General features: G+C 33.7%; 119 protein-coding genes (1 of these 119 running past the window's edge). 37 read left to right on the forward strand and 82 right to left on the reverse strand.

Going from position 1 to position 115,343, the window contains the following annotated elements:
- Window positions 1-837, forward strand: an 837-nt coding sequence (locus tag LBV24_RS10570; RefSeq protein WP_224478625.1) for a T9SS type A sorting domain-containing protein, incomplete at its 5' end; no start/stop codon positions are given.
- A 43-nt stretch (window positions 838-880) separates the two neighbouring features.
- Here LBV24_RS10570 and hisS read toward each other — a convergent pair.
- Complete coding sequence (gene hisS, locus LBV24_RS10575) at window positions 881-2,251, reverse strand: histidine--tRNA ligase (RefSeq protein WP_224478626.1); 1,371 nt, start codon at window positions 2,249-2,251, stop codon at window positions 881-883.
- A 131-nt stretch (window positions 2,252-2,382) separates the two neighbouring features.
- Here hisS and LBV24_RS10580 point away from each other — a divergent pair, with 131 nt between their 5' ends.
- Complete coding sequence (locus tag LBV24_RS10580; protein ID WP_224478627.1) at window positions 2,383-3,624, forward strand: ABC transporter permease; 1,242 nt, start codon at window positions 2,383-2,385, stop codon at window positions 3,622-3,624.
- A gap of 5 nt (window positions 3,625-3,629) precedes the next feature.
- Here LBV24_RS10580 and LBV24_RS10585 read toward each other — a convergent pair whose 3' ends face one another.
- The 5 genes from LBV24_RS10585 to rpsF form a co-directional block, all read right to left on the reverse strand.
- The gene (locus tag LBV24_RS10585; RefSeq protein WP_224478628.1) at window positions 3,630-4,103 is read right to left on the reverse strand and encodes a DUF6495 family protein; all 474 of its coding nucleotides are present in this window, start codon (window positions 4,101-4,103) and stop codon (window positions 3,630-3,632) included.
- 11 nt (window positions 4,104-4,114) lie between these two features.
- Window positions 4,115-4,975, reverse strand: a complete 861-nt coding sequence (locus tag LBV24_RS10590) for a glycerophosphodiester phosphodiesterase family protein (protein ID WP_224478629.1) — start codon at window positions 4,973-4,975, stop codon at window positions 4,115-4,117.
- A gap of 62 nt (window positions 4,976-5,037) precedes the next feature.
- Window positions 5,038-5,487, reverse strand: coding sequence for a 50S ribosomal protein L9 (gene rplI / locus LBV24_RS10595; protein ID WP_224478630.1), 450 nt, complete (start codon window positions 5,485-5,487; stop codon window positions 5,038-5,040).
- Window positions 5,488-5,499: 12 nt separating this feature from the next.
- On the reverse strand, window positions 5,500-5,796 hold the full coding sequence (rpsR, locus tag LBV24_RS10600; protein ID WP_224478631.1) for a 30S ribosomal protein S18: 297 nt from the start codon (window positions 5,794-5,796) through the stop codon (window positions 5,500-5,502).
- A gap of 3 nt (window positions 5,797-5,799) precedes the next feature.
- Window positions 5,800-6,138, reverse strand: coding sequence for a 30S ribosomal protein S6 (gene rpsF / locus LBV24_RS10605; RefSeq protein ID WP_224478632.1), 339 nt, complete (start codon window positions 6,136-6,138; stop codon window positions 5,800-5,802).
- Window positions 6,139-6,337: 199 nt separating this feature from the next.
- Here rpsF and LBV24_RS10610 point away from each other — a divergent pair, with 199 nt between their 5' ends.
- On the forward strand, window positions 6,338-7,033 hold the full coding sequence (locus LBV24_RS10610) for a LytR/AlgR family response regulator transcription factor (protein WP_076620930.1): 696 nt from the start codon (window positions 6,338-6,340) through the stop codon (window positions 7,031-7,033).
- Between the two features lie 3 nt (window positions 7,034-7,036).
- Here LBV24_RS10610 and priA read toward each other — a convergent pair whose 3' ends face one another.
- Genes priA through nadC form a run of 3 tightly spaced genes read right to left on the reverse strand, consistent with a single transcriptional unit; the run spans window position 7,037 to window position 11,318 of the window.
- Entirely contained in the window at window positions 7,037-9,490 is a 2,454-nt protein-coding gene (gene priA, locus LBV24_RS10615; protein WP_224478633.1) for a replication restart helicase PriA, read from the reverse strand.
- A gap of 1 nt (window position 9,491) precedes the next feature.
- The gene (locus LBV24_RS10620) at window positions 9,492-10,451 is read right to left on the reverse strand and encodes a YihY/virulence factor BrkB family protein (RefSeq protein ID WP_224478634.1); all 960 of its coding nucleotides are present in this window, start codon (window positions 10,449-10,451) and stop codon (window positions 9,492-9,494) included.
- Between the two features lie 9 nt (window positions 10,452-10,460).
- Entirely contained in the window at window positions 10,461-11,318 is an 858-nt protein-coding gene (gene nadC / locus LBV24_RS10625; RefSeq protein WP_224478635.1) for a carboxylating nicotinate-nucleotide diphosphorylase, read from the reverse strand.
- 90 nt (window positions 11,319-11,408) lie between these two features.
- Here nadC and rlmH point away from each other — a divergent pair, with 90 nt between their 5' ends.
- On the forward strand, window positions 11,409-11,882 hold the full coding sequence (rlmH, locus tag LBV24_RS10630) for a 23S rRNA (pseudouridine(1915)-N(3))-methyltransferase RlmH (RefSeq protein ID WP_224478636.1): 474 nt from the start codon (window positions 11,409-11,411) through the stop codon (window positions 11,880-11,882).
- Between the two features lie 50 nt (window positions 11,883-11,932).
- Here the strand turns inward: rlmH and hpf are convergent, their stop codons facing one another.
- Complete coding sequence (hpf, locus tag LBV24_RS10635; RefSeq protein ID WP_224478637.1) at window positions 11,933-12,232, reverse strand: ribosome hibernation-promoting factor, HPF/YfiA family; 300 nt, start codon at window positions 12,230-12,232, stop codon at window positions 11,933-11,935.
- 152 nt (window positions 12,233-12,384) lie between these two features.
- Here hpf and LBV24_RS10640 point away from each other — a divergent pair, with 152 nt between their 5' ends.
- Window positions 12,385-12,771, forward strand: a complete 387-nt coding sequence (locus LBV24_RS10640; protein WP_224478638.1) for a thiol-disulfide oxidoreductase DCC family protein — start codon at window positions 12,385-12,387, stop codon at window positions 12,769-12,771.
- Here LBV24_RS10640 and LBV24_RS10645 read toward each other — a convergent pair.
- Genes LBV24_RS10645 through LBV24_RS10655 form a run of 3 tightly spaced genes read right to left on the reverse strand, consistent with a single transcriptional unit; the run spans window position 12,768 to window position 16,054 of the window.
- On the reverse strand, window positions 12,768-13,577 hold the full coding sequence (locus tag LBV24_RS10645; protein WP_224478639.1) for a zinc ribbon domain-containing protein: 810 nt from the start codon (window positions 13,575-13,577) through the stop codon (window positions 12,768-12,770). The genes LBV24_RS10640 and LBV24_RS10645 overlap by 4 nt on opposite strands.
- A gap of 4 nt (window positions 13,578-13,581) precedes the next feature.
- Complete coding sequence (locus tag LBV24_RS10650; protein ID WP_224478640.1) at window positions 13,582-14,256, reverse strand: hypothetical protein; 675 nt, start codon at window positions 14,254-14,256, stop codon at window positions 13,582-13,584.
- A 1-nt stretch (window position 14,257) separates the two neighbouring features.
- Window positions 14,258-16,054 (reverse strand): glycoside hydrolase family 2 TIM barrel-domain containing protein, encoded by a 1,797-nt coding sequence (locus LBV24_RS10655; RefSeq protein ID WP_224478641.1) that lies wholly within the window; start codon window positions 16,052-16,054, stop codon window positions 14,258-14,260.
- Between the two features lie 90 nt (window positions 16,055-16,144).
- Here LBV24_RS10655 and LBV24_RS10660 point away from each other — a divergent pair, with 90 nt between their 5' ends.
- The 4 genes from LBV24_RS10660 to LBV24_RS10675 all read left to right on the forward strand — a co-directional run bounded on the left by LBV24_RS10660 (window position 16,145) and on the right by LBV24_RS10675 (window position 20,136).
- Window positions 16,145-16,720 carry a non-canonical purine NTP diphosphatase gene (locus LBV24_RS10660; protein WP_224478642.1) on the forward strand — a complete coding sequence of 192 codons (576 nt, stop codon included), beginning with the start codon at window positions 16,145-16,147 and terminating at the stop codon, window positions 16,718-16,720.
- A 113-nt stretch (window positions 16,721-16,833) separates the two neighbouring features.
- Window positions 16,834-17,610, forward strand: coding sequence for a CPBP family intramembrane glutamic endopeptidase (locus tag LBV24_RS10665; protein WP_224478643.1), 777 nt, complete (start codon window positions 16,834-16,836; stop codon window positions 17,608-17,610).
- Window positions 17,611-17,760: 150 nt separating this feature from the next.
- Window positions 17,761-18,111 carry a bleomycin resistance protein gene (locus tag LBV24_RS10670; protein WP_224478644.1) on the forward strand — a complete coding sequence of 117 codons (351 nt, stop codon included), beginning with the start codon at window positions 17,761-17,763 and terminating at the stop codon, window positions 18,109-18,111.
- Between the two features lie 204 nt (window positions 18,112-18,315).
- On the forward strand, window positions 18,316-20,136 hold the full coding sequence (locus LBV24_RS10675) for a DEAD/DEAH box helicase (RefSeq protein ID WP_224478645.1): 1,821 nt from the start codon (window positions 18,316-18,318) through the stop codon (window positions 20,134-20,136).
- Window positions 20,137-20,141: 5 nt separating this feature from the next.
- On the opposite strand, the gene LBV24_RS10680 is transcribed toward LBV24_RS10675, so the two are convergent.
- A complete protein-coding gene (locus LBV24_RS10680; RefSeq protein ID WP_224478646.1) occupies window positions 20,142-22,481 on the reverse strand; it encodes a T9SS type B sorting domain-containing protein in 2,340 nt (779 codons plus the stop codon).
- A 243-nt stretch (window positions 22,482-22,724) separates the two neighbouring features.
- On the opposite strand from LBV24_RS10680, the gene LBV24_RS10685 reads away from it, so the two are divergent.
- Entirely contained in the window at window positions 22,725-23,540 is an 816-nt protein-coding gene (locus LBV24_RS10685; protein WP_224478647.1) for a carboxypeptidase-like regulatory domain-containing protein, read from the forward strand.
- A gap of 3 nt (window positions 23,541-23,543) precedes the next feature.
- Here LBV24_RS10685 and LBV24_RS10690 read toward each other — a convergent pair whose 3' ends face one another.
- The 3 genes from LBV24_RS10690 to LBV24_RS10700 are packed head-to-tail and all read right to left on the reverse strand — an operon-like array spanning window position 23,544 to window position 25,143.
- Complete coding sequence (locus LBV24_RS10690) at window positions 23,544-23,906, reverse strand: VOC family protein (RefSeq protein ID WP_224478648.1); 363 nt, start codon at window positions 23,904-23,906, stop codon at window positions 23,544-23,546.
- A gap of 10 nt (window positions 23,907-23,916) precedes the next feature.
- The gene (locus tag LBV24_RS10695) at window positions 23,917-24,444 is read right to left on the reverse strand and encodes an SRPBCC family protein (protein ID WP_224478649.1); all 528 of its coding nucleotides are present in this window, start codon (window positions 24,442-24,444) and stop codon (window positions 23,917-23,919) included.
- 42 nt (window positions 24,445-24,486) lie between these two features.
- Window positions 24,487-25,143 carry a TrmH family RNA methyltransferase gene (locus LBV24_RS10700; protein ID WP_224478650.1) on the reverse strand — a complete coding sequence of 219 codons (657 nt, stop codon included), beginning with the start codon at window positions 25,141-25,143 and terminating at the stop codon, window positions 24,487-24,489.
- Between the two features lie 25 nt (window positions 25,144-25,168).
- Here LBV24_RS10700 and LBV24_RS10705 point away from each other — a divergent pair, with 25 nt between their 5' ends.
- A complete protein-coding gene (locus LBV24_RS10705) occupies window positions 25,169-25,840 on the forward strand; it encodes an SIR2 family NAD-dependent protein deacylase (protein ID WP_224478651.1) in 672 nt (223 codons plus the stop codon).
- A gap of 1 nt (window position 25,841) precedes the next feature.
- On the opposite strand, the gene LBV24_RS10710 is transcribed toward LBV24_RS10705, so the two are convergent.
- The 4 genes from LBV24_RS10710 to LBV24_RS10725 form a co-directional block, all read right to left on the reverse strand.
- A complete protein-coding gene (locus LBV24_RS10710) occupies window positions 25,842-26,042 on the reverse strand; it encodes a helix-turn-helix transcriptional regulator (RefSeq protein WP_224478652.1) in 201 nt (66 codons plus the stop codon).
- Window positions 26,042-26,491, reverse strand: coding sequence for a hypothetical protein (locus tag LBV24_RS10715; protein ID WP_224478653.1), 450 nt, complete (start codon window positions 26,489-26,491; stop codon window positions 26,042-26,044). Before LBV24_RS10715 ends, LBV24_RS10710 begins: the two co-directional genes overlap by 1 nt.
- Before the next feature lie 117 nt (window positions 26,492-26,608).
- Window positions 26,609-27,316, reverse strand: coding sequence for a tetratricopeptide repeat protein (locus LBV24_RS10720; protein WP_224478654.1), 708 nt, complete (start codon window positions 27,314-27,316; stop codon window positions 26,609-26,611).
- A gap of 83 nt (window positions 27,317-27,399) precedes the next feature.
- Window positions 27,400-28,332, reverse strand: coding sequence for a peptidylprolyl isomerase (locus tag LBV24_RS10725; protein ID WP_224478655.1), 933 nt, complete (start codon window positions 28,330-28,332; stop codon window positions 27,400-27,402).
- A 113-nt stretch (window positions 28,333-28,445) separates the two neighbouring features.
- Between LBV24_RS10725 and LBV24_RS10730 the strand changes: the two genes are divergently transcribed.
- Entirely contained in the window at window positions 28,446-28,901 is a 456-nt protein-coding gene (locus LBV24_RS10730; RefSeq protein WP_224478656.1) for a hypothetical protein, read from the forward strand.
- On the opposite strand, the gene recQ is transcribed toward LBV24_RS10730, so the two are convergent.
- Window positions 28,902-31,103, reverse strand: coding sequence for a DNA helicase RecQ (recQ, locus tag LBV24_RS10735; protein ID WP_224478657.1), 2,202 nt, complete (start codon window positions 31,101-31,103; stop codon window positions 28,902-28,904).
- A gap of 88 nt (window positions 31,104-31,191) precedes the next feature.
- On the opposite strand from recQ, the gene LBV24_RS10740 reads away from it, so the two are divergent.
- The 4 genes from LBV24_RS10740 (at window position 31,192) to lptB (ending at window position 34,135) form a co-directional block, all read left to right on the forward strand.
- On the forward strand, window positions 31,192-32,157 hold the full coding sequence (locus LBV24_RS10740) for a KpsF/GutQ family sugar-phosphate isomerase (protein WP_224478658.1): 966 nt from the start codon (window positions 31,192-31,194) through the stop codon (window positions 32,155-32,157).
- Window positions 32,157-32,981, forward strand: a complete 825-nt coding sequence (gene tatC / locus LBV24_RS10745; RefSeq protein ID WP_224478659.1) for a twin-arginine translocase subunit TatC — start codon at window positions 32,157-32,159, stop codon at window positions 32,979-32,981. Before LBV24_RS10740 ends, tatC begins: the two co-directional genes overlap by 1 nt.
- Complete coding sequence (locus LBV24_RS10750; RefSeq protein ID WP_224478660.1) at window positions 32,974-33,321, forward strand: carboxymuconolactone decarboxylase family protein; 348 nt, start codon at window positions 32,974-32,976, stop codon at window positions 33,319-33,321. Before tatC ends, LBV24_RS10750 begins: the two co-directional genes overlap by 8 nt.
- 73 nt (window positions 33,322-33,394) lie before the next feature.
- On the forward strand, window positions 33,395-34,135 hold the full coding sequence (lptB, locus tag LBV24_RS10755) for an LPS export ABC transporter ATP-binding protein (protein ID WP_114301231.1): 741 nt from the start codon (window positions 33,395-33,397) through the stop codon (window positions 34,133-34,135).
- Here the strand turns inward: lptB and LBV24_RS10760 are convergent.
- Complete coding sequence (locus LBV24_RS10760; protein WP_224478661.1) at window positions 34,132-34,947, reverse strand: TerC family protein; 816 nt, start codon at window positions 34,945-34,947, stop codon at window positions 34,132-34,134. The genes lptB and LBV24_RS10760 overlap by 4 nt on opposite strands.
- 21 nt (window positions 34,948-34,968) lie before the next feature.
- A complete protein-coding gene (locus tag LBV24_RS10765) occupies window positions 34,969-35,727 on the reverse strand; it encodes a CDP-alcohol phosphatidyltransferase family protein (protein ID WP_224478662.1) in 759 nt (252 codons plus the stop codon).
- Window positions 35,728-35,869: 142 nt separating this feature from the next.
- On the opposite strand from LBV24_RS10765, the gene LBV24_RS10770 reads away from it, so the two are divergent.
- Entirely contained in the window at window positions 35,870-36,940 is a 1,071-nt protein-coding gene (locus LBV24_RS10770) for a putative type IX sorting system protein PorV2 (protein WP_224478663.1), read from the forward strand.
- Between the two features lie 2 nt (window positions 36,941-36,942).
- Complete coding sequence (locus LBV24_RS10775; RefSeq protein WP_224478664.1) at window positions 36,943-38,106, forward strand: lipoprotein N-acyltransferase Lnb domain-containing protein; 1,164 nt, start codon at window positions 36,943-36,945, stop codon at window positions 38,104-38,106.
- A gap of 3 nt (window positions 38,107-38,109) precedes the next feature.
- Here the strand turns inward: LBV24_RS10775 and LBV24_RS10780 are convergent, their stop codons facing one another.
- The 26 genes from LBV24_RS10780 to LBV24_RS10905 all read right to left on the reverse strand — a co-directional run bounded on the left by LBV24_RS10780 (window position 38,110) and on the right by LBV24_RS10905 (window position 66,873).
- Window positions 38,110-39,504: a sugar transferase gene (locus LBV24_RS10780; protein WP_224478665.1), complete on the reverse strand. Its 1,395-nt coding sequence runs from the start codon at window positions 39,502-39,504 to the stop codon at window positions 38,110-38,112.
- 53 nt (window positions 39,505-39,557) lie between these two features.
- Window positions 39,558-40,565: a glycosyltransferase family 4 protein gene (locus LBV24_RS10785; RefSeq protein ID WP_224478666.1), complete on the reverse strand. Its 1,008-nt coding sequence runs from the start codon at window positions 40,563-40,565 to the stop codon at window positions 39,558-39,560.
- Window positions 40,519-41,913, reverse strand: a complete 1,395-nt coding sequence (locus tag LBV24_RS10790; protein ID WP_224478667.1) for an O-antigen ligase family protein — start codon at window positions 41,911-41,913, stop codon at window positions 40,519-40,521. The genes LBV24_RS10785 and LBV24_RS10790 overlap by 47 nt, the downstream gene beginning before the upstream one ends.
- A gap of 7 nt (window positions 41,914-41,920) precedes the next feature.
- Window positions 41,921-42,994 carry a glycosyltransferase gene (locus LBV24_RS10795; protein WP_224478668.1) on the reverse strand — a complete coding sequence of 358 codons (1,074 nt, stop codon included), beginning with the start codon at window positions 42,992-42,994 and terminating at the stop codon, window positions 41,921-41,923.
- The gene (locus tag LBV24_RS10800) at window positions 42,991-44,109 is read right to left on the reverse strand and encodes a glycosyltransferase (RefSeq protein WP_224478669.1); all 1,119 of its coding nucleotides are present in this window, start codon (window positions 44,107-44,109) and stop codon (window positions 42,991-42,993) included. Before LBV24_RS10800 ends, LBV24_RS10795 begins: the two co-directional genes overlap by 4 nt.
- Complete coding sequence (locus LBV24_RS10805) at window positions 44,110-45,240, reverse strand: glycosyltransferase family 4 protein (protein WP_224478670.1); 1,131 nt, start codon at window positions 45,238-45,240, stop codon at window positions 44,110-44,112.
- Entirely contained in the window at window positions 45,240-46,625 is a 1,386-nt protein-coding gene (locus tag LBV24_RS10810) for a hypothetical protein (RefSeq protein ID WP_224478671.1), read from the reverse strand. The genes LBV24_RS10805 and LBV24_RS10810 overlap by 1 nt, the downstream gene beginning before the upstream one ends.
- Window positions 46,615-47,745, reverse strand: coding sequence for a UDP-N-acetylglucosamine 2-epimerase (gene neuC / locus LBV24_RS10815; protein WP_394371130.1), 1,131 nt, complete (start codon window positions 47,743-47,745; stop codon window positions 46,615-46,617). Before neuC ends, LBV24_RS10810 begins: the two co-directional genes overlap by 11 nt.
- A 14-nt stretch (window positions 47,746-47,759) precedes the next feature.
- Window positions 47,760-48,809 carry an N-acetylneuraminate synthase gene (gene neuB, locus LBV24_RS10820; protein WP_317196181.1) on the reverse strand — a complete coding sequence of 350 codons (1,050 nt, stop codon included), beginning with the start codon at window positions 48,807-48,809 and terminating at the stop codon, window positions 47,760-47,762.
- Complete coding sequence (locus LBV24_RS10825; RefSeq protein WP_224478674.1) at window positions 48,802-49,473, reverse strand: acylneuraminate cytidylyltransferase family protein; 672 nt, start codon at window positions 49,471-49,473, stop codon at window positions 48,802-48,804. The genes neuB and LBV24_RS10825 overlap by 8 nt, the downstream gene beginning before the upstream one ends.
- Window positions 49,466-50,461 (reverse strand): glycosyltransferase family A protein, encoded by a 996-nt coding sequence (locus LBV24_RS10830; protein ID WP_224478675.1) that lies wholly within the window; start codon window positions 50,459-50,461, stop codon window positions 49,466-49,468. Before LBV24_RS10830 ends, LBV24_RS10825 begins: the two co-directional genes overlap by 8 nt.
- Before the next feature lie 5 nt (window positions 50,462-50,466).
- Window positions 50,467-51,591 (reverse strand): glycosyltransferase family 4 protein, encoded by a 1,125-nt coding sequence (locus LBV24_RS10835; RefSeq protein ID WP_224478676.1) that lies wholly within the window; start codon window positions 51,589-51,591, stop codon window positions 50,467-50,469.
- Window positions 51,592-51,649: 58 nt separating this feature from the next.
- Window positions 51,650-52,801 (reverse strand): glycosyltransferase family 4 protein, encoded by a 1,152-nt coding sequence (locus tag LBV24_RS10840; RefSeq protein WP_224478677.1) that lies wholly within the window; start codon window positions 52,799-52,801, stop codon window positions 51,650-51,652.
- Window positions 52,798-53,643, reverse strand: a complete 846-nt coding sequence (locus LBV24_RS10845) for a glycosyltransferase family 2 protein (protein WP_224478678.1) — start codon at window positions 53,641-53,643, stop codon at window positions 52,798-52,800. The genes LBV24_RS10840 and LBV24_RS10845 overlap by 4 nt, the downstream gene beginning before the upstream one ends.
- A 10-nt stretch (window positions 53,644-53,653) precedes the next feature.
- Window positions 53,654-54,373, reverse strand: a complete 720-nt coding sequence (locus LBV24_RS10850; protein WP_224478679.1) for a hypothetical protein — start codon at window positions 54,371-54,373, stop codon at window positions 53,654-53,656.
- A 95-nt stretch (window positions 54,374-54,468) separates the two neighbouring features.
- Window positions 54,469-55,473, reverse strand: coding sequence for a glycosyltransferase family 2 protein (locus LBV24_RS10855; RefSeq protein WP_224478680.1), 1,005 nt, complete (start codon window positions 55,471-55,473; stop codon window positions 54,469-54,471).
- Window positions 55,474-55,477: 4 nt separating this feature from the next.
- Window positions 55,478-56,713 (reverse strand): glycosyltransferase, encoded by a 1,236-nt coding sequence (locus LBV24_RS10860; RefSeq protein WP_224478681.1) that lies wholly within the window; start codon window positions 56,711-56,713, stop codon window positions 55,478-55,480.
- A gap of 4 nt (window positions 56,714-56,717) precedes the next feature.
- A complete protein-coding gene (locus tag LBV24_RS10865) occupies window positions 56,718-57,674 on the reverse strand; it encodes a glycosyltransferase family 2 protein (RefSeq protein ID WP_224478682.1) in 957 nt (318 codons plus the stop codon).
- A gap of 7 nt (window positions 57,675-57,681) precedes the next feature.
- Entirely contained in the window at window positions 57,682-58,380 is a 699-nt protein-coding gene (locus LBV24_RS10870; protein ID WP_224478683.1) for a class I SAM-dependent methyltransferase, read from the reverse strand.
- Window positions 58,373-59,701: an ABC transporter ATP-binding protein gene (locus LBV24_RS10875; protein WP_224478684.1), complete on the reverse strand. Its 1,329-nt coding sequence runs from the start codon at window positions 59,699-59,701 to the stop codon at window positions 58,373-58,375. The genes LBV24_RS10870 and LBV24_RS10875 overlap by 8 nt, the downstream gene beginning before the upstream one ends.
- Entirely contained in the window at window positions 59,701-60,573 is an 873-nt protein-coding gene (locus LBV24_RS10880) for an ABC transporter permease (RefSeq protein WP_224478685.1), read from the reverse strand. Before LBV24_RS10880 ends, LBV24_RS10875 begins: the two co-directional genes overlap by 1 nt.
- Window positions 60,574-60,704: 131 nt before the next feature.
- Complete coding sequence (locus LBV24_RS10885; protein WP_224478686.1) at window positions 60,705-61,682, reverse strand: SDR family oxidoreductase; 978 nt, start codon at window positions 61,680-61,682, stop codon at window positions 60,705-60,707.
- Between the two features lie 16 nt (window positions 61,683-61,698).
- Window positions 61,699-62,994: a nucleotide sugar dehydrogenase gene (locus LBV24_RS10890; RefSeq protein WP_224478687.1), complete on the reverse strand. Its 1,296-nt coding sequence runs from the start codon at window positions 62,992-62,994 to the stop codon at window positions 61,699-61,701.
- A complete protein-coding gene (locus tag LBV24_RS10895) occupies window positions 62,991-63,581 on the reverse strand; it encodes a sugar transferase (protein ID WP_224478688.1) in 591 nt (196 codons plus the stop codon). Before LBV24_RS10895 ends, LBV24_RS10890 begins: the two co-directional genes overlap by 4 nt.
- A gap of 7 nt (window positions 63,582-63,588) precedes the next feature.
- Window positions 63,589-66,069, reverse strand: coding sequence for an exopolysaccharide transport family protein (locus LBV24_RS10900; protein ID WP_224478689.1), 2,481 nt, complete (start codon window positions 66,067-66,069; stop codon window positions 63,589-63,591).
- A gap of 3 nt (window positions 66,070-66,072) precedes the next feature.
- Window positions 66,073-66,873 (reverse strand): polysaccharide biosynthesis/export family protein, encoded by an 801-nt coding sequence (locus LBV24_RS10905; protein ID WP_224478690.1) that lies wholly within the window; start codon window positions 66,871-66,873, stop codon window positions 66,073-66,075.
- Window positions 66,874-66,976: 103 nt separating this feature from the next.
- On the opposite strand from LBV24_RS10905, the gene LBV24_RS10910 reads away from it, so the two are divergent.
- From LBV24_RS10910 to LBV24_RS10970, 13 genes are all read left to right on the forward strand, one after another.
- Window positions 66,977-68,839 (forward strand): ABC-F family ATP-binding cassette domain-containing protein, encoded by a 1,863-nt coding sequence (locus LBV24_RS10910; protein WP_224478691.1) that lies wholly within the window; start codon window positions 66,977-66,979, stop codon window positions 68,837-68,839.
- Window positions 68,840-69,604, forward strand: a complete 765-nt coding sequence (locus LBV24_RS10915; RefSeq protein ID WP_224478692.1) for an O-methyltransferase — start codon at window positions 68,840-68,842, stop codon at window positions 69,602-69,604.
- A gap of 78 nt (window positions 69,605-69,682) precedes the next feature.
- Window positions 69,683-70,372 (forward strand): ABC transporter ATP-binding protein, encoded by a 690-nt coding sequence (locus LBV24_RS10920; RefSeq protein ID WP_224478693.1) that lies wholly within the window; start codon window positions 69,683-69,685, stop codon window positions 70,370-70,372.
- 83 nt (window positions 70,373-70,455) lie between these two features.
- The gene (locus LBV24_RS10925) at window positions 70,456-71,031 is read left to right on the forward strand and encodes a cob(I)yrinic acid a,c-diamide adenosyltransferase (protein ID WP_224478694.1); all 576 of its coding nucleotides are present in this window, start codon (window positions 70,456-70,458) and stop codon (window positions 71,029-71,031) included.
- Window positions 71,032-71,191: 160 nt separating this feature from the next.
- Window positions 71,192-71,413 carry a DUF2795 domain-containing protein gene (locus LBV24_RS10930; RefSeq protein WP_008272287.1) on the forward strand — a complete coding sequence of 74 codons (222 nt, stop codon included), beginning with the start codon at window positions 71,192-71,194 and terminating at the stop codon, window positions 71,411-71,413.
- Between the two features lie 168 nt (window positions 71,414-71,581).
- A complete protein-coding gene (gene secA, locus LBV24_RS10935) occupies window positions 71,582-74,938 on the forward strand; it encodes a preprotein translocase subunit SecA (RefSeq protein WP_224478695.1) in 3,357 nt (1,118 codons plus the stop codon).
- Window positions 74,939-75,227: 289 nt separating this feature from the next.
- Window positions 75,228-75,662 (forward strand): hypothetical protein, encoded by a 435-nt coding sequence (locus tag LBV24_RS10940; RefSeq protein WP_224478696.1) that lies wholly within the window; start codon window positions 75,228-75,230, stop codon window positions 75,660-75,662.
- Window positions 75,663-75,666: 4 nt separating this feature from the next.
- The gene (locus tag LBV24_RS10945) at window positions 75,667-76,188 is read left to right on the forward strand and encodes a nuclear transport factor 2 family protein (protein WP_224478697.1); all 522 of its coding nucleotides are present in this window, start codon (window positions 75,667-75,669) and stop codon (window positions 76,186-76,188) included.
- Window positions 76,189-76,355: 167 nt separating this feature from the next.
- Window positions 76,356-77,414: a hypothetical protein gene (locus LBV24_RS10950; RefSeq protein WP_224478698.1), complete on the forward strand. Its 1,059-nt coding sequence runs from the start codon at window positions 76,356-76,358 to the stop codon at window positions 77,412-77,414.
- The gene (locus LBV24_RS10955) at window positions 77,414-78,382 is read left to right on the forward strand and encodes a glycosyltransferase family 2 protein (RefSeq protein WP_224478699.1); all 969 of its coding nucleotides are present in this window, start codon (window positions 77,414-77,416) and stop codon (window positions 78,380-78,382) included. The genes LBV24_RS10950 and LBV24_RS10955 overlap by 1 nt, the downstream gene beginning before the upstream one ends.
- Window positions 78,366-78,752: a GtrA family protein gene (locus tag LBV24_RS10960; protein ID WP_224478700.1), complete on the forward strand. Its 387-nt coding sequence runs from the start codon at window positions 78,366-78,368 to the stop codon at window positions 78,750-78,752. The genes LBV24_RS10955 and LBV24_RS10960 overlap by 17 nt, the downstream gene beginning before the upstream one ends.
- A gap of 5 nt (window positions 78,753-78,757) precedes the next feature.
- Entirely contained in the window at window positions 78,758-79,294 is a 537-nt protein-coding gene (locus tag LBV24_RS10965; RefSeq protein WP_224478701.1) for an acyltransferase, read from the forward strand.
- A complete protein-coding gene (locus LBV24_RS10970; RefSeq protein ID WP_224478702.1) occupies window positions 79,284-79,772 on the forward strand; it encodes an acyltransferase in 489 nt (162 codons plus the stop codon). The genes LBV24_RS10965 and LBV24_RS10970 overlap by 11 nt, the downstream gene beginning before the upstream one ends.
- On the opposite strand, the gene LBV24_RS10975 is transcribed toward LBV24_RS10970, so the two are convergent.
- The 4 genes from LBV24_RS10975 to LBV24_RS10990 all read right to left on the reverse strand — a co-directional run bounded on the left by LBV24_RS10975 (window position 79,761) and on the right by LBV24_RS10990 (window position 83,305).
- The gene (locus tag LBV24_RS10975) at window positions 79,761-80,444 is read right to left on the reverse strand and encodes a peptidoglycan DD-metalloendopeptidase family protein (RefSeq protein WP_224478703.1); all 684 of its coding nucleotides are present in this window, start codon (window positions 80,442-80,444) and stop codon (window positions 79,761-79,763) included. The genes LBV24_RS10970 and LBV24_RS10975 overlap by 12 nt on opposite strands.
- A 96-nt stretch (window positions 80,445-80,540) precedes the next feature.
- On the reverse strand, window positions 80,541-82,157 hold the full coding sequence (locus tag LBV24_RS10980) for a hypothetical protein (protein ID WP_224478704.1): 1,617 nt from the start codon (window positions 82,155-82,157) through the stop codon (window positions 80,541-80,543).
- Between the two features lie 43 nt (window positions 82,158-82,200).
- A complete protein-coding gene (locus tag LBV24_RS10985) occupies window positions 82,201-82,764 on the reverse strand; it encodes a hypothetical protein (RefSeq protein WP_224478705.1) in 564 nt (187 codons plus the stop codon).
- Window positions 82,748-83,305: an RNA polymerase sigma factor gene (locus tag LBV24_RS10990; protein WP_224478769.1), complete on the reverse strand. Its 558-nt coding sequence runs from the start codon at window positions 83,303-83,305 to the stop codon at window positions 82,748-82,750. The genes LBV24_RS10985 and LBV24_RS10990 overlap by 17 nt, the downstream gene beginning before the upstream one ends.
- Before the next feature lie 259 nt (window positions 83,306-83,564).
- Here LBV24_RS10990 and LBV24_RS10995 point away from each other — a divergent pair, with 259 nt between their 5' ends.
- Genes LBV24_RS10995 through LBV24_RS11005 form a run of 3 tightly spaced genes read left to right on the forward strand, consistent with a single transcriptional unit; the run spans window position 83,565 to window position 85,966 of the window.
- On the forward strand, window positions 83,565-84,125 hold the full coding sequence (locus LBV24_RS10995) for a DUF2911 domain-containing protein (RefSeq protein ID WP_224478706.1): 561 nt from the start codon (window positions 83,565-83,567) through the stop codon (window positions 84,123-84,125).
- A 26-nt stretch (window positions 84,126-84,151) separates the two neighbouring features.
- Window positions 84,152-85,231 (forward strand): methylmalonyl Co-A mutase-associated GTPase MeaB, encoded by a 1,080-nt coding sequence (gene meaB, locus LBV24_RS11000; protein WP_224478707.1) that lies wholly within the window; start codon window positions 84,152-84,154, stop codon window positions 85,229-85,231.
- A 9-nt stretch (window positions 85,232-85,240) separates the two neighbouring features.
- Entirely contained in the window at window positions 85,241-85,966 is a 726-nt protein-coding gene (locus LBV24_RS11005; protein ID WP_224478708.1) for a glycosyltransferase family 2 protein, read from the forward strand.
- On the opposite strand, the gene LBV24_RS11010 is transcribed toward LBV24_RS11005, so the two are convergent.
- The 9 genes from LBV24_RS11010 to LBV24_RS11050 form a co-directional block, all read right to left on the reverse strand.
- A complete protein-coding gene (locus LBV24_RS11010; RefSeq protein ID WP_224478709.1) occupies window positions 85,947-86,513 on the reverse strand; it encodes a phosphatase PAP2 family protein in 567 nt (188 codons plus the stop codon). The genes LBV24_RS11005 and LBV24_RS11010 overlap by 20 nt on opposite strands.
- Window positions 86,513-86,740 carry a hypothetical protein gene (locus LBV24_RS11015; protein WP_224478710.1) on the reverse strand — a complete coding sequence of 76 codons (228 nt, stop codon included), beginning with the start codon at window positions 86,738-86,740 and terminating at the stop codon, window positions 86,513-86,515. Before LBV24_RS11015 ends, LBV24_RS11010 begins: the two co-directional genes overlap by 1 nt.
- A gap of 217 nt (window positions 86,741-86,957) precedes the next feature.
- The gene (locus LBV24_RS11020) at window positions 86,958-88,346 is read right to left on the reverse strand and encodes an MATE family efflux transporter (protein ID WP_224478711.1); all 1,389 of its coding nucleotides are present in this window, start codon (window positions 88,344-88,346) and stop codon (window positions 86,958-86,960) included.
- Between the two features lie 48 nt (window positions 88,347-88,394).
- Window positions 88,395-89,546 (reverse strand): glycoside hydrolase family 130 protein, encoded by a 1,152-nt coding sequence (locus LBV24_RS11025; RefSeq protein ID WP_224478712.1) that lies wholly within the window; start codon window positions 89,544-89,546, stop codon window positions 88,395-88,397.
- A gap of 73 nt (window positions 89,547-89,619) precedes the next feature.
- Window positions 89,620-90,015: a hypothetical protein gene (locus LBV24_RS11030; protein ID WP_224478713.1), complete on the reverse strand. Its 396-nt coding sequence runs from the start codon at window positions 90,013-90,015 to the stop codon at window positions 89,620-89,622.
- A 150-nt stretch (window positions 90,016-90,165) separates the two neighbouring features.
- The gene (locus LBV24_RS11035; protein WP_224478714.1) at window positions 90,166-90,594 is read right to left on the reverse strand and encodes a VOC family protein; all 429 of its coding nucleotides are present in this window, start codon (window positions 90,592-90,594) and stop codon (window positions 90,166-90,168) included.
- 4 nt (window positions 90,595-90,598) lie between these two features.
- The gene (locus LBV24_RS11040; protein ID WP_224478715.1) at window positions 90,599-90,976 is read right to left on the reverse strand and encodes a DUF2200 domain-containing protein; all 378 of its coding nucleotides are present in this window, start codon (window positions 90,974-90,976) and stop codon (window positions 90,599-90,601) included.
- A 46-nt stretch (window positions 90,977-91,022) separates the two neighbouring features.
- Complete coding sequence (locus tag LBV24_RS11045) at window positions 91,023-91,469, reverse strand: hypothetical protein (RefSeq protein ID WP_224478716.1); 447 nt, start codon at window positions 91,467-91,469, stop codon at window positions 91,023-91,025.
- 255 nt (window positions 91,470-91,724) lie between these two features.
- On the reverse strand, window positions 91,725-92,648 hold the full coding sequence (locus tag LBV24_RS11050; RefSeq protein WP_224478717.1) for a hypothetical protein: 924 nt from the start codon (window positions 92,646-92,648) through the stop codon (window positions 91,725-91,727).
- Between the two features lie 221 nt (window positions 92,649-92,869).
- On the opposite strand from LBV24_RS11050, the gene LBV24_RS11055 reads away from it, so the two are divergent.
- Together LBV24_RS11055 and dcm are read left to right on the forward strand one after the other, a co-directional pair.
- On the forward strand, window positions 92,870-93,145 hold the full coding sequence (locus tag LBV24_RS11055; RefSeq protein WP_224478718.1) for a DUF6471 domain-containing protein: 276 nt from the start codon (window positions 92,870-92,872) through the stop codon (window positions 93,143-93,145).
- A 5-nt stretch (window positions 93,146-93,150) separates the two neighbouring features.
- A complete protein-coding gene (dcm, locus tag LBV24_RS11060; protein ID WP_224478719.1) occupies window positions 93,151-94,506 on the forward strand; it encodes a DNA (cytosine-5-)-methyltransferase in 1,356 nt (451 codons plus the stop codon).
- 6 nt (window positions 94,507-94,512) lie between these two features.
- Here dcm and LBV24_RS11065 read toward each other — a convergent pair whose 3' ends face one another.
- From LBV24_RS11065 to LBV24_RS11115, 11 genes are all read right to left on the reverse strand, one after another.
- Entirely contained in the window at window positions 94,513-95,454 is a 942-nt protein-coding gene (locus LBV24_RS11065; RefSeq protein ID WP_224478720.1) for a DpnII family type II restriction endonuclease, read from the reverse strand.
- A 179-nt stretch (window positions 95,455-95,633) separates the two neighbouring features.
- The gene (locus tag LBV24_RS11070; protein ID WP_224478721.1) at window positions 95,634-95,909 is read right to left on the reverse strand and encodes a hypothetical protein; all 276 of its coding nucleotides are present in this window, start codon (window positions 95,907-95,909) and stop codon (window positions 95,634-95,636) included.
- Complete coding sequence (locus tag LBV24_RS11075; RefSeq protein ID WP_224478722.1) at window positions 95,906-96,292, reverse strand: hypothetical protein; 387 nt, start codon at window positions 96,290-96,292, stop codon at window positions 95,906-95,908. The genes LBV24_RS11070 and LBV24_RS11075 overlap by 4 nt, the downstream gene beginning before the upstream one ends.
- Window positions 96,293-96,478: 186 nt before the next feature.
- Window positions 96,479-96,985 (reverse strand): hypothetical protein, encoded by a 507-nt coding sequence (locus LBV24_RS11080; protein WP_224478723.1) that lies wholly within the window; start codon window positions 96,983-96,985, stop codon window positions 96,479-96,481.
- 14 nt (window positions 96,986-96,999) lie between these two features.
- The gene (locus tag LBV24_RS11085; protein WP_224478724.1) at window positions 97,000-97,803 is read right to left on the reverse strand and encodes a class I SAM-dependent methyltransferase; all 804 of its coding nucleotides are present in this window, start codon (window positions 97,801-97,803) and stop codon (window positions 97,000-97,002) included.
- Between the two features lie 72 nt (window positions 97,804-97,875).
- Window positions 97,876-99,954, reverse strand: a complete 2,079-nt coding sequence (locus LBV24_RS11090) for an adenylate/guanylate cyclase domain-containing protein (RefSeq protein WP_224478725.1) — start codon at window positions 99,952-99,954, stop codon at window positions 97,876-97,878.
- A 144-nt stretch (window positions 99,955-100,098) separates the two neighbouring features.
- Window positions 100,099-101,040, reverse strand: coding sequence for an NAD(P)H-dependent flavin oxidoreductase (locus tag LBV24_RS11095; protein ID WP_394371129.1), 942 nt, complete (start codon window positions 101,038-101,040; stop codon window positions 100,099-100,101).
- Window positions 101,041-101,338: 298 nt separating this feature from the next.
- A complete protein-coding gene (locus LBV24_RS11100) occupies window positions 101,339-102,955 on the reverse strand; it encodes a S8 family serine peptidase (protein WP_224478727.1) in 1,617 nt (538 codons plus the stop codon).
- A gap of 316 nt (window positions 102,956-103,271) precedes the next feature.
- Window positions 103,272-104,459, reverse strand: coding sequence for a tRNA 2-thiouridine(34) synthase MnmA (mnmA, locus tag LBV24_RS11105; RefSeq protein WP_224478728.1), 1,188 nt, complete (start codon window positions 104,457-104,459; stop codon window positions 103,272-103,274).
- A 128-nt stretch (window positions 104,460-104,587) separates the two neighbouring features.
- On the reverse strand, window positions 104,588-105,553 hold the full coding sequence (locus LBV24_RS11110) for a DUF6438 domain-containing protein (protein WP_224478729.1): 966 nt from the start codon (window positions 105,551-105,553) through the stop codon (window positions 104,588-104,590).
- 6 nt (window positions 105,554-105,559) lie between these two features.
- A complete protein-coding gene (locus tag LBV24_RS11115) occupies window positions 105,560-106,270 on the reverse strand; it encodes a toxin-antitoxin system YwqK family antitoxin (RefSeq protein ID WP_224478730.1) in 711 nt (236 codons plus the stop codon).
- Window positions 106,271-106,339: 69 nt separating this feature from the next.
- On the opposite strand from LBV24_RS11115, the gene LBV24_RS11120 reads away from it, so the two are divergent.
- The gene (locus LBV24_RS11120; RefSeq protein ID WP_224478731.1) at window positions 106,340-107,338 is read left to right on the forward strand and encodes a fasciclin domain-containing protein; all 999 of its coding nucleotides are present in this window, start codon (window positions 106,340-106,342) and stop codon (window positions 107,336-107,338) included.
- A 119-nt stretch (window positions 107,339-107,457) separates the two neighbouring features.
- Here the strand turns inward: LBV24_RS11120 and LBV24_RS11125 are convergent, their stop codons facing one another.
- From LBV24_RS11125 to guaA, 8 genes are all read right to left on the reverse strand, one after another.
- Window positions 107,458-108,195 (reverse strand): flavodoxin family protein, encoded by a 738-nt coding sequence (locus tag LBV24_RS11125; RefSeq protein WP_224478732.1) that lies wholly within the window; start codon window positions 108,193-108,195, stop codon window positions 107,458-107,460.
- 111 nt (window positions 108,196-108,306) lie between these two features.
- Window positions 108,307-110,214, reverse strand: a complete 1,908-nt coding sequence (gene yidC / locus LBV24_RS11130) for a membrane protein insertase YidC (RefSeq protein WP_224478733.1) — start codon at window positions 110,212-110,214, stop codon at window positions 108,307-108,309.
- Between the two features lie 89 nt (window positions 110,215-110,303).
- Window positions 110,304-111,920 (reverse strand): CTP synthase, encoded by a 1,617-nt coding sequence (locus LBV24_RS11135; RefSeq protein WP_224478734.1) that lies wholly within the window; start codon window positions 111,918-111,920, stop codon window positions 110,304-110,306.
- Between the two features lie 93 nt (window positions 111,921-112,013).
- Window positions 112,014-112,241, reverse strand: coding sequence for a DUF3820 family protein (locus LBV24_RS11140; protein ID WP_224478735.1), 228 nt, complete (start codon window positions 112,239-112,241; stop codon window positions 112,014-112,016).
- Window positions 112,242-112,243: 2 nt separating this feature from the next.
- The gene (locus LBV24_RS11145; protein WP_224478736.1) at window positions 112,244-112,789 is read right to left on the reverse strand and encodes a DUF922 domain-containing protein; all 546 of its coding nucleotides are present in this window, start codon (window positions 112,787-112,789) and stop codon (window positions 112,244-112,246) included.
- Window positions 112,790-113,191: an OsmC family protein gene (locus tag LBV24_RS11150; RefSeq protein ID WP_224478737.1), complete on the reverse strand. Its 402-nt coding sequence runs from the start codon at window positions 113,189-113,191 to the stop codon at window positions 112,790-112,792.
- Window positions 113,191-115,128, reverse strand: a complete 1,938-nt coding sequence (locus LBV24_RS11155) for a PBP1 and LysM peptidoglycan-binding domain-containing protein (RefSeq protein WP_224478738.1) — start codon at window positions 115,126-115,128, stop codon at window positions 113,191-113,193. Before LBV24_RS11155 ends, LBV24_RS11150 begins: the two co-directional genes overlap by 1 nt.
- 21 nt (window positions 115,129-115,149) lie before the next feature.
- Window positions 115,150-115,343, reverse strand: the 3' end of a protein-coding gene (gene guaA, locus LBV24_RS11160; RefSeq protein WP_224478739.1) for a glutamine-hydrolyzing GMP synthase. Its footprint extends 1,342 nt past the window's final position; only the last 194 of its 1,536 coding nucleotides appear in the window; the start codon falls outside the window, past its right edge; its stop codon occupies window positions 115,150-115,152.

A 115,343-nucleotide genomic window follows, 5' to 3' on the forward strand; every position in this document is an offset into this window, starting at 1 on the left:
AGGTACATCCCAGTTGGGCAAGGATTCTTCGTCGTGGGTGAAAACTCGGGTACGATAAATTTTAACAACGGTCAGCGTGTATTCCAGAAAGAAGGCGGCGCATCGTCGGTATTCGTAAGAAACATGACTGCACAGAACTCTGGTGACAACCAAGCCTCTGACGAAAGAATGAAGTTCAGGATTGGATTTAACTCGGTTAATACCATTCACAGACAGTTGTTGTTGACAATCGACGAGAACACAACGGAAGGTGTGGATTGGGCCTATGATGCCGTTCTTAACGAAGAACAGGTGGACGACATGTACTGGAGGATTGACGATGGAAATTATACAATCCAAGGATATAATGAAATTATTGATGAAACAGTGCTCCCTTTAGGATTACATACATCAACCGAAGGCAATAATGAAATTACAATTGATGCCCTCGAAAATGTACCAGATGATTTAAATATTTATTTGCATGACAAGGTATTGGATATATACCATGATTTAAGAGCATCAAGTTATCAAATAAACTTAGATGCAGGCGCATATTTAGATAGATTTGAAATTGCATTTTCATTGCCTCAGTCACTTTCAATCGATGATTCAATTGAAAACGGAATTTATCTCTATTATGCTTTTAACAGAAATACGATAGTGATTTTAAATCCTAATCAATTAAATCTTCAACATCTAGAAATATTTGATATTACAGGTAAAAAGGTTTATAATATCGAAGCAAGAAAGGAATCTTATAGCGAATATTTACTTAAACAATTAAGCCAAGGCGTTTATGTTATTCAGCTTCATCATGATGGAGGTATCGAAACAAAGAAATTTATCGTTGATTAAACCTAAGATATAATTGTATCAGGTTATAAGAGTTGTAGATTAATTATTTCAATTTGTTCAGTAATTCATTATAGGAAACAACATTTTGATTTCCAGATACCATATCTTTTAATGTGAAGCTTTCTGTTTTTAACTCCTCATCACCTACTAAAACAACAAATGGTATATTTCTGCGATTAGCATAATTCATCTGTTTTTTCATTTTAGCTTTATCAGGATACAACTCGGCTTTAATACCAGATTCTCTCAGTTTTGTAACAGCCTTTAGACAAGCAATGGCTTCCGTCTCACCAAAGTTTATAAATAATACTTTTGTCGATGCTGTTATAGTATCAGGAAATAGGCCCAATTCTTCAAGTACCAAATAAATACGATCCAATCCAAAACTAATACCAACACCACTCATATCCTTCAGTCCAAAAATGCCTGTAAGATCATCATAGCGACCTCCTCCTCCTATCGAGCCCATCTTTACTCCTTCTGGTGCAGAAACCTCAAATATGGCGCCTGTATAGTAATTGAGACCACGTGCCAGCGTCACATCAAGTTCTAGATTGGCAGATTTCAGTTTGAATTCGGTAATGGCTTTATTGATAAACTCAAGTTCTTCAATACCCTTTAAGCCCTCTTCTGAATTACTTAAAATAGCTTTTAAACTTTTAATTTGGCCTCCAAAGTCACCAGATAGTTCAAACAATGGCTGAAGTTTTGCAATTCCCTCCTCAGAAATTCCCTTGCCTAACATTTCTGCTTTCACCTTCTCCTCACCTATTTTGTCTAGTTTATCTAGAGCAACCGTAAAATCAATAAGTTTATCTTTTGCACCAATAACCTCAGCTATACCAGATAAAACTTTGCGGTTATTTATTTTAATGGTTACACCTTTAAGGTTTAAAGCGTCAAATACTGCATCATAAAGCTGGATAAACTCAATCTCTTGAAATAATGATTTAGATCCAACAACATCAGCATCACACTGGTAAAACTCTCTAAAACGTCCTTTCTGTGGTCTGTCTGCCCTCCAAACAGGTTGAATTTGATAGCGTTTAAAAGGAAACTCTATTTCATTTTGGTGTTGTACTACATACCTTGCAAACGGTACAGTTAGATCATACCTAAGTGCCTTTTCTGAAATTCTCGGCGTTAGTTTTTGCTCTGATTTTAAAGCATAATCATCATCTGATATTTTTTTGAGGTATTCTCCTGAATTTAAAATCTTAAAAATCAATCGATCACCTTCATCTCCATATTTTCCCATTAAGGTATCGGAATTCTCAAAGCTAGGAGTCTCAATTGGTTGAAACCCAAAAACCTCAAACTTACTCTTAATCGTATCTACGATATAAGTTCGCTTTGCTACCTCAGCTGCATTAAAATCTCTTGTTCCTTTAGGAATACTTGGTTTTTGAGCCATATTCTCAATTAATTTTTCACAAAAATATTATAAATTTTAAAGGCATAACCAAGATATTTTGATTTTATAGTAACTTTATGCTGTTTCAGTAGTCTTATACTTTTAAACAACCCAACTATTAGAGAAATTCTATGTTTTCATTAGCAAGAGAAAATGTTAAGATCGCTTTTGGCTCGATAAAAAGTCAACTTTTAAGAACCATCTTAACTGTATTAATTATTGCCATTGGTATTATGGCCCTTGTTGGTATTTTAAGTGGTGTATCAGCATTAGAAAATACAATTTCTAGTAATTTCTCATCAATGGGTTCTAACACGTTTAACATTCAACGCTACGAGTTTACAGCGCAACGTCAAAGCAGTAGAGAGCGCCAGAAAATAAACCCTGTTATCAGTTATAGAAATGTAAAGGAATTTGAAGATAACTATAACTATCCGTTTACAAAGGTTGCTGTTGTTTTTACTGGTACCATTTCAGCAGAGGTTAAATATGGAAATATTAAGACTGATCCCGAAGTAACTATTTTAGGTGCGAACGAAAACTTTATAGAAAACTCTGGGCTTGAAGTAGAGAACGGTCGGTCACTTAATGTTTTTGATATTGAAAATAGTAATGCAGTTACAGTTATTGGAAGCGACTTGCAAAAAGCATTATTTCCTGAAGAAAACCCTATTGATAAGGTAATTAGTGTTAGAGGTTCAAAATTCAGAGTCATAGGAGTCTTAAAGGAAAAAGGTGCCACATTTGGAAACAATCAAGATTTAAGAGCTATTATACCTATACAAAAGGCGAGATCAATTTTTACCAACCCTAGAATAAATTATGGTCTGAGCATCAAGGTTGATAAGCAAGATATGATTGAAGCGGCACAAGATGATGCAATCTTAACCTTTAGGAATATACGTGGGCTAAACCCAGTAGAAGAGAATGATTTTGGGATAGAACGCAGTGACGATCTTCTTAATCGAGTTGCTGAAAACACGGCTGCACTTTATATAGCCGCTTGGATAATTAGTATTATCACCATTTTTGGTTCGACCATAGCCTTAATGAACATCATGCTAGTTTCAGTTACTGAGAGAACTAGAGAAATCGGGGTTCGCAAAGCTTTAGGTGCAAAAAGCAGAACAATTGCTTTCCAGTTCTTTATGGAAACCATTATTATTGGTCAATTAGGTGGTTTATTAGGAATATTGCTAGGTATCTTAATCGGCTGGGCAGTTGCATCTGGATTTAGTTTGCAGTTCTCAACACCATGGGTTGCCATGATTTGGGCTACCAGTATAGCGTTTATCGTGGCTGTTATTTCTGGGCTTTATCCTGCCACTAAAGCAGCTAAATTAGATCCAATTGAGTCTTTACGCTACGAGTAAAACAATTACTGACCTATTAATTTTTCGAAATACTGAAACAATTCACCTTTAGTGATATTGGCACCTGATTGAATAAGCTTGAAAATATCTAAGTGCTTGTCGTCAGAATAATCTTTGTTAGCATTGAAAAATTCAATATCATCAGATAACAAATTATCACGTAACCATTCAAACCCTTCTTTTGTTGTTAAGTCCACCTGGTCATGTTTTAATTTCAGAGCAATAAGGTGCATGTTTTTTTCTTTACACTTAAATAAATGTATGTGTTGAGGTGAGATATGCTCTAAATATTCAACTTTACTCAACACACCAAACCAAACTAAGTCACTAAACACATCTAACTCCTGCTCTGCAGTTTCGGGCTTGTTTTTCTTTAAGTCTTCCCACTCATCAGCAGTAATGGACTGTGTCGCCAAAAAATTGATAAATTCTTGGTGCAATTCTTCAAACTGTTCTTTTGTTAATCTAGAATATTTCATCATTAATACAATTAATTAATGGCCTTATATGCCTCAAAAGGTCTATCTGTTGCTATAATGTCAATACCATTGGCTTTCCAGGTCTCATATAATTGATCTCCCCTTGCCTTAGCCTGTCTATCTAAGTTGCCCAGTGTACCGAGCATACAAACTATATCATTTTGATGTAGGCGTTTATATAAGGATTGAGGCGACAAACGCGTCCCTGTAAATGCCAGCATGTTTTCTGTTGGGATTTTGGATTGCAACAATCGATCAAATTCATCATTATTTCGTGCAGAAACAGACAATAATAGCTCAGGTGCATTCTTGAAAGCTGATTTAGCTTGAGCCACATCATACGTAATCAAGACACAAATATCCTGAGCATTAGCCTCTTTAATAGCTTTTATAACATCAATCTGTTTTACACTGCGCTTAATATCAACAGTAAGAATTACATTATTGGTTTTGCACCATTTTAACACATCCTTAAACAAAGGAATCTTATACGAGGTTACGTTGCCAAAATCATCTATTAAATTAAATTTAGAAAGCTCCTTATATGTCATTTTTCTAACCAATCCGCTACCTGTTGTAGTTCTGTTGATAGAATTATCGTGCATTAGCACCAATTTATCATCCTTTGTTTGCGCTATATCAATCTCAAAAATTGCTGAAATACTATCGTTGATATATTGTATAGTTTCCAAACAGTTCTCCGGATAATTAAAAATATCCTTTCCACCACGATGGACACTGATATTAGGATAATTCTTGTTAGATGCCCTAAAGACTTCGACAAGTTTAGATTTAGCTACTGTTTCACTTTTGTTGGATTTGCATGAAATCACAACAAATGATAAAACGAAAATGAGAATGTACTTTTTCATTAATGAGGTATAAAAAAACCGCTTAGAAAACTAAACGGTTTTTAATTATAATAGTGTTAAGATTAAGCTTCTGCAACTACCTCAAACGGTAAATCTACAGTTACTTCTCTATGTAATCTAATAACAGCATCGTATTTTCCTAAACGCTTTACATTACCACCAATTACATTGATGTATCTTTTGTCAATTTCATGACCTTCTTTTTGTAAAGCTGCAGCTAAGTCAATATTGTTAACAGATCCGAATAACTTATCGCCAGCACCTACCTTTGATGCAATCTTGATTTCTAATCCAGATAACGCTTCTGCAGTTGTATTAGCTTCATCGATAACTTTCTTTTCTTTAAAAGCTCTTTGTTTTAAAGTTTCTGCTAAAACTTTTTTAGCTGAAGGTGTTGCCATTACAGCCTGACCTTGTGGAATTAAATAGTTTCTACCATAACCGTTCTTAACTGTTACAATATCGTCTTTAAATCCTAAATTCTCAACGTCTTGTTTTAATATAAGTTCCATTGTTATGATATTTTATTTTAATAAATCAGCAACATATGGCATTAAGGCTAAATGTCTAGCTCTTTTTACTGCCACTGATACTTTTCTTTGATACTTTAAAGAAGTTCCTGTTAAACGTCTTGGTAAAAGTTTACCTTGTTCGTTTACAAAACTTAATAAGAAATCTGCATCTTTATAATCAATATACTTGATACCAGACTTTTTAAAACGACAGTACTTCTTAGCTTTTGTAGTTTCTATGTTTAATGGTGTAAGATATCTAATCTCACTATCTTTTTTTCCTTTTGCTTGTTGTTCTATTGATGACATAGTTTACGCTTTTTGTTTGTTTCTTTCTCTTCTTTTTTCAGCCCAAGCAATTGCATGCTTGTCTAATTTTACAGTTAAGTAACGCATAAAACGCTCGTCACGTCTAAATTCTAACTCTAAAGGTTCAATAGCTTCACCATTTACTTGGTACTCAAATAAGTGATAAAAACCACTTTTTTTGTTTTGGATTGGATAAGCCAGCTTTTTTAAGCCCCAATCTTCTTTGGCTATCATCTTAGCACCTTTAGAAATAAGAAAATCTTCGTATTTCTTCACTGTTTCCTTTATCTGATCATCAGATAAAACGGGATTTAAGATGAAAACAGTTTCATAATTGTTCATAATAATTTATTTGTTTGTTATTAAAACGGGTGCAAAAATACACATTTATTCTAATTCTGGCAACGTTTTTGATACTAAAATATTGCAATTTTATGCACTAAAAAATTTGTTAAATATTACACTTTGTCGGTATTATTTGTTTTTTAACCGAAAATATTGTACTATTGTCGATATCTTAACCTAATAAAATATTAATGTTATGACTTTAAACTGTGTAGTTGTTGATGATTCTGCGATTCAGCGCCTCTCTATAGTAAAGTTAATCGAGAATCATTCCTCGCTTAATCTTATTGCAGAGTACAGCAGTGCGTTAGAAACTAAAAACGGTCTTAATACACATAAAGTTGATCTTATCTTTTTAGATATAGAGATGCCTGTATTAAACGGTTTTGAGCTATTAGATGTACTCAACAACAAACCCCAAATTATTTTTGTTACTGGTAAAACCGAATATGCTTTTAAAGCATTTAATTACGACGCTACCGACTATCTTCAAAAACCAATTACTAAAGAAAGATTTAATACTGCCGTAGAAAAAGCTATTGAGCAGCATAAATTAAAATTAGACTTTAACGAAACAGATGGCGAACACATTTTTGTGAAGAGTAATCTTAAAAAACGTAAAGTTTATATTAAAGATATTAAATGGATTGAAGCATTAGGCGATTATGTAAAAGTCGTAACTGAAGAAAATAGCCTAGTCGTTTTATCTACAATGAAAGCATTTGAAAAAGAATTACCAGAAGGTAAATTCTTAAGAATTCACAAATCTTATATTGTGAATCTAGACAAAATAGATCGCTTTAACAGTAAAAATGTTGAAGTAGGAGCTTATGAGATTCCATTGAGTAGAAATAAAAAGACTCAATTGGTAGATGCTTTAAATAATATGTAACTATTAGTAGTTATCTATATTTAAAATTACTCTAACAGGCCTAAAATCTTTTACAGCATTGAAGCTATTATGTATTTTCATAATGGCTTCTTTTGTTTTGTTTAAGGATTGATTTTGTGGAATTTTTACAAGAATGTTCTTATTGTATAAATTTCTAATTCTAGAGATTGGTGGAAACTCTGGACCTAATACATTAGCTTTAAACACTTGTCTTAACGATTTTGCAAACCAATCTGAAGCTAAATTCACTTTGTTATAATCCTTATGCTTAAATGTTATTTTAATTAATCTATAAATTGGTGGATAATGATAGTTATATCTATCATTCATTTGCTCTTTAAACATCTCTTTATAGGCATTTACAGAAACTTGCTGTAATATGTTATGGTGTGGATTATACGTTTGTATTAACACCTTACCTCTTAGATCTGTACGGCCTGCCCTTCCTGCAACTTGAGACATTAATTGATAACTTCGTTCATGAGCTCTAAAATCTGGAAAATTGAGCAAGTTATCAGCATTCATTATCCCAACGAGCTTAACATTTCTAAAGTCTAAGCCTTTAGTAAGCATTTGAGTACCAACTAGTACATCTATTTCTCCTTGTTCAAAATTATTTATCAGTTTTTCAAAACCAAATTTACCTCGTGTGGTATCCAAATCCATACGAGCTACCTTATGGTCAGGGAATAACACCTTCACCTCCTCCTCTATCTGTTCCGTACCAAATCCCTTAGTATCTAATGAAGCATTACCGCAAGCTTCGCAATTATTCATCATGGCAGAATTATAACCACAGTAATGACATCGTAACTGATTTCTAAATTGATGATAGGTTAAGCTCACATCACAATTAGGACATTGTGGTGAGTGCCCACAGGTAACACATTCGACTATTGGAGAAAAACCACGTCTATTTTGAAATAATATAATTTGCTGTCCATCATCTAATGCCACAGTCATTTCCTCAATAAGTCGGTCACTGAAATGACCTTTCATACGCTTCCGCTTGTACTTATCTGCTAAATCTACCAATTCAATATCTGGCATTAGAACATTATTGTATCGTGTTGTCAGCTCTACTAGTCCATATTTACCGTTAATTGCGTTAAAATAACTCTCTAAACTTGGTGTAGCAGAACCCAGTAATATTTTAGCCTTATGATAATTTGCCAATACAATTGCCGCATCTCTTGCGTGATATCTTGGTGCAGGATCAAACTGTTTGAAGGATTGCTCATGTTCTTCATCTACTATGATTAAACCTAAGTCAGAAAAAGGAAGTAATAAAGCAGATCTCGCTCCAATTACAATTTGTGCCTTGCTCTTTTGGGTAAGTAAATTGTTCCAAACCTCAACACGTTCATTGCTAGAGTATCTCGAATGAAATACTGAAACTTGCTCACCAAAATAATTCTGTAAACGCTCTACCAATTGCGTAGTTAAGGCAATTTCAGGCAACAAGTAAAGCACCTGTTTTCCTTGTTCTAGTTGTTTTTTAATCAAGTTGACATATATCTCGGTTTTACCTGAAGAGGTCACACCATGAAGCAGCGTAACGGATTTATCCTGAAAATTGCTTTCAATAGCTATTAAAGCCTCATTTTGAACCTCACTAAGGGCTTTAACTTCAGAATTGTCTTCACCTTTGTATTGTACTCTATCCGTCTGAATATGATATTCTTCTAAAATAGATTTTTCTATCAATGCCTTTACAATTGCAGTAGATGCGCCACTGGCTTTGGTAAGCTCCGAAACCTTAATGGGTTTATTATTCTGAGCTTGGAGTGTAAACAAGGATAAAACAACCTCTCGTTGTTTTAGAGCTCTACTCAAAATATCCAACAACTCCTGTAATTTCGTTTCGGATTTAAAGGCATCGTCCAGTTTGACGTATCTTACTAATTTTGGCCTATATTTTTCGTATAGTTCTTCGTGTAGGTGAAGTATGTTTTTCTCAACCATACCCTTAATTACAGGAAGTACGCGCTTTTTATCCAATATGGAAATGACATCCTGAATTTTCAAAGAAGACTGATACTGTAATGCTTCAAATATTAAAAACTCATCATCCTTAAGTTCAACATCATTTACTGTAATATTTTCATTTCTTGAGATAATGGTTTCACTCTCAAGTATTAATGCATTTGGTAACGAAGCACGCATAACTTCACCTAAACTACACATGTAATAGTTGGCAATCCATTCCCAATGCTTTAATTGCAATTCGGTAATGATAGGAGTATCATCCAGGATTTGATGAATCGTCTTTGGTTCGTAGGCTGTGGGAGGATTATTATGAATTTTATAAGCTAGCGCAGTATAGATCTTGTTCTTACCAAAAGGTACCGCAACACGCATTCCTGTTTTAATAAAATCGGCTTCTGCCTCAGTGATATGGTAGGTAAAGGCTTTTTGAAGCGGTATTGGTAGTATGACGTCTATGAAGTAGTTCATACTAACTTACAATATTATCTCCTGAGCTCTTCCTTAAATTTCTTAAGGTAGCATTTAGCTCATAACCAAGCAATAAGATGTTAGAATTGAGCCACAGATATAACAGCAATATCAATAAGGCTCCAATAGAACCATATAGTTTGTTATACTGTGAAAAGTTTTCAATATAGACACCAAACAAATACGACGTGAGTATAATCAATAAGGTGGTCAATAATGCTCCAATGGAAAAGAAACGTGTATGCCTACCTTCTTTGGTACCGAAATAGTATAAGGTTGCAGTGGCGATATACACCATCACCACAAAGAATAAATACTTAGCAAAGACAATCCAACCCAATCCGGAATCGGTTTTCAAGGCATCCTGACCTGTAAGACTCTCATAAATAGGTTGAATTATATAAATCTGAAAATACCCAAATACCGCAACGGTCAATAGAACCAAGAATACCAAAATCAAGGATACACCAAATGCATAGAGGTATTGTTGTACTACATTACGGGTTAATTGCTCATGGTACGAATATTCAAACCCAGAAAAGACCGCACTTACACCATTTGCCATTAATATCATGGACAGTAAAAAGATGGTAGATATCAGCCCAGCTCCTCCACTACCACTGATATTCTCAAAAATATTGGAGAAGAAAAAATCAGAGGTTTGAGGTGGTAAAAATGAATTTAGAAAATCTAAAAACTCAGTTTCAAAGCCATCAATAGGTATATAAGGCATTATGATGATAACGAATAACAAAAAAGGGAATATGGCCGTGAAAAAACTAAAAGCAATAGCACTAGCCCTTGTGGTTAGTGCTCCATTGACTATACCCATTATATATAGTTCCAAGAGATCATAAATTGACAAACCTTCAAATCCTGGTAATTTTATCCTCTTAAAAAATCTAACAATAAGATTGAGGACGGGAATTTTATCGAGTTTATCTTCTATAGGCTTGGTCATAGCAGTATATTAAACGGCTTTAAGGCTTAAATCCATATTATAAACCGAATGTGTTAAGGCACCAGATGAAATATAATCTACACCACACTCTGCATATTTTCTTACGGTATGCTCATTAATACCACCTGAGGATTCTGTTAAGCACTGATCACCAATTAGTTTTACAGCCTTACGTGTATCTTCATAATTAAAGTTGTCAATTAATATACGATAGACTCCTCCACAGTCTAGTATCTCTTTTATTTCCTCAAGATTGCGAGCTTCAACTATAATTTTTAGGTCGCGCTCAGTATCCTTTAAGTATTGTTTGGTAAGATTAATAGCTTTGGCAACACCATCAGCAAAATCAATATGGTTATCCTTAAGCATTATCATATCGTAAAGTGCAAACCTGTGGTTTTCTCCACCTCCAATTTTAACGGCCCACTTTTCTAAAGCTCTAATTCCTGGAGTGGTTTTACGTGTGTCTAATATTTTAGTACCTGTACCTTCTAGTAGATCCACAAACTTCTTGGTTTTTGTGGCAATTGCACTCATACGTTGCATGGCATTTAAGACCAATCGTTCTGCTTTTAAAATAGATTGCGAGGCGCCTTCTACATAAAATGCAATATCACCATATTTTACATCGCTTCCATCCTCTATTAAGGTTTCAACAACCATGTCTTCATCAACATAAGCAAATACTTTTTTTGCAAATTCCACACCTGCAATTACACCATCATCTTTTACCAAAAGTTTTGCCTTTCCCTTTGCTGTTTCTGGTATACAGGCTAATGAACTATGATCGCCATCACCAACATCTTCGCGGATAGCATTAGAGATTATGAGTTCTATTTCCTTATCAAATTGTTCTTTTGAAATCATATATGCGTATTTAATGTAAAAATAGGAATTGAAAGATTAAAAATTTTAAAAAGAGAATATCAATTTCTAAAAAAGTATAACTTTGAAATTATGACCATTAAACTCCTCGCCATCGGTAAAACCGACAACAACAATCTGCAATCACTAATTGCAGATTACCAGAAACGTCTAGGACATTACATTAGGTTTGAGTTTGAGATTATTCCAGATCTTAAAAAGGTGAAACACCTAAGCGAAGCCCAACAAAAGGAAAAGGAAGGAGAACTTATCCTTTCTAAAACCCAGAAGTCTGACGTGCTGATATTATTAGATGAAAAAGGGAAGCAAATGGACTCAGTTGCTTTTGCAAACTACCTGCAAAAACATCTTAACTCTGGTATAAAAAACTTAATATTTGTTATTGGTGGACCTTACGGTTTCTCGGAAGCGGTTTACCAACGTGCCAATGGCAAACTAGGACTGTCTAAAATGACATTTTCGCACCAGATGGTACGCTTATTCTTTATAGAACAATTATACAGAGGGTTTACTATTTTAAAGAACGAACCCTATCATCATAGATAGATAGCAAACCCTCCGGTATAATTAAACGCCAGTGCGTTTATAGATAATAATTAATGTGTTTTAAAAATCTCTTTGCGTTTTTTTAATTGACGTGATAAATCACTTATCGTTTGATTTACTGCCAATTCATAATTTTTTTCATTCGATGTGGCAAAAAGTCTAGGACCAGGTAAACTCAATTCTATATTACAAATTTTTCCAGCCTGGTGGTCTTTGTCATCATGTTTAATATAAACTTGAGCAGAAATAATGAACTCAAATCTATTTGCTAATTTCTCTAGTTTTTCCGTCGCAAACGCTGATAAAGTCTCGCTAACATCAGTATTTACATATTGAAAATTCACCGTCATATATGTACTTGTTTTAATTAATAATTCCTAACTCTAATATACAACTATTAATAAGGTATATTACTGATAATTATCATAAATAATCGCTAAAAATTCTAATGCTGAAAGTTTAAAACCAAGTTTACGTCTATTGTTTTATAAACTAGCGAATTATGAATCAGCACATTTCTATGGACACAATTATTTTTGATGGCGAATGCAACCTATGTAATGGTGTTGTTGGCTGGCTATTAAAATTTGCACCTGAAGATTTGTTTCAGTTTGTGGCTTTTCAATCTAGTTATGGGCAAGAATTGTTGTTAGAACATGGATTTCCAACCCAGCAATTAGACACGGTTATATTGATTGATGAAAATGGTGCTAACACGCATTCCGATGGTTTTCTAAGCATTGTATCTAAAATCCCTAAATGGAAACCTGTTGCCATGCTCCTTGCGTTTATACCACGAATGATACGAGATTATATTTACAAGACAGCATCAAAAAATAGGGTGAAATGGTTTGGCAAGTCTAAAAGCTGTACCATTGATTTTAACTAATCTCTAGGCAGCGTATAACCACATTGCGAACAATACTTAGCCTCGGTACTATTGTATTTCCCACAATTAGTACATTCAATCTTTTGCTTAGTTATCGGTTTTGAAACTGTGGCCTTTGGTTCTTTTTTCGTTTTAGGTTTCAATGCCTTAATTATGAAATAGAATATCAAAATGGCAATGATGACCAGAAAAACCCAAAAGGCAATTCTACCAATGACATAGCCAATTTCATAACCTTTTCTAAAGGCATCCTTTTCAGCATTTGCACCATCTAAGACCATGGAAGGTCCTAATGCACTGACATCTAATTGCAATGTGTTAAAGAATCTATCCTTTAATGCAGTGAACTCAAGCTCATCGGTTTTTTTAGGTCTGAATTCTGCACTAACATTAAAGGAATTTACATATACAAATCGTTTAAAAAGTAAACTTGGCAATTCAGGATTTGCAACACCCGAAATCCGTGCATCAATGGCACTTACACCATCAATACCAATATCTTGTTTAAAGGTTACCGTACCTCCTGAAGCTTCTTCTACACCTTCTAAATGACCTTCGTAATAGTCTTCTAAATTTGCAGTTATCTCGTCATTATAGCTTGGGTCAATTTGAGTGATGGACACCAAATAAAAGGCATCCTCATTTTCAACCTTATATATTAAAACACCACTTTGGTCAAATATTTCAGGATCTGAAGGAAATTCAATACTTCCAATACCAGAAATTAGTGTTTGTACCCAGTCTTGTGCTAGGCAAAAGCTTGTTATAATGAGAAATAGAAATGTTGCTTTTAATCTAAAACGCATACGATTAGTTTAATTGTTCACAATTATCCGGAATTTGAAATACTTTTTTGACTTTTTTTACATTCACCAACTTATACTTTCTAAGACCATGTCTCTTGTCAAAGGCACCATATTCATCAATAATTCCATTTAAAAATGGTTTGTCCCTTACCCACAATTCATAATTAAGAGGTGGTTCAAAAAAGGGCATTTGATGTTCTATAGTTTCATCTAATATATAATAACTATAGGCTGATTTATCCTTAACTCCTCTGCCTTTCCGTAAGGTCTCAATTTTATATTGGGACAACTGCTTTTTGTTTAACAGTGTATCCTTAATTGACTTAAACACGTAGCGCTCAGCAGATTTCTTATAACGTTTTCCATCCCATTTTGTAACACCTTCGCAATTGTTGTTTATAACATAAGCCTTATTGAAATCGTCTTTAGGCATTTGAATTATTATTGTAAATAATTTATTATCACGAACATATACCCTATAATTATTACTATCTATTTCTCTTACAGCCATAAAGTAATCATTAGTCTTTGAATTCGTATAGTAAGTTACCTTATGATTACGGGTTGATTCCTGCTCTTGAAAATAGTCATATTCCAAAGCATAGTCAAACTCATATTTAATCTGACTCTGAGAAAGAAAACAAGATACCAGACAAAGCGATAACACGAATCTCTTCATACTACTCAAACACAATATCATCAATATAAATTTTATGAGGCGAACCATAAGCATTGGCAAATAGTACAAAGCCTGACCGAATGCAACTTAAATCCGATTTCTTGAGCTTAATAGTAAATTTGCGCCATTTAGAATCCAATGGAATTTCCTTAGCCTCAATGGCCGAATCTGGATAGGTCTTATCCTTACCAATTAAACCAAAGCCGATCTTGGCACTGACACCTCCAAAATCTGACTTTGCCCAAAAACTAAAGGTCTTCGCACCACTAATGTCATAACCTCCCAAAATATCGCCCCAATCATTGGCTGGATCTACCAAACCAATACCATACCAACCGCTACGTTCTTTATAATGAATGAGCATCGAAGTTTTACCAGAGTGCTTTTCGCGTGTGTGGTTCATATCAATTTCCAAGGCATTATAATTACCCATGTAAGCCGAAGGGAAATATGGCATCTCTATATCATCTTTATACACATAAAACGGTAGCTCTACTTTGGGTACCAAGAATTTATTGGCGCTGGCAATAGCATCTTGTACCACAATAGACGAAGAAGCAATACCCAAATTGTTGTAGGAGTCCTTCACCATGGCATAGACCTTTATGCTACCATTAACCTTGGGCAATTGTATTTCAAAACCATCATTAGCATTTCCTCTATGATTTAATGGTAAAATCTGATTTCTATAACGTCTACTCCCAACACGATGGTTATAGGCAAAACTTACGTCTAAAGTTTCGTTTTCCTTATCTGAAGTTTCTAAACCTACGGTAACCCATTCACCACTGCCTAGGGCTTTATCTGGCAAACTTAAGTTGGTGATTTCTGGTACAAAATTTTCTGGTTTGTTCCCTATATAGGCATCACGTATGGCCCAATATTGTGGTCTGTAACTGCCATTAAAATGTGTCATTAGCCACACACCACCAAAATCTTTCCCATCACTATAGTGAAATACATAAACACCTAAACAATTGCTTTTATTTGTTATCCAATCCTTATAGCCCTTGGCAATGGCATCATATTTTTGCGTATCGTTAGGCTCTATTTTTATACCATTCTTGTCTTCTGTGGCATCCCATTCACCCATAACGCCAAACTCAGTGACAATGTAAGGCTTATCAATATAGCGTTTCTCCATTTCTTCCTGCAAGAAATTGGCACCAGCACCATAGGCGTTTAGGCCATAAATATCTAAAGATGGCACGTATTTGCTCCACCAATCCATACCAAAGGTCCAAGCCTCGGTTGAGGATATTGGGTGATTGGCATCTATCTTCTTTATAGCACTGCAAACACGCTCCAAAAGTTTGGAGTAAACCAACTTTTCTTCGTCAGTAGCCATATTGAGATATACTTCGTTACCAATTCCCCAAGTTAAGGTTGCAGGGTGATCCTTGTACTTGTTAACAACTTCTATGGCGTTATTGTATTGATCTTCTATGCCCTTTTTATCAGTGAGGTAGTTAAAGCTATCATCGTCTTCCATACCAGGTCTTCCATGACGCATCCAAATCCCAACCATCACCTTCATCCCATGAGCATGTGCCTTATCCATTAAAACAGGTGTGTTTTCGCCTGTAGCCCAAAGGCGCAAAGTATTGACACCTAAATATTGTAAATCCTTAAAATAGCTGTCGTAATTGGCCACATCCTTGTCGTAGCCCCAAGTAACACCCTTAATTTCAAAAGGTTCACCATCAACCTTTAAAACCCATTGATCCTCTATCTTTTCTACAGTGGTTTGTGCATATGATAAGAATGAAAAAAGCAGGCTAAAGACTATGTAACGCATATCAATTTTTTTATGAAATGTAAAGCTACCCAATTTTTAGCGCTTAACCGAATATTAAATTATCTTTGAAATCCTATTTAATACTCATTTATGCAACTTGTTTTTGCCACCAATAATCCTAACAAAATAAAGGAAGTACAAGCCTTGGTACCGCAGCATATAAAACTATTAAGTTTATCTGATATTTTATGTATTGAGGACATCCCAGAAACCACAGGAACCATTGAAGGCAATGCCAAACAAAAGGCAGACCATATTAAAAACCATTACGGTTATGATTGTTTTGCAGACGACACAGGTTTGGAAGTTGAAGCCCTAAATGGTGAACCTGGCGTAGATACGGCACACTATGCTGGTCCACAGCGTGATGCCAATGATAATATGGACAAGCTACTGGATAATCTCAAGGACAAACCCAACAGAAATGCGCAGTTTAAAACGGTGATTGCCCTGCATCTCAATGGCAACTACCATGAGTTTACTGGCATTTGCAAAGGCGAGATTACTTTGAAAAAACAAGGTGATCAAGGCTTTGGTTACGACCCAGTATTTAGGCCTCAAGGTTATGAGCAAACTTTTGCAGAGATTTCATTGGCTGAGAAGAATAAAATTGGCCATAGAGGCTTGGCTGTAAAACAACTCATAAATTTTCTCCAAAATACGTAGGTTTACGTATTGAAATCCTACTGAGAAAAACCTAACTTCGCTTATCATCCGATAAACTCAATTGAAACTGAACTTATCTAACCGTTGGCTTTAATGCTAAAAAAATAATTGCGATGCCATTAAAAAAAATAAATCTCTCACCATATTTAAGCATTTTTGGAATAACAGTATTATTTCTATTCCTGTCTGGTATACTCATGTTCTTGACATATGATTTAGAAGAAAATAATATAAAACATAGTATCCAAATAATTTCTCTCGGAGTATACGTTGCTATAACCTATTATGTCAGTAAATTTTATTTTAAGAAAATCAATTTAAATCCACCGAAGTTAATTGGAATAAACTTTTCTTTATTTATGGCTATACTAATTGGGATTTTCTTTGCCTTGATTATACAATTACCATATCGAATTTACGCCATAATCAGAACAGGGGATTTTGTATACATTTTTTTGGCTTTTAATATTGAGAATTTTATTAAGGCTCTAGGCGCTGGAATATTTGAAGAAATTACATTTAGAGGTACATTATTAAATTTCTTTAACCAAAAGAATAAAAAATATTTAGGGTTAATTATTTCTTCTCTGATTTTCGGCTTAATCCATATTGGAAATTCATTCATAGGTGTAGAAATATCATTAATATACATTATTTATATTATCTTTTATGGTTTCTCATTTGGTCTAATTTATTTAAATTTTGGACTTATTGCTTCAATTTCAGCTCATGTTGTCGGTAACTTTCTTATTGGTGGATTTATAAAACCTAACATATCTGGTTTTTATTATAATGTAGCAATAATTGTAATTTTATGTGTTTGGTTGTTTTTCAGAGATAAGAGAAAACAAGGCAGTAAAAGCACTAAAGCCAACAACGTGTATAATTAATTGCTCTGGCAAGTGCTTATTTGGAAAATTCCTTCGGAATTTTCTCGCGTAAGTTTTTGTTTACTAAATTAGTTGCTAAAACACGCAACTAACCATACACAAGACCGATAAGCGTCACTCTAAAATTGTACTATAAATAAACTTATAAAAATGCTCACAGAAATCCATCCAAAACTACCCATGCGAGATAAGGCTATAACCAAAGCCTTTTATCAGCGTTTAGGGTTTATGGAGCTTGGTGATGAGTATGCAGAATATTTAATGCTAAAAAAGGACCAGATTGAGATTCATTTCTTTCTATTTAAAGACCTTAATCCTAAAGAAAATTATGGTATGGTGTATATAAGAACAAGCGATATTGAGGCCTTATATCAATCACTGCAAGACCATAACATAGAAATTCACCCAAATGGGAAACTGCAACTACAACCTTGGGGACAAAAGGAATTCTCTATTCTAGACCCAGATACCAATCTTTTAACCTTTGGGCAAAAAGCCTAAATCAGAAAAAGGGATGTTTTAAGCTCAATTGGCAATAAAACACCTAAAAATCATACAATTAAATTAAAAGTCTATCTTTGCGGCATTATTGAGCGAAAGGTCCTAAATGGTTTAGGACAGGTGTTATAAGAAGTTTAGGTTAAAGTATGTCGGTTCCCTTCTTATGTAACACTACATAATATAATCGATTATACAACTAAACGAATGAGTACATTCCAAGAATTAGGTCTTAACCAAGACCTATTAAATGCTGTATCTGACCTAGGGTTTACAAAACCTAGTGAAGTACAAGAAAAAGCAATTCCAACCCTTTTAGCAGAAGAACGTGACCTAGTGGCACTTGCCCAAACTGGTACAGGAAAAACGGCAGCCTTTGGGTTTCCAATGCTTCAAAAAATAAATGTAGATAGCCGTACAACGCAAGGTCTTATTTTATCGCCAACACGAGAACTGTGTTTACAGATTACCAATGAGCTTAAGCTTTATGGCAAGTACTGTAAGGGCTTAAACGTGGTTGCCATTTATGGTGGCGCAAGCATAACAGAACAAGCCAGACAAGTAAAACGTGGTGCACAGATTATTGTGGCAACGCCGGGCCGTATGAAGGATATGATTAGCCGTAATCTGGTTGATATCTCCAAAATTGAATACAGTGTATTAGACGAGGCAGATGAGATGCTTAACATGGGATTCTATGAGGATATCACTGATATTTTATCTTACACACCAGATGAAAAAAGCACCTGGTTGTTTTCTGCAACAATGCCAAAAGAAGTAGCAACTATTGCCAGAAAATTTATGTACGATCCTATTGAAATTACAGTAGGAAACCGTAATGAGAGTACTAGCCAAGTATCGCATGAATATTATCTGGTCAATGGTAGAGATCGTTACTTGGCGCTAAAACGCTTGGCAGATGCTAATCCAGATATTTTCTCTGTCATCTTTTGTAGAACCAAACGCGATACCCAAAAAGTAGCTGAAAAGTTAATTGATGATGGGTACAGTGCTGGTGCATTGCATGGTGACCTTAGCCAGAACCAACGTGATTTGGTGATGAAATCCTTTAGAAACAAGCAAATACAAATGCTTGTTGCTACAGATGTTGCCGCACGTGGTATTGATGTAGATGATATTACACACGTTATCAATTACCAATTACCAGATGAGATAGAAACTTACACACACCGTTCTGGTAGAACTGGTAGAGCTGGTAAAACTGGTGTGTCTATGGTAATTGTTGCTAAAAGCGAGTTACGTAAGATCAATGCCATTGAGCGTATCATTAAAAAGAAGTTTGAGAAAAAGGATATTCCATCTGGTATGGAAATATGCGAAGTGCAGCTAATGAGCTTGGCTAATAAAATGCATAATACCGAGATTAACCATGAAATAGATGCCTTTTTAGAGAGCATCAACGAATTGTTTGATGATACCAGCAAGGAAGAGTTGATAAAGAAATTCTTTTCGGTTGAGTTCACACGTTTTTATAACTATTACCAAAAGGCCAAAGACCTTACGGTTACTGATTCTAGCGATGGTGGTGGCCGAGCTCCTTCTGCTAATGAAACCCGTTATTTTATCAATGTAGGTCGCAAAGATGGCTACGATTGGATGTCTCTTAAGGATTTCATTAAAGAGGTCTTAGACCTTGGTAGAGACGATGTGTTTAAGGTAGATGTAAAGGATAGTTTTTCGTTCTTTAATACCGATAAAGCCATGGAGAAAAAGGTATTGGATTTCTTCACGGACTTTAAATACAACGGTAGATTTGTTAATGTTGAAGTCACTGAGAACAAAGGCGGTGGCGGTAGACGCGATCGTGGCGGAAGAGGCAAAAGAAGAAGTGATGATAGACGCGGTAAAAACCGCTCATCTGATTCTGGATTTCGTAGTGAAAGACGTGGTAGACGTTCGGATGGTCCAAAATCTGACCGTAGACGTTCAGGATCTGGTTCGGACAGACCTAGACGTTCAGGTTCAGGATCTGGTTCAGAAAGACCAAGACGTTCTAGACGCAGATAAAAATATTATCGCTTTAGCGTGAAATGGCCAGTTCGGATTTCATTTTTACTTGGTCGTTTTAAAACAAACCAATAGTCTGAGGTAGGCATTAAATTCCCATTATAAGTACCATCCCAAACACTTCTTGATGCATTGAGTGTGGCTAATTGTTTACCATACCTGTCGAAAATTGATATTTCAAAGTCATTTTCGTCAGGTGGGAGTTTTATGGTCCAAAATGGATTATCACTGTCACTATTTGGTGTAAAATATTTTGGGTAACCTAATATTGAAACGGCTTGTGTAACAAAACCACAGCCATTTTTATCCCTTACAAAGAAGGTATAATCACCAAAACCTAAATTTGAAAATTCGTTAGAATCTTGGTAAATGAAATTATCGAGTGAATATTCGTAATCACCAAATCCCTCAGTAAACACGGTAATACTGTTTTGACGTTGCCATTCTTCAACCTGAACATCAGCGATAATTGGCAAGCCTGATTGTATTACATTAAACACCTTTGTAGTACTACAAGCTATGCTTGGTGTTGTGTTGTGGTTCTTAAATATTTCAACAGTATAGGTTCCGGCCGTACTAATCTCAATAGATGAAGAGAGATTTCCTATAGACCAAGAATAAGCATCAAATCCGGCATCTGCGGTTAGGACAATAGATTCATCTTCACAGATATAAAATGTTTCTTCTTCAATAATATCAGGTCTATCCAATACCTGCAGATTAAATGAAGTAATATCATAACAACTTGGATTAAAGTTGTTTTGAATTCGTGCATACACAGTTTGAAAATCTAAAATATCATAATTTAAGTCCAATGGGTTTTGACCACTAATCGCGTTTTCTTCAGAATCAAAAAATAGAACTGAAAAAACACTAGCATCTTGCGTACCCATAACTTCGTCAATTTTGGTGTCGAGGTTAAAGGTAGTTAAGCCACTGCCATCATGAGATTCACATTGATAGTAATCCGTTGCTGTGTTGGCTATTGGAATATCATAGATAATGACCTCATCGGTTAACTCTAAGGATTGCCCAGCAACTGAGGCACTTACATTAACAGTGTAGATTCCTGGACTAGTATAAGTGTGTAATGGACTTTGTAAACTTGAAGTTGTGCCATCTCCAAAATCCCAAAGTACTGAAGCGTTGTCTACTGCCGAAACTAATTCAAAAGTTGTTTCGTTGGCCAAGCATGAATTATTAATGGTGAATGTAGCATTAAAGAGTGATTGAATAAATGGTGGCAAACCTAATGTTACTAATCGTCCTCCTAAATCAACAGCACCAATCTCGTAATCACAACCTAAACCCAAAGTATCAGGATTATTAATAGCATCAAGAGCTGTTTTTCCTGAATTGCATACATAAATTTTACCATCGAGTGCCAGTTGTAATCCACCTAGTTCATCACCTCCTTCATAGAGCAACGTTTTTGAATTAATAATATCATTAGCGTTGTTAAATCGTATATCAAATTGAAATAGTCTAGAACTTGCCTCGTTTGTTTGAAAATCGAAATTTTTATCCGAAACATACAACAGATCACCATTGGGCGAAAACTCTAAACCATAAGCACCAGAGGCAGATGAGCTACTATAAAACTGATCGTTAAGTGAAATAGGATTTGATACTACACCTGTATTATCATTAAAACTAAATATTTCCACATTGCTTTCTGCACCAAATTTTGCACTAGCAATGCGATTGCCATCTGGAGATACTTTTAGATAACCAATTGTATTGGCAATCTTTTGATCAAATGCATTTGGGTTGTCAGTGCCATGAACTGTCCCTACAGCAGATATTACGGGAGTTATATTAATGCCTTGTGGTGAAATTTGGTAAGCTAAAAACTCATTGCTACTCCAACCATGCGTAATAACCCAATAATCAATACCATTAGCGTGTTTTATAGCCGTAATTTTCTCTGTACTTGGGTATAAAAGCTCTTCATTCTTTACAGTAATGTCTCCATTTCCGTTGTTGAGACTCATATCTACAACAGAGTATCTAAATCCATGATCACCAGCAGAACTATCTACAGTAAAAATATAGTAAATGATTTCAGAGCCAGGTAATGGTATAATAATACCAGATTGCGTGCTAGATGGATCACCTAAAAGGCCAAATCCATTAGCCATTTGGTTGTGATTTTTATCCCAGACCGAAATACCATCTGTGTAGAAAAGCAAATCACCATTGGCATCAGAAATTGAACCGCAACCCTCGTTGGTAGCAAGTTGACCATTTAAGTCTAATACAGGTGCTCCAGAACTAAAATTGAGACCAGCATTTACGCCAAAATACCAATTTGCCGCTTCACCTTGTGATAAAACACAATGCATGAAGCTAAAACTGAGCAATAATATTAAAAGCGTCTTTTTCAATTTTTTTAAAATGGCAAGCAGATTTAATGCAATTTTCTTCAAACGAAAATACAAACAATTGTAAAAAATAAGGTGATTCTTAACATTAGAGGTTAATCTACAACGATAAACGGTAAAATAGACATCTTGTTAATATTAAGTCAAATCTGTAATAGTCCTACAGCAAACTGCGTTTTGTTTATTACATTTACACCGTAATACATGTGCATGCGATATTTATTGATCTTATTTCTATGTTTTACTACAGTTAATAGCTATAGCCAAGACAGCACCAATACTAAACTACCTACACGCGTTAAGGGTACGATTATTAGTAGTTCTACTAATGCACCACTAAGCGAGGTAAATATTGTAAATATTAATCAAGTTGTTGGTACATCAACAAATGACGATGGTATTTTTGAAATAAAGGCTGTTGCTAATGACACATTATTACTTTCATACCTAGGCTATAAATCCATTAAAGTTAGAGTAACCAATGACTGGCTGAAATTTGGTAATACTGAAATTACCATGACGGAGCTTGCTCTCGCTCTGGAGGAAGTCACCGTAAAGCAATTACAACTGACTGGTTATCTAAAAGTTGATATGATGGCTGTACCTATTCAGTCTAATAATCGTTATAGAATATCTGGTTTACCTGGTCAAGGTTATGAAGCTGGAAGACCTAATATTGCGACTAAAGTATTAGGAGCGATTTTTAATCCTGCTGATTTTCTCTATAATATGTTTGGCAAGAAACCTAACGAAATGAGGAAACTCAAAAAAATGAAGCAAGACGATGAGATTAGAAGTCAGCTTGCTAAACGTTTTGATCGTGAAATGCTACTCGTGTTATTGCAGGTGAATAAGTACGATTTAGATGAAATTGTGAACCAATGTAACTACTCCAAAGATTTTATCAATACGGCAAATGATCTTCAGATACTAGACGCTATTAGTGAATGTTACGAAGAATACAAGGTAATAAGTCGTAACAACAAACGTAACAAGGGTAAAAAGAAAGGCAGAGCCTAAGGTTTAAGCACTAGAATGGAGTGCCACCCTATTCCCTTCCGTATCTATAAAGACACCCATAAATCCGTGCTCGTCCGATATTTTAGTTTTAGGTTGATAGATTTTTCCACCAGCACCTTCTACTCTATCCAGTTCATTTTGAAGGTCCTCTGACATAAAATAAACCAATGTTCCCTCTTGACTAGGTATGTAAGTGTCTTGCTTAATTAATGTCCCTGAAGCACCAGAGCCACTATTATGAGCTGGAAACCATCCCATTATCAATCCACCAAGGTCTACTTCCTTAATTTCTACCTTAAAAACAGTTTCATAAAACTGTTTAGCTCTTCCCATATCACTAACAGGAATTTCAAACCAACCTACCATAATTCAATATTTAAGATTCTAAAATTGTTTTTAACTGACTTAAACCATCCTCAAAATCTTTCCCCACGGTTTTATCCATATTAAAGAATAAGAAGAAAATGTTTGTTGGTGGTTTATTAACCCCTGAAAATCCCCAAGTTACTTTGGTGGTTGTTGCATCAATTGCATCTACGGTTATATAGGCATCAGACTGCGATTTCCACGGTTTAAAGAAGCGTAACTGGCTTTCTAAGGTTTCATTTTCCACTACTCGCGTAATCTCTTGTTCTCCCGTACCTACTTCTTTATTGCCTTCCCATCGTGAAATAAAACCAACCTCGCCGTCAGTTCCCTCAAACTCCTGTTTCATATTAGGGTCTTTCTTTTTCCAAGGTGACCAATCGTTCTGTTTTTTTACATATTTAATGTAATTAAACACCTCTTCAAGTGGTTTATTCACTTGTACACTTCTGCTTACGTTGTATTTTTTTGGTGCAATTAAGGCAAGTAATACGATTATACCAATAATGGCCAGCACCACATATAATGCGATCATCATAATTTCTTGATTTTATAGTTAGTTCTTTAAAGTTACGAAAAATTACGATTCGGATTTAAATCGCTCAACGATGGCATCGTAGTTTTTAATGGTTTTTTTAATCCAGTCGAAACGTTTTGCAATACGTTCCTCTTCCGTTAATTGCCATAGAATATCAGAATTTCGGAGCTTGGAAGTTACATGTTGTAAAATAATTGCAGCAGAGACCGAAATATTAAGACTCTCCGTAAAACCAAACATTGGAATTTTAAGAAAACAGTCGGCTTGGTCTAAGACCTGCTGTGAGAGACCTTCGGTTTCTCTTCCAAAAAAGAAGCAAGATTTTTTAGAGATATCAAAGTCAATTAAATCGCAATCTTCCGCATGCGGTGTTGTAGCCACTATTTGATAACCTTTAGTTTTTAAATCCTTGATGCATTGGTTGACTGTGTTATATCTGTTAAGGTCTACCCATTTCTGTGAACCCATTGCAATTTCTCTATCAATACGCTTAGTATTTACCTCTTCAATAATATTGATTTCTTGAATACCAAACACATCACAAGAACGAATAACAGCACTAGTATTGTGCAATTGGTAAACATCTTCTGTAGCAACAGTAAAAAATTTGGTACGTTGTTCTAAAACTGTAGCAAATCGCTCTCTTCTATGCTCAGTGAGATAAGATTCTAGATATTCGAGAAGTTTTAAATCTGCCATTTATCAAAAATAGTATTTTTACATTATGAAACATATTGTTGTTTTAACAGGAGCTGGTATGAGTGCCGAAAGTGGTGTAAAAACTTTTAGAGACCATGCTGGTCTTTGGGAAGGCCATGACGTAATGCAGGTTGCTTCACCTCAAGGATTTAGGACAAATCCAGAACTCGTTTTAGATTTTTACAACCAAAGAAGACGCCAGCTCAAAGAGGTGGAACCTAATGACGCTCATAAGGCAATTGCAAATCTGGAGTCAAAATATAGAGTTACTGTTGTTACTCAAAATGTAGACGACCTCCATGAACGTGCCGGCAGTAATAATATTGTGCATTTACATGGTGAGCTTTATAAAATTAGAAGTACGGGTAACCCTAAGGATATCAGATATTGGACAGAAGATATAAAGCTTGGTGATACCTGCGATAAAGGCTACCAATTGAGACCACATATTGTATGGTTTGGAGAAGATGTACCAATGATTGAAAAGGCAGTAGAAATTTGCCTGACGGCAGATATACTTCTTATAATAGGAACCAGTATGCAGGTTTACCCAGCAAATGGGTTAATACACTATGTAAGCTCTAACGTCCCAATCTATTATATAGATCCGAAACCTGCCATGGTCAATCACCCAAATATCAAGGTTATTGCAAAAACAGCAACAGAAGGCATGAAGGAATTAACCAATATCCTATAAATTAATCCTCGGCGCTTAGCTTAAAAAAATCGTTTACAGGTTTATTAAACAGTTCTGAAAGTTTCAACGCTAAAACAGTTGAAGGTACATATCTATTAGCTTCTATTGAATTAATAGTCTGACGGGAAACACCTATTTTTTTAGCAAGTTCGTCTTGAGTAATATTTAATATGGCACGTTCTACCTTTATAGTATTCTCCATTATCTATAGCGTTTTAATGTATGGTAAAACATTAATTGAATCATTAACATAAAAAGCAATACCTGAAAATCACCTAGGTCCTTATAAGCTTCACCTCCCGAATGAACAACATTTGAAACTCCATACTCAACATAAGGCATTACAAGTGCATATATAACACCCACGATAAATGCTATTGCATAAGACTGCGCTCTTAAACTAATGGTCATCTCGTCTTCAATTTTATCCTTAGATAAAGACATGACTAACATACCAATGAGTAATGTTTTTTGGAGAAGTAACTTCAGCCATACCGTTTCTCCATCCATGGCAAAAGCTCTAACAAACATCATTAGTATAGAGGCCAATGCAATCAATAAACCAATTGTTATAAATTGATTTGGCAATCTAAACCGAGTAATTTTGTTAAGCCGTTTTCTTTCACAATCCATTATTTTATCAGTATCCATATTAGTAAAGTCTATTTTATATTATGTCTTATTTATTTTACTATATGACAAATATACTTTACATTATTGAATTTTCCAAATATTAATCCTTTAACTGATTAAAACATGTACTAAAAACTAATGGATAGAATCTTTAGGCTTGTATGTGTTAATATAATTTAACGCCCTTTTATTATCAGAATTACGATTATAAGCCTCTTTATAATTGTTATAGGCATTAAGGCTATCACCACTTCTCAAATAAGCCTCAGCCAAACTATCATAGACATTTGCACTACTTGGATGCAATGCAATATTAATTTTAAAAACAGCAATGGCCTTGTCGTATTCTTTTTTACGGATATGTGCATAGCCCTTACTATTAAACTCCCATTCTCTAATATAAGAACTTGTTGAGTCCTTTTCCTTAATTTTCATGTAGCCAGCTAGAGCTTCTTCATAATTCCCTTCTCTTAAATGTGTACTTGGTGTTTTATATGAATCTGGGACTTTTAAATAATCATAGGAAATAGAATCTGGGTTTTCTTCTGAGACTATAGACAAATAACGATCATTGGTTCCTGGTTTAGTTACAAATCGAAGCTTCTTATACATGTCAGCAACAAATATTTCATTTGTATCGGTTACGACAGGTTTAAAAACACCTTCCTTCCAATTTAATATAAGCTTGTCATCTTTGTAATACACTAATATGAGTTCGTCTTCATTGTATTGGTACTTACCTGCTGTTTCTTTCTTAAAAGTCTCGCTGAACTCTACGCCTCCAGAACAACTGATAACAAAAAGCCCTACTACCAAAAAATAGCCTATTACCTTAAAATTCATTTGATTATTGATTTGATTGGTTAAAATAAAAAAGTCTCACTATAAAGTGAGACGATTCTATTATAAAAATGTTACGGAAGATATTATTTCACTCCCATTAATTCTACATCAAATACCAAAGTAGCATTTGGAGGAATAACACCACCTGCTCCAGCAGCACCATAACCCAAATCACTTGGAATCACCAAACGTGCTTTATCACCTACATTTAAAAGGCATATTCCTTCATCCCAACCAGGTATAACTTGACCAACACCAACTTGGAAATCTAATGGTTGATTTCGCTTATATGATGAATCAAAAACAGTTCCATCAGCTAACTGACCTTTATAGTGTACAGACACCATATTACCTTTTTCTGCCTTTTTACCATCCCCTTTTTGAATGACTTTATATCTTAATCCTGAAGCTGTTTCGTCAAACCCTGCTGCTAATTTATCTAATTCAGCTCTTGCTGCTTCTCGCTCAGCTGCAACGCGCTTTTCTCTTTCTCCTTCAAAAGTTCTAAAAGCTTCAATAGCATTGAAATTTTCTGCTGCTTCACCTACTCTTACGATTTCAACAGCCTCCATAGTATCGTCTTGAGCTACAGCATCTACAACATCTTGACCTTCTACAACACTACCAAATACAGTATGCTTACCATCTAACCACGGAGTTTCAACATGGGTAATAAAAAATTGACTTCCATTTGTTCCAGGACCTGCATTTGCCATAGACAATTTACCTGGAGCATCATGTTTTAAATCTGGATGTATCTCATCATCAAACTTATATCCAGGATTTCCTGTTCCAGTTCCCTGAGGACAACCACCTTGAATCATAAAATCTGGGATAACTCTGTGAAATTTTAATCCGTCATAGTATGGCTTTCCTTGCGGTCTTGCTGAATTTTCTAAATTACCTTCAGCCAAGGCAACAAAGTTACCTACTGTTCCAGGAGTTTTTTCAAACTCAAGATTTACTAATATCTCTCCTTTTGTTGTTTTAAATTTTGCGTATAAACCGTCTTGCATTGTTTTGTCTTTTATTTAAGGGTGCAAAGATAATCAATGATTTATGATTTACGAATTAAGTCTGAATATTTGAGAAGTCGGTTATTAAAGTTAGTTTTGCCAAAACTTAATTAATGGGATTTTCATTATCAAAATTAAAGTCGGCTTTTGGAGGTAATTCTAAACCAACCAAACCTGTTGATTCTATAGAACGTATAATTTCAGAGGTTGAAAACACACCATTTGGAGTATCTGATTCTAATGTACTTTTTGCTGGATTGAATGAACTTGGAGGCTATTATTTCTTTCAGACTGTCGTTGTTGGCTCATTTAAGTACAAAACATTTGATGGTGCAAAGTTGATTATGAAGTCTGATGATTTTGAATTGGAACTAGAATCGGACACACTAGAGTTAGAATCTGAGCCATCTCAAGTTGCAAAACGTTTTATTACTAAAATTGATTTTCAGATTGAAGAATCTGATATTGAAAATTTACAAAGCCAGAGAATTACGGAACTGACATTAAAAACTAAAAAAGGAGATTTAAGTTTCACAAAGTATGTGGGAACACAAGACGAGGAAGAATAATTAATTTGCTACTTCGCTAATAAATTTAATACGATATAAACGGAGCTCTTCATCTTCATAATCACCATCAAATTCTTCAACAGCATCTGAGATTTTATCGCTTTCAGATTCCATAAAGTACTCGTGAATTTCTTCTTGTTGATCTTCATCCAAAATCTCATCAATCCAATAACTTATATTGAGTTTTGTGCCAGAATACACTATAGATTCCATTTCCTTAATAAAATCTGGCATCTCCATACCCTTTGCAGATGCAATATCATCTAAACGCAATTTCCTATCCACATTTTGAATAATGTAAAGTTTTAAGGCAGAATTTGAACCTGTGGATTTAACAACCATATCATCAGGTCTTACTATCTCATTTTCTTCAACATAATCTGCTATTAAAGCCACAAAGTCTCTACCATATTTTTTGGCCTTGCTCTCACCTACACCATGTACATTATTCAATTCTTCAATCGTAATAGGATACTTTAATGCCATATCCTCCAAAGAAGGATCTTGAAAAATAACAAATGGTGGTACACCTAAACGTTTTGCATTTCGCTTACGCAAGTCTTTTAGCATGGTCATCAGTTTTTCATCTGCTGAAACGCCACTACTCTTTGCATTAGTTATTATGCCGTCATTAGATTCTTCGTCATATACATGATCTTCTGCCATCATAAACGAAACTGGTTTCGCAATGAACATCTTTCCTTCTTCGCTTAGTCTTAAAACACCGTAGGTTTCAATATCTTTCTTTAAATAACCTGCAACCAGAACTTGACGTATTAACGCCATCCAAAAACGCGGTTCTTTATCCTTACCAATTCCAAAAAATGGTTGAGTATCTGTTTTATGTGAAGAAATTAACGCATTAGATTTACCGACTATGACTTGTACTAAATCCTTAGACTTATATTTCTCATTAGTACTATTTACGGTTTCTAATAAGATTTTAACCTCATTTTTTGATTCTACCTGTTTTTTAGGGTTTCTCACATTATCATCCATGTCTCCACCTTCACCAGTCTCAGTATCAAACTCCTCACCAAAATAATGTAAAATAAACTTACGCCTAGATATGGATGTTTCTGCAAAAGCGACAACTTCCTGTAATAATGCATGCCCAATTTCTTGTTCGGCAACAGGCTTACCAGACATAAATTTCTCGAGCTTCTCAATATCCTTGTAGGCATAGAATGCCAAGCAATGACCTTCACCTCCATCACGACCAGCTCTACCAGTTTCTTGATAATAACTCTCTATACTTTTAGGAATATCATGATGAATCACAAATCTCACATCTGGTTTGTCAATCCCCATTCCAAAAGCAATGGTTGCCACTACAACATCAGCATCTTCCATGAGAAACATATCCTGATGCTTTACACGAGTCTTGGCATCTAATCCTGCATGATATGGGACAGCTTTAACGCCATTTACTTGTAAAACTTGTGCTAACTCTTCAACACGCTTTCTGCTTAAACAATAAACGATACCAGATTTACCTTCATTTTGTTTTACAAAACGAATAATATCTGCATCTACATTTTTTGTTTTAGGTCTTACTTCATAGTATAAATTAGGTCTATTAAAAGATGCTTTAAATGTTACCGCATCTGTCATTCCTAAACTCTTCAGAATATCCTCCTGAACCTTTGGTGTGGCAGTTGCAGTTAACCCAACTATTGGAATATTATCTCCAATACGCTTAAGTATATGTCTTAAATTGCGGTATTCAGGTCTAAAATCATGTCCCCATTCACTTATACAGTGAGCTTCATCAACTGCCATAAATGAAACTTGAACGGATCTAAGAAAATCTACATATTCCTCTTTTGTTAATGACTCTGGTGCTACGTAAAGTAGCTTTGTAATACCATTAACTATATCATCTTTTACACGCCTAACTTCTGTTTTGTTCAATGAAGAATTCAATACATGTGCTACTCCTTCATTTTCAGAAACAGCTCTTATAGCATCAACTTGATTTTTCATTAATGCAATAAGTGGAGACACGACAATTGCTGTGCCATCTTTTATAAGTGCTGGTAATTGATAACATAAAGATTTACCTCCACCTGTGGGCATTATAACAAAGGTATTGTTACCTTCTATCACATTTTTAATTACCTCTTCTTGAAGACCCTTAAACCCAGAAAAACCAAAGTATTTTTTTAGCGCGGAGTGTAAGTCAATTTCTGCAATACTCATTAATCCCTATTAGTATTTTATATACATTTGCAATAAGTTTAAAGATAACATATTTCTTTAAATCTAAAAAAAGCCATAAAAATTAGTTTTGAACACTAAACAATCCATTTTAAGTACTGCAAAAAGTACTATAAAATTAGAAAGTGATGCCATTGAGCATTTATCAGAATTATTAACCGATGAATTTGCAGAAGCTGTAGAATTAATCTATAATTCTAAAGGAAGAGTCATCATAACTGGCATCGGAAAAAGTGCCATTATAGCAACAAAAATTGTCGCGACATTAAATTCAACTGGAACTCCAGCTGTTTTTATGCATGCTGCTGATGCCATTCACGGTGATTTAGGTTTAATACTTAAAGATGATGTAGTAATCTGTATTTCTAAAAGTGGAAATACTCCAGAAATTAAAGTACTGGTGCCACTTATTAAAAATGCTGAGAATAAAATGATTGCTATCACGGGGAATAAAGATTCCTATCTAGGCCAACAAGCAGATTATGTATTAAATGCCTATGTTGAACAAGAAGCCTGCCCGAATAACTTAGCACCTACAACAAGTACAACCGCACAATTGGTAATCGGAGATGCACTTGCCATTTGTTTACTTGAATTGAGAGGGTTTTCTAGTAATGATTTTGCTAAGTATCATCCAGGAGGAGCTTTAGGCAAACGTCTTTATCTAAGGGTTAACGACCTTTCTTCGCAAAATTTAAAACCAGAAGTTGGGCTTGATGCAACCCTTAAAGAAGTCATTGTTGAAATAACTGAAAAAATGCTGGGAGTTACAGCCGTTGTTGATAAGGACGTAATTATTGGTATTATCACGGATGGCGATTTAAGACGAATGTTAAGTAAAAGCAATGATATTTCTAATTTGACAGCAAAAGATATAATGAGCAAAAATCCAAGACGAATTTCTGAGGATGCAATGGCCGTTGATGCAAAAGAACTAATGGAAGAATTTGAGATTTCTCAACTGCTTGTAGAACATAATGGTAAATATGCAGGTGTTGTACATCTTCATGATTTAATCAAAGAGGGCATTATATAATGGCGACAAAGAATATTGACGAAATGTCTTTTTTAGACCATCTCGAAGAATTAAGATGGCATTTAATTAGAGCTACATTAGGTATTTTAATAGCGGCAACTTTAGCTTTTATATTCAAGAAATTTATTTTTGATGTTATCATATTTGGACCAACAAATATGGATTTCCCAACTTATGAAGGGCTTTGTAAAATGTCTCAGTTGATTGGAATTAACGACACAACATTTTGCGCAGATAAGTTTCCATTTATAATTCAAAACAGAACTGTTGCTGGCCAATTTTCAGCACATATATGGACCTCTATTTATGCCGGATTTATCATAGCGTTTCCATATGTAATTTATCAACTATGGAGCTTTATTAGTCCAGGATTAAAAGAGAATGAACGTAGAAATTCAAGAGGCTTTTTATTTACAGCATCTGTTTTGTTTTTTCTAGGTGTACTTTTCGGATATTACATTGTTACACCGTTATCACTTAATTTCTTGGCAAATTATCAGATAAGTGAAATGATATCAAATGAGTTTGATGTAAGCTCAGTTATAGCCATTGTGAGATCATCAGCAATAGCATCTGGTTTTGTTTTTGAATTGCCAATAATCATCTACTTTTTAACAAAAGCCGGATTGGTAACACCTGCCTTTTTGAAGAAGTACAGAAAGTTTGCCCTAGTAATCGTATTAATTTTAGCGGCAGTAATTACACCTCCAGATATTGCAAGCCAGGTTATAGTGGCTATTCCTATTTTAATATTATATCAAGTTAGTATTTATATTTCTGCAGTAGTTGTTAGAAATCAGAAAAGAAAAATGAAAAATGTCTGACATAGTAAAAGAATTTAATGAGTATCGGTCTAAGATGAACGACAAGATCTTAGCTGATAACAATAAGGTAGTTAAACGAATTTTTAACTTGGATACTAATGCCTTTCAAGAAGGTGCATTAGATAAAAAAACTAAGGAGCTTCTCGGTTTGGTTGCTTCTGCAGTCTTGCGTTGCGATGATTGTGTTAAGTATCATTTAGAATCTTCCTATAAAGAAGGTGTTTCAAAAGCAGAAGTGAGTGAAGCGTTAGGAATAGCGACCTTAATTGGCGGAACTATTGTAATACCTCATTTACGTAGAGCTCATGAATATTGGGAAGCTATTGAAAATCAAGGTTAAACTTTTAATAAATCTTTGCTACTAGCAGAATTGTCTATATGATTTTGTTATTTTTAGCGTTGTTGAATAGATTATGAAATTAAGAGCCGAAAATTTAATGAAGTCCTACGGAGGACGAAAAGTAGTTAAGGATGTTTCTCTTGAAGTGAACCAAGGCGAGATTGTTGGTTTATTGGGACCTAATGGTGCAGGAAAAACAACATCTTTCTACATGATAGTTGGTATCATTAAACCAAATGGCGGTAATATTTATTTAGACAATACAGACATTACAAAATATCCTATGTACAAACGTGCTCAGAACGGGATTGGATATTTAGCTCAAGAGGCTTCGGTTTTTAGAAAACTGAGTATAGAGGATAATATTCTAAGTGTTTTACAACTTACTAAATTGAGTAAAAAGGAACAGCACGATAAAATGGAATCATTAATTGAGGAATTTGGATTAGGGCATATTAGGACCAATAGAGGTGATTTACTCTCTGGTGGAGAACGCAGAAGAACAGAAATTGCACGAGCTCTAGCCACAGATCCAAATTTTATATTATTAGATGAACCATTTGCAGGTGTTGACCCTGTGGCAGTTGAAGATATTCAGCGAATAGTAGCTAAACTGACCAAAAAGAATATTGGCATCTTAATTACAGACCATAACGTACAAGAAACACTTGCAATTACAGATAGAACCTATCTTATGTTTGAAGGTGGAATATTAAAAGCTGGTGTTCCAGAGGAACTTGCTAGTGATGAGATGGTTCGTAAGGTTTACCTAGGTCAAAATTTTGAACTTAGAAAAAAGAAGTTAGAGTTTTAAACTTTGTCTTGACTAGGAACTTCTGCCTGCAAAAGTTTCTTTTGATAACGACCTTGAACGACATCAACCACTACTAATACAGCAATTACAAAATAAAAGGTGGTTTTACTCATTGGTACGATTTCATTTCCAAATATTTTTAAATGTGCTAAATGACCTCCTTCAGTTACTAGCATTATACCAACAATAAAAAGTATAAACAAACCTAAAACTTCATACATTCTATTTTTAGCTAAAAAAGTAGAAATTCTATTCGCTAGAAGCAACATTAAAAGTCCACTCGCAACAATTGCAATAGCCATTACAATAAAGGCTGTATTTGAATTTTCAATCTCGCTAGTAAGACCAATTGCTGCCAAAATGGAATCAAAAGAAAATACAAGATTCATAATTACAATACTAAAAATAGCAGCATTAGCAGATTTCATTCTGCCATTATTTTCTCCCTCAACATCAACATCTAAATCTTTCACAGATATCATATGCCATATTTCTTTTAGTGCCGTGTAAATGATAAATCCTCCACCAGCTAATACAATAATGCTATGCCCATTAAAAGCAAAGTCCAATACATTCTCAATATGACCAGTCAAGAAAGAAAATGGTTCTTGAAAATAGTCTATGATGGATACTAAAACAAAAAGAAGAACAATTCTCAATACTATAGCAATTAAAATACCAACCTTTCTAACTCTTTTTTGTTCTTGTTCAGGTGCTTTCTTAGATTCTAACGATATATATAATAAATTATCAAAACCAAGTACTGCTTGCAACATAACAAGCATGAGTAGGGTGAAAATGATTTCTGCCATAATAATATTTAGATTATAATTTTAGTGTATGTTCTTTTGGTCGGAAAGTGATAGGACTATGTATAAAATGATAATGAGTGGAATAGCCGCAAATTGAAAAATAATTAATGTCACAATACTTAATACCAAGAAAATATATCGCATAGTATTGGCTCTAAAGCTCCAATCCTTAAACTTTAAAGCAAATAATTTGATTTTTGAATTCAACAAATAACAACTTATCAAAGTAATACCAATTAAAAACCACTTATTTATAATAATTGAATTCATGATGTCATTATTTTGAAATTCTAAAATTAATGGAAATGACAAGATTAATAGAGTATTTGCAGGTACAGGAAGTCCTTTAAAATAAGTTTGCTGGTCTTCATCTAGATTAAATTTGGCTAATCTATATGCTGAGGCCAATGGAATTAAAAAACCTATTAATGGCAACACAGATAATTTAAATCCTTGCCAATGAAACACAGAATTCCAACTGTCATTATAAGACGCAAAATCTGGAGCATCTACAGTTAACGATATTAGTTTAAACATGATTATACCCGGAACAACTCCACTAGTTACCAAATCTGCTAATGAATCCAATTGTATTCCTAGTGGACTCTGCACATTAAGTTTTCGTGCTAAAAGCCCGTCAAAAAAGTCAAAAAATATACCAGCAAAAACAAAAATTGCTGCTACTATAAAATTACCATAAACAGCAAATATTACAGCAATACAGCCCGAGAAAAGATTAAGTAGAGTTACAAAATTAGGAATGTGTTTCTTTATATTCATTCTTCAACTTTCCGTAAAAATAAAAAACTATTTAACTCCTATCTCAATAAATCGGCAAATTATGGCTGACACACAATAAGAACTGGTATTTGAAGTTTATTAGATAGAAAATATTGTGCATCTTTGTAAAAAATTATTGCTGTTGAAAAATTACCTTGTAATTCTCTTAACACTTACCTCGCTTGCCACTATAGCACAAACCACAAGGAAATATTCTAATGAATTTATGAATATTGGTGTTGACGCGGCATCCTTAGGTATGAGTAATGCGGTTGTATCCCATACTGCCGATGTAAATTCTGGATATTGGAATCCAGCAGGACTCGTACACATTGAAGATAAGCAGGTAGCATTAATGCATTCTAGTTATTTTGCTAATATTGCCAACTACAACTATATAGCCTTCGCAATGCCTCTTGATGATAGAAGTGCTGTTGGTATTTCACTTATAAGATTTGGTGTAGATGACATTTTAGATACTACGCAATTAATTGACGATCAAGGCAATATCAATTATGACAGAATCAGCACCTTTTCCACAGCAGATTACGGTCTTACCTTTTCTTATGCTAGAAAACTGCCATTAGATGGGCTGAATTTTGGTGTAAACGCAAAAATCATAAGGCGAATTATTGGTGATTTTGCTTCCTCTTGGGGATTTGGACTTGATGCAGGTATACAATTTGAAACTGATAACGATTGGAAATTTGGTCTTATGGCTAGAGACATTACCACAACTTATAATGCTTGGGCCATTGATGAAGATAAGTTTGAGGAAATTAGTAGCGCTGTTGATGGACAAAACCAAGAATTACCTGAAACTACTGAAATAACCATCCCGAAACTTCAATTTGGAGTATCCAAAAAATGGATTTTCAATTATGACTATTCATTACTTGCGGCTACTAATCTTATTGTAAGATTTGAAGAAAATAATGATATCATATCAACCTCTTTTGCAAGTATAAATCCAGCCTTAGGGTTTGAATTTGGATATACAGATCTTGTTTTTTTACGAGGAGGCGTTGGTAATTTTCAGAATGAATTACAAATTGACAATTCTGAGTCCTTAACATTTCAACCAAATTTTGGCGTAGGTTTTAAATATAAGGGTATACAAATAGACTACGCCTTTACTGATATTGGTGATCAAAGCGCAGCCTTATACTCTAATGTCTTTTCATTAAAAATAGACTTTGGTATCTTTAGATAATTATGAGATTATTTTTTACCCTATTCATTTTTATTTTTTCAATTGGATCTGTTGTAGCGCAACAAATTAAATTATCTTCAAATGCAGAAGTATCCATACTAACTGTTGGACCTGGTAAATCGTTAAATGATGCTTTTGGTCATAACGCTTTTAGGGTAACAGACAAGTCTCTTGGCATTGACGTCACTTATGGCTATGGAGAATATGATTTTGATGCTCCCAATTTTTATTTAAAGTTTGCGCGAGGAAAGCTGAATTACCTTATCAGTAGACATAATTATTCTGATTTTTACAATCATTACGTGCATTATAATCGTACTGTTAAAGAACAAGTTTTAAATTTCTCTCAAACAGAAAAACAGGCTTTATTTGATTTCTTAGAAAATAATTATAAACCGGAAAACAGAAGATATCTTTATGATTTCTTTTTTGACAACTGTGCTACAAGAATCAGAGATGTTTCTCAATCGGTTACAGCGAATCCAATAACTTTTAATAAACCCGAAATTTTCGAACCAAAAACGTTTAGAGAATTGATCTATGAACATGTAGACAAAAATAGTTGGGGAAGTTTTGGTATTGACCTAGCCTTGGGTTCTGTAATCGATCAAAATGCATCTTCTAACGAGTTCATGTTCTTACCAAAATATATCCATCAATTTTTCCTAAACGCCTCTTATAACGGATCTGATTCAATTGTAAAACGCTCATCAATTGTATATAATAAAAAACCAGAGAAAGACACTTTAAATTTTTTATTAAGCCCATTATTTATCAATAGCCTTTTTGGATTTATTATAATATTTATAACGTTTAAAAACCATAAAAACAATTCTAGAAGTAAGTGGTTAGATATTGCATTATTTAGTGCAACTAGTATTGTGGGTATTTTACTTTTCTTACTTTGGTTTGCTACAGACCATAGTGCCACCGCCAACAATTACAATCTACTTTGGGCATTTCCATTAAATTTCATAATAATTGGTCAATTAGCAAAAAACACCATGAAAAATTGGGTAAAGGGATATTTAAAATTCTTAATTATTATGCTTTGCTTAATGACACTTCATTGGTTAATTGGAGTTCAAGTATTCGCTGTAGGACTTTTGCCAATAGTAATTGCATTGTCTGTGAGGTACATTTACCTAGTTAGAAACTTCAATTAATATTTACTGACCTCTATAATATAAAACTGTACTCAAGGTTTTGATTATTATACTAAAATCTATAAATAAACTCCGATGCTTAATATAATATAGATCGTATTGAAGTTTGGTTAGGCTATCATCTATTGAAGAGCCATATCTTGCATTTACCTGGGCCCAACCAGTTAGACCAGGTTTAATGATATGTCGCATCTCATAAAAAGGAATAATACGAGATAGTTCATTAACGAAAAAAGGTCGTTCAGGGCGCGGACCAATAATACTCATATCTCCTTTTAAAACATTATAGAATTGAGGGATTTCATCTAGTCTAGATCTACGTAAAAACCGTCCAAATTTAGTAATTCTTTTATCACCTTTTTCTGCCCATTTAACACCATCCTCCTCAGCATTAATAACCATAGTTCTCAGCTTGATGATTCTAAACGATTTACTATTTCTGCCAATACGCTCTTGTATATAAAATAACGGTCCCTTGTTTCCGATTAAATTGCCTATAACAACAAATGGCAATATTAGAATTCCAAAGAGTAAGCCTAAAATCGAGAAGACTATATCAAAAGTCCGTTGAAAAAACCTATAAAGTTTGTTCTCGTTACTTCTACTATACGGGAAGTACTTATAAAAATCCTTACCTACAAATTGAATAGGAACACGCTGCAATAATTCTTCATAAACTTGTGTGTAATCGCGAATTTTAAATCCCCTTTCAAGAAGCAAAATCAAATCATGATATACCTGAGACACCATTGCTTCAGTATTAAAACTAGCAACTAAAACTTCTGATATGCTTTCTCTTTGAATTACTTCTAAAAAATCCTTTGCTGGAAACTCTTTTAAACCTTTGTATTTTATCGATTCGGAATCAGAATCTTCACTATTCAAAAATCCAACAATTTTATAATTCGGATCTTGTGTATCTAATGATTTAACCAAACCTTCAATATTTGAAACATCTCCGACCAACAAAATACGTTTGTAAAATCGAGGTGACTCAATAAGTTGTGTATATGCTACTCTCCATAGAAAAATGGACACTATTAAAATAAGATAAAAATATAGTATCTGAACTCTTTGTTCTGGCAGTACTGGCGAGAGGAAGGGAGTTAATAAATAAAACAGCACTAGTACTGATATTGCTAAAGTAATATTTCGAGCAGTTACATCTAATTTACTCGCTTGCTGAAGATCATATAATTCAAAAACAGTCCCAAATATACTTACATAAACACCTAGTAAGATTAATGGAATAATATTTTCCTCGCTAAATAATAAATAATCAAAATCTGTAAAAAGGTTAAGTGCATAAATACCCAAGAAAACCACAACTAAGTCCATGATTCTTAATAGAACCTTACGTTCGGATACTTCAAAGTGTATTCCTTTTTTATGTTTCATTATTAATTCTGGCGGGTTACGTAAAGATATAAAGTATAAAGTACATTACAATTTTATTGTAGAATAAGTTCCCATAGAGGCCTTACTTCATCCCAATCGAAGCGTTCTACCTTTGTTCTTGCGGCATTGACTAGCAAATTTCTATTGTTATTATTATTTACTATTTCAATTATGGCTTTACTCATAGCTTCAGCATTATTAGGTGGCACTAATAACCCCTCTTTCTTGTCCTCGATTAAATAGGGTATGCCACCAACATTCGTTGAAACTACAGGTAGACCAAGTGCCATGGCTTCAATAACACTTACGGGAGTATTATCAATATTTGTGGTATTTATAAATACATTATGAGACTTGGATAGATTGATCCAATCTTTTTTTGATAGTTTACCGGTAAACTTAACATCTAATTTTTTTTCTTTAACAATCTTCTTAGCTTTTGCCATTGAACCATCAATTTCTGGACCAACCATGGTAAGATTAGAATTTAACCCCTTACTCTTCAATTCTTCTAATACCAACAAAGCCAATTCTGGATTATACAAGGATGAAAAAGATCTAACCCAAAGCAAGTTTATGTCATCTATATCATTCGATATGAAATTATAATCTTTGATTTCAATAAAATTGGGTATATAGTTTAAATTTTTATAGCCATATTTAGTAAATACAGATTCTAAAAATTTTGAAGGTGCTACTAATTTATGTGCATTACCAAACAATAATTTGCTTAATCTAGAATTATGGATTAGTCTTTTCTCCAAATTTCCTCCATGCAATATTGGTATATATTTTAATCGCAACAGTCTACAAAATTGACTAACAACCACAGCATAATAAAAATTACTTGTACTATAGGTGTCGATTAAAACGTAATCTGTTGACCTGTTGTGCTTTAATACGGACCAAACCATATCAATTAATCTCAACACCTTGTTAGATTTTTTTGAGGCAACTTTAACTGTACAAAATTCACTCAATTTTGCTCCAAGAGTTTCTATTGTAGTACTTGTTTTACCCTTTTTTGATAATGCGTTTCCTATGTATAGGACGTTTGTCATATTGAACGTTTAAAAGCGCTAAAGCATATATAAAACCTGGTGCAGCAATTCGCATAGCAGAGTGGTTTATTGTAGCAAACCAAAATCCAAGCATGGAATAGAAAAAAATATTTCTTCTATTTTCTAATCTGTAAAGCAACGGAATAAAGATTAATATTAATAAAATAAAAAATGCAAACATACCATGCTCAGAAAACAATCTACTTAATTCATTGTGAGAAGCTTTTATACCTAGTCCTTTTTTTAATCTTAGCTCCTTGGCACCATTGGCTCCGACACCAAGTATGGGATTCTCTATAAATCCTTGTAAATCGTCCATAAAGAGGGTAACCCTACCGGTAGATAAATCTTCTTTTGCTTTACCTGAGACATCTTGATTTGCATATCTCTTATCAATTAAACCCATGGTTTGATTAGAACTAATTAGCCAAACTCCTGCTCCTAAGATGCCAAATAGAACAAACGTATAAAAAATCCGACCTTTCATTTTCTGTGTGGATTTACTGTACAATAAGAATAAAAAGGCGAAAATTATAATTACGGCTGTAACAATACCACCTCTACTAAAAGTAACTATTCCTCTAAAACTTATGATACCCAATAAAATCCCATTAAAAATCTTCAGGATCATGGTTGGTGATTTCATAAATAATCTAACAGTTAGTGCAAACATGCCTAGACCTAAAATGGTAGCTACTTGATTAGGCCCGAAACCACCAGAGGTAGCAAAATTTGACTGCGTCCCTCGTAATACGTCTTTTATACTTGGATTATATAAAAACAAGTATACAGACATTGTAATTATAGGCAAACTGATGTATAGCAAAGCCTGAATAAAATCACTCATGGTCAGCTTTTTATCCAGCACATAAATAGCAGAAATCCCTAGACAAACCGGTCCGCTTAATACAAATGCAATATTAGTTCTAAAGTTAGAATCAAAACCTATCGTGAGGTATGCGACAATAATTGATGGTACGAGTAAAACCAAATAAATTAAATACGGGTAGGCTTTACTTGATAAGCCATTATTTACTAATCCAATTAAACCAAAAAGAATAACTAAGTATTTTGAACCTTCATAGAAAAAAGAACCAGAAGTCATCCTGAATAAAACCTCAGAGCCCACAACGTAACAACAAGCCAATATTACTTCTTTTGGTTTATCTACATCATTTGCTGAAAAAATTCTATATAAAAAATAAAGAACAACAGCAACAAAATAAACCTTTGAGAATCCAGGAATAAACAATATTAGAAAAGCCAACAAAACGTGGATTAGTACTAAGGTAAGATAGTTCTCCTTATTACTTTTTTTGTATTTGTTTTTTATTGACTTATATCTCAATTTACTTCTATTTTGTACTATAAACCTTGATGAGTTTTTGTACTACTGCATCCTTTGAATAATCTTCAATTACCTTTTTCTTTAAATTACTTGATGTTTTCTGTCTTTGTAATGGATTATCAATATAATAGACCAATGCTTTGGAAAGTGCAACATCGTTTTCTGATTTAACAATCAGCCCAAGTTCATTGGAATCTATTACAAGATTGCAATCTCCAACATTAGTCACAACCGTAGCCAATTCTCCTAATCCATATTCCAACAAAGCTAATGGCAACCCTTCTGATTTGGACGACAACACACCTATCTCACATTGTGACATTATATTTTTAACATCCGATTTACTCCCATAAAAATAAATAGAATTATGCAGTTTATTTCTAACTAAGAATTGCTTCACAGTCTGTGAATAATTATCTTCAAAATCCTTACCAACACAATGAAGTGTCCATTCCGAATGTTTCACTAATACTCTCTGAAAAGCCTTAAACAAGTTTATATGGTCCTTTTGTGGTCTTAAGTTGGCTAAGCATAACACTCTTTTGCCTTCTGTCCCTTTAAGTTGAGTTGACGCTTCTACTCCGTCGAGGGCTACAATATTGCGAAGGTAGTCAACATCATTGCACCACAATTGATTTTTGGCCCAATCAAACAGCCTTTGATTAACACTGAAAATTTGATTGAAAAACAGTGAACAAAACTTTAAGATCCATTTTGGTCTCTTATTTAACTGTTCACTATCCCCATAGTGATCATGCCATATAATCTTTAGTTTTGGATTAAGACACTTTGCTAATGTTGCAAAAAAGAACGATGTTGCATGAGCATGCACCACTTTAATATTATTCTTTTTTAAGTACTTGTTGAATTGTTTTAGAGCATTATAATCTAAACTAGATTTTTTATTCAGAAATAAAAACCCAACCTCATCCTTTATTGTAGATTTCAACAAACCTTCTTTTCGTGTCGCACATAGATATGAACCGTCAATTTTATTTGTTAAAATATTGGCATATGTTACTGCCAGGCGCTCAGCACCGCCTGCATCGAGTGAGTCAATAAGTTGAATCACCTTGGTCATATTGATAGTATATCTTTAATTTCTTCCTCTTGCCTTTCTACAGTATATTCCTGCGACCAACTCAAAGCTTTTCCAGCCATAGTATTCAAATCTTTCGATGATATGGCAGTATAAATTTCTTGAACGGCATCATCAATATTATCGTTTATTAATATTCCTCGTTCACCAAATTTAAGCATCCATGGAACACATGAAATTTTTGTTGCAATAGGAATAACTCCATAAAACATTCCTTCAGCAATAGATTTTGGCCATCCTTCGCTTTTAGAAGGTAATATATTGAAGTGACTTTGTTTCAATCTTTGTTTTATCACTTCTTTAGAAACGTTTCCATTTAAATAAACTATATCGCTCAAGGAATTAATTTCAATGTAATTCTCTATTTGAGGTTTTAATTCTCCATCTCCAAAAATTTCTAATTGGCATTTCAATCCACGATTGTTGAGTCCTTCAATTATTTTAATGGCTTTTAAAGGTTGTTTCCCTGGCACTAAAGCACCAATAAATGTGAATTTCAATATTTTTGAATAATCTCTATATGAATACTCTTCTTTCTCATCTTCACTGAAAGTTGCTGCAAAAAAAGATCTTATATTTTTGGTTTTATTTTTCCATTCTCCATAAACCAATGCCGTCATATTCTTTGACCAAATGGGACTCGAAAATATTTTTTTCTGAAATCTATATCCTATTGGTTGCGAACTTCTAGGATCCCAGTTACCAGCATATCGCATGGATTTTTTCTTTTTTGGAAAAAATACCTGAATCAATGCCGCAATTGCTGATATGTTACTAGGGGATCTAAAATGTAAATGATCAGCTTTTCGCATTACTCTGAACATTTTGTAAACTATGCTTGGCAAGTTTAACAGTAACCTAAAAATACCTGTAATTGATTTAACATTAAAAACAGGAATCTTAACTAAATTAACATTAGGGTGAGCATAAGGAGCAGTTATTTCATCTATATCATCAATAGCAGACAATGGTGCAACAACAATAATACCGTCAAAATGAGAATTCCAAATATCCATTTCTCTCATATAAGGTGCATAACCATAGTATTTACCTTGGCTTTCTAAATGCTGTACTAATGTAAAAATTGCTAAGGTCATTTAGTACTCAATTAAACTTTTATAAAAACTAATATTCTTGTAAATACTTGAATTCACATTAAAGGTATCCAAAACAAACTTTCTAGCATTTGTACCTATAGTTAAATGCTTATCTTCATTATCTAAATACCAAATTATCTTTTCAGCAATGTCATTAATGTCATATGGATTGCACAACAAGCCTGTTTCATAATCTCTAATGGTTTCTTTACCTGGTCCAAGTTTTGTAAAAACTACAGGTTTTTCCATTGCCATAGCTTCTTGAGCAACTAAACCTTGCGTTTCCATATGAGATGGAAAAGCACAAACATTGGCTAAGGCATACTTCTCAGGTAATTTTTCAAATGGTATAACACCATGAAAAATAACGTGTTTTTCTATAAGCTCTTTGTACTTGTCTTGTAGCATTTTTGTATATGACCTACCATCTTTATAAAACCATTCTCGACCAAAAATATTTAACTTAATATTTGGGTACTTTTTCGCCACGAGCTCCAAAGCCAAAATAAGTTGTCTAATTCCTTTCTTCTCACAAATGGTACCGACAAATGTTATATTATCGGCATCCTTTTTAATTGAATCCATAGGTGAAAATAAATCAGTGTTAATGGGACTATAAATAACCTCAACCCTCTTGTTGTTGTAACTTAAATATTTTGCAGTATATTCTTTAACAAACATTGAGACGGCAATGAAACCATCTGCTTTTTTAAATGACAATTTTTCTTTTAAACCTTGCCACCAATGTATTTTTCTGTTCTCGCTTTCGGCAAAGAAATGGTGTCCACCATGTAAGCGAATTACATATTTTATAGATGGATTTTTAATTAAAAATGCCAATCCTAACTCTGCCGATTCAACAATATCAATTTTTGCGTCCTTGTTTAATTCATTTATCTTTTTTGATATAGCATTTGTGTTGAATAAGAATTTACCAATTGGCACCTTTGAAACTGGTAACCTATATATTTGAACACCTTTGTCATCTAATTGCTCTTCTTTATTTCCTATTCCAACTATAGAAACCATATGCCCTTCCTTAACCAATGCACGACCTAAAGTTTGAAGAAAACTACCAACGCCTCCAGATTTCCACAATGGGTATTCACTTGAAATAAAACATATGTGCATTACACTAAAAGTTTTGAAAGTTTTTTGGAGTTTTCATCGATTGGAAACTGAACTATTCTTTCCATCCATTTTTGGCTTTCTAATAATCTTTTTTGAGATCCATTTAAAATTGATGAGATAGCAGAGGCAATTTCATCTTTACCATTTATCCAACCAACTGGATCCAATCCATTAAGTGAACCAAAATGATGATATTTATAAATAAAATTAGTACTCCAATTAGCATCTATTTCAGTATCATAATTTAGATAAAAACATGGTTTATTCAAGGATGCAAAATCCAAGGCCATTGTGCTACCTAAATTAATTACACCTTCACAATGATGTGCCAAATTAACCTGTAGATCTATATCCTTATACTTTGAAAAATAGCCCACCCATGAACTTGATTCTGTATGCCAAATCGGATCAATAGAGATTATTACATCCTTAAACTCTTCAAGTACTACATTATAACGTTCAGAAAAATCTACTGGACACCGTCTAAATAAAATTTGAACATCTTCATTATACTGTGCAATAACTTCCGCAATATTTCTTAAATAATTTGGGTCATAGGGCGATGTTAGCTCATCATCACCACTAAAACAAATCCATTTTTTATCATAATCTAGCCCATAAGTATTTGCAAAAGTTTTCCGATCTATAAGTCTATATTCCTGTGTATAAAACTCAAACTGAGGCGTACCAACAACTTTGAGTTGTTCTTGCCCTATTTCTGGGTAAAATAACCTCATATCTTCAGCCATTAAATTGCTCCATAACGCATAGTAATCAGTAGATACACATAGTCGAGCTTTTGGTAAATTATCCCACGAAAAAATAGCTGAAACAGACTTTATATCCATTTCTTTTGATGCCAAACATATTGGCATTAAACCAGCAACCCGCTGATGGGTTATAAACACACTGCTGGCTTTTAAATCTTTTAATTGTGACTTATAAAATTTTATTATGCTATCAGACCAGTATTTCTTACTTAACTGCTCTAACTTTAGTATTTTTTTATAATCAGATTTTGCCCAATTGCCAACTAATTCTGCAATTCCATATAATAGTTTTTGTTTAAAACTTTTTGGCTTGCGCCAATTAAGCAGTAAGGTTTCATTTTCTGTTTTGTTTTTGAAAAAATGAAGTCTTGCATAAGTAGCACTTTCTCTAAAAACTCGTGTTAAAATTGATTCTTTATGTATTTGAAGTGGCTTGTAGTTTAACCTAATCTCAGAATGCACTTGCTTTACTTCTTCAAATGCTTGTTCTGGTAGTGGAGACCACAATGTTATTTCTGAATGCTCACTTAATAATCGCAATAAATCAGAATACAGATAGTTTTTAATACCAACACCATCTGGGACTATTATTGCAACATGAGTTTTACGCGCCATCTATATCTTTAAATTGTTTTTGATGGTCTATACTCCAAATATCATTAGATTCTAAACTTTGTAAGAATAAAGAAGCACTGTCACCAAAACCAAATATCTGCATTTTTTTCAATTCTAATGAATCTATATTATTGATAGCATTAACAATGTTATCTACAATGCAGTCACAGTTTATAACGCTAGACAATTTGACCCTATTTTTTTGTCTTGAACCAATATCTATACTAGGAATACCATAATATGGTGCTTCTCTTACACCAGCACTACTATTACCTATCATAAAATTAGAATGTTTAAGAAGTGTGAGGAAATATTCAAATCTAATTGAAGGGAATATTCTAAAATTAGAGTTCTGCTTTAATTCTGAATAAGCATCAATTATAAATTGACTCCCAAGATCATTATTTGGAAATATGAGCACATAATTTTTATCGCTTTGTTTAAGTGCTTCAACAAAACTATTCGCATCATCTTTAATATTATCAATTTCTGTAGTTACAGGATGATACATCGCTACAGCATAAGACTCAAAGGGAATTTCATAATATCGTTTTACTTCCACAATAGAAGGTAAAGTATCAGAAAACATCACATCAATATCAGGTGAACCAATCGTATAAATAGATTCTGGTAATTCACCCATTTGAATTAATCTTTTTTTAGCTTCATCATTTGATGTGTAATGAATATGGCTCAATTTTGAAACTGAATGTCTAATAAGCTCATCAATTGTCCCTGAAATTTCACCACCTTCAATATGTGCAACTAATATATTATTTAAACTCCCAACTATTGCTCCTGCGAGGGCTTCTACTCTATCTCCATGCACTACAATAAGGTCCGGATTGATTTCTTTTACATATTCTGAGAATCCCTCTATCGTTTTTGCCAAAGTGAGATCCATAGTTGTCTCATGAGTATGATTGCTGAAGGTATGGATGTGCTCATAACCACAGCGTTCTACCTCAAGTAAAGTGTAACCATATTCATGCATTAAATGCATGCCTGTAACAAATATGTATGGATGGAAGTGGTTTTTATCTTCAATAGCAGAAATAAGGCCTTTAATTTTACCAAAATCTGCCCTAGTTCCAGTTAAGAAGACTATTTTTCTATCCATCATATATTGAAATATTACTTATTAACATCATTCCAAGAAATCTGCTCATCTTTTTTAATTGTCCTGGAGGCCGTTCTTCCAATGATTTCATTATAATGTTCAGCCAGAATTTCACCTGTACCAGGTCGTTTCACCCAAATATTTTCTTCCGTGAAGACATCACCTTTCTTTATTTCGTCTATTGAACAAACTGTAGCAAATGCAAAATCAATAGTAACCTGCTCTTCCTTTGCAGGTTCTTTGGTACCGCCTCTCATGCTCCAAACTTCATTGCTTGCAACAACTAAATTTCTACTTTCCTGTTCATCCATGCTACAGACTATATCTGGTCCCGTTCGTTGCATATGGTCAGTAAAATGACGTTCTAAAATTGATGCACCTAATGCAACCGCGCCAATACAGGCATTGTTATTTAAGGTATGGTCACTCAATCCAAACACCTTATTTGGAAATGCTTGATGTAGCTCCATCATAGCACCAAATCGTACTAAATGGCTTGGAGTTGGATAAAGATTTGTAGTATGCAATAAAGCTACTGGCACATTATATTTATCAAAAACAGCAACAGCTTTAGAAACACTTTCTATTGTATTCATCCCAGTACTCATAATTACCGGTTTTCCAAATTTTGCAATATGCTCTAACAACGGATAATTGTTACATTCTCCTGAGCCAATTTTATAAGCCTGAACATTCATACTTTGCAAACGATTTGCTGCCGCGCGAGAAAATGGCGTAGAAATAAAAATCATACCCTTTTCTTCGACATAATCTTTCAACGCTTTTTCATCTTCTTCATTTAATGAACAACGTTCCATAATGTCGTAAATAGAAACATCTGCATTTCCTGGTATTACTTTTTTTGCTGCACCACTCATTTCATCTTCAACAATATGGGTTTGGTGTTTTACAACCTCAATTCCTGCTCTTTTGGCAGCATCAACCATTTGTTTGGCGACTTCCAAAGAACCTTCATGATTTATACCAATTTCAGCAATAACTAATGGTGGATAATCTAGACCAATCTTTCTACCTGCAATTGTTATAAAGGGTTTTTTACTCATCTGCATAATTATTAACTATAAATTCTGCGTATTTCAAATCATCTAGTGTATCAATATCAACAGTTGTGTATGGGTGTTCTACTATATATGGAAAATTATTATCTCCCAGTATCCTATCGTTTAGTATTAGGTCTGCTTTTGAAATATATAGAAGGCCATTTTCAAAATAAAGTGGTTCTAAATCCTGACTACGTTGACCCATTTTATATGTAAATGGTATAAACTTACCGTTCTTAATTTTACCCAATTTTTTTTCATTAAGACTTACAGTCATTAAACTATCAGAATTACTATCTATAAATTTTTTGAATGCGTTTTTTAAAAGCTCTTTTGGCCGTAATGGGTTTGTTGGTTGCAATAAAATAACGACCTCATACTTTCTATTTGACTGTTCAAGTACGTGTTTTAATGCAGAGACTGTCGTTGAGTCATCTTTTGATATAGCCTCTGGTCTATCAAATACTTGAACACCTTTCTTTAAAGCAAAGGTTTTTATTTCTTCATTATCAGTTGTTACAATAATATGCGGAGTAATATCTGAGTTTTGTTTTGCAAAATTTATACTATGCTCAATAAGTGGCAAAGCATTTAACTCAATTAAATTTTTCCCAGGAAGACGCTTAGACCCTCCTCTTGCTGGTATAATAAATACTGAATTACCCATTACCATATATTAGTTTAAAAAGTCTATGAACAATTCTTTTCTTTAGTTTATACAATTTAAAATTAATAACCCTTGGTTTAAAATTAGGCAATCTTAATTTCTTATTTTCATTTGAAACCGCGTTACTTACTTCCAAATTTTTTCTTTGAATCTCTTTCATCCATTCTTCAACATTATTACCCATGTGATAGGCAAAATTATTATAGGTTGAAAGTCTCATCCCACCCGAATAATTTATTGGTTGATCACAATACAAAAACTCTGAATTATTTCCTACAAGAATCAGTGATGGATCAACTGGTACAGTAGAAAAGAAAAGTTCTCGACGCATACTTAAAATTTGGTGACCACTTCCAACTATAGCTTTAATTCCACTTGATTCTATTACTGGCCATTTGATGTTTTCATCTTTATCTAAATCCCAGTGGAAACTTTCTAAATATTTATTGTGAGGTTCAAAGTTTTCAGGAACTGGCTCATATTTAAATTTCACCTTTTTAAATAAAATCTTACTTAAGGTTGAAGATGTTTCATAATTTTTAAAATTTCTGCATGGTATAGGCGAAACAGATGCTACATTTTTAATATTTGAAAATATTTTTTCGACTTCATTTTGCCAACCATATTTAAATAATATATCAACATCTACAAGAGTAATTATTGGCTCTCTGCTAGATCTTGCTGCACCAATTAACGCATCTATTTTCCCAATATTTTTATTATGATGTATAATACTGTTTATACTGTTATCCTTTAGTTTTTCATCTAGAATTTGAGCAACTTCAGTACAAGATGCATTATTTACAACTGTTATTGCACAATTAGAATTAGTAGTCGCAATAGCCGAATCTAGGCAAAGTTTAAAAACCTCAAGAACATTTTTGTAATACCCTTTTAAGGATGGAATAAATACCACAATAATGAGACGATGTTGAAACTCTAGTTCAATCTTCTTTGACTGCTTTTGAGGATTCATTCCTACTCTCATTGCCTCTAACTTAACAGTTTTTGTTTTGCTTCCTCAATAAATTGGTTCATCGTATTACACCAATTATCTAGACTATATAAATCTTCCGGTATTCTGCTACTAAATTTATTGCCCTTGTTATTTATTTCTATCATTCCATTATTCATTGCACTAATCCATTCTGAAACTATGTTAGGATGATCAATCAAAACTCCATACTCACCGTTACCAAGCACCTCTCTAACTCCACCTTGATCAGAAGCAATTATATAAGAACCACAGTGCATAGCTTCCGCCAACACAATACCAAATCCTTCTTTCCATAGTGTTGGAAACAGATAAATATCGGACATTTGATAGTACTTTGGCAAGTCTACGTTTGGTACTCTTTTAAGATTTATTACACCCTTCTGATTTATTTCCCTATTAACGCCAGCAACCAACAATTTGGTTTTTGGGTTCTTGACATGTACTTCCTTGAATGCTTCCAGTATTATATGCAAGCCTTTTTTAGGCCTATCCTGAGAACACCACATAAAAACAATTTCATCATTTGAAAGACCTTCTCGTAGTCTGAGAGCCTCTTTTTGATCGTTATTAACACTCTTAAACCTCATTAAATCAATTCCATTATGGATAATCCTAGCTTTAAATGGACACTCATCGTAAAACTTCAAAAATTCCTTATAAGCCAATCGTGTTAAGAATAACAACTCGTCAATACTACCCAAGAACTTCTTACCTCTTTTACTTGGTACTATAGGCGCAAATCCATGGAAATAATATTGTATATAAAAATCTGTCCTATTATAAGTTTTACATATGTGATTATGAATTGGAGTTATTATCCCACTATTATCAATAATCTGTAAAACATATTTTTTATCAGGCTGAATAATTTTATCCATGGCCTCGAGGTAGTTACTATATTTACTTTTAGACGGTATTTTATTCTTTAGTTTGTCTAAAACATTAATCTTTCTTAAAAATTGATAGGATATACCATTTAGTTGTTCTTTTGGCTCAGGACAAATTATGTAGTTGAAATGGTGCGTTTTTTCTTTGAACAAATAGTGGTACATATTTGTCCAACTCGCTACTTTATGAAATGGCAAGGGTAATTCAGAAATTAATATTACTTCAACGTCCATAAAAATCCAATGCTAATCAAAATTCTCAAGATTTTATAGGGTAATAGATTGACTAGCTTTAAAGCTTAAAAATAGCATTTTTATATTGACTTTCTATCTTGTCCATTTGATAATTATCAAGATATCTTAATCTATTTTCTTCCGCAATATTCTTAATCTGTTGATTGCTTAATTTTTTAATGTCACCAAGTACCTTAATTAGTGAATTAGAGTCACTAACATTAAACCAAAATTGATTTTTCAATCCTTTTAATCTCTCAGGCATTGCGCCAACCTTGGTTGAAATTATTAATCTAGCTGAAGCCATGGCTTCTAAACCAACAAAAGGTCCCGATTCTTCATAAGATGGAATAATTATTGCGTGGGTATCTTGAAATTGCTTAACTATTTCATCTTGATTTAAAAAGCCTAACAATTCAATATTTTTATTAGACTCTGACTTAACTCTCAATTCTTTCATTTGCTCACCGTCACCTACAATTTTAAGTGTTAGGTCAGTCTCTAACTTATTAAATAATTCAACAAAATCCACTATACCTTTTTCTTCAGATATTCTACCAACATAAAGAAGGTTTTTGAAGGTCTCAACTGACTTTATCTGAAGCATCTCCTCCTCTTTGAATGTACACTGATCTATTAAGGTATAATTGTAGTTTTCTATGAATTCTAACTTTTTTGCATTAGACTCTGAATGATGAATAAACAATGTTATTTCTTTTAACCAATCCTTCTCTGTAATATCCGATTCTTTAATAGTAGTAGATGTTCTTAAAACTGTTGGCTTTTGTAAACCATGTGAATACTCAACTATTTCTTTTAGATAATTACTAGTAAGTTGCATACAAAGAATAATAATGTCAAAATTGTTAATTTTAATCCTTAATTGATTTAATGCAAAATCTCGGTAACCTAAACGTTTTGCTAGCGTATTACTTACGAATGAATATTTGTCCTTTTTTTGATTTGATTTAATTCGACTTAAATATGATAATATACGAAACCGAAAACTGTTTTTATAAATACACTCATTCAATGTTTGAACGATTTCGGTAGGGACAAAATCAAAAATCTGAGAAATTAAGGTAAGATTACCCGTAGATAATATTTCAACATCGAAATCCTTAGATAAACTTTTGGCCATAAAACCCGTTTCTAATTCTCTCCCACCAAAATCGCCTATTGGACCAATGAATAATATCTTTTTTTTCATTTTGATTTACCAAATAATTTCAAAAGTTTGGCACTTATCCCAAGCTGAAGTGTTGCAAGTTTTCTAAAAAACGGTGATTTATCTATCACTTTCAAATATCTAAACCTTTTATTGGTTTTTAAAAATTTCTCAAAAATATAGGTGTCATGTTCGTTATTAAATACACGAGGAAAATAAGCTCCTAAAACCCGTCTACGTTCGGCATAAACTTCTTTGTAGTTGTTCTCGTTTGAGGAAACACCCTTAGTATCAAAAACCGAAACAGTAACAGGCAATTTTAAAAATGACTCATTGTTTAGACCCAATACTTTAACAAAAAATGCCCAATCTGAAACTATTTTGTACGACTCATCATAAAGTCCGTATGTTTTGAACAGACTCCTTTTGATGAAGCTTGATGGGTGCGAAATTGCATTGCCTACCAAATAAGAAAAAGTAATTTTTTCTGGATGTTCGCGCAATCTAGGGCCAGCGTCTTCATCGAAAATAATATTGCCTGACAAAACTGAATAATCTTTCTTTAAATAAGGCCTAACCATAGATACCACGTCCTTATTTTTAAGATAATCTCCACTATTAAGAAACAAAAGATATTTTCCACTAGCCATTTTTATGCCTTTATTCATAGCATTATAAATACCTGAATCTGGCTCACTGATATAGTTCAATTTGCCATAGTTAAAGGATTTGATTACTTCAAGACTCTCATCTGTTGAGTTACCATCAATAATAATATGCTCAAATTCCTTAAGGTTTTGTGCATTTACACTATCCATTGTTATTTTAAGGCCAACAGCATCGTTATAATTAATAGTGATTATTGATAATAGAAGTCGGGTCATTCTGAATCAGTTATTTAATAAGTTGTGTTTGGGGATTTTTTTCAAATACATCAAAATCTGAAAATGGATCATAATTAAAAATATTAAGTCCTTCTTGTTCAGCTTCTGTTTTTAATTTTTCATATTGCTGGTATAACTCGTACTCCTTATACAATCGCTCTTTTGGAAATGGTTGCTTTTGCTTTTCATAAGCAATTTCAATTCCGGCCTTATCCAGATAATACTCCAATGAAGGCCTATCATGACTATAAAAATGAGTGTATGGTTTTATGCATTGCCAATCATGATTTACACCAAAAATACCAGTGACTGGTATTCTGCAATAAATGGCTAATTGTAAGGCTACAATTGTGACACTCCAAGGTGACAATATCGGTTTTGTGAAATCAACAGGGATTTCACCTCCATACGAATATAAATAAACCTCTCTTTCTTTAAATACCTCGTCAGCTACGTCTTTATCTCGTTTCTCAACTAAAAGAGGCACATCCTTTGGTAATACCTTATCACATCTCCTCCACCATTCTATCAAAACTTCATTCGTAATTGGCGGGTGTGACGCAGCAAATATGTGAATTTTCGGATTGATTAATTTTATTTCAGGATGCTCAAAAAAATTACCCACAGAAATTACCATATCATTAGAAAATCCTGATAAATCAAGTCGATTTATAGTTGAAGCTGATCCTAAAATTACTGCTTGTTCATAACTGGAAAAAATTGATTTCAATTCAATATTCCTACTATATAATTTATATGGATTATTTACAATTCTTCTTATTCTTCTTTTAATTCGGGAAATCATTTCAAATGCTACTTTTCTATTTAATTAGCTGATGGTGTTGTTCTGTAATTATACTGTGGATAATAAAATAAATCATATCCCTTTTTAAAAAATAGTATTAATCCTATACCAAGAATAATTTTAACTATATGATTTTTCAACTTTTTTGTACTTAACGTATAACCAACAAGATAATGGGAATGACTAAAAAATAACTTAAGTCTTTCAAAAAAATTGGGTTTTAATAAATTTAAGTTATAATAATTTACAGCTTGTCTGTAAAAAACATATTCCATTAATCTGTTTTCATCCTTTTTATTCTTCAGCACATTAAAAACAGTGTTGAAGTATTTAAAAACTGAATTTTGGGCTAAAAAAGATTTATCCGCACCTTTTGTAATGCTCTCTTGCCCAACTCTTACATAAAATAAAGCATCCTCCAGATATAAATAATTTGGGTTTAAAGACAACATCCTAAAATGAAAATCACTTTCTTGGGCGCGTTGCATCGTTTCATCAAATAATTCTTTACCTAATAGAAACCTTTTTCTCCATAATGGGGCTGGTGTATAAAAAAACAAGCCATTAAGTAGATAATCTTCAAGATAATTATTTGAGATTAACACATGAGGTTTAATTGTCAATGCATCTACTTCAATTCCTTTTACAAACTTTCTTCCTAAGCAAGCGCAAAAATCAAGAGAATCTTCTTCTATTAGTTTTGATATCCTAGTCTGTAGAAATTCTGGATGCATGATATCATCACTATCAAACCAATTAATAAAATCGCCTTTTGATATCTCAAATCCATAATTGCGACATGCATTTGCGCCCTTTGGTTTATCTTTTGGTCTTTTAATATACTGAAACCTTGAATCTGATTTTGCGTATGTGTTTAATAAATCATCAGTATTATCTGTACTACCGTCATCTACAACAATACACTCCCACATCTCATAGGATTGAGATAAAATACTATCCAACGTTTCTGGCAAAATTTGCGCTCGATTAAAGGTCGGTATTATTATAGATATTAATCCCTTCATTATACTAAATCAAATTGTATAGATCTATTATTTTCTTACTCTGAATCTTGCTGTTAAATTCTTTTACTACATATTCTCTGCCTGCTATTCCCATTTTATTAATTAAAGTAATATCAGTTATGAACATCTCAATCTTGTTTACCAATTCTTCGATCTGCCCTTCCTCAACGATATAGCCCGTAATATTATTCTGAATAGTTTCTGGTATTCCACCACAATTAAAACCGATAGCTGGTATACCAGTAGATTGAGCTTCAGCAGTAACCAAACCTTGACCTTCTGCTCTTCCATTTTCATCAGTTATTGATGTCATCAAAAATAAATGACTATTGTTTAAAATTTCAATAACTTCTTTTTGAGTTTTAGTTTCAATTAGAGAAACATAATTTTCAATTCTTAATTCTGAAATAAGATTTTTAAGATTTTTATACTCATCACCATAACCAACAATTGAATAATCAACTTGATGTCCTTTTTCTATTAGAGACTTTACTGCTTTGATACCAATGTGCTGACCTTTTAATTTTATCAAACGTCCAACCGTAACTAATTTCAATGGGAAATGAACTTTTCTATCAATGAATTTAAACTTATCAACATCAACACCTACAGGATTTACAATTATTTTATCTTCTGGAACATTTAACAATCTAAGGTTATTTGCCAAATAGTTTGAACTTGTAATTATTAAGTCTGAATACTTAAATATTCCTCTATAATCAAACTTTAGTTTTAACCTGTTTTCTTCCGTTGAAAAAGTGTCATAACCATAAAAGGTGGTTACAATAGCTCCTTTGATTGCACCTATTTCCTTCATTTGAGCCAATACTTGACCACACACTGCAAAATGGCCATGAAATAAATCAAAATTGTGATATTTAATAAAAGTAGCGACCTGAAACCACATTTTTAGTGATTTAGCCTTAGTACCATATTTTCTTGAATTTAAGGTTTTAAAAAACACATGAGCATACCGAATATTTGTAAGCAGTACAAATATTGCCTTGAACAACCTTGATATTTTATTTTTAGGAATTTGCATATTGTAAGATGTTGCAATTTCATAAAGGTTGTATTTATTAAACAGATGTAATTGCGAAGTTGCTTCCTTTGGCGCTAAATTATTCACCACTATATGAGGTTCAACACCCTCTTTAATAGTTTCTACAATATGATTAACTATAAATGTCTCAGATTTTGAAGGGAAATCATTTATTACATGAACTATTTTTTGACTCATTAATTCAAAGATTTAAATAATGACTTCCTTTTTCCTTGTTTACTGCCCTACTTTTTTGACATTCTAGCATTATTTCATTTAGGAGACTTGTCTCTTTAAAACCATTTTTGACATGTTTAAAATTTAAACGTAAAAATGCAAACAGCAATTCTTTTCTAACTTGATTCTTTGCATACCTTATTTTCTCACGCCAATTTTCAATATTAATGTCAGCAAATTTCATTTTACTTCTATAATCCAACTTGTAAAAATATGTTTCAGAATATTTTTCAACCTTGATATCTTTTCTATTACCAGTGTCATGCTTAACAATACAATTCGGAATTATGCCAACTTTGAAACCATGATATTTGAATCTTTGTACAAGATTAACATCTTCACCTAAGTGATTAAAAATCGGATCGAAACCTCCAACAATTAAAAATTTTTTTGCTTGTATAAACCAACATGCGGCTGCTACAAAGGGAACTTGATAGATTGGTTTCTTTTGTTTTCCTAGCACAAAATCCGAATAGAATTCGTTGTTATCATTTTGTGCAAGGTATTTTGAAAATGAAGTTTCAAGATTACCTCTATTCCAGTCGCAATGAATTGGACTAATAATACCAAAATCCTCAAATTTATTAGATCCTTCAACAAGTTTCGAAATAGACCCATTTTCCATCTTGGCATCTTGATTAAGCAATAAGATATAATCTGCGTTTTCTTTTAAGGCATAAGATATACCAATGTTATTTGCTTTCCCGAATCCAAGATTTTCATTTTGCTTCAGTATAACAACATCTTCAAATTGCTCTTCTACTACATCTAAGGTTTCATCTGAAGATTGGTTGTCTACAACAATGACAGTTGTATCAGAAATAACTGAAGTAATGCATTCTTTTATCCATTGTGTCCCATTATATGTAACAATAACTGTAAAAACCTTTTTTTTAAAATCATTGTTCTTTACAGTTCCCATAAATTAATTATAGCAGTTCATTTACTTTACTTTTATCAACCAAATTGATAAGACTAGTATCCTTCAATAAATCATCATATTTCAATTTGTTAACTCTATTAAAAATAGATTCATCTATATGTAATGCTTCGATAGGCACGTTGGTTTCAATATAGCCCAAACCATAATCGGTATCCAAAACATATAACTTCAATTTGTCCCCGTATTTTTCCTTTAGGTATACAATTGTTTTCCAGACATCACCAGTCCACTCACCTGTCCACCCTTCAAGTTTCATGTCAATTGCCTCTTTAAAAGAATTAGCGAATGCAGATGCTGCTCTATTTGGAGGCATACAATCATGCATTACAATTACACCATTCTCATCCAAATGTCTTAATGAATTTAAAACATCTAATAAACTTGCCTTAAACGTGTGCAAACCATCCACAAAAACAACTTGCGGTTTAAATTTAGATACGAATTTTTCGTGTTTGTCAAAAAAACTATCACTTGTGTGTTCAAAGAATCTATTGAATACATTATTTGCATTTTTAACAATCCACTTAATCTTTCGTTTTATTGGAATGTTAAATTGAGGATCAACTGCAACTTTATACTTACAGTTAATTGGGAAGAAAGATTCTCCTTTATAAGTACCAATTTCTAGATATCTTTTAAATCCTTTTTTATCAATTATTTCTTGTATTAAATCTACTCTATTCATCAGTAAACTTCTTGTCAGTTATTTCTATAGTCCAATCTAACATAGGTCTCATCAAACCTGGCCACTTTCCTATATACGGCCCTCTAACACCTTCACCTTGAGTTGAATCATAAATTTCAAATGTTAACAAATCTTTTTCTATTAAATGTATCATTTCAGGGTTATAGTTGCCCACAGCAACTAAAATACTAAAGCTTCCTTCAGCAAGTAAATTACCTGGAATCTTACAGGTTGAAGCAAATATTAAATCTGATTGCTTATGCTTTTGAATCCAATCCTTTGCAACAAACTCATTTGAGGCAAAGAGGGTTTGTTTTCTTTCATTTAAAATATGGAATATAGCAGTATTATTAAATTTCTTATTACTATCATAGTATTCTATAGTTAAAAAAAGATTTTCAGTAATATTAAATCTATTTCTTAGGTTGCCATCTTCATCCTTTAAATAAACCGATTTTAGTCTCACATAATCATTACCTGGTGCACTATTAATATCTGTCCAATTTATAAATGGCGCTCTATTTTCGAAGTTTTTTAGATAAAAATTAATGGCCTCCGAGGTTTTTCCATTATAAGCGACTTTACCATTTATTAGAACTATAGTTCTATTAGTTAATTTCTCTATTGCATTCATATCATGACTTACAAATAACACCGTTCTTCCCTCACCTTGGCTTATATCCTGCATTTTGCCAATTGCCTTTTTCTGGAATTCAGCATCTCCAACTGCTAAAACCTCATCTACAACCAATATATCTGGTTCTAAATGAGCCGCCACAGCAAAAGCCAGGCGTACCTTCATACCAGAAGAGTATCGCTTAACTGGTGTATCTATAAATCTTTCACAACCTGAAAAATCAATTATCTCGTCAATTCTCTCTTTAATTTCTGCTCTAGTCATACCAAGGATAGCACCATTGAGATAAACATTCTCTCGTCCAGTCATTTCAGGATGAAATCCAGTTCCTACCTCTAATAACGAAGCTATTCTGCCTTTAGTTTTAATTACTCCTTGTGTTGGTAACGTTACTCGAGAAAGAATTTTTAAAAGTGTAGACTTTCCTGCTCCATTTTTACCAATAATTCCTAGTACTTCTCCCTTATCAACCTCAAATGAAATATCATTTAAAGCCCAGATATAATCGGATTTCCCTTTGGTACTGCGAACATTAGTTTCAACAACTTTTAAATACGGATCTTCCTTACCTCTTACTTTGGACCACCATCGATTTAAATCATGACTAATTGTACCAGTACCAACAAGTCCCAATCGGTATATTTTACCAACATTTTCAGCCCTTAAAATAACATTAGATTGCATTAAATAGTATCTATAAAACTTTTTTCCGTTCTGTTAAAAATAACTAATCCAAACAAGAAAATTAAACAACTTATAATTGATGCGTAAACCAGCATGGCCGTGTTAATTTCTGTATTATCAAATACCATGGTTCTAAAGGCCTCAACAATTATTGCTATAGGGTTCCACTCAATAAGCCAATAATAATCAGGTAATTTGTCCTTGAAATAAGACATAGGATACATTACTGCTGAACCATACATTAATAATTGGACACCAAACTGAATTAGAAATTTCAAATCCCTGTATTTTGTAGTCATTGATGTAATTATCATACCAAATCCTAATCCGAGCATTGCCATAAGTAAAACCAAAACAGGAAATAAGAATACCCTTAGCTGTGGCATTAAATTATAGCCATCATCAGAGAGTATTTTAAAGTATAGATAAAACCCAACAAACAACACAAGCTGGATAGTATATTTCAATAAATTTGAAACAACAACAGACATTGGCATAATAACTCTAGGGAAATATACTTTCCCAAATATATTTTCATTTTTCTTGAAGGTATCACTTGTACCAATAAGACAATCTTTAAAATAGTTCCACGTTGTTACACCAGCTAGATTAAACAAAAAATTAGGAATACCATCTCCTGTGGGTATATCTGCAAGATTATTAAAAATTAATGTAAATATTAAGGATGTAAAAAGTGGTTGCAAAAAGTACCAGAGCGGACCAAGAATAGTCTGCTTATATAAAGTAATTACATCTCTTTTAACAAATAGAACTAGTAAATCTCGATATCGCCAAATCTCCTTAAAATTAAAATCAATTAATTTTTTCTTTGAGGAAATAGTATATAACCAATTTTCTTCGGTCGTTTTCAAAAATCATATTTTATTAAGAGCGAATATAATAAATGAAACCTTGCGAATTAATGAATTATAATTCCACTTATTAAGGTGATTTTAACAATTTAAAAATCTAGGAAAAGAGTTTTGAAAATTTAAAGCACTAGCTAATTAAAAGAATCCCAAGTTATCTTTAGTCCTTCCCTTACAGTGTATCTTGGCTTGTATCCTAAAAGACGTTCTGCTTTGGATATATCTGCTAATGAATCTCTTACATCACCTTGTCTCGGTGGACCATAAATAGCATCGAGCTTGGAACCAGCAGCTACCCTCAGTGAATCCCATAGGTAATTAATGGTAATACGCTCGCCACAAGCAACATTAAACACTTCATTTTTAGCCTCATTAGACGCAAAAAAACCTTTAACATTTGCCTGCACCACATTGTCAATAAATGTAAAATCACGTGTTTGCTCACCATCACCATTGATCTTAGATGGATTGTTATCCTTTAGTGCTTGCATAAATAATGGAATGACTGCGGCATATGCACCATTTGGACTTTGTTTAGGCCCAAAAACATTAAAATATCTTAGTCCAATTACATCAGTATCATAAGTAGTCCCAAATACATCGGCATACAATTCATTAACATACTTTGTTACTGCATATGGAGATAACGGTTTTCCAATTTTTTCTTCAATCTTTGGTAAAGATTTACTGTCGCCATAAGTAGAACTTGATGCAGCATAAATCATTCGCTTCACGGTCTTACTATCCTTAAGCGCAATCATCATATTTAAAAACCCAGAAATATTTACTTCATTGGTGGTTGCTGGATCATTTATCGAACGTGGTACGGAGCCCAATGCAGCCTGATGAGATACATAATCCATACCATCCATTGCTTTTTTACAAGTGTCCAAATCACGAATATCGCCTTCAATCAATTCAAATGATGGATTTTGCACAAACTCTTCAAGATTTTCACGGTAACCGTTAGAAAAGTTGTCTAAAACCCTAACTTTTTTAGCATTATACTTTAAAAGATATTCTACTAGGTTAGAACCGATAAATCCGCCGCCACCTGTAACTAGAAAACTTAACTGGGAAATATCTTGGGTATGATGTGGGTTTGAATACATATAATTGTAATAATTGTTAGAGACGAGCATCAATTGTATCAACTGGTAATAATGATTTAACATCAAAAGTTACGCATCCTGTGGCTTTTAAATTCTCTAAATTTAATTCTAAAAACTCTTTATGAGATACTGCAAGAATAATAGAATCATAATCCGACCCGATATTATCTTTATCAGTAATTAAATCCAACCCGTACTCATGTTTTACTTCTGCTTTTGATGCCCATGGATCATAAACATCAACATTTACGTGGTAGGATTGCAATTCTTCTATAATGTCAATTACTCTTGAATTTCTGATATCAGGACAATTTTCTTTAAATGTAATACCTAATACTAATGCTTTAGAGCCTTTAATCGTGGCTCCTTTATTAATCATCATTTTCACAGTCTCAGTTGCTACATAACTACCCATGCTATCATTCATCTTACGTCCAGCAAGAATAATTTCAGGATTATATCCTGACTCGATAGCCTTTTGAGCTAAATAATATGGATCTACTCCAATACAATGACCTCCAACCAATCCAGGTGTAAACTTCAAGAAATTCCACTTAGTCCCTGCAGCTTCTAACACTGCTTTTGTATCAATGTCTAAAAGTCGAAATATCTTAGAAAGTTCATTCACGAAAGCAATATTTATGTCTCGCTGTGAATTTTCAATCACCTTCGCTGCCTCAGCAACTTTAATTGATGGGGCTAAATGAGTTCCTGCAGTTATTACTTTTTTATAAAGATTATCTATTTTCTCAGCAATCTCAGGCGTTGAACCAGACGTAACTTTTAAAATCTTGGTTACGGTATGTTTTTTATCTCCAGGATTAATCCTTTCTGGTGAGTATCCTGCGTAAAAATCTGTGTTATATACTAAATTAGAATTCTTCTCTAGCACAGGAATACAAATGTCTTCAGTTGCGCCTGGATAAACAGTAGACTCATATACCACAATATCATTCTTCGCCAAAACTTTACCAACAGTCTCACTAGCCTTAATCAAGGGAGTAAAAACGGGCTTATTCAAAGCATCAGTTGGCGTAGGTACCGTTACGATATAAATATTAGTTTCTGTTAAGGCATTGGCGTCATCAGTAATGTACAATCCCTTGTCTGCATCTAAATTATTAACAAGTACAGATTGAAGATTTGCATCTTCAACTTCTAGTGTTTTATCAACACCAGAATTTAATTCATTGATACGTTGTTTATTTATATCAAATCCAACAACTAAGAATTGTTTTGCAAATTCAACGGCAAGTGGCAAACCGACATAACCTAAACCAATTATAGCAATTTTATCGTTTGTGTAAGTCATTTGTTAAAAGTAGATTTTATAATGAATTTCAAATCTAAATAAAAACTGTAATTCTCAACATACTTTTTATTGATTTTCACTTTATCTACCCAAATAATCGTTCTGTTGTAATGATCGGGATCTTTTTGCCGTTCTAATACACGTTCCTCATCCTTATATTTCAATGTTGCTGGACCAGTTATCCCGGGTTTTACTATTAAAATTTTTCTATCATCACCTTTCAACTCATCTGCAAAACCTTGTAAATCAGGCCTTGGCCCAACAAAACTCATATCTCCTTTTAATACGTTAAAAATTTGAGGCAACTCATCTAATTTAGTTTTTCTCAATAACTTTCCAAGTTTAGTTGCGCTTCTGTCTAACTTTCCTAAAATATGTTTTTCTTCCTTTAAGGTTCTTAATTTATAAATCTTAAATAGCTTAGCATTTTGCCCAACCCTTAACTGTGAGAATACTCCCCATGTCCTTGTATCAAGTGTACAAAATAATACTAAAATAATTATTGGCAGAATAAGAATTGGCAGAAGAACAAGTGCCAATATGAAATCGAAATAACGTTTTACTCGAAGTTGAGAAGGTGTTATCAAACTTAATTTATTTCTTATTTCCTGAAATCAATTTTTTAGCCTTAGACCAAATTGATTGTTTTTCATTTTTGTGATATGCATTTCCATAACTTCCATAACCGTAACCATAACCATAACCGTAACCGTAACCATATCTGGCTTTATATTTGTAAAAATTGAGAACAAAACTGATGTTCTTAACTTCTCCATTTTTATACTTGGCATTCACTAATTGAAGCATACCTTTCTTGGTGTAATCAAACCGTATCATGTAAATGGTAGCATCAGCATAATGTGACAATTCAAGTGCATCCGCAACCAACCCAAGAGGTGGTGTATCCAAAACTATAAAATCATAAGAATCCCTTAGTTTATCAATAGCATCTTTAAGTTTCTTACTCATTAATAATTCAGAAGGATTGGGTGGTATAGGTCCTGAGGATATCAAATCTAAATTTTCAATATGTGTACTAACAATTGTATTCTCTAAAGGTTCCTCTCCTATTAAATAATTTACGATACCCTTATCGTTATCAAGATTAAAATCTCCAAATATTTTTGGTTTTCTTAAATCCAGACCTAATAAAATTGTTTTTTTACCAGACAATGCATAAACCGTTGAAATATTAATGGAACAAAAAGTTTTTCCCTCACCACTAATAGATGATGTTACCATTAAAGTTTTCCCCTTTACTTCAGAATCTTGTTGTTGTCTGTATATAAATTGTAAACTTGATCGGATTGCCCTAAATGATTCGGAAACTGTAGACTTTGGTTTTTCAAATACCACAAGGTTATTTGTATGTTTAAATTTTCCAATTAAACCAAGAATTGGAATTCTAGATAATTTTTCGACCTCACCAGTATTGTGGATATTATTGTCAAGAAGATATAGCACAAACACTAAAAGAATTGGTATACCAAACCCTAGCAAGGAGGCCATAATATAATTAAGCGAAGTATTAGGACCAATTTTTCCACCTCCAATATCCTTGGCTTTATCAATAAAAGTTATGTCAGAAACGTTTGCCGCTTTAATTATTTTAGCTTCACTTAACTTACTCTGATAAACATTATATGTTTCAATACTTACGTCTAACTTTCTTTGAATTTTTAAAAACTCCTGTTGATCTTCAGGCAGGTTCCTAAGCTCAGACTCTAACTTGGCAATGTTACTATTGATGGCATTCAACTGCAAATTTATAGTACGTTTTGTTGCAGTAATAGTTTCTAAGAGTACATTTTTCTCAGCATTAATTCGCCTATCCAAGTCGTCAAATAAAACGTTTCCTGGTTGAGTAGTATATTCTAACTTTTGACGCTCAATAGCAAGCAATGTAATACTTTGAACACTTGCAATAATGTTAGCTTCATTAATTCCAACTGATGTTGGAGCGACTATTTTAGTGTAATCCTTTTGAGTTAAAAGGTAATTTTCAAGTGAGTTGAGATATTGGAGTTTGGATTTTTCAAGTTCTTTTGATTGATCTAATTCTTTTAGATTTTCGGAAGCCACCGCAAGCTCATCAGTAACATCAAATACCTTATTACGCTTCCTAAAATCGCTCATTTCATTAGTACCAGCTTTTAAAAGCGCATCGACCTCTGCAAGACTACTATCTATAAACTTTATGGTATTAGTAGCGTATAAATTCTTCCGTTCTAATTCTGTTTTAGCCAAAATCTCGACTGTGGCATTTAAATAATCTACAATTCTGGCCTTGTTATTGCCAATCATTACCATTCTTAAAATTGAGGATGCATCTCTAGATTTTGGCGTGGCTCTAACAGCATTTTTATATTGATTTACAACTGCATCAAAATTTAAAAACCTAAAATAGTGTTTGGAATCTTTAACAAAGTTAGCAGTACTATTCTTAGTAATTGTACCACTAAAAAAAGAAAGATTTATACTTGAACCATAAGCATGCTTTTGCTTGTAAACATTTTTACTTAATTGAACCTGTTTTATATCTCGTGATGCATAATTTTGACAACTCACATTCTTGAGTTCACCAAAATCAATGAAGAGTTGAAAATAATTATCATCAATTGGTTGAATCTCAATCAATCTACCGAGAAGTTGATATTCATTCTTATCAAATTTAACTTCGAATGGTGAATTTTTGTAAGTATCAATGAGATTATATTTTCCTTCCCTTAAGTATTGCTTATAAAATTCTAATGAATCTACAACTAATTCATTATGGGTTCTAGTATTAACTTCAGTCACTACCTTTCCGACTTTCCCTGATACACCACCCCAATTAAATGAAATACTTGTATTTGTTGTAAAAAATGGACTCTGTTCGTTTTCAACCGAAATCAAACTTTCTAAACGATATACGTTTTGCTTTCTAACATTAACGTAGTATGCAATACCTAAAGCAATTAATACAGAAATTAATATGAGCGGCCAAAAGCTTATTATCTTAAAGAACAATCCTTTAAGGTCAAAATTTATTTGACTTGATTCATTTGTCTCTAATTCATAATCATAATCTGACATATATTACAGTCTATCAATTAATAGAATACTCGTAGTAACAAGACCCATTACTGTAATCAACGTAGTAATTGTTTGTGTTCCAGTCAATCCTGTACCCCAAGATTTTTGTTTTATAGGTTTTACATATATCATATCGTTATTCTGAATATGATAATAAGGTGATTTCATAACATTAATATCTGTTAAATCCAGTTTATGTATCTGTTGTCCTTGTGGATACTGTCTAATAATCATTACTTCTTTTCTATCGCCTGTTTGGGTAATTTCACCAGCATTGGCAATAGCTTCAAAAATATTAACGCGGTCTTGAAACAAAACTTGTGTTCCAGGACTATTTACTTCGCCACTTGTTACATATCTTAAACCAGCTAATTTCACTGTCACAAAAATATTGGCTGTTTCTTTAAACTGATCTTCTAAAAGTTTATTTTCTAATAATTTCTGAATTTCCTCAGTGGTATACCCTAAAACATTTATCTCACCGAGTACAGGTATTCTAATATTTCCATGTATATCAACTGTAAAACCGTCAAAATAGGCACGTTCCTGGCTATCAGCATTTAAGCTTTCATCACCAACTGGATTGTATATAGACACTTTATCCTGATCAAGAGCCTTAACTCTTATATTCAAAATATCATTTACTTGGACTCTGTAAGGTTTTTGAATTTCTGTAAGATTATTTGTTGCTAAAGAATCTAATGCTTTTTCCTTATTCTGAAGATAGACCAAATTCTTGTGCGGAACACATGATGATAATCCTATACACAAGACCAATCCAAAAAACAAAATTTTACTTTTCATTTATGCTTTTGTATTGCTGTTTCACAAATATAACTTATCAACACCAATAACAAAACTATATAGTTTCTTTTTGGTTTATTTCCGTTCTTTGTAAAAAAAAGGAGTGAATTACCTCAACGTAGAAAATATTTCAAAGTCTTATGGCGAACTTGTCCTCTTTGAGGACTTGTCCTTTAGCATTCACAAGGATCAGAAAATTGCTTTTATAGCTAAAAACGGTAGTGGTAAAACCTCTATTCTAAATATTTTATCAGGAAAGGATACACCGGATAAAGGACAAATAATTGTTCGAAAGGGACTTAGACTATCCTTTTTAGACCAGGAACCTGAATTAGACAAGCAACTTACTATTGAGGAGACTATTTTTGCTTCAGAAATCCCTATCCTTAAAGTAATTGAAAGCTACGAAAACGCACTCAAAAACCCAGAAGACTCAGAAGCATATCAGTTGGCATTTGAGGCTATGGATAGACATAATGCCTGGGAGTTTGAAACTCAATACCAACAAATTTTATCTCAATTAAAATTAGAAGATTTATCGCAAAAAGTAAGTTCGCTTTCAGGTGGACAGAAAAAACGATTAGCATTAGCTCAATCCTTATTGAGTAAACCCGATATATTAATTCTAGATGAACCTACAAATCATCTAGATTTAGAGATGATTGAATGGTTAGAAGAATATTTCACAAAAACACAGCAAACACTGTTCATGGTAACCCACGACCGCTATTTTTTAGAGCGTGTCTGCAACGAAATAATAGAGCTAGACCATGGAAAGTTATTTACCTATAAAGGAAATTACTCCTATTACTTAGAAAAAAAAGAAGCACGTATTGCAAATGAACTGGTAGAGGTCGGAAAGGCGAAACAACTCTTTAAAAAAGAACTTGATTGGATGCGGCGACAGCCCAAAGCCCGCACCACAAAATCAAAAAGCAGGATAGACGATTTTTTTGAAATAAAGAAAAAGGCACACCAAAGACGTAAGGATCACGAAGTTCAGTTAGAGATAAATATGGAACGATTGGGAAGCAAAATCATTGAATTCCATAATGTTTCTAAAGCATTTAAAGACAAAAAGATTCTAGATGGTTTTGACTATAATTTTAAGAAAGGGGAACGCATAGGTGTTATCGGTAAAAATGGAACTGGTAAATCCACATTTTTGAATTTACTGACGCAATGCTTAAAACCTGATAATGGTAAAATTGTGTTAGGAGAAACTGTTAAAATTGGATACTACACACAAGTTGGCATCACTGTTAAACCAAATCAAAAAGTAATTGAAGTTATTCGACAATATGGCGACTATATTCCCTTGGCAAAAGGAAGACAAATTAGTGCACAGCAGTTACTTGAACGTTTCCTATTTGACAGAAAAAAACATTATGATTTTGTTGAAAAGCTTAGTGGTGGTGAACAAAAACGATTATACTTATGTACCGTTTTAATTCAAAATCCAAATATTTTAATTTTAGATGAACCCACTAATGACCTAGATATAGTTACGCTAAACGTACTTGAAAATTTTCTCCTAGATTTTCCCGGTGTTTTATTAGTTGTATCACATGATCGGTACTTTATGGATAAAATTGTTGATCATCTATTTGTTTTCCGTGGCAATGGAGTCATTGACGATTTTCCAGGTAATTATTCAGATTTCAGGGCTTATGATACAAGCCAGCCAAAAACTGCAAATACCAAAGTAAAAGCTGATACAATTAAGGTTATCAAGCAAAATGAAGCGAACAAGCTATCCTATAACGAACAAAAGGAATATAAAAATTTAGAATCAAAAATACGATCATTAGAACTAGACAAGACAGCATTGGAAGACAAATTCAATAACTCAGAACTATCACAAGATGAAATCAACAAATTGTCTGAAGATTTACAGACAATAATTAGCTCGATCGAAGAAAAAGAATTGCGTTGGTTTGAACTTGCTGAAAAATTAGAGAGTTAAATGTACAAGATACTTGCTTATTTAAAATTCCTTAAAGTATCCAAAAATAAACATGGTGTGCATTCTCCTTTTGTATACAAATTTGTTACTGAATGTATTTATGATAAAAACAATCACATAGAGTACAATCTTATAAAGGATTATCGTAAAGCCCTATTAAAAAACAAAGAAAGTATTACCATCACCGATTTTGGATCAGGTTCGAAGGTATTTAAATCCAACACCAGAAAAATCAGTGATATTGCGGCTAATGCGGGAACACCTTTAAAAAAAGCAAAACTCCTATTCAGAATTGTAAAGTACTTTAAAATTAAGTCTATATTAGAATTAGGCACTTCGTTAGGAATAGCTACCCAAGCTATGTCGCTTAATAATTCAGTTGAAAATATAATCAGTGTTGAAGGTTGTTATAACACCTTCAGATTTGCTCAAAAATCATTGTCAAAACATAGCAATATTCAATTAATAAACAATCCATTTAAAAACTACATTCCCAAAATAAAACAAGAAAGTTTTGATCTCATTTTTTTTGACGGACACCACGATAAACAGGCAACAATTGAATACTTTGAAGCCCTTTTGCCAAAAGCAAACAATAACTCCATATTTATTTTTGATGATATCTATTGGTCAGCAGAAATGACTCAAGCTTGGGATTATATTAAAAATCACAATTCTGTTAATGTTACTGTAGACACCTTTCATTTTGGTATTGTTTTTTTTAGAAAAGAACAGGTCAAAGAACATTTTAAGATTAGAATGTAACAACCTCACAATTTTAACGTCTTATTAACTGTAAAATCCTGTATCTTGCAGGATGAATGGCAACCAAGAATTGTAATTATGAGTGACAACGTCATTGAGATTAGAAACATTATTAGAGATTTTAAATTAGGACAGCAAACCGTTCATGTTTTAAAAGGAATAGATTTAGACATTAAGAAAGGTGAATATGTTGCCATTATGGGCCCATCAGGTTCTGGTAAATCTACTTTAATGAATTTATTAGGTTGTTTGGACACTCCTACATCAGGGACCTATGTTCTTAACGGAAAGGATGTTAGCCAAATGTCAGAAGATGAATTGGCCGAAATACGAAATACCGAAATTGGATTTGTTTTTCAGACATTTAATCTCCTACCAAGAACCACTGCCCTAGAAAACGTGGCTTTACCTATGATTTATGCAGGTGCATCTAAAAAAGTACGTTCAGAAAGAGCTTCAGAAGTATTGACTGATGTTGGACTTGCAGATAGAATGGACCATAAACCAAATCAATTATCTGGTGGCCAAAGACAACGTGTGGCTGTAGGTAGAGCACTGGTAAATAAGCCTTCAATTATTCTGGCAGATGAACCTACAGGAAACCTTGATTCTAAGACTTCATTAGAAATTATGGAATTATTTGATGAAATCCATGCTAATGGTAATACTGTTATTATGGTTACCCATGAAGAAGATGTAGCGTCACATGCAAAAAGAATCATTCGTTTAATTGATGGAATGATTGATACAGATACTTATAACGACTAATTCACAAACACACATCCGAATTTACAGACAATGCTATCTCAGTCTTTTTTAAGAATTTGAGTATTAGCCTTATCTTTACATTTATGAAAGTATATACAAAAACAGGTGATAAAGGTACTACCGCACTTTTTGGGGGTACACGTGTGCCGAAGCACCACTTAAGAATAGAAAGTTACGGCACAATTGACGAATTAAATTCGCACATTGGTCTAGTACGTGATCAAGATATTAATCAACACTACAAGAATGTTTTGATGAAAATTCAAGACCTATTATTTACTGTTGGAGCAATATTAGCTACTGATCCCGAAAAAGCTACACTGAAAAATGGTAAGGCTCGCTTAAATATTCCAAAAATATCAAATGAAGATATTGAAGCTTTAGAAAAAGAAATGGACACAATGGAAGCCAGTCTGCCACCGATGACTCATTTTGTTTTACCTGGTGGTCATCAAACCGTGTCATTCTGTCACATAGCACGTACAGTGTGTCGTCGAGCAGAACGCTTAGCCTCTCATCTCAATGAATTAAAACCTTTTCAACCTGAAACTTTAATGTACATTAATCGGCTTTCTGACTACCTTTTTGTGTTGGCACGGAAGTTGTCATTTGATTTGCAGGCTGAAGAAATAAAATGGATTCCCAAAAAAGAATCTTGAGTAAAAATTGAATTCAGTCATTAGACTTATATAATGCAATATATAAGTTGAAAACGGTTGAAAATTACACGTTCTTTCTATTAATGATTAATTAATTTAGTTTTTTCTTGAATTATTCAGCTAAAAAATTATTTTTGCAAAAAATTAAACACGTACGCAAATGTATTGGACATTAGAATTAGCATCATATTTAAGTGATGCGCCTTGGCCAGCAACTAAAGACGAACTTATAGATTATGCCATCCGAACAGGTGCACCTCTAGAGGTTGTTGAAAATTTACAAGCGATTGAAGATGAAGGTGATTCATACGATTCAATTGAAGAAATTTGGCCAGACTATCCAACTGATGAAGATTACCTCTGGAATGAGGATGAATATTAACATATAATATTATTATAAAAAAGTCTCTTGCGTTAATATAACTGAGAGACTTTTTTTATTTTCGGTTTCTCTTAAATAAGAATCGCACAAGGGTCCTTGAGACCATAAATTTATTGACATAAAAAAATAAAGATTGACACCAATCAATCTTTTACAACATATATAGACATGGGTATACTAGATAAAGTATTAAAGGTTTTTGTAGGAGATAAATCCAAACAAGACGTTAGTGCTATTACACCAATTGTAGAGAAGGTTAAAACATTTGAATCTGCACTAGAGGCATTATCTCACGACGAATTGAGATCTAAAACGAAGGAGTTTAAAGATAAAATTGCTGAAGCCAGAAAACCACTTCAAGAAAAGAAAGATGAACTGTTATCTAAAGCAGAAGAAACAGAGGATATCGATGAGCGTGAGGATTTATATCTAGCAGCAGACAAGATAGAAGATGACATATACGAAGTAACAGAAGATGTATTAAACGATATATTACCTGAAGCTTTTGCAGTAGTAAAGGAAACAGCAAAACGTTTTGTGAGCAATACTGAAATTCCAGTAACTGCGAATGCATTTGACAGAGAAGTGTCTGGAGAAAAAGACTATGTAACTCTTGATGGTGACCAAGCTATATGGGCCAATTCATGGGATGCCGCAGGGAAGCCGATTATATGGGACATGGTTCATTATGATGTTCAGTTAATTGGTGGTATTGCAATGCACCAAGGAAAAATTGCAGAAATGCAAACAGGTGAAGGTAAAACACTTGTTGCAACATTACCCGTTTATCTAAATGCTCTTGCAGGTAAAGGCGTTCACCTGGTAACAGTTAACGACTACTTAGCAAAACGTGATAGTGCTTGGATGGCACCAATATTTGAATTCCATGGTTTATCGGTAGATTGTATAGACTATCATAAACCAAATTCAGATGCGAGACGTAAAGCATACAATGCTGATATTACATATGGTACCAACAACGAGTTTGGCTTTGATTACCTACGTGATAATATGGCTCACTCACCAGAAGATTTGGTACAAAGACCGCATCACTTTGCAATTGTAGATGAGGTAGATTCTGTATTAATTGATGATGCAAGAACGCCATTGATTATTTCTGGTCCAGTACCTAAAGGCGATGAGCATGAATTTGATCAGTTAAAACCAAAGGTGCAGCAAATTGAAGAAGTTCAACGCAAGTATTTAGTTGGTGTTTTAGCAGAAGCTAAAAAATTAATTGCTGAAGGTGATACCAAAGAAGGTGGTTTTCAATTGTTAAGAGTTTATAGAGGTATACCAAAGAATAAAGCTTTAATTAAATTCTTAAGTGAGGAAGGAATTAAGCAATTACTTCAAAAAACTGAAAACTTCTACATGCAAGATAACAATAGGGAAATGCCTAAGGTAGATGCAGAACTCTATTATGTAATCGATGAGAAAAACAATCAAGTAGAGCTTACGGATAAAGGTGTAGATTTTCTTTCCGGTGAGGATGATCCAAATTTCTTTGTAATGCCAGAAATGGGAACTGAAATTGCTAAAATTGAAAATCAAGGCCTATCGTCTGAAGAAGAAGCAAGTCTTAAAGAGGACTTATTCAGAGATTTTGGTATCAAGTCAGAACGTATTCATACTTTAAATCAGCTATTAAAAGCATACGCACTATTTGAGAAAGACATCCAGTATGTTGTAATGGACAATAAAGTAATGATTGTCGATGAGCAAACGGGACGTATTATGGACGGTCGTCGTTATTCTGATGGATTACACCAAGCCATTGAAGCTAAAGAAAATGTAAAGATTGAAGCCGCGACACAGACTTTTGCAACAGTAACCCTTCAAAATTACTTTAGAATGTACCGTAAACTGTCTGGTATGACTGGTACTGCAGTAACTGAAGCAGGTGAGTTCTGGGAAATCTACAAGCTTGATGTGGTTGAAATTCCTACTAATAGACCAATTGCAAGAGATGATAAGGATGATTTAGTATATAAAACTAAGCGTGAAAAATACAATGCAGTAATTGAGGAAGTAACTGCCCTCTCTCAAGCAGGTAGACCAGTATTAATTGGTACTACTAATGTTGAGATTTCGGAGCTATTAGGAAAAATGTTGAGCATAAGAAAAGTACCTCACAATGTACTTAATGCAAAACTCCATAAGAAGGAAGCTGATATTGTGGCAGAAGCTGGTAAACCAGGTCAAGTTACTATTGCAACTAATATGGCTGGTCGTGGTACCGATATTAAACTGAGTGATGAGGTAAAAGAAGCTGGGGGTCTTGCCATAGTTGGTACAGAGCGACATGATTCTCGTCGTGTGGATAGACAGCTTAGGGGTCGTTCTGGACGACAAGGAGATCCGGGTAGTTCTCAATTTTATGTTTCCTTAGAAGATAATCTAATGCGTCTATTTGGTAGTGACCGTATTGCTAAAATGATGGATAGAATGGGATTAAAGGAAGGTGAAGTAATTCAGCATTCCATGATTTCAAAATCAATAGAACGTGCTCAGAAAAAAGTTGAAGAGAACAACTTTGGAGTTAGAAAACGACTTCTTGAATATGATGACGTAATGAATGCGCAACGTGAGGTTGTCTATAAACGTCGTCGTCATGCATTGCATGGAGAGCGTCTTCGTGTTGATTTAGCTAATATGATTTTTGATACTTCAGAAGGCATTACATTTGCAAATAAAGAAGCTAACGATTACAAAAACTTCGAGTTTGAGCTAATACGTTATTTCTCCATGGCTTCACCAATAAGTCAGGAGGAATTTGCAAAAATGAGTGCTCAAGAGATTTCAGGTATAATCTACAAAGATGCATTTCAGCACTACCGCGATAAAATGCAACGTGCAGCAGATTTAGCATATCCTGTAATCGAGAATGTTTACAATACTCAAAGAGATAGATTTAAACGTATCGTAGTACCATTTACGGATGGTGTAAAAAATTTACAGGTTGTTACTGATTTAGAGAAGGCGTACGAATCTAAAGGAAAGCAATTAATAAATGACTTTGAGAAGAATATCACTTTAGCTATTGTAGATGATGCATGGAAAACACATTTGCGTAAAATGGACGAGTTAAAACAGTCCGTACAATTAGCGGTACATGAGCAAAAAGATCCTTTGTTAATATACAAATTTGAAGCATTTGAGCTTTTTAAGAGCATGATTGACCAGGTGAATAAAGATGTAATTTCATTCTTATTTAAAGGTGAAATTCCACAAGAAACTGCTGATACAATTCAAGAAGCTAAAAAACGTAAGCAAGAAAAACTTGAAACACAGAAGGAAGAAATTCCGAATATGGATGAACGCGCCGCACAAAGTAGAGCGACTGGAGCAGGCGCATCTCGCCAGCAACAGGTAGTTGAGACCATAGTTAGAGAACAACCGAAGATTGGACGTAATGATAGAGTTACAATTAAACACGTGATGAGTGGTGAAAGTAAAGTGGTTAAGTACAAGCAAGCCATACCTCTAATTGATAAAGGTGAATGGGTATTGGTAAATGACTAATTATCAGACACTATTACCAATTTATAATATAAAAACTAAAAAATCCTGATGAGTAACATCAGGATTTTTTGGTAAAGACCACTCGCCTTTAATATTTTGTTAGTGGGACTAATGTTTCTTTTTAGTGATCCGCATTTAAGGATTTACTTTATGTTTCATTAATCGAGAATAATTATTTATATCCTTTACTAATAAGACACAGATATTTCATAAAAGTCACAATTTCAGACCTTTCTATTAAATGGTTAATACCAAATTATCAACCGATTATCATTTTTTTATTACCTTAATGGCACTAACTAAACAAATAATCATGAAAAATGTATTAGCTACCATTATTGGCTTTATTGTTGCCTCTGTCACAGTTTATATATTCGAATCATTAATCGGCCACAATCTATTCCCTTTACCGGAAGGTTCAAACCCAATGGATATGGAGTGGATTAAAAACAACATGGACCAAATTCCTATGGGTTCAAAAATATTTGTTGTAATTGCTCATTTTGCAGGAATCGTAGTCGGTATGTTGGTTGCAGCAATGATATCTAAAAAATCTATGGTACCAAGCTATATTGTAGGAGGTCTAATGCTCGCCGCTACTTTTTTTAATATTGTCATGCTCCCTAAAGAATTGTGGTTCACACTTTCTGACGGAGTATTTGTAATTGTTGGTTTTTTAGTAGGTAGACAGCTTGGAATGAAAAAAATAACAACTGAAGAATAGAGCAATGAAAAATATTAGTCTTATAATACTATTATTGTCATTTAGTGCCGTTGTAAATTCCCAATCCAAAGACAATTTAATAGCCATAAACCAAACCTGGGATAAATTCTATAAAGCATTTGAAAATCTTGACCATTCATTGATGGCTGAAATTCATTCTAAAGATCTTGTTAGAATTTCAGGTGGACGAAACATATTAAATTATGAAACTTACATTAATAACTACAAAGCTAGATTTCAACAGAATAAAGAATCAGGCATTACCTATAATATTAGCCTTAGATTTTTTGAACGAATAAATACTAATGAAACGGCAAGCGAACGTGGTGTATATCAATTAACGGTTAATAAGGGGCAATCAAGTGAGCAGAATTATTATGGACAGTTTCACGTAATATTTAAAAAAATAAATGATAAATGGCTGATAACCATGGACTATGATTCTAGCGAGGGCAACACCATTAATAAGGACAATTATTTAAAAGCATCTGCAATAGATGATTTTAATAACTTTGTTAAACAGTAATTAAATTGCTTGGTTAATTTGCTATCTTTCAATCAACTTAAATCTTAACCAAAACAAGACTTTAATTGCAAAAATTAATAGTGAAAGTAATTTCCTTAATTAAAAAGCATAAGCTTTTTACAATTATTATTTTACTAAGTTTCATTTCTTCACTTAGATCACTGATTATGCCTCTAATTGCAGATGAAACTACTTATAATAAAATAGCATCAAACATTTTATTAGGCAAATACTACCTTAAAGATTATCCATCTACAGTTACACCAATTATTCCATTTGTCCTTGCTTTTTTTAAGACTACGGTTAATCCAATTATTGGACTTACACTTCATAAACTTTTACATATTTTTTTAGCAGTTTTAGGGTTTAGATACTTATATCTATTCTTGCTAAATCTAAATTTAAAGAAAAGCATTGTTTTGGCAATTGTTGCATTAGCGGCAGTTAATCCTATAGGCATTACTTTTTTTGGTCGACTTTATCCGGAAGGTATTTTAATGTTTAGTTTTTGGGGCTTCATATATTACGCTTCGGCAAAAGTTAAGACTAGTCATTTCATTAAAATGCTTTTGCTTTTTGTAATATTAGTTTTAACCAGATACTTGTATGCTATACTTGGAGTAATCATTTTATATAATTGCTATAGGTATTATTTAAATCTTTCAAAAAAGAAGATTCTTAAATTACTTAAATACTCAGTCATAATTGCATTACCAGTTTTGTTATGGTTAAAATATGTAAATAATATTGAGCAGAATAACCTTTCTGAGATTAGTTATTTCAGCAGATTTAAGGCAGAAAATCCCCTAATGTACAATATCAAAGCAGGGTTAGGCATAATTAAACACGATGAGGTCAATAAAGTTAATGGTATACCTGCTTTCGCATCACTATTTGTACCAATTGATGGATTTAGAAATTATATTTTGAGCGTAGGGTTAATAATTGCTTTCTTAGCAGGTTACTTAAGCAGAAAACTTCCTCTTGGGTCAAAAATACTTGTTATTTCAATTGTATTGACTATGCTCGGTTTAATATTTGCAGGTACTGGATTCAGCAGATATTGGTTAATATTATTACCTGGATTCTTACTGGGTTACTACTATTTAGCATCCAAACTTAAGATACCTGACAAGTGGATACTAATTGCTGTTTATTCTCTTTGCATTATTTATGTAATTAATGAATTTAGACTAGACTATTTAATCCTAAACAGATATCTTTAATGTCAATGAACAGTGCTAAAGTTATAATATACATGCCTGCCCTGAATGAAGGGTTAACAATTCACGATGTATTAAAGTCCATACCAAAACGCTTAAATTCAGTTTCGGAAATTGAGATGCTCGTTATTAATGATGGTAGCTCTGACAATACAGCATCTGAGGCTTCTAAGGCAGGTGCAACAGTCATTAGTCATAATTACAACAAGGGTGTTGGCAGTGCATTTCATACTGCTGTAGATTACACATTAAAACAAGGAGCAGACATATTGGTAAGTATTGATGCAGATGGTCAATTTGATGTATTACAAATTGAAGGAATGATTTCACCCATTTTAAAAAACGAAGCTGATTTTTCAATTGGTAACAGATTTAATAATGGTAGACCTGCTGGTATGCCTAAAATTAAATTTTGGGGAAACAAGCGGATAAGTAAGATTGTAAGCTTTGTTAGCAGAAACAAAATAAAAGACGCCTCTTGTGGTTTTAGAGCCTACTCCAAAGATTGTTTGCTTAACTTGAACTTAGATGGAAGTTTTACATATACACACGAAACTATTTTAGATTTGGCTAACAAAGGATATCGTGTTGCTCAAATACCTGTAAATGTTATTTATTTTGATGGACGCATATCACGTGTAGCTAATAGTCTAACCAAATATGCATTCAAAACTTCATCTATAATCTTTAAATGCCTAAAGGACTATAAGCCTTTACAATTTTTTAGTTCTATAGCATTGGTCATATTTATAATTGGTCTTTTATTTGGTGGATTTGTACTTGTTCACTGGATACAAAACGGCAGTATTACACCTTATAAAAGTATTGGGATCTTTGGATTGGCATTAGTAGGAATGTCTCTATTATTGGCAGTTTATGCTCTAATGGCTGATATGCTTGGCAGAATAAGAAAAAATCAAGAGAAGATTCTGTATTACCAAAAAAAGCAATATTTTGAAAAAGATCAATAAGAAAACCAAAGGGCAACTTATTAGATACATATTCATAAGTCTTATTGGCTACACTTTTGTTTTTTCTGGACTATACTTATTAGTAGACATTTTAAACGTCAATGAATCCATTGCTTTCATGGTCATTTATGGTCTCTCCTATTTACTACTATATTTTTTGCAACTCAAAGTATTGTTTAGAACTGATCACACCAATGCTAAACTCGTAAAGTTTTTCATTTCTATTTTTGCCTTTTATTTAATGGCTAATTTGTTATTTAATATTGGTGTATATTTAAAATTAAATTATTTAGTTGCAACTGTTTTAACAATTGGTTTGTTATTCCCAATTAGATTTATAGTTTCAAAATTTATTGTGTTTAAGGCTTAAATACCATGAAAAAATTCCTTTATAAAATAGATTATGTTTTACAACGATTTTTTACATCCTTGGTATTTACTTTTCCAATAATAAATTGGATCAAGAGACTTTACTTTTATTTGCGTTTTAAAACGTTTGAAATTGAAGTGACAAACAATGTAGTCATTACAAATTTTGACAAGCCAAATACCAATGCTAGTGTAAAATTTAATGGTCCATGTACATTTTCAAGAAATATTGAAGTGGACTATTCCGGAGGTATTACTTTTGGTAAAAAAGTAACAGTGTCAGACAATGTAACCATACAAACTCACAAACATGAGTATGACAACATGAGTATATTTGATAATGTTACAAGCAGTTCTCCACTCGTAATAGGTGATGAAGTTTGGATTTGTAACAATGTGGTGATCACCAGTTCTGTTAATACCATCGGTAATGGCGCCATTATCGGATCTGGCTCCATAGTTACTAAAGATGTAGAACCCAACAGTATTGTTGCTGGTGTTCCTGCAAAACACATTAAATACAGAAATTTAAATGACGCATAAGGCAACATGGAATAAGTTTTCATTATCCTTCATAAGGAAAGGATTTAGGTTTATGTTTTTACACATATCCATGAAGTTTTTCATTCCTCCGTCTTTAAGAACACGTATTCTAAAATCTTGTGGCATCACTTTTAAAAATAGAAAGTCCGTTTTTATTGGAACAGATGTTTTATTTGATAACTTAAAAGGTACAAATACTTTTATTGGTGAAAATGTAACTATCACTACCGGAACAAAAATCATTAATCACTTCCCTATCTTATCTAGTAATGGTGTTACTGAATACTCTACTGGAGATATTACAATTGGTGACAATGTTTTTATTGGCATGAATAGCCTAATAATTAAACCTGTAAATATAGGTAATGGAGCAGTTATTGGAGCAGGTTCTGTGGTTACTAAGGACATACCTGAAAAGGCAATTGTTGGTGGTAATCCTGCAAAAATTATTGACTATGTCAAAGACTCAAAAATCTAATAAATGTCTTGGATCAGGACAATTAGTTTTAAAATACTCTAAATCTATTTTGTTACTCACACCAGGATAGTCGCCTTCATAATTTTCAATGTCCTTAATTATCTGAAAATGCAAATGAGGTGGATATGTACCATTAACGTCAGCAGTACCTAAAGTTGCAATCTGTTGCCCTTTTTCGACCTTATCACCTATTCTTTTATCTTGTAGAGATTCTAAACTTAAATGACCATAAAGTGTGTAAAACTCAAAACCAGAGACATGATGTTTCAAGATTATGCATGGTCCATAATCACCGAAATTGACATTATTTTTAAAACTATGAACTGTTCCTTCTAAAGGTGCATAAATCGTCGTACCAGCTTCAATCCAAAGGTCTAATCCTAAGTGGATATTGCGTTCTGTATCAGGATCCGCCTGATTAAAATAATCGCTTCTCTGATATATGCCTCGCTTTTCTAAATAGCCACCAAAAGCAACTTTTCCATTATTGCTCTTAATGACATGCCATACATATTCCTTTAATTGATCAACAGAACCGACATCAACAGTTTTTAAATCCACGTTGTCAACAGAAAGATTTAATGGCACGTAATCATCCTTTTTAATGTACGAAGGAAGTAAAGAATGAGGTTGTAGCGTTTTTAATAAAGATTGAAAATCATCAAGGGCCATAAAAACAAAATTTCCATAAAAATAAGCATCTATTTTATGGAAAGCTTCAAAAAAAAGATAGAATAAACCCCTTGATCTTAATAGACTAAAAGGGGCTTAATCTATAATAACATTGCTATACTTAGCATTTACAATAATGGTTTTGTCTGTACTACCACCATCTGGATAATTTCTTATGGTCTTCTGGTTTGTTGGCTGATTATTGTATTTAGAACGATTACCCTTAAAATATAGACTGTAATCTGTAGCATTTGGCAAATTCACATAAGCATCGCTATTCTCTAACACCAAATTAAGGTTGTTAAACGATTCTGTTAATTGAGATATGGTTAAATCACCAAAACTACCATCAATAATACCTGTATTGGTCAGCTTATCAATATTGATATTAGAAGATTTAGCATTTAAAACCAGGTCATTTACACTTTTAATCTGTGCCTTATCAACAAAGTTTAGGTTCAATGTTCCTAAATTCCAATTGTTAATTACCACAGGTGAGTAAGAAACATTGATGAAGGTATCACCTCCATCAATGTTATCTGCTACTAAAAATGAATGAGAAATATCACCGCTCATATTATGAATTACAGATGATAATTTTAATTCACCATGTCTAATATTAGTTTTTAGCTTAGCCTTTTTAGGGATTTTTATTTTAATCACCTTTTTCACTTTGCTATTATTCCCACCTTCTATACTTCTAGCAAATATTGTTTCACGCTTTTCATGCATTTCTTTTCTACGCGCTTCCATTTCTGCTTGACGCTCTGCCATCTGAGCAGATCGCTCAGCATGTCGCTCTGCTAATCTAGCCTCACGTTCTGCCATTCTTGATTGTCGTTCAGCGTTACGCTCAACTTGTTGTGCTTTACGTTCCATTTCTCTACCAAAACGTTCACCCCAAGCTTCCATTTCTTTTGCCCATTCTTCACCAAATTTTTCACCGAACTCTTCGCCCCATTTCTCCATATCCTTGGCATATTTTTCACCGAATTTCTCACCCCATTTCTCAATTTCCTTAGCCCACTGACCATCAAAACGCATTCCGTATTCCTCGCCCCATTTCTCCATTTTTTCTTGGTAACCAGATTCAGCAAATTCCTTAGCCCATTTTTCCATTTTCTCTTGTAATTCCTTACCACCTTCTTCTTCATATTTCTTGCTCCACTCTTCTAAATACTTCTCACCTTCTTTTTGATAACGGTCATAATCAAACTTAATAGTAGTAATAGCATTTGGTAATTCTGGAAGCTCTGGTAACTCTGGCATTTCAGGCATCTCTGGTAATGGCGGCATTTCTCCCATTTCTGGCATATTTGGTAATACCATTATTTCTGGCATTTCTGGGATGTCCGCTAATTGAATTTCTAAATCTCTCAAAAGATCAGCATAATCTTCTTCACCAAATAATCCTACAGATCTGCCACCAGTAGATGAAATAACAACCTTATTGTTAGAGCCATTGATCTCTAAATTCCAAGCGTCTAATGCTCGCTGTAGGTCTTCACCAGAAAGCACACTGCTTTCTATATAAGCTTCCACCTCTACAATATCTCTGTTCCAGGTGTCAATTTCAATTTCAACATAGTTGGTATTAAGATCTACAACCACATCTTTACTAACCTTAATAGACTGCGATGTTTTACTTAATTTGTTTTGTGCAAAACCAAAGCTGGTTATAAGGCACAACATTAAAATTCTAATTGTGTTCATGATTTTTTAATTTAACTGTTCGTTTTTTGATTTATTTAATTGATTATATACTCTCTTGTTTAAAAGCATCCTCATTATATTCACTCAATTTATCTTTGAGTCTCATTACCAGATTTAGCCTAAATTTTAAATTGGCAATTAAGGCATCGAGTGTTTCTTCGTTTGGACCGTTTTGGTTTAATTCATCCGTCAATCGATCGTACTCCTCATTCAACTCCTTAAGTCGTTCTACATAACCATCAAACAAATCTTTGTTTTCTGGTGTTAGCTGCACTTTAGATAATTCAAGATTTATACTTGCTAAATAATAGTCTTCTACCTTCTTTAAATCTGGTGATACATCACCTAAGGTTCTAATATTAGTTACAACTGTATTGTCTGGATTGTCTATAGTAGCAGGGTTAAAATATTTAAAAGCACCATAGCTGAGTCCTAACAATACAATAACACTTGCTGCAATATTTAGGAATCCAAAATGACTGGACTTTTTACCTACAGGAAGTTCTTTATCTAAGCGTTCTAGAAATCTTGCTTCATGACCCTGAGACATTCTCACCTCTTTTCTACCTTCCTCTTCTTTAAATAATTTTCTAAGATCTTGTGCCATTTTTTTCTGCTTTTAATACAACTTGTAACTTTTGTTTACCTCGCGAGAGCTGTGTCCTTGACGCTACTTCCGAGATATTCAATATCTCCGAAATTTCTTGATGATCGTAACCTTCAATTAGATAAAGCATTACCACATACCTATACTTTTCTGGTAATTGTTCTATGGCCTCTTTTACATCATCAAGGGTTATTTCATCTTCTACTAACCACTCGCCTTCATAATCTGCATCAACAACGTTCAAATGATTTTCTTCTAGCTCTATTAAACGTTGACGTTTCGATTTTAAAACATCTATGCACCTGTTTACTACTATGCGTTTTAACCAGGCTCCAAAACTCACTTCAGCTTTATATTGATCTAATTTTGAGAACGCTCTAATGAAAGCCTCTTGTACAATATCTTCTGCTTCCATTGTATCGCCAACAAAACGCAGTGCTACTGCTAGCATTCCATTACAATATTGATTATACAATTGCATTTGGGCTTGCCTATCATTTTGTTTGCATTTTTCAACAATATGAATCTGAAACGTGCTGATTATTTATTGGTTTTTGGTTGATTTCACTCGATAATCGAATTTTATTTGTTGAACTTTAGTTATATTTTCTAAGATATTACCATTTCACAGTAATTTCCTTTTTTAAACTAATTTCACCTTAAAGACGACACAAAAAATTAAGTGTTGCAAAAAATTTCAAAAAAAATAAGAAATTATAAGATTTGCTTAAAATTAAGCGTTTGAGTCTTATAAATTTATGTATTTGATTTATCTTTAACGTTCTAAAAAAATGCTATTAATGAACAGTTTTCTCAAGCGCCTACTTATAATTTTGGCAATTGTTGCAGTTGGTCTACTACTGTATTCTGCATTTGTTGAAAATATTTTCTCACCAAGATTGAGTCCTAAAGATTCGGCAAAAATTGAGTTGAACGATTTAAATCTTAAAGTAGAATATAATAGGCCTTCTAAGCGCGAGCGCGAAATCTTTGGTGCTCTAGTCCCTTTTAATAAAGTTTGGCGTACTGGTGCCAATGAAGCAACAACCTTTCAAACCAATATGGACCTTAGGATTAATGGAATGCGTTTAGCGAAAGGGAAATATACGGTATGGACAGTTCCTATGGAAAACAGTTGGAAAATCATGTTTAATACCAGACAGTACGAATGGGGCGTTAATGAAAAAATGGAACCAATGTGGGACCCAAACTACGATGCCATTGAGCTGGAAGCAGATGTAAAAGAATTGGACGAAACCGTTGAGAAGTTTACTATTGCTTTTGATAATACTACCGGAAAACTAAAACTCACCTTCGCTTGGGATACAACATTGATAGAAATTCCTATTGAAGCCTATTAACAATAAAGTTGTAACTTTAAGCTATTGTGTCAAAAGAAGACCCTAAATACAAATCTGCATTACAGGAGCAAGATGGTATAGAACCTCCTAAAGTTCTCAGTGACGTATCTGCAAAATCCATTAAAGCCAAACGCCAAAAACAACCATCGATTACAGACTTGGTTAACGGCATTACCAATGGCGATATCACAGCATTAAGCAGAGCCATTACTTTAGTAGAAAGCACCAATCCAAACCATAATAAAAAGGCAAATGAAGTGATTACAGCTTGTCTGCCTTATGCCAATAAATCTGTTAGAATTGGCATTACTGGTGTTCCTGGTGTGGGTAAAAGCACCTTTATTGAAGCCTTTGGCAGTCATTTGACGGACTTGGGTAAAAAGATTGCGGTCCTAGCGGTTGATCCTAGCAGTACATTAAGTAAGGGCAGTATTTTAGGTGATAAAACCCGAATGGAAGATCTGGTAAAAAACCAAAATGCATTCATACGTCCTTCACCTTCCGGAAATTCACTTGGTGGTGTAGCCAGAAAAACACGTGAAACCATTATTCTTTGTGAAGCAGCAGGTTTTGACACCATTATGATAGAAACTGTTGGTGTTGGCCAGAGTGAAACTGCAGTGCATAGTATGGTAGATTTCTTCCTGTTGTTGAAACTCGCTGGTGCTGGTGACGAATTACAAGGTATTAAACGCGGTATAATTGAAATGGCTGATGCCATTGTTATCAATAAAGCAGATGGTGATAATCTTAGAGCTGCAAAGTCAGCCAAGGTAGAATTTAATAGAGCACTTCACCTCTATCCCGAAAAGGACTCAGGTTGGTCACCAAAAGTATCACTATGTAGTGCCTTAAAGCAAACGGGAATTGCAGAAGTTTGGGAGTTGATTACCGAGTATCTCAATACCACCAAAGCCAATAACTACTTTGAACATAATAGACATAACCAGAATAAATTTTGGTTGCTTCAGACTATTGAAGAACGCCTAAAATCTAACTTCTATAATTCTGAAAAGATCAAAAAAGAACTAGAGAACCAACTTGCGCTAGTTGAAGCTGGTAAAACAACACCTTTTGTGGCGGCAGAATATTTGCTTAGCCTTTAATATAGTCTCATGAAATCTGAGTTCACCATTATAGTTCCTGTGTTTAATGAGGAAGACAACTTAGCACGTCTTGAAAAAGAACTCAGCGATTATATCAACATCGCACCTCTTAAAACTTCAGTACTATTGGTAAACGATGGTTCTACAGATAACAGTTTATCAAAGATTGAAGGTATATGCATTGTTAATGATGCTTTTGAATTTATTTCTTTTGAAAACAATAAAGGTTTAAGCACTGCCTTAAAAGCAGGATTTGATTATGTAACAAGTCCTTTGGTAGGCTATATGGATGCCGACCTACAAACCACACCTGAAGATTTTAATCTATTATTGGAGCATATTGATCAATACGAACTCGTTTCTGGCGTGCGCCACAATAGAAAAGACACATGGTTAAAAAACTTTTCCTCTAAGATGGCAAATCGTGTGCGACATTTGTTCACTAATGATAGTATGGAAGATACAGGTTGTCCTCTAAAGGTATTTAAGACTGATACTGCCAAACGCATTCCAATGTTTAGAGGCTTACACCGATTTTTACCTGCTATGACACTACTACAAAATGGTCGCGTAAAACAAGTGCCTGTAAGACATTTTCCAAGACAAGCAGGTACTTCTAAATATGGATTTGGAAAACGGTTACTTGGTCCTTTAGCAGACTGTTTTGCCTTTCTCTGGATGAAACGCAAGTATATTAACTATCAAATAGATAAGTCTAGTTCAGATAGCGCTTAATGAGGTATTTGGTAAGCTTATAAAACATAAAGCCTGAAAGTGCACCAAAGGTCATACCACAGATAATATCTAACGGATAGTGCACGCCAACATAAATTCTACTGTAAGCCACAATAAAACTCCAGAATAACAGAATAAAAATAAGATTCTTAAAGTATGGACGTAAAATGAGCCCTCCAAAAACTGCAGCTGCCATGGAGTTAGAAGAATGCCCGGAAAAGAAACCATATTTACCACAACGTTCTGCTACAAAACGCGCCAGGTCTGAAACGCCATCTGCTCTGCATGGTCTAGCTCGCATAAAACCATCTTTAAATACATTGGTAATCTGGTCTGTAAATGTAATCATCACAGAAATCACCAATATCATAAGCAACAAGGGTCTTAAACCATACTTTTTATAAATAAAATATAACAAAAGTGCATACAGTGGAATAAACGTGAGTTTGTTAGTGATGATGAGCCAAAGACCATCCCAAGTTTCACTACCTAGGTTATTGAGGTATAAAAAAAGTTCTCTATCGAGTTCTAATAGCTGGTCTATCATTAGTCTTCGTAACGTTGTACTTCCCTATCGTAAAATTCTGTAGCTAGTTTTATGTAATTCTCCGTTTCGGTCTCTAGTTCTTTTTGATCGTGCTGATCAAACTCCTCAAACCATTCTACCTCATCATTTTCTAAGTTAATGATGAATCTCGGAAACTCTGTATGGATAATAAATATCGCATCAGGATGATCAGTATTGTCGCCTAATATAAACTTTGGTAAGGTCATTAGTTATAAGTTTTTGAGTACTTAAAATTCTAAATTAATAGTATTCGCAACAAAAGTAAGGAATCATCTCGGTAATAGTATCCTAAAATTTAATAACGTCAGTTCGAGTGATTTTGAGATCCGAAAAATTGTATCGAGAACACGTCTAAATACTAATTCGTATTCTCGATACATATTTCAGCCATTGTATTGCTGAAATACACTCGAATTGACAAATTTAGTCTTGTGAAGGTTGTGATTGTAGAATAAGCTTCCTCGTTAAATAATGAAACCTAATATACAATAAAATTGCAGCGGAAGTCAATCCAGCTAAAAGACCAATCCATATCCCAAGGCTTCCATAAGCATCTTCTTTGCCTAAGAAATAACTAATAGGAAAACCAATGAGCCAATAGGCAATAAAGGTGATTAAGGTTGGAATCTTCACATCTTGCAAACCTCTCAACGCACCTAATACAATTACCTGTAAACTATCACTTATCTGAAATACAGCTGCTGCCAATAATAAGGTTGAAGCGATTTCAATCACTTCATTAATATCACTCAGTTCAGTAACATCATCTAGGTTCACATAGAGATGTGGTAGGTATTGATGAAATACTACAAAGAACAAGGCAAAGATTACAGCAAAAATGGTCCCAACAAAAAAGATAGACTCAGCAATACGCCTTAGGTTTACAAAATCTTTAAGTCCTTTTTGATTCCCTACACGTATCATTGAAGCCACACTCAGTCCCATTGCCACCATAAAGGTCATTGAGGCTAAATTGAGCGCTATTTGATTGGCTGCTTGTGCATTCTTACCCAAAATACCAGAAAGCCAAATGGCTACGGTAAAAATGGCAACTTCAAAGAACATTTGCATGGCAGAAGGCAATCCAAGATTAATCAATTTTTTTAGTGGCTGAGTGCTAAGCTTAAAGAACTTAATATTAGTAACATAGTTACTAGACTTATCACGTTTGGCCAAGAGCCACCATAAAAAGAACAGCATAACAATGCGAGATACCAAGGTACCAACTGCAGCACCAACAATACCGAGTTGTGGAAACCCAAACTTACCGAAGATAAGCACGTAGTTAATCGCTACGTTTAGGACATTGGCTAACAAAGTGGCATACATTGGGTATTTGGTTAACGATAAACCATCACTAAACTGCTTAAAGGCCTGAAACACGATTAAAGGCACCAATGAAAAGGCTACCAAATCTAAATACGGAATGGCAAGGTCAACCACCTCTTCCGGTTGGTCCATAACCGTCATTAATGGTTTGGCCAGTAAGAGCAAGAGAAAAAGGATAATACCTAATACCGTACACAGAAAAAACCCATGCTTAAACACGGATTTGCCTTTACTAAAGTTTTTCTCCGAGTCTGCCTCTGCTACCAAAGGTGTAATAGCCGTAGAAAATCCAATACCCAAGGACATGGCAATAAAAATAAAGCTATTGCCCAAAGAGACTGCAGCTAATTCTGCCGCACCAAGTTGCCCTACCATGACGTTATCTATAAAACTCACAAAGGTATGGCCAAGCATACCCAAAATAACAGGAGACGCCAGCCTAAGATTATATCTAAACTCTTTGGTATAGTTGCTCAAAACCATCGTGCAAAAGTAGTGGTTTTGATTAAGGAAACATTGTATTGAAATAAGTTATTGGTAGACAGCAACCGCAATTTTAGAATCTGCTGTACCGTAATACAAAAACCATTGGTCTTTAAAATAAACCAGACCTTCTACAAAGCAAACTTCGTTAACCTCACCTACCTTTTCATAGTCCTTATCTGGATAGATAAAGTAACTGTCTGTTCTATCAATTAACTTGTATGGCTCGTTTTTATCGAATAAGGCTTGCCCGGCGGCATAGGTAAAATCTGGTAATGCAGCATCATTATTGCTATTGGCATTACTAGCATTATAGATGAGCAAAATACCACTGTCTTTATACAGCGCATAAGGTCCTGGTTCAACTAATCTACTATCAAAATAACCAGGTCTTGGGTGGAGTACCGAAATCCGTTTTTTGTATTCTTCGTTTTCTACTACTTCCCAATTGATAAGATCATTAGAACTGGCCATAAAAATATTGGTGTCACCAAAATACATCCAATACTTTCCGTTTATTTTTTTAGCGACGATGCTGTTGCCTTTTAGTTCACCAACAATTGCTCCGGCTTTAGACCAAACATCTTTGTAGGTATCTGATTTCATAACCAAGCCATGTTTGGTCCAGGTTTTTAAATCTTTAGAGGACGCTATAGCCAGTCTTGCCGTTTTACCATCGTAAGCCGTGTAAGTCATAAAATAAGTACCATCCTCGCTTTGTACAATTCTTGGGTCTTCTACGCCATCAAAGTAGCAGAAATAACAATCTTCTGTATTGGTTTGTTGGCTACTGTCTTTTTTGTAATTCCATTCATAGACTTTCATGGCGTCCTTATCTGGGTAAAATACTGGCTCTGGTAGTTTTGTAAAGTTGAGACCATCTGTACTTATGGCCATACCAATTCTTGAGGTGCCTTGTTTGTCTTGGGCTCTATACATTAAAAATACAGTATCGTTTTTTACGACTGCTGTTGGGTTAAGCACATTGCGCTCTTCCCAATTCACGGTCTCCAAGCTTATTGGGTCTTGAAACTGTAACGATGCTGTAGGTTTTAAAATGGGATTTAGACTGTCTACTTTTTTAAAATAGGGAAATGCCCAACTATCAGACTTATCAGAAGGCAAGGCCTTTGAGGATTCCATGGGTTGGCATCCTAAAACTAAAAGTAGTATAATACTCAGTGATATAAAAAGTCTCATTTGGTTTAGGTTTTAATTAATAATTATAGGCATTGTTAGCATTTCATTGTTTTTCTTTCATTGTGGACCGCTGTCACTTAGTTAATTTATAGCCTAAGTAGCTTCCAAGAAATTTTGCTGTATTGGCTATAGCAAATATTAAAATGAAGTCAGACCATTTCACGCCTGCTGCTGTTATTATAATAATGTCCAACAGAACATAAACGAGTGGAAAAAGAATAGCTAATTTCAATACATTCGGATATTCTTTTTTCTTCCAATATCGTACAACTAAAAAGAAAACGATAAACCCAAAGATACCTGAAATATAAGGTGCAGAAGAATTTGCATGTGCTTCATAAACACTTTGTTCTTGTCCTGGGTTTATGAGATAAGAATACACCGCAACTTCAAGGAATGAAATAATAACTAAGGTTATCATTGTCAGTATTGCAAGTCCAATTAATTTTAAGATGACATATTTTTTCATGGTCTATTTTTTTAAGTTGGTTTCATAAATAGTTATCAATTTTTTCATGCTCATTTTTTCATAATTTCACCAATAGTTGGGAGATGGTTTTAAGAAACATACCACTGTTGGCCCTAGTTATTTTAACAAGCTTTTATCAAGCCTCTACAACTATTCCGTAACAACAAATTGCCACGATATGCCATATTTATCTTCACACCATCCAAATTTCTTACCAAAGCCATAGTCTCCTTCTCCTTTGTAGTCATCTAATGGAACCATAATCTGGCCACCATTTGCAGAAAGCTTATCAAAGAGAATTTGTATGAAACTCTCAGAATTGTCGCTTACAAAAATTGAGACTCCTGGTGTAAATGACCAACTATGATTATAATTACTTTCAGAACACATATAATCAGTGCCATTCAATGAGAATATTCCATATTTAATTAGTTCAGGTGTGCCTCCTGCTTCTCCTTCCGCATACTTTATAATGCTCTTAATTTCTGAATTTGGAAATATTGAGGTATAAAAATTTATGGCTTCTTCTGCCTTTCCGCATTGATCGCCTACGAATGTTAAAAATGTTGTAGTGTTCATATTTTCAATTTTTTTCAGCCCTTAATATTTTATCCATTTTACGACCCCTTGCCAATTCATCAATCAGCTTTTCCATTTGTCTACATTGTTTATACAATTCAAATTCATCTTCTATTTCTTCAATGCGATAACCACAAACAACGCCTTTAATCAGGTGTGCATTGGGATGTATTTTTGCTTTTTGAAAAAAAGTTCTAAAAGTAACTTTCTCATCAATTAGCGCTTGTAATTTTTCTTCATCAAAACCGGTGAACCATTCTATTACCTTGTGGAATTCTTCTCTAGTTCTCCCATTTTTCTCTAGTCTATTCCAGTAAAGTGGATAGATGGTTGCAAATATCATATTGGCAACCTTTTCTTCCTTTTCAGTTGTAACTTTCATATCTGATCTTTTTATAATTACTGCCGCAATACGCTATAACCAGGCTTTAACGATTTGCACTTTGTTCTACTGAATGCCATGTTTCCAAAATGTCATTCAATCTTGATTTAAATTCTATAGAATCTCTGCTTTTTTCGATGGTAGAAAAAATATCATGCAATTCGCCACGAAGCGATGGATATTTATCTGATACTTTCCTAAAATCTAGCCAAGCCTCAATATGCTTATGAAATGCTAATTCAAAATCTTCAGGGCAATTAGAAAAATCTAATGACTTTAGGTTCTTTGCGTAATTATTAATTGCGTCACTTAATGACGCTTTTTCAGAAGCGTGATTTCTGATATTACCAAAAATGCTGTCTTTTTCAAATATGTACTTTACGCAATTGATTTTTTTTTGCTCCATATTTGAAGCAGAGCTATGATCTTTTTTATCCGCACCATTACAGCCCAAAAGTAGAAGCGTTAATATGAGTATAACTGGTTTTATCATAGCTTTTTGAAATAGTATTTAGTTTTATGCCAACTTGTCAGTGTATGCCGTGTAGCGTTGACTAGAACTAAGTTAGCAAAAGATAATAACACACTGTAGGATGAACCGATTCATTGGGTTAGAGATTGGTTACTAATTGTATTGCTAGAAGGTAAGAAATAGTTTTATTATTAGAAAAATAAAAAATCTACTAACTTTAAATTAATGACAGGCAACCAAGAAATGAACTATAGCCGTTGTTAGCACCAGCACAAGTCACTCAAATTCCTTATCTATTTCAAAGAGCATCTCTTCTAATTCCTTAAATCTGTCGGAAAAACTATCTAAGAAAACTTCAGCGTCGTTATTATTAAGAAGGTTATCATTTTCTATCCATTTTTCTAACTTCTCAATTATATAATCTATCCTTCTAATGACATCGCTTAATCCTGAAAGAGCTTCAATTTTACCATATCTATTTATAATCTCTGTTTTTATAATTTGAGTGGTTTCTTTTATTATTGAGAAATTCATTTCCACCAAAGGATAATGATTATATACTCCTTCATAAACTTTGCCTACAGAATAACTAAACGATCCTGGAACTAGATCTGTTAATTTCTTGTTTTTAAACTTAGATTTATGATCATTGTATTCTTTTTCCATTGTTTCTATAACATTATTTAATATTTCAACTACGCTATTTTCTTGATCAATTCTTAATTGATTCAGATCAATGTCAGTAAATTCTAATTTTTCTTTTTTAGGATATTGTGACATTAATCGGAAACGTCCTTTTGATACAGAGTAGCGAGCTATGAAGTGAAATGAATCATCATTACCTCTCTTTGTTGGATGTCCTGTAGAACTATTTCTTATATCTCTTATCTGGAATATTTCTGGATATTCTTTTTTCCAGTTTATTTTTTTAGAGAATAAAGCTTCTGATAAATTATTAATAGCATCTTGTTGCAAAAAGAAAGCTTGTAAAAGTCCGTAAAGAAATAAATAACCTCCGTTTTCCGCTTTGAAACTTGGTAGTGAAAAATACGAGTTGATTGCAATCTGAGCATCGCCAATAACATCCATTGAAGCGCAAAGCTTATTCCATTTGGGTTTATCTCCTAATAAGCTCTGGAGTTTCCAAGGATGATTTACTAAATCACGTATGCTTTTTTCTTTTTCTTCTACGGGATTCATGAGTATTGGTGCTAACGTGTTTGTGAATGAATAGTAGTGGAATTAACACACTTTCTTTTCGTTTTATAAATTAATATAAAGATAAAAAACTAACTTTGATCAAGCACAAAAACCACTATTGTTTATACACTTTGTAAGTTAATGTGTTTTTTTATTTTCGCCTTTTTATTTGCATATTCACAAATATTTGTACAAATTTGCAATAAATCAAATCCACAAATATGTCAGATTGGAATGACAAAGTCAAACGTTTATTGAAGTCAGAATTGGTTCGAAGAGGAATTTCAAATTCAGACTTGGCAAATATGTTAGAACAAATCGGAATTGAAGAAACCAAATCAAGTATCGATAGTAAAATCAGTAGAGGTACCTTTAGTGCATCATTCTTTTTACAATGTCTGACCGTAATTGGTTGCGAAAAAATAGAAATCGAAGAATACGAAAATCAATTATCAATCGCTGCTGAACAACAAGCAGATTATAACCTCAAAAAATAATAAAAATGCCAAAAGTTAAATTTATAGATTTATTTGCTGGACTTGGTGGAATAAGATTAGGCTTTGAAAAGTCATTTGCTGAATTAGGTTTTGAAACAGAATGTGTAATGACATCTGAAATCAAGCCTTATGCAGTTGAAACATTATCTAAAAATTTTAATCACGATTATTTCGTTGGCGATATTTTCAAGGTTCAAAACGAAAAAATTCCTGATTTTGATTTTTTATTAGGTGGTTTTCCTTGTCAAGCATTTAGTGCAGCTGGAAATCGTCACGGATTTGCCGAAACAAGAGGAACATTATTTTTTGAAATTGAACGAATTTTAAGGGATAAAAATCCATATGGTTTTATACTTGAGAATGTTGAAGGGCTTGTTAAACACGATTTGGAAAACAAAAATGATAAAATAGGAAGGACCTTATCCACTATCATATATAAGTTAAAAGATGAACTAGGTTATAATGTTTCTTGGAAAGTATTAGATTCTATAGACTTTGGCTTGCCACAATCTCGCAAAAGAATTTTTATTGTAGGTACGAAAGATGAAAAAGCCAATTTAAATGTTAACTCAAAACAGTTTAAACCTTTGAAAACTATTTTAGAAAATGGTTTAGAAACAATCGATTCCGATTTCACAAAAAAACTTTTTCGGCATTTCGAAATGGAAGATTTATATGGTAAGTCCATTAAAGATAAAAGAGGTGGCGACAATAATATTCATAGTTGGGATATTGGTATTAAAGGTGAAGTATCTGACGAACAGATTATTTTGTTGAATAAATTATTTAAAGAAAGAAGAAAAAAACATTGGGCAGAAAAGATTGGTATCGATTGGATGGATGGAATGGCGTTAACTTTAGATCAAATCTCAACATTTCATAAAAATGAAAAACTTAAAAATATATTGGATGATTTAGTTAATAAAGGATACTTAAGATTTGAACATCCAAAAAAATTAGTACGAGAAAAAACTGAAAATGGTGAGAAGAAATATCGTGTTTATGATGAGACAAAACCTAAAGGCTACAATATAGTAACAGGAAAATTGAGTTTCGAAATTAATAAAATATTAGACCCAAATGATATTGCACCTACTCTTGTTGCAACCGATGTTTCACGGTTAGCTGTCCCAGATAATGGTGGTTTAAGAAGATTGACAATTCGTGAAGGATTACGTTTATTCGGTTATCCTGAATGGTTCGAAATTTCAGTTAAAGAAACAGAGGCTTTTGACTTATTAGGTAATACAGTTGCTGTTCCAGTTGTTGAACACGTTTCTAAAAAACTTGCAGAAATTCTTTTAACTTCTGAATATCTTGAAATTTTAAAGAAGAAAGAAGAAGTGGTTTTAGTAAATTAATTTACCTTAATAGTATACATCGAGTATACCATTAAGTATGTGAATATTACTTTGGTTTAAAACGAAATCACTTGCATCATAAATTCTATGCAAATCATTTTGTCTTCCAACCCAACCTAAACCATCTGCATAGTTTACCATAATTATTCTATTTTGTCTATTGTTTGCATTGTAACGCATCAATATTCCATATAACTCGACTAATTGGTCAGCTCGTTTCGATTGACCACTTCCTGTCGTGATGTTGTAAACAGATTCAATAAGTATTGTTGGTGCATCTACACTAGGTATAATAAAATCCAAATTTTTTGCCAGTAATGGGAATTCCTTTTGGGTTTCATAGATTAAATCAGCATTCACAGTATTTTTATAATTATCTAAATGCTTTTTTATTAATTTTTTTTCAACGTATTCCCCTACTTGATTTGAGTATTTTCCTTGTATTTCGTTATCATTTAAAATTCTTTCAACATAACTAAACTGACTCAAATCGTTAATGAAATCTTGATCGTTCAATTTGAAATTTCTCATATAATAAAGAGGCATTTCTCTCCCAATTCTTGAGCTTCGCGCATTAATGAAGAAATCAATTAATAAGGTTTTAAATTCTTGATTATTGATTAGCGTTCTACTAATTCTTTCTACGTCCCATTCCGTTCTGAATTCCTGATTAAAAAACTTGAACCTTACTAAAGATGTTACCCTTTTAAGCCTTTCCTCTGAAAGACCTATGACAGAAATAAATGCTTTTAATTTTTTTAATGCTGTTATACCATTTGCATCCGTTGTCAAAAACTCTGCTAACCCATCAATATCTGAAAATGAAGCACAATTATTATTTATTAATTGGGTTAGCGGAATAATCGTCCCAAGAAATGTATTATCAAAGTCATCATCTACCATAAATGACATACTATTTTTCCAATCTTCAAATGATAATTTATCCATAAATTTTTTCTTAAAAGTAAGTATTTTTCTATATGTTGAGTAACGGTGTTAGCTATGGTTTCGTTACGAAATTTTTCATGAGTATCATACCACGGTATTCTTAAATTTAGTAAAAAGGCTCGAAATTCCGATTAGGAACTTCAACCGTTATTGCATATATACGTTGTTGTACAACGTATTTATTCTCGTTTCTTTTTGTTAATTAAATCCCAAGTTTGTCTCGGTAGCCAACCTTGTTTGTTTGAACTTATTTCAGTCACAATAAACCTTCCATTTCCTAATTTTCCTCTAATCATATCAGACAGCTCGTTTGCGCTATCTTCGCTAATTATATAAAAAGCGTTAGGTAAGTCATAACGCCAATGGATAACCAAATTAGATTTATCCAAACAGTTTTTTACTTTTTCTCTCGTCCCAAGAGAATTCGAGTATACTAATAAATATGCTTTTCTCATTGTTCTTCTTGGTTGTTTCGAGGTATTTCTACAGTTTCAGGGTTTTCACTAATTTCAATTGTTTCTGTGTCAATTATTTTTGGTTTGTTCTCGCCTTTTTCTTGAATTAGTTCCATTGACCTTTTTCTCAATTGATATTCTTCCGATTGTAGTTTGTCTCTGTCCTTGACTAGCAGAAAGAAGAAACCCAAAATTGCAGTAATGACAGGTGAGACAATCAATATTATTAACCAAGTTGGTGTTTCTTCAATAAATGGCACTACAATTAAACTTGGTATTGTTATAATCGCACAAAGCCACAGAATAGGATTTAATGCACTTTTCACGTGTAATTTACCTCCAGATTCAACAATCTTGGAAGCTATGTTTTCTTTTCCAATCATTTGTTATTTCATATGTTGTAAAACGAGGGAATAAAGACAATGTCTTTATTCCCACTATGTTTTATGCTTTAAAATTAGGATAATAGTAAAATGCATTCAATACGTAACCTTACGTATTTTTACAATTGTAAAAGTAAGATGTGACCTACAATTTTTTTATGATATATATCAGTTTGGAGTTATTGTCTAATTGTTTTTTAGCGCATTAGTCAACTGTATGTAAAGTGTATTAAGAGGTGTTGTTATACCACTGAGATAGGCTCTATATTTTCTAATAGGTTTTCCTTTTTTAAAGTATGGGTTAGCATTATTGAGATCAAACGGTTTCCAACCCATATCGTATTTGCTATTTTGCTTTAAGTCTATGGCAGTTGGTCTAAATGTATATTGGTCGGCCGTAAACGTCATTGTAATGCTGTACTTAGCATTAAAATACTGTTTATCTAAACTGGTGGCATTGCCTTTGGTACTGGTAAATTGTATGGTTTCATTTTCAATAGTCTCAGCAATTGTAATATCGTAGTTTTCTGTATTGGCTTCAAGCCATTGCAGTGCTTTTGTATAAGTGTCACTAGCATCACTACTTATAGTTATAGATTTTGGCGTAAGACCTTCTTCTGTAATTTCAAATTTGTCTTGGCCAAACATTGAAATACTTACTAAAACACTGAGACTAAATAGAAGATGCTTCATAAATAATATAAAAATTAAGGTTTCCTAGTACCAAATATCACTCTATAGTTATAGGTTAAGGTATCACAAGGTGTAGTTGCAGTTTGTATTGCTTTTTTAAAAGCCGTAATCCCAATCTCATCCTCAGAAAACCCTCGCTTTAACAGAGCCTCTAAACCACCTTGGCTTAGTGCAATACCAATAAATGTGTCGGTATTAAAGGCTTCGGTTTTATGGTAATAGGTTTCTTTTACATAGCTAAAAATACCGCTTTGCTCAATATTATTGAGGTGATTGTGTTTTTCCCATTTATAGGCAATTTTTTCATCTAGCTTTTGTGTTAATCTATCAACGTTTGCAAACAACTTTTTATAGGCCATCTCATAGTCGTAATTTGTACTTGGTGGCCAAATGACATCATAAATTAAGAGTACACCAGTATCTTTTAAAACTCGGTCTATTTCCTTTAGCGTGCTTTTGGGTTCCATCCAATGAAAGGATTGTGAACAGGTCACCAGATCAACAGAATTAGATGCTATTCCCGTATCATGCGCAAAGCCTTGCTGATAAGATATGTGTTTTGCTTTGGTCTTTGCTCTTGCAACGGTTAGCATTTCTTCACTAGGCTCAATACCAATTATATTATTACCGTATGCACTGAGTACCCTTGTAGACAAACCCGTGCCACAGCCTAAATCTAAAATAAAGTCTGCTTTCTCAACACCTAAATACTTAAGACCTTGAAGAATGTTGTCTTGTGGTGGTTCTGGCCTATAGTCATCGTATAATGACACATAAGATTGACCTGTAAATCGTTCTGCATTGCGCTTTAAATCCAACTTAGCTTTTTGATTACTTGTGATACACTAAGATAGGGAAAAGTTACTGCTCATATTTGGATGTAGTTCCTTTTATGAAGCTATAGTCTTTCTATCCACAAAATACATGTCTATATCGCCTTTACCCTTAGCTTTTATTTTACCGCGATTAGTAAAGGTAAAATCATCATCATCCTTAAGCAATTGGTAGGAAGCTTCACTAATATTTACCTTACCAACCTCACCAGAAGACTCCATACGGCTCGCTGTATTTACGGTATCGCCCCAAATATCGTATTGGAATTTTTTAACGCCCACAATACCTGCTACCACTGGACCTGTATGGATACCAACACGCATTTCAAACGCTGGTAAGCCTTTCGCATCCATTTCTGCCTTTCGGTTTATTATAAAATCTCGCATGTCTAAAGCGGCCAAAACTGTGTTTTTAATAGCCGTATCATCTGGAACAGGCAAACCACCTGCGGCCATATAGGCATCACCAATAGTTTTAATTTTTTCTATACCGTAGGTTTCCATAATACCATCGAAAGCCTCGAAACAGGTGTTTATTTCATTGACCAATTCTGCAGCGGTGAGCACTTCACTTTGTTCTGTGAAGCCTTTGAAATCTGTAAATATAATACTGACCATATCAAAATCCCGCGCATCAGCCTTACCCTTTTCCTTTAGCTCTTCTGCAATTTCAGCTGGTAGGATATTAAGTAGCAGATTTTCAGACCGATCTTTTTCCTTTTCTATAATGGCCTTTGATTTACGCACATAACGCAAACGACTATATATACCACCAGCACCCAATAATATAAATGCCGTAACACCATACAGTACATTCCGTGTTTGATTTTTTTGTCGTACTTCTTCTTGGTGTGCCATTTCTACCTTACGCTCTTTTTCTACTGTTGCCAAACTATCTGCAGTGACTTGTTTGGCAAATTCCATTTGTTGTAGTTTTTTACCTGTCTCTTCCGCTTTTAAACTATCTTTAATAGAATTAAGCAACTCGAAGTATTCTAAGGCTTTGTTTGAATTACCTGTTGACTTGTAATTTTCATATAAGCAATCGCAGCTTTCTTCTTGTTTTTCTAAATTACCTATAGCCTTAGCAAGTTTATAACTCCTATTGCAGTAGTCTAAAGATAATTTATAGTTTTTTTTCTCTTTATAAAGGACTCCAATTCTATAAAGTGCTTCAGCAATTCCCTGTTTTTCGTTTATTTCTTCTTTTATTTTTAAGCTTTCCTCGAAGTTTTCTAATGCTGGTTTTACATCTCCTTCTTTTTGACTAAGCAAACCAAGCTTTAATAATGTCGATGAAATACCTAATTTTTCACCTGTATCCTTCTGAAGTTGTAATGCTTGATTATAATAGTCTTTTGATTTGTCTATATCACCAAGTTCTGAATATACACTCCCTATAGAACTGAGTACGCTAGAATAAGTATACTTATCAGTTTTAATACCTTCTATATTAAGGCATTTATTAAAATACTCTAATGCTTTAGTATATTCTTTATTCCCATAATATTTACTACCAATATTTGCTAAGCCTTGAACCATACCTCTTTTATGATCTTCTTCTATAAAGATATCTAATGATTCAATATAGTAATCAATCGCTTTCGATGTGTTTCCCATACCACCATGAATGTTCCCAATAATGTTTAAGGTATTTGCGACTCTCAATTTTAAATCGAGTTCTTCAAATAATTCTAACGATTTTTGCGAATTTTGGAGGGCATTAGGATAGTCACTCTGAAAAAAGTAAATCAAACCAATATTGCCTAGTACCATAGCCTTTCCACTTTTATCACCCGACTCTTCTGCAATGACCTCATTTTTTTTAAAAAAGTCTATGGCTTTATCATAATCACCCTTTCTAGACCAGTAGGCACCTTTAAAATTATTAGCATGTTTTTTCGCGTAACTCAAGTCCTTTTCAATACCAAATTCTAATAATTTATCCGATAGAATTAAAAGACTATCTATGTCAGTAACAACAAAGGAATTGATATAATCTACATAGGCATAGGCCCTATCGTAGTCTGTTTTAGATTCATCTTTCCATGTTGCATAAAGAGAATCTAATTTAGTTTGGGCACTAAGGTTAAACCCTATTAAACTCAATAAGGCAATAAGAAATATTCTGGTCATTGGTTGGTTTTATTAGAATGATCTCAAACGGAGCAAAGAAAGACCACAGTGAACATTGTTGGTTGTTCACTAAGTTAGTATTTCTAAATTAAACTACGCTATTACATATAACCAAATTTTAAAAACAAGAAACGTTACGAATTATTAGAATTCAGAAATATGTTTTTTGGCTAACTCAAACTCAGCAAGCATATCGTTTACGATGGTTGCTACCGGTTTTACATCGTGTATGAGACCAGCAATCTGACCAATTTCTAGTTCGCCATCATCTAAATCACCTTCAAACATACCACGCTTGGCACGTGCTCTACCCAAAAGTTCTTTTAACTGTTCTGGAGTTGGTGCGGTTTTATAGAGTTCTTGTACCTCGTTGTAAAACTTATTTTTAATTAAACGTACTGGTGCCAATTCTTTTAAGGTCAATTGCGTATCACCTTCCTTTGCATCTACCACAACCTGCTTAAAGTCGGCATGTGCAGAAGATTCTTCACTAGCTACAAAACGGCTTCCCACCTGCACGCCATCTGCACCCAAAACCATACAAGCTAACATAGCACGACCTGTTGCTATTCCACCTGCAGCAATCAAAGGAATATTAAGATGTTCCTTAACCATTGGGATTAAGGTTAATGTTGTGGTTTCATCACGTCCGTTATGACCTCCCGCTTCAAAACCTTCAGCAACAACAGCATCTACACCAGCATCTTGTGCCTTCAGCGCAAACTTTACAGAGCTAACCACGTGCACCACAGTAATACCTTGGTCCTGTAACCACTTGGTCCAGGTTTTTGGATTTCCGGCAGAAGTAAATACAATTTTTACACCTTCCTCTACGATGATATCCATGATTTCCTTGATATTAGGATATAGCATAGGCACATTAACACCAAAGGGTTTATCTGTTGCTTGTTTGCATTTTTGGATATGCTCACGCAATACGTCTGGATACATAGAGCCAGCTCCTATCAATCCCAAAATACCTGCGTTACTTGCGGCAGATGCTAATCGCCAACCACTGTTCCAGATCATACCTGCTTGTATGATTGGGTGGTCTATATTAAAGAGTTGGGTTATTCTGTTTTTCATTGGTATTTGCTTCGTGTAAAATGAGATTACCACGTCTCTCGATTATCATCGAAATCCTCGCAATGACATTTAAATTGATCATAAAATTCGTCAATTCGAGTGAATTTCACGAATGTATATGAGAGAAATTTTTATCGAGAATTAGAATTAAAGTGTAAAAGGTTCTCGATACATCCCAATAACAATTGGGACACTCGAACTGACGGCAATCTTCAATTTATTTTTCATGAAAAATGGTCTTAGGTCATTTAAAAAGTAGGATTAAAAAACACCTACACCATAAATTAAACCCAAACATCTATTTCTTGATAAGCTTGTAGGTTTTGGAAATACCTTCAGAATTAAGTTCTAAAATAAAGAGTCCTGGAGCCATAAACGAAACATCAACCGTATTAAAAGTGTTGGTAACGTTGGTGTTTAAAATTCGTTGTCCTAGTTGGTTGTAGATATTGAGTTCAGCATTAATATCGTCCTCTGGGAATTGAATATATAATTCATCAGCAACTGGATTTGGATACATCGTAAACTCAGGTCTTAAATTCTCATCTAAACTCAAAGCGATGTCCTTTGCCACGTCTAAGTCTGGAATACCATGACCCAATAAATCATCTGGTGCATTATATTGTGATGCAGACTGCCTTACATAATCCATAACCTCTGTTGGTGAAGCATATGGTATAGCCTGCCATAAAGACGCAATTCCTCCACAAAGTATAGGACTGCTAAAGGACGTTCCGTTATTCTGGGTAATATTATTATTCTGATCTACAACATAAGATGCTCCTCCTCTAGCGACTACGTCTGGTTTTTGGTAACCTACTTGTGCGGCACCACCTTGACTACTGAACGCGACATAGTTTCCATTGGCATCAACTGCACCAACAGAAAGTACGTCTGGCGAATCAGCAGGAGCACCTACCGTTTGCCATGTTGTAGCGCCAGCATTACCAGCACTAACCACTACCAAGATTCCTTTTTCAACTGCTATAGAAGCCCCTTTAGAAATAAAGGCCACTTGACCATTCATATCAGCAGGTGTATAATCGTAATTACTATTATCAAACACACGATATCCCAATGAAGTATTGATCATATCTACACCAAGACTATCAGCACGTTCCGCTGCTTCTACCCAATAGCTCTCCTCTACCGGATTTTCACTAGAAACATCTTCAGTTAAAAACAAATAGTAGGACGCATCAGGTGCAGTACCCACAAATTGATCTTGTATGTAACCAGCCATATCACTGAGCACACGTGTCCCATGAGAACTTGCCGTATTGGCATAAACATCTGCATTTCTTGTTACAAAATCATAGCCATCTAGTAAATCACCATTATCACGCAATCGTTGAAATGCTCCCATAGTATTCACATTTGGAAAACCTGAGTCCATGACCGCAATAGTAATACCTTCACCTGTAAAATCATCAACATGGAGATTGTCTGCATTAATCATTTCTACCTGATTTTGCGTATCACCATAATTAAAAACTACCTGTTGTTCGAAATTGTCGTATTTATCTTGGACATGAAACTCCCTTGAGCCAGAATTGAGACTGTTATCTGCAAAGTCTATACTATCTACATAAGTTAGCACATCGAGTGCACTAATAGCAGCTTCGGTTCCTCTGACATGGACCGCATTAAACCATTTTGATTTGGCCATTACGGTTATTCCTGTTTGTGTTTTTAAATCTGCAATATAGGTTTCATTTACAGGCACATCGCGCTCATCAATCGCAATATTATGATGTTGTTTACGATCGATTGCTTTTTGGGTAAGAATAGTAATTGGATTTGCTAAAGACGACGCAACATTTGGTTTATCGGTTAAGTAAATCCAAGCGTCTTGTTGGGCTGTTGCAGTTATTGAAATTTGGAACAATAAAAGCATGAATATGTTTCTAAACATGGCTTTTCTTTTTATTGCAATTTACGGAATCCTCTTGAAATGGTTATAAAAATGTATTCTCCTTTCATTTTTTGCTTGAACAAAAAACGAAACAAAAAAGTCAAGACTTAATATTCTTTTACTAAAAATTTCTTTCACTCCAGCACAAAAATTAAATCAATAGTTAATAGGAATAAAACTTTTGAACATCAAAGTCGCCATTAAAATAGAATAAATAAATACGACGATTTTTGTTTGAACTTGCGCTTCAATTCATTTTTAACGTAAAATAATCTTAGGTCGGCGATTCTCTAGATTGTGGATGATTACGGTGTCTTTATGAAATAACGCCGGAACCAACTAATTCGTCACCAATGTACCAAGCTACAAACTGTCCTTCTGTAATGGCAGATTGTTTGTTTTTAAACTCTACAAACAAACCAGATTGAACCTTATGTAAGGTTGCCTCTTCAAGAGGTTGCCTATACCTTATACGAGCTTTTACAGACATGGTTTCTCCTTCAACTAATGCCAAATCTTCCCGCACCCAGTGCAATTCGTCATTGGTTACAAATAGAACATTACGCAATAATCCTGGGTGGTTTTTCCCTTGTCCTGTATAAATCACATTTTCATTGACATCAGTTTCAATAACGAACAACGGCTCTTTGGTACCACCTACTGCCAAGCCTTTACGCTGGCCTTTTGTGAAATAGTGTGCACCTTGGTGTTTACCAACTACTTTACCGTCAGCTAAACTATACGATGGTTTTGTAGAAAAATAAGCCAGCTCATTTTCCTTATTTTCAAATTGAGGAACAGCCTTATTGTAAGTTGAAAGCGATTCATCTACCTCAACAATAATACCTTCCTTAGGTTTAAGCTGTTGCTGTAGAAATTCTGGTAATCTCACCTTTCCTATAAAACATAACCCTTGTGAATCTTTCTTTTCAGCCGTGATTAAGTCTTGAGCCTTGGCTATTTCCCTAACCTCTGGTTTGGCAAGTTCTCCAATAGGAAATAAGGCCTTTGCCAATTGCGCTTGTGATAATTGACATAAAAAATAGGATTGATCTTTATTGCCATCTACACCCGACAATAATTGATAAACCGTTTGGCCATCTTTATCAATTGATCCTTTTCTACAATAATGTCCCGTAGCTACATAATCTGCACCAAGTTCTAAGGCAATGTCCATAAAGACATCGAACTTGATCTCACGATTACAAAGTACATCTGGATTTGGCGTACGTCCTTTTTCGTATTCGCTAAACATATAATCTACAATACGCTCTTTGTATTGTACACTAAGATCTACCGTTTGAAATGGGATACCCAACTTTTCCGCCACCAACATGGCGTCATTGCTATCCTCTAACCAAGGGCATTCGTCTGAAATGGTGACTGAGTCATCGTGCCAGTTTTTCATAAACAGACCAATGACCTCATAGCCTTGCTCCTTAAGTAAGTAAGCCGCAACGCTAGAGTCTACACCACCAGAAAGTCCTACAATGACACGTTTCATACTAATTAATTTTGTCTCTTGGTCTGAAAAACCGTGGCAAAATTACAAATAAAAAAGCCAATCCTTATAAGTTTACCATTCTGAAAACCTATGGAAATAATAGTTAAAAATTATAATGAAAAGGGATGTTAAATACGTTCCCAATCTTGATTAAAGCGAAGTGCTAATAGCTTCTCGTATAAAATCTTTAATCCTCTGGTGCCTTGCATCCCATAATCTTGGATGTATTTTACGGAACCGTCTGCAAAAGATATCTTCAGTTTCGCAGTTTGATCGTCTGTCCAACCAACAGTATAACTAGACTCTAAGTCTTTAATATTCATCTCGTTCATCATTTGAACAATTACATTAAAATCGGTTGTTTTAATGACAGCTTCAAAATCTCCTTCCTCTTCTTCGCGCTCACCCAAATTCTGATTGAAATTATAATACTTTGCCTCAAACAGTGATTTGCCTTCAGGGACAAGGGTTAAATTGAACACTGGACATGTACCAAAACAACCTGTAGTACCAAATTCAATTTTTGTAATCTGATAGTTTGCAACCTTGTCCTGATATTCAACAAAAGTACCGTCTTTATATACTAAGGTTGATTTATTAATTTTCTGATCTTTAAATGTTGTTCTTTTCTCGTAAAGTTCAATAATTGGGATGTCATTTTTAGTGACAAGCTTTGTATAAATCGGAAACTGGTTGTAGTTACGTGGTGAGCTTAAGGGTACCACCTTATATTGTTCTTCACCTAAACTCATTAGTGCCAAAGCATGAAAGGAGAATTGGGTTTCTCCAGTTATCACCAAATCCATTAAACCGTTACCATCAAGATCTGCCTTAATGTAATCGGTTTTTGGAATCATGGAATCTAACTTTTGTTTAACTGGCGAGGAGGCTAGCTCTTCATTTTTATAGACATGAGGTGAAACACAAGTAAAATCCCTTAATGTAGAATCTGCCGTTTTCACAAAAGCTCTCAAAGAATTTAAATCCGTAATACTATCTATGGTAGATTTTTTGCTCTGTTTCACGTTCACATTTTTCTTTGCACAAGAAAAAAGCATTGCAACGCATAAAATGAAAGGTAAAGTTTTCCTCATACTATATTAATCTTTCTTAAAGATAACCTTTTGATTGGTATGGTCAATTTCTTTGGCTAAGGAACCTTCTTTATAATACTTCCATACTCCAATTTTTTTATCATCCTTATATGTGCCTTCAGAAACTTTATTCCCTTTACCATCATAGTTAATGGTTAGGCCGTTGCGCTTATCATTTAGATATTCTGTAGTTCTTACATATTGCTTCGCTTTGGTATACCATTTAGCTTTACCGCTAAGCTTTCCATTTTTATACAATGTCTCTTCAGCGACATTACCATTATCATAGTACACTGTTTTAAGGCCATCTAATTCACCTTGAGAATTATAATGTTCCTCAATCATTACTTTGTCAGAGTTTTTATGGTAGTAAATCCATTTACCAATAAATTTCTTTTGATTCATTTGGCCCTTACTAACAATCTTCTTTGCTGAAGTATAAAAGACAACATCTGCAATATCATTAGCTTCATTAAAAACTTTAGTGGCACTTAAGACACTTTTGCCGTTTTTAAGTTTGTAATAGTTAAAAGTGCCAATTTCTTTTCCGTGGTTAAATTGACCCTCATATCTTTTTTGATCGGTGCCTTCGTAGTCTTTTGTCCATATACCGTGGCGTTCGCCGTTTTTATCGTACTGATTAACTGACTTTTGCGCGTAGCAGGTTGTTAAAATTATTGTAAAAATTAACCCTAGAAATCTATTTTGTTTAATCATTTCGTAGTTTTGTTAAACAAATGTATGAAACGTTTGTGCAATGTTGAACAAATTTAAAAACTCAAAAAAATGAAATTTATTTCAAAAACTTTCAAATTACTACCAGTATTATTCTTGGTTTTCGGTCTTACTTCTTGTAGTGACGATGATGACAACAACGACGGTCCTGTTGCAATGGATACAACAGTAATCGATGTTGCTTTAGAAAACAACTTAACCTCATTAGCAGCGGCTTTAGAAGCAACTGGATTAGTGAGTACTTTACAAGGTCCTGGACCTTTCACAGTTTTTGCGCCATCTAACGACGCATTTACTACGTTTTTGACCAATGCAAATGTAGATTTAAATAATATGACTACAGACGAAGAAGCTTTAGTAACTAACGTATTACTGAACCACGTTATCATTGGAAATAACTTAATGGCTTCAGATTTAATCGCTGCAGAATCTGGATATACAAATACAGCGGCAACTGGACCAAACAACGAAAATTTAAGTTTATATTTTTCAACATCTAACGGTGTAATGATCAATGGTTTATCTACAGTAACTGATCCAGATAAAACTGCAACTAATGGTACAATCCATATCGTTGATACAGTAATTGATTTACCAACTATTGCAACTTTTGCAACTTCTAATCCAGCATTATCAATTTTAGTTGATGCTTTAACTTATGCTGACACTGGCAACCCAACCGTTCCATATATCGCTACAGTATCTGATAACACTGCTGGACCTTTCACAGTATTTGCACCAGCAAATGATGCATTTGTTGCATTATTAGCAGAATTAGAATTAACTGCTTTAACAGATTTAGACACTGATACAGTAAACTCTGTATTATTATATCACATTGTTGGAGCTAACGTACAGTCTGATGAATTAACTACAGGTGCTGTAGGTACATTAGGTGGTTCCATTGATGCTGACACAAGTAACTTTACTCTTACAGATCAAAATGGTCGTGTAAGTAATATTATTACGTCTTTGGTTGACGTACAATCTATCAACGGCGTAGTACACGTAATTGATAGAGTAATTCTACCTCCACCAGCGGTAGACTAATTATAGGAAAGTCGAGGCTGATTACCTCATTTTTATATTGATTGATTTAGTTAGTAGTGAAACCCAGGCAACTTGCCTGGGTTTACTCATTTTATACCATAATTTCATTACAACTAATTTTATCTTTTATGTTCAGGACTATCAAATCCCGCTCTACAACCTGCTTGCCATTCATCTGGCATATTGCCATATGCAGGCACCCCTCCATTATCTTTTAGCATTCTTGCCAAGTGCAAACAATTCCAAACTAGAAATGTGGTATTTCTATTTGTAAAATCATTTTCTGGACCACCGGATCCTTCATCTCTGTATGATGGTCCAGGACCAGCTTCACCCATCCATCCAGCATCTGCTTGAGGCGGTACCGTATAACCAATGTGAGATAATGAGAATAAAATGTTCATTGCACAATGTTTAACGCCATCCTCGTTACCAGTAATTAAAGTAGCCCCAACTTTGTCATAATCTCTATACTGCCCTTTCTTGTTAAACTTATGAGTATAACCATACATACGTTCTAAAGTCTTGTTGCAAACGGAGGATTTTTCTCCTAACCATACGGAGGTACACAATATAAGAATGTCACAAGCATCCACTTCTTTCTGAATTATTGGCCAATCGTCCTTATCCCATTCTGGTGTTTTGGACATATCTAATCCTAGCCCTGCTGGTATTTCATAATCTACTGGTCTAATTATTTTGGTAGTTGCTCCAACAGATTCAAATATTTTTTGAGCAACCTTAATTAATCCTTCAGTATGCGATAAAACAGGAGTTCTATTCAAAGTGCAATTAAGAAAGAGAACCTTTAAGTCGTCATATTTTGCAGGTGGTTCTAGACAATGCTTGTCTATCATTTCATTTAATTGTGTACTGATTTTTACTTTTTTAATTGTTTATATCGTTTTAAGGTACAAAAAAAGCCTCAGCATTACTGCTGAGGCTCATATATCAAATTTGATTTTTTACTACTTTTTTCTCTTTTGTTGTGCTTGCTTTTGTTGCTCAGCTTGCTCCATCATTTCAGCCATTTTCTTCTGAAATCTGTTTTGTTTTTTAGGCTTACTCTTGCTCACCTCTATCTTAGCTAACACTTTTTCTTCATCGATGATGTAATTCTTAATTACTAACATTAATACAATACTAATTAAATTAGATATAAAGTAATACAAACTCAATCCTGAGGCATAGTTATTAAAGAACACAAGCATTAATAAAGGAGAGAAGTAAATCATATACTTCATCATTTTACTCATGTCTGGCATACCTTCTTGCTGTGGTGCTTGTGTAGCCATTTGCTGGCCTGTTGTCATCTTCATGTAAAAGAATATCGCTACAGCTGCCAATATTGGAAATAAACTCACATGGTCACCATAAAAAGGAATATTAAATGGCAATTCGAAAATGGAATCGTAAGAACTTAAATCATCTGCCCAGAGGAAACTCTTTTGTCGTAAATCAAAAGCTGTAGGGAAAAACATGAACAAGGCGTAAAATACAGGAATCTGCATTAAACCAGGTAAACAACCACTTAATGGGCTTGCACCTGCTTTGTTTTGCAATGCCATTGTTTCTTGCTGTGCCTTTAGTTTGTTATCCTTATACTTCTTTCTTAACGCATCTAATTCTGGCTTTAAAATCTTCATCTTAGCTTGCGATAAGAACTGCTTGTACTGTACAAAAGACAATACTATTTTAACCATAATGGTCATTACAATAATTGCAATACCATATGGTAAGAAGCCACTTAACCAACCAAACAGAGGTATGAACAAGGCCTTATTGATCCAACCGAAAATTCCCCATCCAAAAGGAATACTTTCCTCTAAATCCTTACCATAGGATTTTAAAACTTTACTGTCGGTTGGTCCATAATACAATCCTAAATTCTCATTTAGTTCACCACCCTTATATGCCAATGGCATTTTTGCAGTATATTTTTTGGTAAATAATGTATCTACTTCTTCATCCTCAACTAAATCCGTAGAGGTAATAGCCACATCTTTAAAAGTCGTCTCTCCTGCAACTAATATTGTACTGAAGAAGTGCTGTCTATACGATAACCATCTAACATCATCAACAACTTCTTCATCATCATTCATTTGCGCTAACTTATCCAACTTATCACCATCATGCATGTAGGTTAATCTTGTATATCTATTTTCATAGCTTATACTTTTTGCCTGACGTATATTTTTCTGTTGCCAATCTAAATTTATTGGCTGCGATGTGTTAAAGACATTACTTAAACCTTGTGATCTAATTGAAAAGTCAATCATATAATCATCTGGTTTCAACTCATAACGGTATTCTAAAAATGATGATTCTGACACTTTTAGCTTCATAGAAACTATCGTGTTATCACCACTTTTTGTTACGGATGGTTGAAATGGTAAATCTTGTGTATTTAAAATACGGTTGTCGGCTGTTCCGAAAGTAATATTGAAACTGCTATTCTTGTCCTTTATCAAATAAATCGGAACGGAATCATAGTCCACAAAGTTCTTTAATTTAACCTCAGCCAAATGACCACCAGTATTATTAAACACCAGCTTAAAAACATCCGTTTCAACTTCTGTTTGTTGTCCAGATGTTGGTTGTGCTAAAGCATAAGAAAATGCTCCTAATTTATTTTGAAGGGCAACTCGTTGTGTAGAATCTAATGCCTGTGTATTAGAATAATCTTCTGCTGTAGTTACAAGGGTTTCATTTTGCTTACTCGCTTCACGTTCTGCTTCAACCTGTTCCTGCTCAGCTTTTTTCTGTGCTTCTAATTCTTCAGGTGTAGGCTGATTTTGATACATGATATATAATAGAATACCAAATATTAAAATGAATCCTATTATTGAATTGATATCGAATTTCTTTTCTTCCATACTAGTTCCGCTATTTACGGTAATCTGATTAGTTAATTGAATAACCCAAAAAGCTATCCAAATTCCACTTTACGTCAAAGTGGCAGAAATTATTTCTTTTTTTTATACTGTAGCGATGCATTAACAAAGGCTACAAATAAAGGATGTGGATTTGCAACCGTACTTTTATATTCAGGGTGATACTGTACACCCACAAACCAATTATGACTAGGTATTTCAACAATTTCGACTAATCCAGTATCTGGATTGTAACCTGTAGCTTTCATACCAGCAGATTCAATTTGATCTTTATAGTCATTATTGAATTCAAAACGATGTCTATGTCTCTCCTTTATACGCTTTTCGTTGTACACACTATGAGCTATACTTCCTTCAACGATGTCACAGTCCCAAGCACCTAAACGCATTGTACCACCTTTATTAACCACATTTTTCTGAGACTCCATTAAGCTGATAACAGGGTTTTCAGCATTTTCGTCCATTTCTATAGAATTGGCATTTTCAATACCTAGTACATTTCTGGCATACTCAATAACTGCCATTTGCATACCCAAACAAATACCTAAAAACGGAATATTGTTTTCACGCACATAATGAACTGCTTCAATTTTCCCTTCCAAGCCACGTTCACCAAAACCTGGAGCTACCAAGACACCATCTAAATGTTGTAGTTTAAACTCAATATTCTCTGGTGTTAAATATTCTGAATGAATTGGCTCTACCTTTACTTTTACCTCATTCTCAGCTCCTGCATGAATAAAGGCCTCGAGTATAGATTTATAAGAATCCTGTAACTCCACATACTTACCAATTAAACCAATTGTTACTTCGCTTTTTGGATTTTTATGACGCTTTAAAAACTCGTTCCATTGGTTTAAATCTGGCTCATCACTCTTTAAGTTTAATTTGTCCAATACTACTTTGTCCAGCCCTTCATCCAACATTAAATTTGGTACATCATATATAGTAGATGCATCGATAGACTGAATAACTGCTTCTTGCTTCACATTACAAAATCGCGCTAATTTGGCTTTGATACTATTGCTTAATTCATGTTCTGTACGACAAACCAAGATATCTGCATGTACTCCACTTTCCATCAATGTTTTTACACTGTGCTGTGTTGGCTTAGTTTTAAGTTCACCTGCTGCAGACAAATAGGGAATTAGCGTTAAGTGAATTACTAAAGCATTATTGTCACCAAGTTCCCATTGTAATTGACGAACCGCTTCTATATAAGGCAATGATTCAATATCACCTACGGTTCCACCAATTTCAGTTATTACAATATCGTAATCACCAGAATTACCTAGTATCTGAATACGATGTTTAATTTCATCTGTAATATGTGGAATTACCTGAACTGTTTTTCCTAAAAATTCTCCACGTCTTTCTTTGTCAATTACGCTCTGATAAATTCTACCCGTTGTAACATTATTGGCCTGTGAGGTTGGTACATTTAAAAATCGTTCATAATGACCTAAATCCAAGTCTGTCTCAGCACCATCATCAGTAACATAACACTCGCCATGCTCATAAGGATTTAATGTTCCCGGATCAATGTTGATATAAGGATCTAATTTCTGAATTGTTGTTCTGTAACCTTGTGCTTGCAGAAGTTTAGCTAAAGATGCAGCGATGATGCCTTTCCCTAAGGAAGAAGACACACCACCAGTTACAAAAATATACTTAGGGTTTGTGGTCATGATACGCTTTTAAACGCAGGCAAATTTACAAAATAAAACGAGTATTCTAAGTATTGTTTATGGTTTGTTAATATGTTATTTGAAAGTGCTGGATTAGCGACTAAAATCGCGTCTAATCTTTTTAATAATATCCTCCAAACCATTGATTTTAATCTCATGCATTTGGGTCATCATAAAGCCTAACTTACCTTCAGGAAAACCTTTTTGACTAAACCAAGTGTAGTAATATTCAGGAATATCAATTAAATACTCACCTTTATATTTCCCAAAGGGCATCTTGTAATTGGCCAGCTCAATAAGAGCTTCTTTATTACCTTCCACAATTATTGTGACTTAAATTGATCTAGTTTAGCAAGCTCAGCAGTAATAAGTTCTCTCCATTGATTTTGAACTTCGGTATTTATAGAATGAACGCTTTGTTCGTCGTAGCGTTTTTGAGTTTCGTTAAGTTCTTCGTTAATTGAAGTATGCAATTGTTTTAACTGCTTTCTTATGTTTTGATTAACTCTTAACTTGGTTAATCTCTCTCTAAATTTTCGAGTGTATAACTCTGTTATATCAAAATGGAGTTGCTCATGCCCAAGAATGTAATCATCTGCCTTTTCTTTATTATACCATGATTTATTTGGATAAAAATGTGCCTCAACACTAGTGCTATAATCAACAATTCTTGAACCTGATGTGGATACGGAAAATCCAAAGGTTATACCAGAGGCAGTTAGTGCAACTGCATCTGAATTTGGATTCACATCACCTTTAAAGTCCGCCCAGGTTAGTCTGCGCGACTCAGACCATGTCATGGATTCTTCATTAGGATTTTGACCAATGAAAATGAAGGTTAAACAGATTATGAGGTGTTTTATTTGCATTTAATGCCAATTAAAAATAACGTCTTTTTTGATGTCTGGGTGTAAACTATAATGTACAGGACAGGTTTTTGCAGTATGCTCTAAAATTTTTTTTGTTTTATCATTGGCCGAAAATGGAAAATCTATTACAATCTCAATTTTAGAAATTCGTCTTGGTTCACTTGCCATGGTTTTAGTAACCTCAGCAGTTGTACCAGACATATCAACATTCATATTTCTTGCCTTAATTCCCATTACCGTTAGCATACAACTAGCTAATCCTGTAGCAACAGTATCTGTAGGAGAAAATGCTTCACCCTTGCCATTATTGTCCAAGGGTGCATCGGTTAAAAATGTATTATTGGATTTTATATGAGTGCTTTCTGCTCTCAAATCTCCTAGATAGGTAACTTTTGATGTCATTATTTGGCTCTTACAATTCTTAAGTCATCGTATTTCACAATGTAAATTGCCTCATTTACATAGCCACCAAACATTGCCTTATTATATCTGAATTTATTTTCGATGTATTCTGTCTCAACATCTTCCGTAGAAGCCTCATAAAGATCTTTTTCAGTTGCTAAACGCAATAAAATATCTAATGTTAAATCAAATCCTCGCGAAGCATATTTACTTGGTGATACACCATATGTTCTTTTGTACCCCTTAACAAAACTTGAATTGTTCTGTTCTTCAAAATTCTTATTAACAGATGGGTAATGGAATTTTAAGTTTGAAAGGTGGTAATTATCGATGTTCTTTCCTTCAAACGCCCTGTTCTTATCTAGAGTTACCAAAACAATTTGTTCATTCTCATTGTTTAATCCATTTAACATACTTATTACACTTGATGCTAACGGATTACTTGTGGTCTCTAGAAATACAATGGACTTACCAGTTGGAAAGACATTCTCCAAATCTGTTGGAAATATGTAATAACCATCTTTTTTTGTTTTGCTATTGTTACGGGAAAAAATCAACTTCGCTTCAGGGAATTCTTTTTTCAACATTTCTGCACTTGATCTATTCGCCTGATCTGATATTACAACAACTTGCCGTTTTAAACTATCTGCCTTAATAAAGTCTATCATTGTTTTTCGCAACAGCTTGTCTTGTGGTATAGTCTGAAATACATTTGAATATACTTCATTAGGCTTGTTCAGCGCAGCAATAACAGGGACACCGTCTCTCCTTAATGTACTTGCTACTCTATCAAAACACTGAGCCTTCATAGGCCCAATTACAGCATCGTAGTCTGAAAAATCGTTATCTTCTAGTATTTCACGTGTTTTTGAAATTTGATATTGTGTATCTAATACTTTTAGGTCTGTAGATATTCCCAATTGTTTTGCAGAATCCAAGGCCATAAGTACTCCAGCATGAAAATCTAAGACCACAGACATTAACCTACTGTTTTTTATCATGTCTTTTGTTTCTGCAACAGAATCCACATCTACTTTATTCAGGCGATATGGTAACATTAATGCTATTTTCTTAGTCTCAAAATTTGATAGCTTTGAGTGTAATGCTGTTGTTTCAACAGAACCCAATTCACCTTCTACCTCTAATTTTTCAGGTAACTTAAGCACCATTCCAGCTTTTAAACCTGTTTCTTTTAATTCTGGATTAAGTTCTTCTAATTCTTCTTGTGTCAAGCCAGTTTTAATCTTCAACCTATAAAATCCTTCCTTAGGTAATACTTCATAATAGTTGTATGATTCTTCAATTGCTTTTTCTTCATTATCAGCAATGTTTGGTACATTTAATTCATCACCAGGCTGAAGTACCTCCTTCATATTTGGGTTTAAGTCCTCTAGCTCATCTACAGTTATACCAAATTTATATGCTATACGCCATTTCCCCTCTTTAGGTAGTACCGTGTATTTCTTTATGGTATTATTGTAAGACTTTTTATATATAACAGTCTTGTATTTTGGAATTCTAAGCTTAACACCTTTCTTAAGATTTTCAGAGTACAAAAAGCGATTGGCTTTTTTAATGTCTTCAATAGAAACGCTATACTTTTTTGAAATACTAAAAAGGGTTTCCTTGCGCTTTACCTTGTGACTTTTGTAACCGATTAATTCCGAAGTTTCTTCTTCTTGTGGTTCGTTCTTAACCTTTGAATTTGGAATTATTAAAACTGTATTTGGTTTTAAACTACCCTTTATATCAGGATTCAAAGCGTATATATCAAAAGGAGTCACTAAATATTGCTTGGCAACACTTTCAATAGTTTCTCCCTTTTCTACCTTATGCGTCTTATAATTCTGAGCAAATAGATTAAACGCTAATACAAAAAATAAGAGGGATAAAAATTTCTTCATAATATTCATGTAACTATATGATATTAGAGACATATTTTGACCAAAGGTCACAAACTATTCCCATTCTATCGTCGCAGGCGGTTTAGAGCTAATATCATATACCACTCTATTCACACCTTTTACTTTATTTATTATCTCATTAGAAGTTTTTTGTAAAAACTCATAAGGTAAATTCACCCAATCTGCGGTCATACCATCAGTGCTTTCTACTGCTCTTAATGCTACACATTTTTCATACGTCCGCTCAT

This window comes from Winogradskyella vincentii, from assembly GCF_020166345.1.
Lineage (GTDB): Bacteria > Bacteroidota > Bacteroidia > Flavobacteriales > Flavobacteriaceae > Winogradskyella > Winogradskyella vincentii.

What these genes read in the sequence shown, in the direction of transcription:
- hisS (WP_224478626.1), bottom strand. Translation starts at nt 2,251, where the DNA reads ATGGCTCAAAAACCAAGTATTCCTAAAGGAACAAGAGATTTTAATGCA.
- LBV24_RS10580 (WP_224478627.1), top strand. Translation starts at nt 2,383, where the DNA reads ATGTTTTCATTAGCAAGAGAAAATGTTAAGATCGCTTTTGGCTCGATA.
- LBV24_RS10585 (WP_224478628.1), bottom strand. Translation starts at nt 4,103, where the DNA reads ATGAAATATTCTAGATTAACAAAAGAACAGTTTGAAGAATTGCACCAA.
- LBV24_RS10590 (WP_224478629.1), bottom strand. Translation starts at nt 4,975, where the DNA reads ATGAAAAAGTACATTCTCATTTTCGTTTTATCATTTGTTGTGATTTCA.
- rplI (WP_224478630.1), bottom strand. Translation starts at nt 5,487, where the DNA reads ATGGAACTTATATTAAAACAAGACGTTGAGAATTTAGGATTTAAAGAC.
- rpsR (WP_224478631.1), bottom strand. Translation starts at nt 5,796, where the DNA reads ATGTCATCAATAGAACAACAAGCAAAAGGAAAAAAAGATAGTGAGATT.
- rpsF (WP_224478632.1), bottom strand. Translation starts at nt 6,138, where the DNA reads ATGAACAATTATGAAACTGTTTTCATCTTAAATCCCGTTTTATCTGAT.
- LBV24_RS10610 (WP_076620930.1), top strand. Translation starts at nt 6,338, where the DNA reads ATGACTTTAAACTGTGTAGTTGTTGATGATTCTGCGATTCAGCGCCTC.
- priA (WP_224478633.1), bottom strand. Translation starts at nt 9,490, where the DNA reads ATGAACTACTTCATAGACGTCATACTACCAATACCGCTTCAAAAAGCC.
- LBV24_RS10620 (WP_224478634.1), bottom strand. Translation starts at nt 10,451, where the DNA reads ATGACCAAGCCTATAGAAGATAAACTCGATAAAATTCCCGTCCTCAAT.
- nadC (WP_224478635.1), bottom strand. Translation starts at nt 11,318, where the DNA reads ATGATTTCAAAAGAACAATTTGATAAGGAAATAGAACTCATAATCTCT.
- rlmH (WP_224478636.1), top strand. Translation starts at nt 11,409, where the DNA reads ATGACCATTAAACTCCTCGCCATCGGTAAAACCGACAACAACAATCTG.
- hpf (WP_224478637.1), bottom strand. Translation starts at nt 12,232, where the DNA reads ATGACGGTGAATTTTCAATATGTAAATACTGATGTTAGCGAGACTTTA.
- LBV24_RS10640 (WP_224478638.1), top strand. Translation starts at nt 12,385, where the DNA reads ATGAATCAGCACATTTCTATGGACACAATTATTTTTGATGGCGAATGC.
- LBV24_RS10645 (WP_224478639.1), bottom strand. Translation starts at nt 13,577, where the DNA reads ATGCGTTTTAGATTAAAAGCAACATTTCTATTTCTCATTATAACAAGC.
- LBV24_RS10650 (WP_224478640.1), bottom strand. Translation starts at nt 14,256, where the DNA reads ATGAAGAGATTCGTGTTATCGCTTTGTCTGGTATCTTGTTTTCTTTCT.
- LBV24_RS10655 (WP_224478641.1), bottom strand. Translation starts at nt 16,054, where the DNA reads ATGCGTTACATAGTCTTTAGCCTGCTTTTTTCATTCTTATCATATGCA.
- LBV24_RS10660 (WP_224478642.1), top strand. Translation starts at nt 16,145, where the DNA reads ATGCAACTTGTTTTTGCCACCAATAATCCTAACAAAATAAAGGAAGTA.
- LBV24_RS10665 (WP_224478643.1), top strand. Translation starts at nt 16,834, where the DNA reads ATGCCATTAAAAAAAATAAATCTCTCACCATATTTAAGCATTTTTGGA.
- LBV24_RS10670 (WP_224478644.1), top strand. Translation starts at nt 17,761, where the DNA reads ATGCTCACAGAAATCCATCCAAAACTACCCATGCGAGATAAGGCTATA.
- LBV24_RS10675 (WP_224478645.1), top strand. Translation starts at nt 18,316, where the DNA reads ATGAGTACATTCCAAGAATTAGGTCTTAACCAAGACCTATTAAATGCT.
- LBV24_RS10680 (WP_224478646.1), bottom strand. Translation starts at nt 22,481, where the DNA reads ATGCATTGTGTTTTATCACAAGGTGAAGCGGCAAATTGGTATTTTGGC.
- LBV24_RS10685 (WP_224478647.1), top strand. Translation starts at nt 22,725, where the DNA reads ATGTGCATGCGATATTTATTGATCTTATTTCTATGTTTTACTACAGTT.
- LBV24_RS10690 (WP_224478648.1), bottom strand. Translation starts at nt 23,906, where the DNA reads ATGGTAGGTTGGTTTGAAATTCCTGTTAGTGATATGGGAAGAGCTAAA.
- LBV24_RS10695 (WP_224478649.1), bottom strand. Translation starts at nt 24,444, where the DNA reads ATGATGATCGCATTATATGTGGTGCTGGCCATTATTGGTATAATCGTA.
- LBV24_RS10700 (WP_224478650.1), bottom strand. Translation starts at nt 25,143, where the DNA reads ATGGCAGATTTAAAACTTCTCGAATATCTAGAATCTTATCTCACTGAG.
- LBV24_RS10705 (WP_224478651.1), top strand. Translation starts at nt 25,169, where the DNA reads ATGAAACATATTGTTGTTTTAACAGGAGCTGGTATGAGTGCCGAAAGT.
- LBV24_RS10710 (WP_224478652.1), bottom strand. Translation starts at nt 26,042, where the DNA reads ATGGAGAATACTATAAAGGTAGAACGTGCCATATTAAATATTACTCAA.
- LBV24_RS10715 (WP_224478653.1), bottom strand. Translation starts at nt 26,491, where the DNA reads ATGGATACTGATAAAATAATGGATTGTGAAAGAAAACGGCTTAACAAA.
- LBV24_RS10720 (WP_224478654.1), bottom strand. Translation starts at nt 27,316, where the DNA reads ATGAATTTTAAGGTAATAGGCTATTTTTTGGTAGTAGGGCTTTTTGTT.
- LBV24_RS10725 (WP_224478655.1), bottom strand. Translation starts at nt 28,332, where the DNA reads ATGCAAGACGGTTTATACGCAAAATTTAAAACAACAAAAGGAGAGATA.
- LBV24_RS10730 (WP_224478656.1), top strand. Translation starts at nt 28,446, where the DNA reads ATGGGATTTTCATTATCAAAATTAAAGTCGGCTTTTGGAGGTAATTCT.
- recQ (WP_224478657.1), bottom strand. Translation starts at nt 31,103, where the DNA reads ATGAGTATTGCAGAAATTGACTTACACTCCGCGCTAAAAAAATACTTT.
- tatC (WP_224478659.1), top strand. Translation starts at nt 32,157, where the DNA reads ATGGCGACAAAGAATATTGACGAAATGTCTTTTTTAGACCATCTCGAA.
- LBV24_RS10750 (WP_224478660.1), top strand. Translation starts at nt 32,974, where the DNA reads ATGTCTGACATAGTAAAAGAATTTAATGAGTATCGGTCTAAGATGAAC.
- lptB (WP_114301231.1), top strand. Translation starts at nt 33,395, where the DNA reads ATGAAATTAAGAGCCGAAAATTTAATGAAGTCCTACGGAGGACGAAAA.
- LBV24_RS10760 (WP_224478661.1), bottom strand. Translation starts at nt 34,947, where the DNA reads ATGGCAGAAATCATTTTCACCCTACTCATGCTTGTTATGTTGCAAGCA.
- LBV24_RS10765 (WP_224478662.1), bottom strand. Translation starts at nt 35,727, where the DNA reads ATGAATATAAAGAAACACATTCCTAATTTTGTAACTCTACTTAATCTT.
- LBV24_RS10775 (WP_224478664.1), top strand. Translation starts at nt 36,943, where the DNA reads ATGAGATTATTTTTTACCCTATTCATTTTTATTTTTTCAATTGGATCT.
- LBV24_RS10780 (WP_224478665.1), bottom strand. Translation starts at nt 39,504, where the DNA reads ATGAAACATAAAAAAGGAATACACTTTGAAGTATCCGAACGTAAGGTT.
- LBV24_RS10785 (WP_224478666.1), bottom strand. Translation starts at nt 40,565, where the DNA reads ATGACAAACGTCCTATACATAGGAAACGCATTATCAAAAAAGGGTAAA.
- LBV24_RS10795 (WP_224478668.1), bottom strand. Translation starts at nt 42,994, where the DNA reads ATGACCAAGGTGATTCAACTTATTGACTCACTCGATGCAGGCGGTGCT.
- LBV24_RS10800 (WP_224478669.1), bottom strand. Translation starts at nt 44,109, where the DNA reads ATGACCTTAGCAATTTTTACATTAGTACAGCATTTAGAAAGCCAAGGT.
- LBV24_RS10805 (WP_224478670.1), bottom strand. Translation starts at nt 45,240, where the DNA reads ATGCACATATGTTTTATTTCAAGTGAATACCCATTGTGGAAATCTGGA.
- LBV24_RS10810 (WP_224478671.1), bottom strand. Translation starts at nt 46,625, where the DNA reads ATGGCGCGTAAAACTCATGTTGCAATAATAGTCCCAGATGGTGTTGGT.
- neuC (WP_394371130.1), bottom strand. Translation starts at nt 47,745, where the DNA reads ATGGATAGAAAAATAGTCTTCTTAACTGGAACTAGGGCAGATTTTGGT.
- neuB (WP_317196181.1), bottom strand. Translation starts at nt 48,809, where the DNA reads ATGAGTAAAAAACCCTTTATAACAATTGCAGGTAGAAAGATTGGTCTA.
- LBV24_RS10825 (WP_224478674.1), bottom strand. Translation starts at nt 49,473, where the DNA reads ATGGGTAATTCAGTATTTATTATACCAGCAAGAGGAGGGTCTAAGCGT.
- LBV24_RS10830 (WP_224478675.1), bottom strand. Translation starts at nt 50,461, where the DNA reads ATGAGAGTAGGAATGAATCCTCAAAAGCAGTCAAAGAAGATTGAACTA.
- LBV24_RS10835 (WP_224478676.1), bottom strand. Translation starts at nt 51,591, where the DNA reads ATGGACGTTGAAGTAATATTAATTTCTGAATTACCCTTGCCATTTCAT.
- LBV24_RS10840 (WP_224478677.1), bottom strand. Translation starts at nt 52,801, where the DNA reads ATGAAAAAAAAGATATTATTCATTGGTCCAATAGGCGATTTTGGTGGG.
- LBV24_RS10845 (WP_224478678.1), bottom strand. Translation starts at nt 53,643, where the DNA reads ATGACCCGACTTCTATTATCAATAATCACTATTAATTATAACGATGCT.
- LBV24_RS10855 (WP_224478680.1), bottom strand. Translation starts at nt 55,473, where the DNA reads ATGAAGGGATTAATATCTATAATAATACCGACCTTTAATCGAGCGCAA.
- LBV24_RS10860 (WP_224478681.1), bottom strand. Translation starts at nt 56,713, where the DNA reads ATGAGTCAAAAAATAGTTCATGTAATAAATGATTTCCCTTCAAAATCT.
- LBV24_RS10865 (WP_224478682.1), bottom strand. Translation starts at nt 57,674, where the DNA reads ATGGGAACTGTAAAGAACAATGATTTTAAAAAAAAGGTTTTTACAGTT.
- LBV24_RS10870 (WP_224478683.1), bottom strand. Translation starts at nt 58,380, where the DNA reads ATGAATAGAGTAGATTTAATACAAGAAATAATTGATAAAAAAGGATTT.
- LBV24_RS10875 (WP_224478684.1), bottom strand. Translation starts at nt 59,701, where the DNA reads ATGCAATCTAATGTTATTTTAAGGGCTGAAAATGTTGGTAAAATATAC.
- LBV24_RS10885 (WP_224478686.1), bottom strand. Translation starts at nt 61,682, where the DNA reads ATGTATTCAAACCCACATCATACCCAAGATATTTCCCAGTTAAGTTTT.
- LBV24_RS10890 (WP_224478687.1), bottom strand. Translation starts at nt 62,994, where the DNA reads ATGACTTACACAAACGATAAAATTGCTATAATTGGTTTAGGTTATGTC.
- LBV24_RS10900 (WP_224478689.1), bottom strand. Translation starts at nt 66,069, where the DNA reads ATGTCAGATTATGATTATGAATTAGAGACAAATGAATCAAGTCAAATA.
- LBV24_RS10905 (WP_224478690.1), bottom strand. Translation starts at nt 66,873, where the DNA reads ATGAAAAGTAAAATTTTGTTTTTTGGATTGGTCTTGTGTATAGGATTA.
- LBV24_RS10915 (WP_224478692.1), top strand. Translation starts at nt 68,840, where the DNA reads ATGTACAAGATACTTGCTTATTTAAAATTCCTTAAAGTATCCAAAAAT.
- LBV24_RS10920 (WP_224478693.1), top strand. Translation starts at nt 69,683, where the DNA reads ATGAGTGACAACGTCATTGAGATTAGAAACATTATTAGAGATTTTAAA.
- LBV24_RS10925 (WP_224478694.1), top strand. Translation starts at nt 70,456, where the DNA reads ATGAAAGTATATACAAAAACAGGTGATAAAGGTACTACCGCACTTTTT.
- LBV24_RS10930 (WP_008272287.1), top strand. Translation starts at nt 71,192, where the DNA reads ATGTATTGGACATTAGAATTAGCATCATATTTAAGTGATGCGCCTTGG.
- secA (WP_224478695.1), top strand. Translation starts at nt 71,582, where the DNA reads ATGGGTATACTAGATAAAGTATTAAAGGTTTTTGTAGGAGATAAATCC.
- LBV24_RS10940 (WP_224478696.1), top strand. Translation starts at nt 75,228, where the DNA reads ATGGCACTAACTAAACAAATAATCATGAAAAATGTATTAGCTACCATT.
- LBV24_RS10945 (WP_224478697.1), top strand. Translation starts at nt 75,667, where the DNA reads ATGAAAAATATTAGTCTTATAATACTATTATTGTCATTTAGTGCCGTT.
- LBV24_RS10950 (WP_224478698.1), top strand. Translation starts at nt 76,356, where the DNA reads ATGCCTCTAATTGCAGATGAAACTACTTATAATAAAATAGCATCAAAC.
- LBV24_RS10955 (WP_224478699.1), top strand. Translation starts at nt 77,414, where the DNA reads ATGTCAATGAACAGTGCTAAAGTTATAATATACATGCCTGCCCTGAAT.
- LBV24_RS10965 (WP_224478701.1), top strand. Translation starts at nt 78,758, where the DNA reads ATGAAAAAATTCCTTTATAAAATAGATTATGTTTTACAACGATTTTTT.
- LBV24_RS10970 (WP_224478702.1), top strand. Translation starts at nt 79,284, where the DNA reads ATGACGCATAAGGCAACATGGAATAAGTTTTCATTATCCTTCATAAGG.
- LBV24_RS10975 (WP_224478703.1), bottom strand. Translation starts at nt 80,444, where the DNA reads ATGGCCCTTGATGATTTTCAATCTTTATTAAAAACGCTACAACCTCAT.
- LBV24_RS10980 (WP_224478704.1), bottom strand. Translation starts at nt 82,157, where the DNA reads ATGAACACAATTAGAATTTTAATGTTGTGCCTTATAACCAGCTTTGGT.
- LBV24_RS10985 (WP_224478705.1), bottom strand. Translation starts at nt 82,764, where the DNA reads ATGGCACAAGATCTTAGAAAATTATTTAAAGAAGAGGAAGGTAGAAAA.
- LBV24_RS10995 (WP_224478706.1), top strand. Translation starts at nt 83,565, where the DNA reads ATGAACAGTTTTCTCAAGCGCCTACTTATAATTTTGGCAATTGTTGCA.
- LBV24_RS11005 (WP_224478708.1), top strand. Translation starts at nt 85,241, where the DNA reads ATGAAATCTGAGTTCACCATTATAGTTCCTGTGTTTAATGAGGAAGAC.
- LBV24_RS11010 (WP_224478709.1), bottom strand. Translation starts at nt 86,513, where the DNA reads ATGATAGACCAGCTATTAGAACTCGATAGAGAACTTTTTTTATACCTC.
- LBV24_RS11015 (WP_224478710.1), bottom strand. Translation starts at nt 86,740, where the DNA reads ATGACCTTACCAAAGTTTATATTAGGCGACAATACTGATCATCCTGAT.
- LBV24_RS11020 (WP_224478711.1), bottom strand. Translation starts at nt 88,346, where the DNA reads ATGGTTTTGAGCAACTATACCAAAGAGTTTAGATATAATCTTAGGCTG.
- LBV24_RS11025 (WP_224478712.1), bottom strand. Translation starts at nt 89,546, where the DNA reads ATGAGACTTTTTATATCACTGAGTATTATACTACTTTTAGTTTTAGGA.
- LBV24_RS11030 (WP_224478713.1), bottom strand. Translation starts at nt 90,015, where the DNA reads ATGAAAAAATATGTCATCTTAAAATTAATTGGACTTGCAATACTGACA.
- LBV24_RS11035 (WP_224478714.1), bottom strand. Translation starts at nt 90,594, where the DNA reads ATGAACACTACAACATTTTTAACATTCGTAGGCGATCAATGCGGAAAG.
- LBV24_RS11040 (WP_224478715.1), bottom strand. Translation starts at nt 90,976, where the DNA reads ATGAAAGTTACAACTGAAAAGGAAGAAAAGGTTGCCAATATGATATTT.
- LBV24_RS11045 (WP_224478716.1), bottom strand. Translation starts at nt 91,469, where the DNA reads ATGATAAAACCAGTTATACTCATATTAACGCTTCTACTTTTGGGCTGT.
- LBV24_RS11050 (WP_224478717.1), bottom strand. Translation starts at nt 92,648, where the DNA reads ATGAATCCCGTAGAAGAAAAAGAAAAAAGCATACGTGATTTAGTAAAT.
- LBV24_RS11055 (WP_224478718.1), top strand. Translation starts at nt 92,870, where the DNA reads ATGTCAGATTGGAATGACAAAGTCAAACGTTTATTGAAGTCAGAATTG.
- dcm (WP_224478719.1), top strand. Translation starts at nt 93,151, where the DNA reads ATGCCAAAAGTTAAATTTATAGATTTATTTGCTGGACTTGGTGGAATA.
- LBV24_RS11065 (WP_224478720.1), bottom strand. Translation starts at nt 95,454, where the DNA reads ATGGATAAATTATCATTTGAAGATTGGAAAAATAGTATGTCATTTATG.
- LBV24_RS11070 (WP_224478721.1), bottom strand. Translation starts at nt 95,909, where the DNA reads ATGAGAAAAGCATATTTATTAGTATACTCGAATTCTCTTGGGACGAGA.
- LBV24_RS11075 (WP_224478722.1), bottom strand. Translation starts at nt 96,292, where the DNA reads ATGATTGGAAAAGAAAACATAGCTTCCAAGATTGTTGAATCTGGAGGT.
- LBV24_RS11080 (WP_224478723.1), bottom strand. Translation starts at nt 96,985, where the DNA reads ATGAAGCATCTTCTATTTAGTCTCAGTGTTTTAGTAAGTATTTCAATG.
- LBV24_RS11090 (WP_224478725.1), bottom strand. Translation starts at nt 99,954, where the DNA reads ATGACCAGAATATTTCTTATTGCCTTATTGAGTTTAATAGGGTTTAAC.
- LBV24_RS11095 (WP_394371129.1), bottom strand. Translation starts at nt 101,040, where the DNA reads ATGAAAAACAGAATAACCCAACTCTTTAATATAGACCACCCAATCATA.
- LBV24_RS11100 (WP_224478727.1), bottom strand. Translation starts at nt 102,955, where the DNA reads ATGTTTAGAAACATATTCATGCTTTTATTGTTCCAAATTTCAATAACT.
- mnmA (WP_224478728.1), bottom strand. Translation starts at nt 104,459, where the DNA reads ATGAAACGTGTCATTGTAGGACTTTCTGGTGGTGTAGACTCTAGCGTT.
- LBV24_RS11110 (WP_224478729.1), bottom strand. Translation starts at nt 105,553, where the DNA reads ATGAGGAAAACTTTACCTTTCATTTTATGCGTTGCAATGCTTTTTTCT.
- LBV24_RS11115 (WP_224478730.1), bottom strand. Translation starts at nt 106,270, where the DNA reads ATGATTAAACAAAATAGATTTCTAGGGTTAATTTTTACAATAATTTTA.
- LBV24_RS11120 (WP_224478731.1), top strand. Translation starts at nt 106,340, where the DNA reads ATGAAATTTATTTCAAAAACTTTCAAATTACTACCAGTATTATTCTTG.
- LBV24_RS11125 (WP_224478732.1), bottom strand. Translation starts at nt 108,195, where the DNA reads ATGATAGACAAGCATTGTCTAGAACCACCTGCAAAATATGACGACTTA.
- yidC (WP_224478733.1), bottom strand. Translation starts at nt 110,214, where the DNA reads ATGGAAGAAAAGAAATTCGATATCAATTCAATAATAGGATTCATTTTA.
- LBV24_RS11135 (WP_224478734.1), bottom strand. Translation starts at nt 111,920, where the DNA reads ATGACCACAAACCCTAAGTATATTTTTGTAACTGGTGGTGTGTCTTCT.
- LBV24_RS11145 (WP_224478736.1), bottom strand. Translation starts at nt 112,789, where the DNA reads ATGCAAATAAAACACCTCATAATCTGTTTAACCTTCATTTTCATTGGT.
- LBV24_RS11150 (WP_224478737.1), bottom strand. Translation starts at nt 113,191, where the DNA reads ATGACATCAAAAGTTACCTATCTAGGAGATTTGAGAGCAGAAAGCACT.
- LBV24_RS11155 (WP_224478738.1), bottom strand. Translation starts at nt 115,128, where the DNA reads ATGTCTCTAATATCATATAGTTACATGAATATTATGAAGAAATTTTTA.